Below are 88,494 nucleotides of genomic sequence, written 5' to 3' on the forward strand. Positions count from 1 at the left end.
GCCCACCCGTGCCGCCCTGCGGCACGCCTGTCCGCGGCTGGGGGGCTTGATGGGACGCGGCTGGGCAGCGGCCCACAAGGGCGCTGGGGATGCCCCCGGCCGAAGGCTGGGGGAGGAACTGCGCGAGCGGCCCCCACGCGCCCGCGGCCGAAGAACCCCCCGGGCCACCCCGCTGAAACGCCGTCGCCCCCTTCGCGCCGTCCTTCACCACCAGCACCGCCGGCTCCGGCAGCAGCTCACGAATGGCCTCCGGTCCGCCGCTCACCCCCCACGCCTGCTCCGCCTCGTCCTCCCCGACGAAGACGATGTCGGCCCGACGCGCCAGCTCCAGCAGCACCCGCGCGCCGTCGGAGCCGGTCCACAGACTCGGCCGGTGGTTGACGTCGAACGACACCAGCGGCCGTGCCCCGCCGGCAGCCGTCAGTTCGCGCAGCAGCCCCAGGCAGCCCTCGGACAGCGCGGCCGTGATCCCCGACAGGTGCAGCACCCGCCCCGCGCGCACCGCGCCCAGGTCCACCGTCTCCACCGACATCGCGGAGGCCGCCGACCCCGCCCGGTAGTAGGCCACCTCGTGCGCGTCCGTCGCCCGGTCCCCCGCCGTGCGGAAGTACACCCCCGTCGGGCGTACGGCGTCCCGGCCCACGCACGAGACGTCGACGCCGTACGACGCGACCGTCTCCACCAGGTGGTCGCCGAACCCGTCCGCCCCGACCCGGCTCACCCACCGCACGGTGTGCCCGGCGGCGGCCAGCCCGCAGGCCACGTTGGACTCGGCGCCGCCGATGGCGCGGTCGAAGGAGGGCACGTCCGCGAGCCGTCCCGGCCGGCCGGGCAGGAACGTGACCATGGATTCGCCGAGGGCGACGACATCCACCGTGTCCGGGGCGTCAACGGCGTCCGTGGCCTTCACGATGGGAAGGGCTCCTCGTGGTCTCGGGTCGCTGCGGGCTCCATTGACCCGGCATTGGCGTGGATGTTAGACAGCCGTAAGCGATATACGCAATGAACGTTGCAGAGAACGCAACCACTCTGATCAGGGAGGCTCCGTGTCCCTCGACACCGGCACCGAAGCGCTGGCCCGGCTCGCGGAGGAGCGTGTCGACCACCGCTTCAAGGGCCTCCCGCCGGACGCCGAGGGCCTCACCGTCGGCGAGCTGACCGCCCAGCGCCGCAACCTCTTCACCGACGGCTTCACGACGCCGGTGCTGACGCTCTCCGCCGAGCGCCTGGAGCACAACCTCGCGCTCATGGAGTCGTACACGGCACGGCACGGGCTCGCCTTCGCCCCGCACGGCAAGACCTCCATGGCGCCCCAGCTCTTCCGGCGCCAGATCGAGCGCGGGGCGTGGGGCATCACCCTCGCGGTGCCGCACCAGGTACGGGTGGCACGGGCGTTCGGCACCCGCCGTGTCTTCCTCGCCAACGAGCTGGTGGACGCGCCGTCGCTCCGCTGGATCGCCGCCGAGCTGGCCCGGGACGAGGAGTTCCGCCTCGTCTGCTACGTCGACTCGGTGCGCGGGGTCGAGCTGATGGACGCGGCCCTGCGCGGCAGCCCGCGGCCGGTGGAGGTGGTCGTCGAACTGGCGGCCGGGGAGGGCGCCCGTACCGGCGTGCGCACGGAGGCCGAGGGCGCGGCGGTCGCCGAGGCGGTGGCCGGGACGCGGACGCTGCGGCTGGTCGGCGTGGCCGGGTACGAGGGCGAGGTCCCGCGGCCGGACCCGGACCGGGTGCGCGCGTACCTGCGCCGGCTGGTCGCGCTCGCCGTCGACCTCGACAAGGCGGGCCGGTTCACCGGCGGCTCGGAGATCGTGGTCAGCGCGGGCGGCAGCGCGTGGTTCGACGCGGTGGCGGACGTCTTCGCGGAGATCCCCGAACTCTCGCTGCCGGTGCTGAAGTTGCTCCGCTCGGGCGCGTACGTCTCGCACGACGACGGCCACTACCGCGAGCTGACCCCTTTCAACCGCGTCCCCGAGGAGGGTGCCCTGGAGCCGGCGTTCCGGCTCTGGGCGCAGGTCGTCTCCCGCCCCTCCCCCGGACAGGCCTTCGCCAACGCGGGCAAGCGGGACGCGGCCTACGACCTCCACCTGCCGTTCGCCCAGGTGGTCCGCCGGGAGGGTGTGCGGCGTCCGGCGACGGGCATCACCGTGACCGGCCTGTCCGACCAGCACACCTGGCTGGAGACCGCTCCCGGGGCGGACCTGGCGGTCGGGGACTGGATCGGGCTCGGCCTGTCCCACCCCTGCACGTCGTTCGACAAGTGGCAGCTGATCCCGGTCGCCGAGGCGGACGGGACGGTCGTCGACCACATCCGTACGTTCTTCTAGGAGGGGTCGTGGAGGATCTGGTCATCCGGGACGCGGACGTCGTCGACGGCAGCGGCGAACCCTCCTACCGCGCGGACGTGGTGGTGGACGCGGGCCGGATCGTCGCCATCGTCAAGGAGGCCGCGGCGGCCGGCTGCCAACGCCCCCGCGCCATGCGCGAACTGGACGCCGAGGGCCTGGCCCTCTCCCCCGGTTTCGTGGACATGCACGCGCACAGCGACCTGGCGCTGCTGCGCGACCCCGACCACAGCGCCAAGGCCGCGCAGGGGGTGACCCTCGAGGTGCTCGGCCAGGACGGGCTGTCGTACGCGCCGGTGGACGACCGCACCCTGGCGGAGGTCCGCCGGGCGATCGCCGGCTGGAACGGTCTCGGCGACGACATCGACTTCGACTGGCGGTCGGTCGGCGAGTACCTGGACCGTCTCGACCGGGGCATCGCGGTGAACGCGGCCTACCTGGTCCCCCAGGGCACGGTCCGCGCGCTCGTCGTCGGCTGGGAGGACCGCGCGGCGACCCCCGCCGAGCTGGACCGGATGCGCCGTCTGGTCGCGGAGGGCCTGGAGCAGGGCGCGGTGGGCCTGTCCTCCGGGCTCACCTACACCCCCGGCATGTACGCCCCGGACGCCGAACTGACCGAGCTGTGCCGGGTGGTGGCGGAGCACGGCGGCTACTACTGCCCGCACCACCGCTCGTACGGCGCGGGCGCCCTCGACGCCTACGCGGAGATGGTGGCCCTGGCGAGGGAGGCGGGCTGCCCGCTGCACCTGGCCCACGCCACCATGAACTTCGGCGTGAACGAGGGCCGGGCACCGGAGCTGCTGTCCCTCCTCGACGAGGCCCTCGCCGCGGGCGCCGACATCACCCTCGACACCTACCCGTACACCCCCGGCAGCACGACCCTCGCGGCGATCCTGCCGAGCTGGTCGAACGAGGGCGGCCCGGCGGCGGCCCTGGCCCGGCTGGCGGACGACGACACGTCCGAACGCGTCCGCCACCACTTGGAGGCGGTCGGCTCCGACGGCTGCCACGGCGTCCCCGTCGAGTGGGACACGATCGAGATCTCGGGCGTCGCCGATCCCGCGCTGGCGGAGTTCACCGGCCGCACGGTGGCGGAGTCGGCGCGGCTACGCGGCGAGACCCCGTGGGCGACGGCCCGCCACCTGCTGCTGACGGACCGGCTGGCCACCTCGATCCTCCAGCACGTCGGCCACGAGGAGAACGTCCGCACGATCATGCGCCACCCGGTCCACACGGGCGGCTCGGACGGCATCCTGCACGGCACCAAGCCCCACCCTCGGGCCTACGGCACGTTCCCGCACTACCTCGGCCACTACGTACGGGAGTTGGGCATCCTCTCCCTGGAGGAGTGTGTGGCCCACCTCACCTCACGCCCCGCGGCCCGGCTACGCCTGCCGGACCGCGGCCTGATCCGCGAGGGCCACCGCGCCGACCTCGTCCTCTTCGACCCGGATACGGTGGCGGCGGGCGCGACGTTCGAGAACCCCCGCACCCTGCCGACCGGCATCCCGCACGTCCTGATCGACGGCCGCTTCGTGATCGAGGACGGCCGGAGAACAGAGGTACTCGCCGGACGGTCGGTACGCGGAACACCCCTTTAGGGGCACGAGGAACTGCGCGACCAGCCCGCACGCACCCGCACCCGCACCCGAAAGACGACCCCTACGGCTTCGGCAACGTGCACGCGCTCGCGCCGAGGTTCAGCACGTTCCCCGTCGTGAAGCACGCCGGGATGTTGTACGTCTCCTCGGCGTAGTTGATCCCCTGCCGCACCGTCACGTTCCCGCTCTCGTCGACCTCGCACGGGTTGTCGACGGTGCACCGCTCCCCGTCCTCGTTGCCGGTGTTGTTGACTGCGACCACCTGCCCCGTGGTGGTGTCGATCACCGGCGAGCCCGAGGTCCCCCCGATCGTGTCGCACGCGGAGGTGTAGCGGACCGAGTCCTTCCAGGTCCAGTCGCCCTCCTTCAGCCGGTACACGAACCCGTCGATGTTGCAGCTGTAGATCGTCTTCCAGTAGCCGGAGACGACCTTGATGGCGGTGCCGGCGACGGGGTGGGTGGCGCTGACGGTGAGCGGGCTGATGCCGTAGGAGCTCTTGATGGCCGCGTACGTCGTGGTGGTGCGGTAGATCGTGACGTCGGTGTCGGTCATCGTCGAGTAGACGACCTGGTTGGCGCGGAGGGTGGCGACGCGGGTACCGGAGGAGTTCAGCAGGCCGAAGGTACGGCTGGAGGACTGGCCGGTGATGACCTCGCCGGGGTCCGGGAAGCCGGTCTCCAGGCAGTGGCCGTTGGTGAGGACCAGCGCCGGGTCGGTGTCCGCGGAGTTCGGGAAGCGGATGACGGAGCCGGAGCAGTTGCTGAGCGAGACGGTGCCGGCGAAGTTGACGGTCACCGCCGCGGCCGCCTTGGCCTGTGGTGCGGCGACCGCCGGTGCCGTGCCGATCCCGGTGATGGCCAGGGAGGCGAGCGCGGCGACGAGAGGCTTGTTCATGTGGGGGTCCCCTCTATATGACGAGGTGACCGGAGATCTTCCGGTCACCCGCTGTTTTGTCATGCACATTCTCAGCACAAGCGCACGCGAGGGCAAGGAGTTGTTTCCGGAACGGCCATGGCCGATTTCCGCCCGTGACAGCGGCCCGCGCTTCCGGCGGCCGGGGACTGGGGCCTGTCCGGCAATTCCCGCCCGCTCCGCGGCGCCCACCCTCCGGGCGGACGACGGGAATGGTCGGACAGGCCCTAGCGGGAGTGGCCGCCGCCCCTGCCGTGGCCCCAGCCGTGCCCCCCGTAGCCGGCGGACCCGGTGGGCGTGGCGCCGGTGACCGTCGGTGCGGGCGTGGAGCTCGCGGCACGGCTCGGGGTGGTGTTCGAGGTGGCACCCGGCGCGGCGGTGGTCGCCGACGGGGCGGAGGCCGTGGCGGTCGCGGCCGCCGACGTGGCCGTGCGGGCCGACGGCGGCACCGCGGCGGGCACGGCCGACTCCGGCGACGGCGCGGCGGACGTACCGCCCGGGGTCGCACCCTCCGCGGGCGCGGACGCGTCGGCCGTCGCGCGCTCCGTGTGGTTCCGCTCACCCTGCGCGCCGTCGGACGACGAGGTCCAGGCGACTCCGGCGAGCAGCGCGGCCACGGAAGCGGCGCCGATCGCCCCGGCGGCCGCCACCCTGTTCCGCGGGCGGCGGCCGGCCGCCGCCCGGCGCCGCTCGGCCCGGCCCGGCGCCGCCGGAGGTGCCCCCGGTGCCGCGGCGGGGGCGATCCGGGGCAGTTCGCGCGTCTCGTCGTAGGCGTTGAGCCAGCCGTGCGCGGACGCCGGGTCCCGGTACTCCTCGTACTCCGGGGCCGGTCCGGCCTGGGTCTGGTAGACGCTCGGCGCCCCGGTCTCGTCGTCCTCGGCAGGTCTCGGCATGGACGCGGATTGTAGGGAGAGGAAGGGCCTTTGAGACAGCTACCGGCGATAACAGGCCAAATCACCTGGGCCCGGAACCGTCCCAGGTATCCCTCGTCCGTGTCTCACGTGGTGGGAAACACGGCACGGCGGGCGTTACCGGGCCGTAAGCTCACCGGCATGCAGGTGATCCAGTCGACCAAGCTCGCCAATGTCTGTTACGAGATCCGGGGCCCGGTTCTCGAGGAGGCGATGCGGCTCGAGGCGGCGGGGCACCGCATCCTCAAGCTGAACACCGGGAACCCGGCGGCCTTCGGCTTCGAGTGCCCGCCGGAGATCCTGGAGGACATCCTCCGCAACGTCTCCACGGCACACGGCTACGGCGACGCGAAGGGCCTGCTGGCCGCCCGCCGCGCGGTCGTCATGCACAACCAGACCATCGGGATCGAGACCGACGTCGAGCACGTCTTCATCGGCAACGGCGTCTCCGAGCTGATCGTGATGGCGATGCAGGGCCTGCTCGACGACGGCGACGAGGTGCTCGTACCGGCGCCGGACTACCCGCTGTGGACCGCGGCGGTCTCGCTCTCCGGCGGTACGGCCGTGCACTACCGCTGCGACGAGCAGGCGGACTGGATGCCCGACCTCGCCGACATCGAACGCAAGGTCACCGACCGCACCAAGGCGATCGTCATCATCAACCCGAACAACCCGACGGGCGCGGTGTACGACGAGGCGATGCTGAGGGGCCTGACCGACATCGCCCGCCGGCACAACCTGCTCGTCTGCTCCGACGAGATCTACGACAAGATCCTCTACGACGGCGCCACCCACACGCCGACCGCCTCCGTCGCCCCCGACCTGCTCACGCTCACCTTCAACGGCATGTCCAAGGCGTACCGGGTGGCCGGTTACCGGGTCGGCTGGATGTCCGTCTCCGGGCCCCGCGCGCACGCCGACTCCTACATCGAGGGTCTGACGATCCTCGCGAACATGCGGCTGTGCGCCAACATGCCGGGCCAGCACGGAGTGGTCGCCGCGCTCAGCGGCCGGCAGACCATCAACGACCTCGTCCTGCCGGGCGGGCGGCTGAAGGAGCAGGTGGACCTCGCCTACGACCTGCTCACCCAGATCCCGGGCGTCACCTGCGTCCGCCCCAAGGGCGCCCTGTACCTGTTCCCGCGCCTCGACCCGCAGGTGTTCAAGATCAAGGACGACCGGCAGATGGTCCTGGACCTGCTGCGGCAGGAGAAGATCATGGTCGTCCAGGGCAGCGGCTTCAACTGGCCGGAGCCGGACCACTTCCGGGTGGTGACCCTGCCGACGGTCGGCGACCTGCGGGACGCGATCACCCGGATCGGCCGGTTCCTGGACGGGTACGGCCAGCCGTAGCCGCGAGCGGGCGCAGCCGCTGGTAGCCGCCGGGCCACCGTCCGTGAACCGGGTCAACTTTAGACGAGATCTAAGCTAGGATGGTTTCCTGCCAGAGCACAGGAGGCCATCTCCCATGTATGAGCCGATCCGCAGCAAGTCGGTCCACAGCACGATGGCCGGCACGCCCTCGGACTTCCCCCACCGCACGCGCGAGGAGGAGCTGGACATCCAGCTCGCCGGGCACCTCGCGGCGCTGCTCGCCGTCACCGACGAGCTGCGCACCCTCACGCCGTCCACCGACCTCGACGCCGCCGCGACCCGGCTGGCCGAACAGGTGACCCGGCTGCGGGGCGGACGCACTCCGGTCCGCGCCTCGCTGACGACGGTCCAGCAGCCGGCCACGCTCCACGAACGCGCCCACGCGCTGGCGGGCCGCGCCCTGGTGGTCGCCGCCTCCCGGGCGGACACCGCGGCGGCGATCCTCGCGGCTGAGCGCATGGACGCCCACGCGGCGGCGACGGAACTCACCACGACGGGCTGACCCGCCCCTTCCCAGGAACGGCCCCGGTCCGCGCGCACCCGCAGCGACGCGCGGACCGGGTTGCCACAACCCCGCCCCCGGACCCGCCCGTTGCACTCCTGAGCGGCCTTCGTCCCCCCGTTGTAATCCGGGACGTCCGATTCACCCCCCGTTCACCCTGGACGCCCAGGAACGTGGGGTTCCGCGAGCACGCTCCCCCGCGTGAGACGAATCGCAGGAATCGTCCTCGCGGTACTGCTGATCGGCGGCGTGGTGGCTGCCGTCGTCGCAGGCCGACACGGGGATGACAAGGGCACGGCAACGAAGACCGTGCGCGGTGTGATCGGTTCGGAGAAGTCGGACTTCTTCGCCGATCCCGATGTGGTGAAGGCCCTCGCCGCCAAGGGCTACACCGTGAAGACGGAGGCGTCGGGGTCCTGGGCCATGGACGGACTGGACCTGAAGGGCTACGACTTCGCCTTCCCGTCCAGCTCCGCGCCCGCCGACGCGCTGGCCGCGAAGTACCACGCCCGCCAGCCCCTCCCCCGGCCCTTCTACTCGCCCCTCGTGGTCGTCGCCCACCGCAGCGCGGCCCAGGTGCTGGCCGCCAACGGGCTCGCCGTGCTCGACGGCAAGGGCAAGGGCACCCTGAGGATGGCCGGCTACCTGGACGCCGCCCGGCACGACCGCACCTGGCAGCAGCTGAAGGGGGCCAAGGCGCACGGGGAGCTGACCGGGACGCTGTACGTCACCAGCACCGACCCGGAGACCTCCAACTCCGGTGCGCTCTACCTCGCCGCCGCCTCCTACGTCGCCAACGGCGGCCGGGTCGTGGCGAGCGACGCCGACATCGCACGGACCGCACCGCTGCTGCACAAGATCGTCAGTGTGCAGGGCGCCCAGCAGCCCAGCAGCGACTCGGTGTTCCGGGACTTCATCAGCGGTGCCGGCAACCCGCTGGTGTTCCTGTACGAGTCGCAGGTCGTCTCGCTCCTCGCCGAACAGCACGGCGCCGACGACCTCGTGGTCCTCTACCCCGACACCACGGTCAACAGCGACCACACGATCGTGCCCCTGGACGACGCCGGACGGCAGCTCGGCGACCTCCTCAGCACCGATCCGGCCCTGCGCAAGCTCGCGGTCCGGCACGGCTTCCGGCCCCAGGGCGACTCCGCGGAGTTCGTCCAGGCCACCGCCGACCGCGCCGCCTATCTCAACCAGACACTGACCGGCGTCCGGCAGGCGCCCGTGCCCACCTCCGCGGTGCTGCACGAGATGGCCCGCCGGGCGCGCGGCTGACGGGGGGACCCTGTGAGCAACTTCGACAAGATGACACCGAGCGGCGGCGCGCACCCGCCCACCCTCAGCGGCGAGGACGTCTTCACGCTGACCCCGCCGGAGGCGGTGGCACCAGTGCCCCGGGAACGGGCCGGCGGCCTGGTGCCGGTCGACGACGGCGTCCGCGCCGACATGACGGACAAGGCCGCCGAGTACGTCCGCGGCCTCGCCGCCCTCGACGCGCGGTCACCGGAGTTCGCGGTCAAGGTAGGTGAGATCACCGGCCTCGGCGCGGGCGAGATGCGCACCGCCGCCGCACAGTCCAACCGGATGCTGGAGCGCGCCGTCCGCAGCCTCCCCGACAAGGGCGGCGACGCCCAGGCCAAGGTGGCCGGTTCGCTGGTCGAACTCCGCCGGGTCGTCGAGGACCTGGACCCGCGCGACCTGCCCGCGGGCAAGGGCCGCAAGTTCCTCTCCCGGCTGCCCGGCGGCAACCGGCTCCGCGACCATGTCGCCAAGTACGCCTCCGCGCAGTCCACGTTGAACAGGATCGTCGGCTCGCTGCGCGGCGGTCAGGACGAACTCCGCCGGGACAACGCGGCGTTGGGGACCGAGCGGGTGCGTCTCTGGGAGACCATGGGCAAGCTCCAGGAGTACGTGGTCCTCACCCAGGCCCTGGACACCGCCGTGGAGCAGCACCTCGCCCGGCTCCAGGACCCGCAGGACGCCGACGCGCTCCGCGCCGACGTGCTCTTCCCGGTCCGGCAGAAGCACCAGGACCTGCTCACCCAGCTCGCGGTGTCCGCGCAGGGCTACCTCGCGATGGACGTCGTACGGCGCAACAACGACGAGCTGATCAAGGGCGTCGAACGCGCCGCCACCACCACCGTGTCCGCGCTGCGCATCTCGGTGATGCTGGCCTCCGCGCTCGACAACCAGAAGAAGGTCATCGAGCAGGTCGACGCGTTGCGCGGGACGACCGAGGAGCTGATCCGGGGCAACGCGGAGATGCTGGCGAGCCAGAGCGGGGAGATCCAGCGCATCGCCGCCGACCCGGCCGTCGGCGCCGAGACACTGCGCGCCGCCTTCCAGCAGATCTACCGCACCCTCGACGCCATCGACACCTACAAGGTGCAGGCGACCGAGGCGATGTCCGAGACCGTGCGGTCCCTCACCGACGAACTCCAGCAGGCCGGTGCCTACCTGGAGCGCAGCCGCGCGAAGGGCGCGCTGGAGGGCGGCCTCGCATGAACAGACGTACGCTGCTCGCCCTCGCGGCGGCCACCGCCGTCATGCTGACCGGCTGCACCTCCGGGCCGGACGAGGACGACGACTCCACGGCGCCGAAGCCCGGCACCCTGCGGGTCCTCGCCTCCTCAGAGCTCAGCGACATGACAGCCGTCCTCGACCGCGTGCAGAAGGACACCGGGGTCACCGTCCGCCCCACCTACATGGGCACCCTGGACGCCGTCGACCTGGTCGCCCGGGGCAGGGCGGACGGCAGGTACGACGCGCTGTGGCTGTCCTCCGACGACTACCTGAGGCTGCGCCCGGAGGCGGCGCGGAAGGTCGTCTCGGAGACCTCGGTCATGACCAGCCCGGTCGCGATCGGCGTGCGGACGGCCACTGTGAAGGCCCTCGGGTGGAAGCCGGACGCGGTCACCTGGTCCCAGATCGAACAGGCCGTGACGGCGGGCCGGCTGACCTACGGCATGACGGACCCGGCGCGCTCCAACTCCGGTTTCGCCACGCTGATCTCGGTGGCCTCCGCGCTCTCCGGCGCCCAGTCGGCGCTCACCGACGCGGACGTGACCAAGGCGACCCCGCAGCTGAAGGAGTTCTTCAAGGGCCAGAAGCTGACCTCGGGTTCCTCGGGCTGGCTGGCCTCCGCCTACCGGCGGCGCGGCGACGTCGACGCGCTGCTCAACTACGAGTCCGTCCTCAAGGGCATCCCGGGACTCACGGTGATCCGGCCCAGCGACGGCGTGGTCACCGCCGACTACCCGTTCTCCTCGCTCGCCGGCACCTCCGCCGACACCCGCGAGGACGTCCGCAAGGTCACCGAGGACCTGCGCACGACGGCCGTGCAGAAGCTCATCACCGACACCACGCACCGCCGGCCGGTGGTCGCCTCCGTCCCGCCGGCCGCCGGTCTCGAGACCACCCGCCGCCGCGAACTCCCCTTCCCCGGCAGCAAGTCGGTGGCCGACGGGCTGATCTCGGCCTACGAGAACGAACTGCGCCGCCCGTCCCGCACGGTCTACGTCCTGGACACCTCGGGCTCCATGGACGGCGACCGGCTGGACCGGCTGAAGAAGGCCCTCACCGCCCTCACCGGCGACTTCCGCGACCGCGAGGAGGTCACCCTGATGCCGTTCGGCTCGGCCGTGAAGAGCGTCAGCACCCACGTCGTGGAACCGGCGGACCCGAAGGCCGGCCTGAACGCGATCCGCAAGGACACCGAGGCCCTGAACGCCGACGGCAACACGGCGATCTACACCTCGCTGGAGAAGGCGTACGACCATCTCGGCAGCGGCGAGGACACGTTCACGTCGATCGTGCTGATGACGGACGGCGAGAACACCACGGGTGCGAAGGCCGCGGAGTTCGACGGCTTCTACCGGGGTCTGTCCGCCGCCCGCCGGAACATCCCCGTCTTCCCCATCCTCTTCGGCGACTCCTCACGCGCCGAACTCCAGCACATCGCCGACCTGACCGGCGGTCGTCTCTTCGACGGCCGGGAGGGCTCCCTGGACGGCGCCTTCGAGGAGATCCGTGGCTACCAGTAAGGTCCTCGCCCACCTGGAGTCCCGCAAGAACCTCACCGGTTCGGCGGGCGGTCTCCTCGGCCTGGTCCTGACCTTCACCGGTGTGGCGGGCCCCTACTGGCCGGTGGTGGTGGCCGGCCTGTACGGCGCGGGTGCCCTGATCGCGCCGCCGGAGCGTCCGGCGCCGCCGGACTTCCCGACACCCTCGGCCCAACTGAACGAGGTGCGGGGTGACTTCGAGCAGCTGGGTGCCTATCTGGCGGAGGTGGACCTGCCCCCGGCGGCCGCCGGGCGGCTGACCGAACTGCGGGACCTGCTGGCCGCGTTGCTGGATCCGGGCTGGGCGGCCGAGCTGCTCGCCCAGGACCCCGAGGGAGTGCACGTGCTCTCCCGGGCGGTACGGCAGGACATCCCGGAGGCGGTCGACAGCTTCGTGAGGACCCGGTGGTGGACGCGGATGGCACCGGGCCAGGAACCCCCGGAACGCCACCTGGAACGGCAGTTGGCGGTCCTGAAGGAGGAGGCCGAGCAGCTGGCGGCGGGCCTCGGGGAGACCGAGGCCCGCCGCCAGGAGACGCACACCCGCTATCTGGAGGAGCGGGGCAACTGAGCGCCGCTCAGGGGCAGCTGATCCGGGTGTCGCCCGGGTCGGTGGTGCAGGTGTCGGTGCCCAGGCCGCCGTTGGCGGTGTCGTTGCCGGAGACGCCGTCGGTGGTGACCACCCGGTCGTTGCCCGCGGAGCCGCTCACCGAGTCGTCGCCCGGTCCGCCGTACAGGGTGTCGTTGCCGGCGCCGCCGTCGATGGTGTCGTTGCCGTAGTCGCCGTAGACGGTGTCGGTGCCACCGTTGCCGAGCAGGGTGTCGTTGCCGCCCAGGCCGCAGATCACGTCGTTGCCGAAGGTGCCGTTCAGGCGGTCGGCCCCGCTGGTGCCGATGATCGTGCAGCCCCGGGAGTTGACGACGGTGCCGGTGGCCGTGGCGGTGTTGTTCCCGGTCACCGGGTCGGCCGGGGTGCCGCCGGCCGTGGCGGTGTTGCGCAGCGTGCCGGCGGTCCGGGGTTCGGCGACGACCGTGACGGTGGCGCTCGCGCCCGGGGCCAGCGTGTTCAGGGCGCAGGTGGCGCCGGTGGCGGTGGTGGTGCAGCTGCCCTGGGAGGGCGTGGCCGAGATCAGGGTGGCGCCCGTCCCGGAGAGGGTGTCGGTCAGGCTGACCCCGGTGGCGGAGGCGGTGGAGGTGGCCGAGTTGGTCACGCGAACGGTGTAGGTGGCCCGGTCGCCGAGGGTGACGGAGGACGGGCCGGCCTTGGTGACCGACAGGTCGGCGCTGGGCGGGGGCGGCGGCACGGTGCCACCGCCGCCCAGGTAGCGGACGAGGGCGAAGTCGCCATTCGGGCCGCCCTGGCCGACGGCGACGATCCGGCCGTCGGACTGGAGCGCCACGCCGTGCGCCACGTCGCTCCCGCCGAAGCTCGTGGTCGTCCTGCCGTTGTCGCCGAAGCCGCCGTCCAGGCTGCCGTCGGGGTTGTACCGCAGCACGTTGAACCCGCCGGAGCCACTGCCCGCGACCACGATCCGGCCGTCGCTCTGGAGCCTGACGTCCTGGGCGGCGCCGCCGCGGGTGACGACCAGGCCGTTGCCGTCGAAGCCCGGATCCAGGGTGCCGTCGGGGTTGTAGCGGGCCAGGGCGAAGCCGCCGCCGCCCCCGCCGGCCGCGACGATCTTGCCGTCGGGCTGGAGGGCGAGCGCCTCCGCGGAGTCGTAGTCGCCGAAGTCGGTGCGCTGGATGCCGCCGTTGCCGAACCCCGTGTCGAGGCTGCCGTCGGGGTTGTAGCGGATGAGCGCGAAGTCGAAGCGGGTGGTGCCGACCTCGCCCGCGACCACGATCCTGCCGTCGGGTTGCAGGAGCAGGGCGCGCGCGTCCCCGCCCTCCTGCGGAGTGGAGCCCGCGGGGTTGGTGGTCACCATGCCGTCACCGCTGAAACCGGTGTCCGGGCTGCCGTCGGGGTTGTAGCGGGCCACCGCGGCCCGGCCGCCGACATAGCCCGCGGCGACGATCTTGCCGTCGGGCTGCACCGCCACGTCCGCGGCCTCCTCGGGGGTGCCGAAGTCGGTGAACACCCGGCCGTCGCCGTCACCGAAGCCCGTGTCCAGGGTGCCGTCCGCGTTGTAGCGGACCACCGTGAACCAGCAGCAGTTCTCGTACCCCCGCCAGCTGCCGCCGGCCACCACGATCTTGCCGTCGGGCTGGAGCGCCACGGCGTGGGCCTCGCTCCACTGGAGGTCGCCGTCGGCGATCATGTTGTTGACGGGGGTGGTGACCTTGCCGTCGCCGCCGAAACCGGTGTCCAGGGTGCCGTCGGGGTTGTGCCGGGTCACCGCGAAGTCGCTCTCGGGTACCGAGTCGTCGGCGGCGGAACCGACGGAGACGATCTTGCCGTCGGGCTGGACCGCCACGTCGTTCGCCGAGTCGTCGCCGCCGAAGTCGGTGACGACCCTGCCGTTGCCGCCGAAGCCGGTGTCCAGGTCGCCGGGGGCGGCGACCGCGGTGCCGGGCAGGGCCAGGACGAGCGCCAGGAGGGTGGCGGCCACGGTTCCGGCCCGGACCGTGAGCGATCGAACACCAGGTGTGATCGATCGAACGTGAGGTGTGAGCATGGGCGACAGCGTCCCGGTGCCGGACCGGGAGTCAGCTCGCCACGAGGGCTCTTGGGCTCACCGGCCGCAGGAATCCACCCCGGCGGGTGAGGCCTGCGCCACGCACAGGCGAAGGCCTGCCGTCGCCGGGCTCCCGTCGGGGCGGACGGGAAGAGGCGACGGCAGGCCCGCAGGCCCCGCACGCCGTTGTGCGCGGCCTCGCCGGTTCACACCGCGGCCGGTCGTGACGATCGCTGGTCAGGGCACACCACCGGAACCGGCCGCGGAGTCTTCGTCGGGGGTCAGCCCAGGCGCTCGACCAGCGCCCGGTACTGCTCCCACAGCTCCTTCGGCGTGTGCTCGCCGAAGGTGTCGAGGTGGTCCGGGACCAGCGCGGCCTCCTCGCGCCAGACCTCCTTGTCGACGGTCAGCAGGAAATCGAGGTCGCTGTCGTCGAGGTCGAGCCCGCGGGTGTCGAGGGCGTCCCGGGTCGGCAGCACGCCGATCGGCGTCTCCACACCGTCCGCCTTGCCGTCCAGCCGCTCCACGATCCACTTCAGGACACGGGAGTTCTCGCCGAAGCCGGGCCAGACGAACTTGCCCTGGTCGTTCTTGCGGAACCAGTTGACGTAGTAGATCTTCGGCAGCCCGGCCTGGTCCTTGCCCTTGGCCACGTCGATCCAGTGGGCCATGTAGTCGCCCATGTTGTAGCCGCAGAACGGCAGCATCGCGAACGGGTCGCGGCGCAGTTCGCCGACCTTGCCCTCGGCCGCGGCCGTCTTCTCGGAGGCCACGTTGGCACCCAGGAAGACACCGTGGTTCCAGTCGAAGGACTCGGTGACCAGCGGTACGGCGGTGGCGCGCCGGCCGCCGAACAGGATCGCCGAGATCGGCACGCCCTTCGGGTCCTCCCACTCCGGCGCGATGATCGGGCACTGCGCGGCGGGCACGGTGAAGCGGGCGTTGGGGTGGGCGGCCGGGGTCCCGGACTCCGGCGTCCAGTCGTTGCCCTTCCAGTCCGTGAGGTGGGCGGGCAGTTCCTCCGTCATGCCCTCCCACCAGATGTCGCCGTCGTCGGTGAGCGCGACGTTGGTGAAGACGGCGTTGCCCCACAGCGTCTTCATCGCGTTGGCGTTGGTGTGCTCACCGGTGCCGGGCGCGACGCCGAAGAAGCCGGCCTCGGGGTTGATCGCGTAGAGGCGGCCGTCCTCGCCGAACCGCATCCAGGCGATGTCGTCGCCGATCGTCTCGACGGTCCAGCCGGAGACGGTGGGCTCCAGCATCGCGAGGTTGGTCTTGCCACAGGCGCTCGGGAAGGCCGCGGCGACGTACTTGGACTCGCCCTGGGGAGGGGTGAGTTTGAGGATCAGCATGTGCTCGGCGAGCCAGCCCTCGTCGCGCGCCATGACGGAGGCGATGCGCAGGGCGTAGCACTTCTTGCCGAGCAGGGCGTTGCCGCCGTAGCCGGAGCCGTAGGACCAGATCTCGCGCGACTCGGGGAAGTGCGAGATGTACTTGGTGCTGTTGCACGGCCACGGGACGTCCGCCTGGCCGTCGGCCAGCGGGGCACCGAGGGTGTGCACCGCCTTCACGAAGAAGCCGTCGTCGCCGAGTTCGTCGAGGACCGCCTGGCCCATGCGCGTCATCGTGCGCATGGAGACGGCGACGTACGCGGAGTCGGTGATCTCGACGCCGAGCGCGGAGAGCGGGGAGCCGAGGGGGCCCATGCAGAACGGGACGACGTACATCGTCCGGCCCTTCATCGAGCCGCGGAACAGGCCCTTCTCCCCGGAGAAGATCTCCCGCATCTCGGCGGGGTCCTTCCAGTGGTTGGTCGGGCCCGCGTCCTTCTCCTGCTCGGAGCAGATGAACGTGCGGTCCTCGACCCGGGCGACATCGGTCGGGTCGGAGGCCGCGTAGTACGAGTGGGGGCGCTTGATCGGGTCGAGCTTCCTGAAGGTGCCCTTCGCCACGAGCTCCTCTGCCAGTCGCTCGTACTCGGCCTCGGATCCGTCACACCAGACCACGCTGTCCGGCTGGGTCAGTTCGGCGATCTCGTTGACCCACGAGATCAGTTCCTGATGGTTGGTGGGGATGACGGTGGGAGCCGCGATGTCGCGCGCCACGATTGCTCCTAAATGAGGGATTTTTGATCTTTCGGCCTTGCTGGAAGGCCTTGTTGCCCCGTGGGGGCTGCGACCCGGATGCTTCGTAGCCGCTCATCCGGTGCCGACCGCACTCATTTGATCCTCCGACTCGATCTCCCATCTGTCCAGAGGGAGTCACAGATGAGCGACGTGAGGAAGGCCACGGTTTCCGTGTTTTCCTGCGCTTCTTTGCGTCCACGTGGAGTTCAACTGGAGATCTTTTTGCCCACACCCGGCCGCGCGTGAGGGGCGCGTGAGATGATGGCCACTCCGGGTAGCGCACCGGCCGGGACTGACGCGTAACCTACGGTTCCGTAGGTACGATGCGGTCCATGACTGCGTCCGCCCCCGACGCGCCCACGGACCCGCCGGCCGCCGGCCGCGGTCCCGCCGCGCTCTCCTCCCTCTCGCAACAGGTCAAGCCCAAGCTGCGCGGCTGGTTGCACCTGGGCATGTTCCCGGCCGTACTCATAGCGGGCCTCGTCCTCACCGCCCTCGCCGACTCACCGCGCGGCCGGGTGGCCTGCGGGATCTACGTGCTGACGGCCTGCCTGCTGTTCGGCGTCAGCGCGCTGTACCACCGGGGCGACTGGAGCCCGCGCATGGACGGCATCCTGCGCAGACTCGACCACGCCAACATCTTCCTGATCATCGCGGGCACCTATACGCCCCTGACCCTGCTGCTCCTGCCGGAGGCGAAGGGCCAGTGGCTGCTGTGGAGCATCTGGGGCGCGGCGGCCGCGGGCATCGTCTTCCGGGTGTTCTGGGTCGGCGCACCGCGCTGGCTGTACACGCCCTGCTACATAGCGATGGGCTGGGCGGCCGTCTTCTTCCTGCCCGACTTCATGCGCACCGGCGGTATCGCCGTCCTGGTCCTGGTCATCGTCGGCGGCCTGCTCTACAGCGCGGGCGGCGTGATCTACGGCATCAAGCGCCCGAACCCGTCACCGCGCTACTTCGGCTTCCACGAGGTCTTCCACTCGCTCACGCTGGCCGCCTTCGTCGTCCACTACGTGGGCATCTCCCTGGTGGCGTACCAGCACTCGTAGCTCCACCCCACCTCCCGCGCGTGGCCACGGCTCCCGAGCCGTGGCCACTTTTTCATGCCCTGACACTCCCTACCTGTTGACAGTAACTAGATTTTGAGAGTTACTTTCATTTCATGGCTACTGTCACTCACGCTGGTGAGACACCCCCGGACCCCCGCCGCTGGTGGGCGCTGGGCGCCCTGGTCGCGAGCATGCTGGTGCTCGGCTTCGACACGACGATCCTCAACGTGGCACTGCCGACGATGGCCGGGCAGCTCGGCGCCACCACCAGCCAGCAGCAGTGGATGGCCGACGCGTACGTCGTCGTCTTCGCCTCGCTGATGCTCCCGGCCGGCCTGCTCGGCGACCGCTTCGGCCGCCGCCGGATGCTCGTCACCGGACTCGTGGTCTTCCTCGCCGGTTCCGTCATGGGCGCCCTCGCCGACGACGTGAACTGGGTGGTCGCCGCCCGCACGGTGATGGGCGTCGGCGCGGCCCTGGTGATGCCGCTGGCGATGTCGGTGCTGCCCTCGCTGTTCGGCCCCGCCGAGCGGACCCGGGCCGTCGGCGTCGTCTCGGCCGCCTCCGCGCTCGGCCTGCCGCTCGGCCCGATCATCGGCGGCTGGCTGCTCAACCACTTCTGGTGGGGCTCGGTCTTCCTGATCAACGTGCCGATGGTCGCGATCGGCGTCGCCGCCTGCGTCTTCCTGCTCCCCGAGACCAGCGACCCCGCCTCCCCCCGGGTCGACGTCCTGTCCACCGTGCTCACCGCGACCGGCCTCGGCGCCCTGATCTACGCCATCATCGAGGCCCCCGACCGCGGCTGGGGCGACCCGCTGGTGCTCGTCCTGCTCGGCCTCGCCGTGCTCCTCGTCGGGGGCCTGGTACTGCGGGAACGCCAGGTCGAGCGGCCCATGCTCGACATGGAACTGCTCACCCACCGCGGCTTCCTGCTGAACGCGACCGCGGCGACACTGGTGATGTTCGTCCTCTCCGGCCTGATGTTCGTCCTGCCGCCCTACCTCCAGGCGGTCCTCGGCAACGACGCCTTCGGCACCGGACTGCGCATGCTGCCCATGATGGGCGGCCTGATGGTCGCCGCCCGGGGCGCCCAGCCCTGCGTGGCCCGCTTCGGGTCACGGGCCGTGGTCTCCGCGGGCCTGGTCGTCCTCGCCTTCGCCGCGCTCCTGGGCAGCCGTACGACCGTCCACGACGGGTACGGCTTCACCGCGCTGTGGCTGTCCATAGCGGGCCTCGGCTTCGGTTTCTCCGTCGTCCCCTCGATGGACGGCGCGCTCGGCGCCCTCCCCGCGGACCGGGCCGGCAGCGGCTCCGGACTGCTGATGACCCTGCGCCAGGTCGGCGGCGCGATCGGCATCGCCCTGCTGGGCAGCCTGCTCGCCGGCGTCTTCCGGGACCGGCTGGACGTCACCGGTCTGCCCGCCCCGCTCGGCCACACCGCCGGCGAGTCGGTGGTCGCCGCCCACCTGGTCGCCGCGCGGACCGGCGCGGCCCGCCTGGCCGACTCCGCGAACGCCTCCTACGTGCACGGCATGGGCCTGGTCCTGCTGGTCTGCGGGATCGCGGCGCTCGCGACCGCGCTGCTGGCCGCCGCGCTGCTGCCCGACACACCCACCACGCGCCGCACCGAAGAGGACGGCACCCCGGCCGTGGCCCCCACCGCGGTCGATGCCGGAGAATGACCGCCATGACGGCACCAGACACCTCCTGCTCCCCCGCCGACAACCCCCGGCTCGGACTCCGCGAGCGCAAGAAGATCAAGACCCGCGAGGCGATCCGCTCCGCGACGTACGCGCTGGTGGAGGAGCAGGGGTACGACGCCACCACGATCGAGCAGATCGCCGAGCGGGCCGAGGTGTCGCCGTCGACCGTCTTCCGGTACTTCCCGACCAAGGAGGACATCGTCCTCACGGACGAGTACGACCCGCTGATCATGGAGGAGCTCCGGGCGCGGCCCGCCGACGAGCCGTGGCCGGACTCCCTGCGCTACGTGATGCACCGGGCGGTCCAGCTGGGCATGAAGGAACCCCTGCGGGTCTCCCGGCTCCGAACCCGGCTGATGGTCGAGGTCCCGGCGGTGCGCTCCCGGATGATGGAGAGCATGTCGGCCACCGGCCGCATGCTCTGCCAGGCCATCGGCGAGCGCACCGGCCGGGACCCGCAGAGCCTGGAGGTCCGGGTCTACGCGATGTCCCTCGTCGGAGGCCTGATGGAGACCTCGATGTACTGGGCGGAGCACGCCCACGAGGGCGACTTCGACGCCCTCCTGGACCGCACCCTGGACGTCATCGGGTACGGCCTGCCGCCGGAAAACCACTGAGGTCACGCCCGGTCCCCGTGCCATCCTGACCAGGTGAAGACCGCCGAGATCCACGTCGAAGTCGCCCCCGAGCTGGCCCTGTTCGTCCCGCACGCCCGCCGGGTGGGCGTCCACCCGCTCGCCGTCGACGGTGTGTCGACGCTCGGCCACGTGATCGAGTCGCTGGGCGTCCCGCTGACCGAGGTCGGCACGCTGCTGGTGGACGGCCGCGAGGTGCCGGTCGCCCACATCCCCGGGGACGGCGAGCGGGTGGCCGTACGCCCGGTCAGCCGCCCCCAGCCCGTCCCCGGCGCCCCGCTCCGGTTCCTCCTCGACGTCCACCTCGGCACCCTGGCCCGGCGGCTGCGCCTGCTCGGCGTGGACACGGCGTACGAGTCGACGGACATCGGCGACCCGGCCCTCGCGGCCCGCTCGGCGGCCGAGAAACGGGTCATGCTGAGCCGGGACCGGGGCCTGCTGCGCCGCCGCGAGCTCTGGGCCGGCGCCTACGTCTACAGCACCAGCCCCGACGACCAGCTCCGCGACGTCCTCGCCCGCTTCGCCCCCGCCCTGCACCCGTGGAGCCGCTGCACCGCCTGCAACGGCGTGCTGCGGGCGGCGGCCAAGGAGGAGGTGGCGGAGCAGCTCAAGGGCGGCACACAGAAGTCGTACGACGTCTTCGCGCGGTGCGAGGAGTGCGGGCGCGCCTACTGGAAGGGCGCGCACCACCGGCAGCTGGAGGAGATCGTGGCGCGCGCCCTCGCCGAGTTCGCCTGAACCGGCCGTAGCCCGGGGTCAGTTGCGGCCGAGCGCCCGGTACTCCCAGCCGGCCGCGCGCCACCGGACCGGGTCCAGGGCGTGCCGGCCGTCCACCACCCGGCGCCGGTTCACCACCGAGCCCATGACCTCCGGGTCGATCTCCCGGAACTGCGTCCACTCGGTCAGCAGGACCACCACGTCGGCGTCCGCGGCGGCCTGGAGCGCGTCGGTCCCGTACGTGAGCTCCGGGTGGACGCGGCGGGCGTTGTCCATCGCCACCGGGTCGTAGACGGTCACCCGGGCGCCGGCCCGGTGCAGGCCGGCGGCGACGTCCAGGGCGGGGGCGTCGCGGATGTCGTCGGAGTCGGGTTTGAAGGCCGCGCCCAGCGCGGCCACCCTCGTCCCGGCGAGGTCCCCGCCGGCCAGCTCACGGACCAGGTCCACGGTGCGGGCCCGGCGGCGCTGGTTGATCCCGTCCACCTCGCGCAGGAAGGCGACCGCCTGGGCGACGTCCAGTTCCTCGGCACGGTGGATGAAGGCCCGGATGTCCTTGGGCAGGCAGCCGCCGCCGAACCCCAGCCCCGGCTTGAGGAAACGGCCCCCGATCCGGTCGTCGTGGGCCAGCGCCTCGGCCAGCCGCTGCACGTCGGCGCCGGTGGCCTCACAGACCTCCGCCATGGCGTTGATGTACGAGATCTTCGTGGCCAGGAAGGAGTTGGCGGCGACCTTGACCAGTTCCGCGGTCGGCAGGTCGGTGACCACCACCGGGGTGCCCTGTTCGATGACGGGCGCGAACACGGTGCGCAACCGCTCCTCCGCCCAGGCCGATTCGGTGCCGAACACCAGCCGGTCGGGGTGCATGGTGTCGTCCACGGCGAAGCCCTCGCGCAGGAACTCCGGGTTCCAGGCCAGCTCCACGGCGTCCCCGGCCGGTGCGGTGGTGCGCACCAGCTCCGCCAGCCGGGCCGCGGTACCCACCGGCACCGTGGACTTCCCGACCACCAGCGCCCGGCGGCGCAGATGCCGGGCCAGCTCGGTCACCGCGCCCTCCACGAAGCGCAGGTCGGCGGCGTACGAGCCGGACTGCTGCGGGGTGCCCACGCAGACGAAGTGGACGTCGCCGAAGTCCGCCGCCTCGGCGAGGCTGGTCGAGAAGTGCAGCCGGCCCGAGTCCAGGGCCTTGACCAGGAGCTCCGCGAGACCTGGCTCGAAGAAGGGCACCTCCCCGGCTCTCAGCAGGTCGATCTTCGCGGGATCCACGTCGACACCGAGCACCTCGAAGCCGAGCTCCGCCATGCACACGGCGTGCGTGGCGCCCAGGTAGCCGGTGCCGATGACGGTCAGACGGGGACGGGTGTCCATGATTCCTCCGGGAGGTCGGGGAGCAGACGCAATGCCCGTATGTGGATGAAAGGGGCATGCGGGGGATACGTGAGGGCCGGGCGCGGGCGAGGGACCCGGCGTGACCGGGCCCCTCGCCGTCAGGAGGAGCAGGCGACGTTGGCGAGGCCCTTCGTCGCGTCGCCGACCTTGTTGTCGCAGGTGACCTTGTTGCCGTCGGCGGGCGTGAGGTGGAAGCCGTAGCCGGGGCCGTCGACCTGCGCGGTGTTGGCCTGGAAGACGTTCCCGGTGCCCCAGCCGTCGAGGATCCGGTGGGTCTGGAAGCCGTCCTCGCGGGAGTGCCGGCCCACGTTGCCCTTGATCAGCCAGTCGTTGCCCTTGACGTCGACCCAGGAGTCGTTGTGGCCGCCGCTGAGGTCCGCGCCGTCGAAGGTGTTGCCGATGACGGAGCCGCCCGTGGTGCCCTCCTTGATGTCGACGGACTCGGCGGTGGTGGCGCTGACGTGGTTGCCACGGATGACGTTGTGGTCGCTCCGGTCCGGCTTGCAGTCGGTGACGGTGCACCAGTTGGACTCCGCGGAACCGACGTAGATCCCCTCGCCGAACTGCTCCTTGCGCTTGCCGGTGTCGCGGACGGTGTTGTTCTCGACCACGTTGCCGGAGCTGAAGTCGCGCAGGTGGATGCCCTCGTCGCCGATGTTCTCGACCGTCAGGCCCTGGATGACGGTGCCCTGGACGCGGTCGGCCATGACCCCCTTCTGGCCGTCGCGGACCGTGAAACCGAGCAGCCGCCAGTGGCTGGCGCCGTCGAGGTGGAAGGCGTAACCGCCGTCCACGTCACCGGCGTCCAGGACCGCGCCGGGGCCGCCGCACAGGAAGATGGGGCGGTCCGCCGTGCCGGGGGTGTCGGCGGTGAACCGGTCCGCGTAGACGCCGTCCAGCATCCTGATGACGTCACCGGGCCGGGCCTGCTTCAGCGCGTCCTTCAGGGACTTGGCGTCGCCGACGGTGACGGTGGCGGCGGGACACGTCACCGGCCCGGCCGCCCCGGCCCCTGCCGAGCCGTCGGCGACCGCCCCGGCCGCCCCTTCGGTGGCCGCCCCGGCCGTCCCTTCGACGGCCGCCGTGTCGCCCGGTGCCGGACCGGAGGCCGTGGCACCCGAGCCGTCGGTGTCGCCCCCGTCACCCCCGTCACCCCCGTCGTCCGTGGCTCCGGCGACCGGGATGGTGGGACCGGCGGTGGGACCGGCCCCGTACACGACGGCCCGGTCATCACCGGCGGACACCCCGGCCACGACCAGTGCCACCACCGAGACCACCAGGGCGACCGACGCCACCCACAACGGCACACCACCGGAAACCCAGATCCGCCGCACCCGCTGCCCGACGGACTCCCCCACCGAGAACCCACCGCCACCGGACAGGCCGCCACCGGACAGGCCGCCACCGGAGAGGCTGCCGTCGGTCGCTGGGGAGCCGCCGCCGGTGGGCAGGCCGCCGTCGACCGGCGGAGCGCTGCCGTCGGTGGGCGGGCTGCCGGCGGCGGAGGAGCCGGGGGCGGGGCCGGGGGGCGGGCTGCCGGTGCCGGGGCGGGCGTCCGGGGGCGGTGGGAGGGCGTCGTCGTTCATTCGCTCATCACCGGTTCCGGTCGGCGGCCCGCCACGGCGATCTCGCTCGCGGGCGGGGCGGGCAGCGGTGCCTTGTCGGAGTACGGGTGGACGATTCCGCCGTCCCTGCCCCGCCGGCCCCGCCGTCTGCGCCGGCCCATCGCGGCCGAGAACAGGATGAGCAGCAGGATGCCGGTCCACAGCAGGGTCATCGGGCTCGCGTAGTGCTTGACCTTGACCCAGAAGGAACTGGTGTCGTACCAGGCGAAGGTCTGGTTCTCCTTGATGTCGGCACCGCCGTGCGAGCGGCTGGAGTCCAGCGCGCTGGGGCCGACCCCGCCGATCACGTTGAAGGAGACCGACGTACCGTCCACGGCGCCGACCAGGCTGACCCCGTGACTGGTCGCGTCCTGGACGGTGTTGCCGCGGATGTCGGCGTCCGAGTCCCGCACGTACACGCCGGTCTCCGGGCCGTCGATGATGTTGCCGGTGACCGTGGCGCCGGTGACCCCGTCTCGGACCGAGATGCCTTGCCGGTCCTGCCCGCTGAGCCGGTTGCCGGTGATGGACACCTTGTCGGCCGCCAGGCGGGCCACGATGCCCATGTCACCGCCCTCGATGCGGTTGTTCTGCACGCCGACGTCGAAGCCGCCGAGCACCTCGACGCCGTACCGGCCGTTGTCCTTGGCCACGCTGTTGGCGACCGAGTTGGAGCCGTAGCTGTCGACGGCCTGCCCGGAGGCGGAGGGCCCGTCGGCGAGCGGCTTGCCGCTCAGTGTGTAGCCGTTGCCGCCGTTGCCCTGCGCGGTGGAGCCGCTGATCCGCACCTGCTGGGTGGCCCGGGAGAGGATGAAGCCGTCGCCGCCGTTGTCCTTGGCGACCGTGCGCTGTACCAGCGAACTGGAGACGAAGCGGTGCAGGACCACCCCGTCCTCCAGGCTGTCCCGCACGGTCGTGTCGCTGATCTCGATCCCCGTCGCACTGGAGATGAAGATCCCGAAGGCGTTGCCGGTGATCGTCGAGTGGGTGATGGAACCGGAGACGTAGGACAGGCCCGCGGTCGAGAACCGGGCGTCGGGCGTGGTCAGCGCGCCCGAGGGCATGGCCGTGATCCCGCTGCTGTCGGAGCTGCCGTCGTCCCGCGCGTCGTCCTGCTGCGCCCGTTCACGCGCGGCCTTGCCGTGCACCTGGCCGGTGTCCTCCAGCGAACCGGTGTTGGGCCGGTCGGTCCCGGTGAGGCTGAGCCCTCCGGTACGGCCGCTCCAGAACCCCAGGTTCGACAGCGCGGTGTGCGTCATCCGGAACTGTCCGCCGATGGTGCGGATGTAGGCGCGGCCGTCCCGGACGTCGGTGTCGGGCTTGTCGGCCCGCGGGTTCCAGCTGGTGATCGTCAACGGCGCCTGCGCGGTGCCCTGGAGGGACAGCTCGCCGCCGAAGGAGACGATGGAGACGAAGCCGCTGCGGTTGCTGGCCATCCGCAGCGTCAGTCCGCCCGGGTTGGACAGCTTCAGCTTGGCGCCGACGTTGAGGTAGATGTTCTCGGTCAGAACGTACGACCCGTCCTTGCGCCGCACGAAGGTCTGCGGGGCGAGTCTGAGCAGGTCGGCCACCGTGTAGGGGGCGCGGCGCTCGGTCAGCACCAGGGTGTAGCCGTTGTCGGTGTCCAGCCGGTACGGCACGGTCCACTTGGTGCTTTGCAGGGGTGCCACCGAGGTGAACGCCCGTACCTGGTTGAGCCGGTGGTCCTCGTCGGCGACCAGGGCGGCCTGGGTCTCCGCGTCCTCGGAGGCCGCCCGCTGCTTGTCGGCGGCCCCCTTCCCGTCCGCGTGGGCCGTGGCCGAGGTCCCCAGCAGCAGCGGCACCGCCACCGCGCAGGCGCCGAGCAGGCCCACCGCCCTGGCACCGGCCCGGCGCAGCCGCCCGGCACCCGGTCTTCTCCGCGTCACGCTTCTCCGCGTCATGAGACGTGCGGTCATGGCCTCAGATCACCTCCGGCTGGAGCGCGGAGTGGTTCTGGGATCCGGCGGCGGGACCGGAGAGGGTGGCCGCGCTCTGCCCCTCGCCCCCGATGCTGCTGCTGTTCCGCGTGAGCCAGCCCTGCTTGTTCATGGTGACGAAGGCGTACAGCTTGATCGGCAGCGAGATCATGATGACGACGAGGGCGGTCAGCGGCAGCAGGAGGATCTCCTGCGGGTGCCGGCGCAGATGCGAGTAGCCCCGCACGGCGCGGCCGAGCAGCAGCCAGATCAGGGTGAGGACGATGCCGCGCCCGCTGAGGTCGAGCCGGCTCAGCAGCAGGTAGCCGAGGGCCATGCCCATCGTGACCGGGGTCAGCAGGATCTGTAGCACCGTGATCTTGGTGACCAGCGGGGCCCGCCACAGCCAGCCCTTGTAGAGCGCGGTCAGGTAGCAGCGGTAGGAGTTGCGGCTCCAGCGGACGCGCTGCTTCACGAACGCCCGGAAGGACGACGGGAACATGGAGAGCGCCCGCGCGGAGGACTGGTGCACCGTCCGGTAGCCGGAGGCGAGCACCAGCCAGGTCAGCCGGCCGTCGTCGCCCGCCACACAGCGGCGGCCGAGGAAGAACTCGTTCTCCAGGTTCTCCAGCACCGGCAGCACCGCCGCGCGGCGGTAGGCGGCGGTACGGCCGGAGAGGCAGGCCACCGCCCCGGCCCGGCCCATGGCCGGGACGTAGTCGTAGTAGCGGAGGTTGACCAGCCAGTCGGCTATTCGGCGCCACACGCTGGTGGTGCGCTGGTAGACGTTCTGCTGGGTGCCCACCCCGCCGACGGTCGGATCGGCGAAGGGCATCTGCACGGCGTCCAGCAGGCCCGGTTCCCATCGGGTGTCGGAGTCCACCAGGACGACGACCTCCCCCTGGGCGGCGCGGATGCCGACGCCGAGAGCGGAACGTTTCCCCCGGTGCTCGAAGGCGAGCACCCGGACCCGCGGGTCCTCCACGAGGGACAGCCGGTGCAGCACCTCGTGGTCGTCCACGTCGGGGACGATGATGATCTCAGCGGGATCCTGCGCTATCCAGGTCTCCAGGCATTCCAGCAGGATCTCCGGGTCTTCCCGGTACGCCGGGACCACCACGGAGACGCTGGTACGGAAGTCGTTGACGACTGGTCTGGCGAACCGCGAGAGCACCGCTCGGTACAGCCACAGGGCCCAGACGAAGAGTCCGGCAAGCCCCAGTGGCATCAGCTCCCGCCACGAAGTCTCCCCCACAGCCTCGACGATCCACGACCAGACCTGGTCGAAGAACTCGGACAATGTTGCGTTCTCCCCCCACATAGCACGATCGCCGCGGTCCGAAAACAGTCAGAACCGGGCACTGCTCGAGCGATGCTAGGAGATCTTGAATGAACAGGGGACACACGAGACACAAACTTCACACACAGAATCTGCACGAAACACGGTCGCGCCGTATTGCCCGAAACGGCCGCAGGGCGTGGGGAATTGGGCGGCCGGCCCCCACGCGCCCGCGGACGACCGCCGGTCCGGCGCCCGGTCAGTCGCCGAGCGCCGCCTTCAGCCGCTCCGGATCGGTGGTCGGGGCGTCACAGGTGAAGTTGCGGCAGACGTACGCGGTCGCCGCGCCGCCGACGAGCGGCCGGTCGGCGAGCAGCGGGAACTCGTCGCCCCCCGGCGTCCCCACGGCCACCACCGCGCCGGGCGCGGTACCGAGAAGCGCGGTGCGGTGCAGGGCCGCCGTGTCCCGGTCCCCAGCCGCCGGCCCGACGATCGCGACCTCGCGCGGTCCGTCGAGCAGCGCCTCGGCGACGGCCAGCCCCCAGCCGACGAACCGCGGCACCCGCGGCCCGAGCGTCCCGACCACGCCCAACGCCCGCTCCGCCGCGGCGCGATGGGGTTCGGAGCCGGTGTGGGCCGCGTAGCCCAGCAGGGCGCCCGCGGCGGCGGACCAGCCGGACGGGGTGGCGTTGTCGGTCGGGTCCTGGGGGCGGCGGATGAGCCGTTCGGCGTCCGACGCGGTGTCGTAGAGGGCGCCGGTCTCCCCGTCGGCGAAACGGGCCAGGACGTGGTCGAGCAGCAGCCCGGCGAAGTCCAGCCAGACGCCCTCGCCGGTCACCGACGCGAGCGCGAGGAACCCCTCGGCGACATCGCCGTAGTCCTCCAGCACGCCCGCGTTGGCGCCGACATGGCCGTCCCGGCTGGTCCGGGCGAGCCGGGCGTGGTCGTCCAGGTGCAGTCGTACGAGGAGATCCGCGGCGCCGACGGCGGCCTCGACCAGGTCCGGGCGGTCGAAGTAGGCGCCGGTCTCGGCGAGCGCGGCCACGGCGAGGCCGTTCCAGGCGGCGACGACCTTGTCGTCACGGCCGGGGGCGGGGCGCTCGGCCCGCTTCGCGAGCAGCCGCCGCTTCACGGACTCGATCTTCTCCGCGTCGAACACACCTTCCTGCTGCGGGAGTTGAAGGACCGACTGGCCGTGCTCGAAGGTGCCCTCCGGTGTGACGCCGAAGTACCGGGCGGCGAGGTCCGCGTCGTCACCGAGGGCCTCGTCGAACTGCGCGGGCGTCCAGACGTAGTACGCCCCCTCGACGTGCTCACCGGTCCCGTCGTCGCTGTCGGCGTCCAGGGCGGAGGCGAACCCGCCCTCGGCGGTGCGCAGTTCGCGGACCATGAAGTCGGCGGTCTCCAGCGCGACCCGGCGGGCGAGCGCGGACCCGGTGGCCCGCCACAGGTGGGCGTAGGCGCGGCACAGCAGGGCGTTGTCGTACAGCATCTTCTCGAAGTGCGGGACGACCCAGTCGCGGTCGACGGAGTAGCGGGCGAAGCCGCCGCCGAGCTGGTCGTAGAGGCCGCCGCGGGCCATGCGCTCGCAGGTGTCCGCGGCCATCTGGAGGGCGCCGTCGGCGCCGGTGCGGGCGTGGTGCCGCAACAGGAACTCGACGACCATGGACGGCGGGAACTTGGGGGCGCCGCCGAACCCGCCGCGCTGCGGGTCGTACTCGCGGGTGAGGCCGAGCAGGGCCTGCGCGAGTTCCTGCTCGCCGGGCGGCCGGGTGCCCTGGTGGCTGATCTCGCGCTGGGCGAGATCCCGGACGATCTTCCCGGCGACCTCGGCGACCTCGTCCCGCCGGTCGGCCCAGGCGCTCCGGACGCCTTCCAGTACCTGCCGGAAGGAGGGCATGCCGTGCCGCGGGGCGGGCGGGAAGTAGGTGCCGAAGTAGAAGGGTTCGGCGTCCGGGGTCAGGAAGACGGTCATGGGCCAGCCGCCCTGCCCGGTGGCCGCCTGCACGGCCTCCATGTAGACGGCATCCACGTCCGGCCGCTCTTCACGGTCGACCTTGACACTGACGAAGTGCTCGTTGAGGAAGTCGGCGGTGGTCCGGTCCTCGAAGGACTCGTGGGCCATCACGTGGCACCAGTGACAAGAGCTGTAACCGACGCTCAGCAGGACGGGTTTGTTCGCGGTCCGCGCGGCCTCGAAGGCTTCGGCCGACCAGGGCCACCAGTCGACGGGGTTGTCGGCGTGCTGGAGCAGGTACGGGGACGTCTCATGGGCCAGTCGGTTCACCGTTCCACTCTCCCACGGGCCCGGGCGCCGCGTAGAAACGCATGTCGACCGGGCGCGCCCCCTCGGTGGCGGTCTCTCGGGAGTGGGCGTAGCGGTCGAGGAGGGTCCGGTACTCGCGCATGAAGGCGAGGAACTCCTCCTTGGTCAGCCAGGTTCCGTACCGCTGCACCTGGGCCCATCCCTCCGGGCCCCGGTACTCCCGGTGGGCGCGGCGGAAGAGTTCGGTGTCGACGTCGATCTTGAGCATGGCGAGCTGCCTGGCGGCGTCGTACTCGTCCGGGGCCATCGTCGCGGGGTCGGGCGTGGTGTGGTTGAAGGGCAGGCTCCGCCACCAGCGCTCCCGCCCCCGCGACTTCTCCGGGATCTCCTCGATGAGCTTCTGCTCGGCGAGTTTGCGCAGGTGGTAGCTGGTGGTGCCGGAGCTCTCGCCGAGTTCGCGGGCGAGCACGGTCGAGTTGGCCTCGGCGTGCCGGTGCAGGTAGTCGAGGATGCGGCGGCGCAGCGGGTTGCCGAGGGACTTGTAGAGGGCGGTGCGCTCCAGGCTGGTCAGCTCGGGCGGTTCGGGCGTGCCGTCGGTCATGCGGTCACCGTAACCCTGAGAACCCTGAGCCGTCCCTGATGTCTGCCGAATTTTCTTTGCAGAGTTTTCTCTGCGGTCTAGTGTGGGGGCGTGCGGATTGGACCGGCACGGACGGGACAACCGAGGACGGAACAAGCCGGGGGGCGATCACGTTGCAGGAGACGACTACGACGAAGGCGCGGCTGATGAAGCGGACGAAGCGGTGGGCACTGATCCTGCTCGGCTCCTCCGCCGTGCTGCTCGTGCCGTGGATGGTGGTGCTGGCGGTGACGCTGCCCGCCAGCACCGAGGTGCACAACTGGTCGCTGGCCTGGATCGGGCTGGACGTCCTGATGGCGGCGGGCTGCGCGGCGACGGCGGTCCTGGGCCTGCTGGGCGACGCACGGGCCCGCCTCACCGCCTCGGCGACGGCATCGGTGGCCGTCCTGGACGCGTGGTTCGACATAACGACCTCACCGGTGGGCCGGGCGCTCGTGGAGGCTCTGGCGAGCGCGGTGGCGGAAGCGGGTCTGGCCGTGGCGTGCGTGTTCCTGGCGCTGTCGAAGGGACGGCAGAGCGAGCCCGTGCCCCGGGGCTGACGCGCCCGGGATGATCCCGCCCTCTCGCAACTTCGCCTCCTCCGAAGGACACTCGTAGGCAACGGAGTTACCGCTGGAGGGGGACGGGACATGCGGGACGCCCACCGGGCGGAGGCCGACCGGCTGCTGGTACGGGCCGTGGAGGAGGAGGTCCGCCGCTCCGGCGGGCGCGTCGACGGACAACTGCTCCTGTCACGGGCACGCGCGGGCATGGAGACCATGGCGCGGTCGGCCACCGAGGAGTACACGTCGTACACCCACGCGCTGGACGAGACGGAGGCGGGCCGGCAGAGCTTCGGGCAGCGCTACGCCAGAGAGGGCGGCGGAACTCCCTTGCTGGTCGCGGCGGTCGCCGCGGTCGCTGCCACCGTCGCCGACCTCTCCCTGGGCACCGGGGCGGCCACGGCGCTCGGCGCGGGTGCGGTGGTCGGGGTGATCGGCGCCGCGGCCACCGTGGTCAAGGTCGCCGGTTCCCATCTGCCGGCCGCTCATCACCACGCCGGCGCGGCCGGTCAGCCCGGCGGACCCGAGCAGTTGCGGCTGGAGTGGCTGACCGCGCTCGAGGTGCGGGGCATCCGTCCGTTCCTCGACCAGCAGCGGGTGCTCAGCGCCTCCACGGGACCGAAGAAACAGGGCCCCGGGCTGCGCGGCACGGACAAGAGCGCGGCGGCCCGCCGACGGACGGTGCTCCAGCAGTCGTTCGGCCAGCTGCCCGACCAGGCGGGCCCGTTCGCCGGCCGGCAGCAGGAGCTGGCTCGGATCCGGCAGTGGGCGCAGGCGGCCCGGGCGGCCACGGAGACGCGTCCGACGGTCGTCGTCCTGCACGGCGAGCCGGGTTCCGGCCGTACGACCCTCGCGGTCCGGGCCACCCACGAACTGAAGGACCTCTTCCGGGGCGCGGTGGTGGTGGATCTGCGCGGCGGCAGCCGGGACGAACCACCGCTGCCCACCCGGGACGCCCTGCTGCATCTGCTCAACCGGCTGGGCGCGCCGCGCGAGCAGTTGCTGTTCCGTGAGCGTTCCTCGCCCGACCAGCAGGTGAAGCGGCTGAGCGAGCTGTACCACCAGCACCTCACGGGGCTGCCGGTGACGATCGTGCTGGACGACGCCTGTGACGCCGAGCAGGTGCGCACGCTGATCCCCGAGCGGTCCGACAGCCTGGTCCTGGTCACCGCCCGGGAGCAGCTGGACCTGCCGGCCGACCTCCCGGCCTGGGTGCACCAGCTGCCGGTGACCGCGCTGGACGCGGCGGGCGCCGAGGAGCTGCTCGACGCCGCGGCGCGGGAGACGACGGGTCCGTACGACGCGCAGTCGGCGGACCGGATCCGGGAGCTGTGCGGCGGGCTGCCGCTGGCCCTGCGGATCGCGGGTTCCTCGCTGGGCGCGGACACACCGTCGGGCGCGCGTTCCCCGGACCGGCTGGCCGCCGATCTCGGTGCGTACGGGCCGGTGGAGCCGGTGGAGCGGGCGCTGTGGCTGCGTTACACCGACCAGCCGGAGACCGGGCGCCGGCTGCTGCGGAGGCTGGCGCTGGCCGGGCGGGCCTCGCTCGGCGCGGCGGCCGCGGCCTCCCTGCTGGCCACCGACGAGGCGGAGGCGACCCGTCAGCTGGTCGCCCTGGCCGGGGCCGGTCTGATCGACCATGTCCGCGGCAGCCGGTACCGGCTGCACGACCTGGTCCGCTCCTTCGCCCAGGCCCGCCTGCTGGACGAGGAGGAGGCGGCCGACCGGACGGCCGCGCAGGAGCGGCTGATCGTGAACTACGCGGAGCTCGCGGACTCCGTGCTGCGCCTGGTGGACGGCAACATGTCGACCCGCTCGGACCGGTTCAGCCCGCACGGCTTCACCTCGCTCGACGAGGCGCTGCGCTGGCTGGACGACGAGTCGAGTTTCATCACGGCCGCGCTCCGGCACGCCGAGGGTGTCGACGAGACCGCCGTGCAGAACCTGCTGGGCGCCCTGTGCGACTACTGCCTGCTGCGGGGCGACCTGTACCGGCTGGGCGAGATCAGTGAGCTGGCGCAGGCGGTGGACCAGGGGCTGATGGTCCGTTCCGTGCAGTGGCGCACGGGTATCGCGGCCCGTCAGCTGGGCGAACTGGACAAGGCCCGCACCACCCTCGCCTCGGTCGTCGACCTCTACATGGAGGCGCACCACGACGCGGGCGCGGCCCGCGCCCTGTGCTCGCTCGGGATCACCCTGCACCACCAGGGCCAGCTCACGGAGGCGGCGGCCAGGCTCCAGGAGGCCCTGGACCTCCAGGCGGCGCCCGAGCTGGCCACCGACCGGGCCTGGACGATGCACGCCCTGGCGGCGGTGCAGCGCGACCGTGCCCGGCTGTCGGAGGCCCTGGACCTGCTCACCCGTTCGCTCGTGCTGCACCGGGAGGGCGGCTCGGTGCACGGGGAGGCCTGGGCGCACTTCCAGCTGGGCCAGCTGGCGCTGCGGATGGGGGACGTACCGCGTGCGGAGCGGGAGCTGGGGGCAGCGCTGGAGCGTTACGGCCGTACCCGGGACGCGCGGGGCGAGGCCTGGGCGCTGACCCAGCTGGCGCGGGCCCGGCTGGTGGACGGGGACACGTCGCCGGCGGTCGACGGACTGCGCCGGGCCGCCGTCCGCCACCGGGACAACGAGGACGCGCGCGGCGAGGCGTGGACCGTCTACTACCTGGGCCAGGCCCTGGAGGAGGCGGGCACCCTGGACGAGGCGGTCCGGGAGCTGGAGCGTTCCCGGACCATGTTCTCCCGGATGCGGGACGTGTACGGCCTGGCGTGCGCCCGGCACCACTCGGCGCGGGTCACCCGCGACCAGCGGGCGGCCCAGACCGGCTCGCTGCGCAACTCCGGTTTCGCCCGGCAGCTGCTCGTCGACGCCCGTGCCGACTTCCAGCGCATCGGCGTCGCCCACGGTGAGGCGTGGACGTGTCTGGAGCTGGCCGTGGTGGACGCCGGCAACGCCCGCACCCAGCAGGCACTGGGCCTGTGCGACGAGGCGGTGACCCTGTTCGCCTCGTACGGGGACCGCCGCGGTGAGGACTGGGCGCGTTTCCTGCGCTGCACCCTGCTGCCCTACGCCGCGCCCGGCGGCACGGAGGTGGGCACCGCGGTAGCCCAGGAGGACCTGGCCCAGCTCGCCCGCGCCCGGCATCCGCTGCGCGACGAGAAGCTGGCCGAGTACGTCACGGCGTACGGGCTGCTCCTGGAGCGCGGCGTGAGCCTGGAGTCGGGGTGGCAGGCCTGGCGCCTGGGCATGGTGCCCGGCCGGCACGCCCGTGAGGTGATGGGGGTGCCGGTGCCGGGCGGGGCGTGACGCGGGTCAGCCCTTGGGGCGTGCCGCGGGGGACCCCGGGTCGGCCTTGGCCGCCGGGGACCCCTTGGACTCCTTGGACTCCTTGAAGTCGACCTTCTGCATGTGCTTGCTCATGGACTTCATCAGGCCCCAGACCGCCAGGGCCATCACCGCGAAGACGATGAAGCCGAGGACGCCGGGGGTGACCTTGTTCTCGTCGACCTCCTTGGCGAGGGGGACGAGGTGCGTCAGTGCCAGGCTTGCGCTCATGTCAGGCATTGTCGCGGATGCCCGCAAAGAGGTCGTCCTCGGGGAGGGAGGTATCGACGAGCGACTTCGCGAGCTCGTACTCCTCGGTCGGCCAGACCTCCTTCTGGAGGTCCATCGGGACCTTGAACCAGCCGCCGTCCGGGTCGATCTGCGTGGCGTGCGCGATCAGCGCCTTGTCACGGATCTCGAAGAAGTCCGCGCACGGGATGTGCGTGGTCAGGGTGCGCTCGGTGCGCTCGAACTCGTTCCACCGCTTCAGCCAGTCGCCGTACGGCGACTCCATGCCGCGCTCCAGCAGGGCGTTGTGCAGGGCCTCGGTGCGCGGGCGGTTGAAGCCCTGGTTGTAGTAGAGCTTCTGCGACTGGTGCACGGGGCCGTACTCGGCCTCGGGGTACTTCTCGGCGTCGGCCGCGCCCTCGAAGGCCACCATCGAGATCTTGTGGGTCATGATGTGGTCGGGGTGCGGGTAGCCGCCGTTCTCGTCGTAGGTGGTGATCACCTGCGGGCGGAAGGCGCGGATCTTGCGGACCAGTTCACCGGCGGCCTTGTCGACGTCCTCCAGGGCGAAGCAGCCGTCGGGCACCGGCGGCAGCGGGTCGCCCTCGGGCAGGCCGGAGTCGACGAAGCCGAGCCACTCCTGCTTGACGCCGAGGATCTCGCGGGCCTCGTCCATCTCCTTCTTGCGTACCTCGTGGATGTGCTCCTCGATGTACTTGTCGCCCTGGAGCTTGGGGTTGAGGATGGAGCCGCGCTCCCCGCCCGTGCAGGTCACGACCAGCACGTCCACCCCCTCGGACACGTACTTCGCCATGGTCGCCGCGCCCTTGCTCGACTCGTCGTCGGGGTGGGCGTGGACGGCCATCAGTCGCAGCTGGTCAGTCAAGACTCAATCCTCAGTAAGTCGGCGCCCCGGTAGCTCGGGGGCAATCGGCGGCTTCTATAGTGACCGAATCAGGGGGCGAATAATTCCGGGGTCCGGTTCCTGACGGGCCCGGGGGTGGTTCCTGCCAGGAGGACGATCATGAGTACCGCGAGCACGCGGCTGCCCGAGGGCCGCTACGGCCGCTCCTCGGACGAGCGCGCCGACCGCCGGCTCAAGGTCGCGGGCGCGGTCCTGGGTGCCCTGGTGCTCGTCCTCGTGGGTTACCTGGCCTACCACTACGTCGTGCAGAACAAGATCAGCGCCCAGGTCGTCACCTTCGACGCCTCCGCCGACGCGGTGAAGGTGCACCTTGAGGTCCACAAGGACGCCGGCGCCTCCGGCTACTGCACGCTGCGCTCCCAGGCGGCGGACGGCTCCGAGGTGGGCCGGGCGGACTTCCGTTTCACCGGTTCGGCGACCGAGATCGACCGGGTGGTCACGCTCCGCACCACGGCCCGGGGCACCACGGCGGAGCTGCTGGGCTGCCACGCCGACTGAGGTCAGCCGGAATACGTACACGCTGACCTGCGTTGACGTGATTCTGATGGCTTATGTCCTCCCCCTTCCGCCGTTGAATTGTTAGGCTCGTGGTTTCGCCCTTCCATGAAGGAACATGCTTCCGGGTAGGGCGATGCTTTGTATTCCCAGTACCGACGAGGAGCACCTGTGACCCAGACCAGCGAGAACGTCACCTGGCTGACCCAGGAGGCGTACAACCAGCTCAGGGCCGAGCTGGAGTACCTGTCTGGTCCTGCGCGCACGGAGATCGCCGCCAAGATCGCGGCCGCGCGCGAGGAGGGCGACCTGCGCGAGAACGGCGGGTACCACGCGGCCAAGGAGGAGCAGGGCAAGCAGGAGCTCCGTGTGCGCCAGCTGACCCAGCTCCTGGAGAACGCCAAGGTCGGTGAGGCGCCGGCGTCGGCGGACGGGGCCGTCGCGCCCGGCATGGTCGTGACGATCGCCTTCGACGGCGACGAGGACGACACCATGACGTTCCTGCTGGCCTCCCGCGAGTACGCGAGCGCGGACGTGGAGACCTACTCCCCGCAGTCCCCCCTGGGCACCGGCGTCATCGGGCACAAGGTGGGCGAGAACGCGGAGTACGAGCTGCCGAACGGCAAGAAGGCCTCGGTGAAGATCCTGAAGGCCGAGGCCTACTCGGGCTGACGGACACCGGGCCGAAGAACACCGACCGGGGCCCCCGGCGTCCGCAATGACGCCGGGGGCTCCGTCGTGACCTGGGTCACACGACAGCGGCGTAAACTGTTCCTGCGCAGGTCGGCTTCCTCCGTATCCCGGTGTCTTCCGTACCCGGTTTCTCCCGGAGGTCGGTTTCCATGGACCTCAACACCATCACCGAAGTGATCCGGCGGCCGTCCGAGCGGCCCGGCCCGGACTGGCGCGAGGGCGACGCCTGGCTCGCGGGCGGCACCTGGCTCTACTCGGTGGCCCAGCCGGACCTGCGCCGGCTGGTCGACCTGACGGCGCTGGGCTGGGAGCCGCTGGTCCCGACGGACGCGGGGCTGGAGATCGGCGCCACCTGCACCGTCCGCGACCTGTACGCCTTCCCGTGGCCACGGCACTGGACGGCCGGGCCGCTCTTCCGGGTCGGCTGTGAGGCGTTCCTGTCCTCGTTCAAGGTGTGGAACGCGGCGACCGTCGGCGGCAACATCTGCCTCTCCCTCCCGGCCGGTCCGATGATCACGCTGACGGTCGCGCTGGAGGCGCGGTACGAACTGTGGGCGCCCGACGGATCCGTCCGCTTCGTCGACGCCGTCGACTTCGTCACCGGCGACCACCGCAACGTCCTGGCCCCCGGCGAGGTCCTGCGGCGCGTCACCCTCCCGGAGCAGGCGCTGCGCGGACGCGTCGCGCACCGGCGCTTCACGCTGACCCGGCTCGGCCGTTCGACCGTGTTCCTCGTCGGCGTCCGGCGGCCGGGAGCGGAGGGCCTCGCGCTCACCGTCACCGCCGGCACCGTGCGGCCGGTCCGGTTCGCCTTCGACTCCCTGCCCGACGCGCGGACCCTGCGGCAGAGCATCGACGCGCTGCCGGCCGCCGTCTGGTTCGCCGATCCCAACGGGACACCCGACCACCGCCGGCATCTGACGCGGTACTTCGCCGAGCGGATCCGCCGCGAACTCGACACTGGTGACCTGCCATGACGTACGTCGTGAACGGCCGGAAATTCGACCGGGAACCGGCCCCCGGCCAGTGCCTGCGCACCTTCCTGCGCGAACTCGGTCACTTCGGCGTCAAGAAGGGCTGCGACGCGGGCGACTGCGGCGCCTGCACGGTGTGGCTGGAGGGCGCCCCCGTGCACAGCTGCGTCACTCCGGCCTTCCGCGCGGAAGGCCGGGAGGTGACCACGATCGAGGGTCTCGGACGGCCCGGCGCCCCGCATCCCGTCCAGCGGCGGTTCGAGGACGCCCCGGGGTTCCAGTGCGGTTTCTGCACCGCGGGCATGATCATGACGTCGGCGGCCCTCACCGAGGAGCAGAAGGCCGATCTGCCGCGGGCGCTGAAGGGCAACCTCTGCCGCTGCACGGGATACCGGGCGATCGAGGACGCCGTGCGGGGCGTCGGCTCGGTGCAGACGGCGGCGCCCGGCCGGGCCGTCGGTACGAGTGTCGGCGCGCCCGCGGGCCACGATGTGGTCACCGGCCGAGCCGAGTTCACCATGGACACACGGATCGACGGCCTGCTGCACCTGAAGGTGCTGCACTCGCCGTACGCGCACGCCCGGATCCTCTCGATCGACCGGAGCGCCGCCCTCGCGGTGCCCGGCGTGCACCGCGTCTACACCTGGGAGGACGTGCCACGCAGACGCTTCACCACGGCGATCCACACCGATCACCTGGTCGACCCGGACGACACCTACGTCCTCGACGACACGGTCCGGTTCGCCGGCCAGCGCGTCGCCGCGGTGCTGGCCGACACGGTCGGGGCGGCCGAGGAGGGCTGCCGGCGGCTCGCGGTCGCGTACGAGGTGCTGCCGGCGGTGTTCGACCCGGAGGCGGCCATGGCCGACGGCGCGCCCCGGCTGCACGGCTCCGCGGATGCGTTCGTCCGCGATCCCGTCCACAACGTCCTGCTGGAACTCCATTCGCACATCGGTGACGTCGACGCCGGGTTCGCCGCGGCCGACGTGATCCACGAGGGCACCTACGTCTCGCCGCGGGTGCAGCACGCGCATCTGGAGACCCACGGATCGATCGCCTGGCTGGCGGACGGCCGGCTGAACGTCCGCACCAGTTCGCAGTCGCCGTCGATCGCGAAGGTCAAGCTGGAGTACCTGTTCGCGCTCCGTCCGGACCAGGTGAGGGTGTTCTGCGAGCGCGTCGGCGGCGGGTTCGGCGGCAAGCAGGAAGTGATCACGGAGGACCTGGTCGCGCTCGCCACCCTGGACACCGGGCGGCCCACCTGCCTGGAGTTCACCCGCGAGGAGGAGTTCACCACGGCCTCGCCACGGCACCCGATGACCCTGACGGTCCGGCTCGGCGCGAAGGCCGACGGCACGCTCACCGCCCTCCAGGTGCGCAACGTCTCCAACACCGGCGCCTACGGCAACCACGGCGGCGAGACGCTGTACGCGGGCGGCGCCGCCGTCATGATCTACCGCTGCCCCAACAAGAAGTACGACGCGTACTCCGTCTACACGAACACCGTGCCGAGCGGGGCGCTGCGCGGCTACGGGATGACGCAGCCGGCGTTCGCGGTGGAGTCGGCGATGGACGAACTGGCCCGTGCCCTGCACCTGGACCCGCTGGAGCTGCGCCGGCGCAACATCGTGCGGCCGGGTGAGCCGCTGGTCGCCCTGCACGACGGCCCCGACGACGTGATCTTCACCGAGGACGGACTCGGCAGGTGCCTCGACCTGGTGGGCAGCGCTCTGGCCCGGACCGCCGGGCGGCCGTCCCCCGGTCCCGAGTGGCTGGTCGGCGCCGGTGTGGCCGCCTCCCTGCACGAGACGGCGCCCCCGACGGAACACCTCTCCGAGGCCTGGGTCACCCTCGGCGACGATCTGGTCTACGAAGTGGCCGTCGGTACCGTCGAGTTCGGAGAGGGCACCTCCACGGCCCACGTCCAGATCGCGGCCGGCCAGCTGGGGACGACGCCGTCGCGGATCCGGCTCGTGCAGTCCGACACCGACCGCACCGGGTTCGACACCGGCGCCTTCGCGAGCGCGGGCCTCTTCGTGGCGGGCAACGCGGTGCTGCGCGCGGCGAACGCCGTACGCGACCGCATCCTGGAGTTCGCCGCGGCGCACACGGGCGTCCATGTCGTGCTGTGCGCCATGGACGACGACGGTGTCGTGTGCGGGGACCGGCGGGTATCGCTGGCCGAACTGGTCGCGCTGGCACGGGCGCGTGGCATCCGGTTCACCGCGGCGCGCAAGGCGTACGGCTCGCCCCGCAGCGTCACCTCCAACGCGCAGGGCTTCCGGGTGGCCGTGCACCGTGTGACGGGCGAGATACGGATCCTGTACAGCGTGCAGGCCGCGGACGCCGGGGTGATCATCAATCCGGCGCAGGTCCGGGGCCAGATCGAGGGCGGTGTCGCTCAGGGCGTCGGCTTCGCGCTGACCGAGAACCATCACCTCGACGACCACGGCGTGATGACGAACCCGAACCTGCGGAACTACCGCATCCCCACCTTCGCCGACGTCCCCCGGACCGAGGTGCTGCTGGTGAATTCGGCGGACTCGGTGGGACCCGTGCGGGCCAAGGGGATGGCGGAGTGCTGCATCAACCCGGTCGCTCCGGCGCTGGCGAACGCGGTGCACGACGCCACGGGCGTCCGTTACCGTGCGCTGCCGCTGACTCCGGAACGGGTGTACGGCCGGCTCCCCGCCGAGCAGTCGATGCCGACGGGCTGAGCGCCATGGACACCGAACGGAACGTGGCCTGCGCGGCGACGGCGATCATCGGCCAGAAGGTCCTGCCCGGGATGGACCGGCAGTTCGAGTCGTGGCAGGAGGACCTGAACGCCGCGGCCGCCTACTACCCCGGTTTCCTCGGCGCCGAGGTCTCCCGGCCGACCCCGCTGCAACCGGACTGGGTCGTCGTGTACCGGTTCGACTCGGTGCCGCACCTACAGGCGTGGATCAACAGCGCGACCCGGCAGACGTATCTGGACGTCGGTGCCCGGTACTTCGACGGTCCGGCGACCCAGCAGGTGGTCAGCAGCGGCAGCCGGTCACTGGATCCGCTGGTCACCGTGGTGGTCACGCACCGCGTCGACGGGAAGCAGGTCGACGCCTTCCTCGACTGGCAGCGTCACATGGTGGAGGAGGAGAGCAGGTTCGAGGGGTTCCGCGGGACGGAGCTCTTCCGTCCGGTCGAGGGACTTCAGGAGGAGTGGACCACGCTGTACCGGTACGACACCGCCGAGCACCTGGACGCCTGGCTGACGTCGCCCGAGCGGCGGGAAATACTGGCCGAGGGCGAGAAGTTCAGCGACTTCGGACTGCGCACCATCGACAACTCGTTCGGCAGCTGGTTCGCCTTCGAGGGCAACGGCAAGGAGGCACCGCCGCCGCCCTCCGAGACCCGGACCTCGCTCGCCGTCTGGGTGGGCCTCTACCCGACCGTCGTCCTGCTGTCGCTGGCGCTGTCCCCGCTGCGCCTGCCGCTCTGGATCAATCTGCTGGTGGGCAACCTGCTGTCGAGTTTCATCATGAGCTTCCTGACCATGCCCTACTACGTGAACCCACTGCTCGGACGGTGGCTGCGGCCCTCACCGGACGAGCCGCCGGCCCGGGGCAACGCCCGGGGCCTGGGGCTCGTCGCGGTGGTGATGGCCTGCTGGGCGGCGGTCTTCTACCTCGTCACGGTCCGGTTCTGGACCCTTCCCTGACCAGCGGAGCCCCGGCCGTCAGCCGGCCGCCCGGCGGTACTTGCGGACCGCGAGCGTCCGGAAGGCCAGGATGATCACGACCGACCAGATGAGCGACGCCCACACCGGGTGCTGCATGGGCCAGGCGTCCGACGCGTTGAAGCCGGGCGGGAGGTTGCCGAACAGTTCACGGCAGGCCTGCACGGTGGCGCTGAACGGGTTCCACTCCGCGATGTGGCGCAGGAAGGCCGGCAGGTGGTTCGCGTCGACGAACGCGTTCGAGATGAACGTCAGCGGGAACAGCCAGATCAGACCGCCCGAGGTCGCCGCCTCCGGAGTGCGCACCGACAGACCGATGAGCGCGCCGATCCACGAGAACGCGTACCCGAGCAGCAGGAGCAGGCCGAAACCGGCGAGCACCTTCCCGATGTTCTCGTGCGTGCGCCAGCCGACTATCAGCGCGACGACCGCCAGCACCACCAGGGTGAGCGCCGTCTGCACCAGGTCGGCCAGAGTGCGCCCGGTCAGCACCGCGCCGCGCGCCATGGGCAGCGAACGGAACCGGTCGATGAGTCCCTTGTGCATGTCGTCGGCGATGCCCGCGCCGGCGCCCGCCGTGGCGAAGGTGACGGTCTGGGCGAAGATGCCGGCCATCAGGAACTCGCGGTAGGCCTGCGTGGAACTGGACGAGCCGACCGTGATCGAACCGCCGAACACGTAGGTGAACAGCACCACGAACATGATCGGCTGGATCAGCCCGAAGATGAGCATCTCGGGGATCCGGCCCATCCGGATCAGGTTCCGGTGGGCCACGACCATGGAGTCGTTCACGGCACTCACTTCGCGGCCTCCTCGTTGCTGTCCTTGCCGGTGTTCCTGCGGGTGTCCTGCTTGCTGCCCGGTGCGCCGTCGCCCTCGGGCCGCTCCTCGGCCACGTGTCCGGTCAGGGACAGGAAGACGTCGTCGAGGGTGGGGCGGCGCAGGGCGATGTCGTCTATCTCGATGCCCCGGCCGTCCAGCTCGCGGATGACCTCGGCGAGCAGCTTGGCGCCGCCGGTGACGGGCACGATGAGCTTGCGGGTGTGCTCCTCGACGGTGGTGTCGCCCTTGCCGAAGCCGGTCAGCACCTCGGCCGCGGTCCGGATGTGGTCGCGCTCGTGCACCACGACCTCGACCCGCTCCCCGCCGGTGCGGGCCTTGAGCTGGTCGGAGGTGCCCTGGGCGATGACCCGGCCGTGGTCCACGACCGCGATGTCATGGGCGAGGTGGTCGGCCTCCTCCAGGTACTGGGTGGTGAGCAGCAGGGTCGTACCGCCGGAGACGAGCTGCTTGATGACCTCCCACAGCTGCTGGCGGTTGCGGGGGTCCAGGCCGGTCGTCGGTTCGTCCATGAACATCACGGGCGGCGAGACGACCAGGGCGGCGGCGAGGTCCAGGCGGCGGCGCATACCACCGGAGTACGTCTTGGTGGGGCGGTCGGCGGCGTCGGTGAGGTGGAACTGCTCCAGCAGCTCGACCGCGCGGGCCTTCGCCTCCTTGGCCCGCATCTGGTAGAGCCGGCCGACCATGTGCAGGTTCTCGCGGCCGGTCAGGTACTCGTCGACCGCGGCGAACTGTCCGGACAGGCCTATGGAGCGGCGTACGGCGTCGGGCTGTTTGAGCACGTCCACGCCCGCGACGACGGCCTTGCCGCTGTCGGGGCGGAGCAGCGTCGTCAGGCAGCGCACGGCGGTGGTCTTGCCGGCGCCGTTCGGCCCCAGCAGTCCGAGGACCGTGCCTTCGGGGACATCGAGGTCGACGCCGTCCAGAGCCCTTACGTCTCCGAAGGTCTTCACCAGGCCTTCGGCATAGATGGCGCCCGGCATATCAGTCTCCACGTCGTCGGGGATTCTTCGAAAAAGGCTAGGTATGCACGCTTCGGCCCGCCTATGGTTTTCGCCGACGCGGCGGTGTGCGGGCACGGCGCGACCACGGACACACCATAACGCGATGTATCGCGTCCGTCGACGGATTTTCCCGAACGAGTGAATAAACGGTCCTGACCTGTGGTTTCGCCCCGTCAGGAGGAATCAGCCGCTCAGTCGATGACCGTGTAACCCGCCTCGCGCAGGGCCTGGCCGACCTCCGTGCAGTGCGCCGGCCCCTTGGTCTCCAGGTGCAGTTCCACCTCCGCCTCGGACAGCCCCAGCCGGGGGTCGGTCCGGACGTGACTCACGTCGAGGACGTTGGCGTCGGCCGCCGACAGCACCCCGAGCAGCGTGGCGAGGGCCCCGGGCCGGTCGGTCAGCCGCAGCCGTACGGCCAGGTAACGGCCCTGCGCGGACATGCCGTGCCGCAGCACGCGCTGCATCAGCACCGGATCGACGTTGCCGCCGGACAGCACCGCGACGACCGGTCCGGCGAAGGCGCCGGGCTCGGCCAGCAGCGCCGCCACCGGACCCGCGCCGGCCGGTTCCACCACCAGCTTGGCCCGCTCCAGGCACAGCAGCAGCGCGGCGGAGAGCTGGTCCTCACCCACCGTACGGACCTCGTCGACCAACTCCCTGACGATCGCGAACGGCACGTCACCGGGCCGTCCCACCTTGATGCCGTCGGCCATCGTCGCCGGGTTCGCCACCGTCACCGGGTGCCCGGCCGCCAGCGAGGGCGGGTACGCGGCCGCGCCCGCCGCCTGGACGCCGACGATCCGCACGTCCGGCCTGATCGACTTCACCGCGACCGCGATCCCGGCCGCGAGCCCGCCGCCGCCCATCCCGACCACGATCGTGCCGACCTCCGGGCACTGGTCCAGGATCTCCAGACCGACCGTGCCCTGACCGGCGATGACGTCGGGGTGGTCGAAGGGGTGGATGAACACCGCGCCGGTCTCGGCCGCGTACTCCTGGGCGGCGGCCAGCGTCTCGTCGACCACCTGGCCGTGCAGCCGCACCTCGGCGCCGTAGTGCCGGGTCGCGCTGATCTTGGGCAGGGGCGCGCCGACGGGCATGAACACCGTCGAGTGCACCCCCAGCAGCGACGAGGCCAGCGCCACGCCCTGCGCGTGGTTCCCGGCGCTGGCGGCCACCACCCCGGCGGCCCGCTCCTCGGGCAGCAGCCCGGCGATCCGGACGTAGGCGCCGCGCAGCTTGAACGAACCGGTCCGCTGGAGGTTCTCGCACTTGAGGTGCACCGGCGACCCGACCAGCTGGGACAGGTACCTGCTGCCCTCCATCGCGGTCGTCCGCGCGACGCCCGTGAGCATCTTCTGGGCGCCGCGCACGTCGTCGAGGGTCACGGAGCGCAAGGAGTCAGCCGTGCTGTAGCTCATGACTCGAGTCTCGCAGTTCACCGGCCGAAGGCGCGGGTGTGACCAAGCTCCGAGACCGGTTTGCGCAGCGCCGGTACGGCTCGCCCCCTGTCCGCGTACTCTGTCCCCCACACTCCAGCACTCTTCATGAAGTGAGCCCCCGGCCATGCCCACAACACCTGAAATGTCGATGGACATGACGACCGTCGGTGACACCGGTCTCCTCGACACGTTGCAGCACGAGGTGGCGGTGTTCGCCCGCCGTGCCGAACAGACCCGGCTCGGCGGCGTCGGGCAGGTGCGCAACTCCATGGACCGCGCCGCGTACCTGCTGCTCAACCGGCTCGACAAGGAAGGCCCCATGGGGGTCAAGGCACTCGCGGCGAGCATGGGGATCGACTCCTCGACGGTCACCCGCCAGGTGGCTCCGCTGGTCGACACCGGGCTCGTCAAGCGCACCTCGCACCCCGAGGACGGCCGGGCCGTGGTGCTCCAGCTGTCCCCGCGCGGGCTGTCCCGGCTGGAGGAAGTCCGTTCTTCGCGGCGCCAGTTGATGGCCGAGCTGACCCAGGACTGGGAGCCGCAGGAGCGCGAGACGTTCTGTGCCCTGCTGACCCGCTTCAACAGCGCCCTGTCCGCCCGGATGTCCGTGACACCGGGTACGGACGCCCCGCCGGCCTCCTGAACCGACGGCCCGTCGGCGCGGTGGCCCGCACCGGGGCCTGCCGGGAACATCCGTCCCGCGCGCGTGGTGCGCGGCTCTTGACCGAGGGCCCGGCCCTGGCCTCATATGAGACCGGGGCCCGTCGTACCCGTGTCGGGGGCCCCGCGGAGGGGGAGGCGCGGTGCGTGATCGGCAGGCGTCCCAGGATGCCCGCCGGGCCCGGGAGTTCGAGGCGTTCGTCGCGGGCGCGGCCGGACGGCTGCTGCATGCCGCCACCCTGCTGACCGCCGAGCCCCCGGACGCCAACCCGCGCGCGCGGCGCCTGCTGACCCTCGCCCTCGCGCACACCTACGCGGGCTGGGACCGGCTGCGCGGCGACGACCCGTACGACCGCGCCCGCCAGCACCTCGCGCTGCGCTTCGCGAACTCCGCCTGGCACCAGTACGGCGGTCCGCTGAGCCGGACCCGTCCGCACCCCGGCACCACCCTCGCCGCGCTCACCCCGCAGGAACGTCTGGTCCTGGTGCTGCGGCTGTACGAGGGGGTCGCGGAGGAGCAGACGGCGGCACTGCTGGGCCTGCCCACGGAACGCGTGCACCTGCTCTGCGACCGGGCGACGGCCACCCTGCTGCACCCGCCCGGCAGGGCGGCGCGCACCCTCCTCGGCGCGAAGCCGGCACCGTCGTGAACCGGATCGAGCGCGAGGCGGCCGCCCGCCGGCTCATGGAGCGCACCCCGCCCCCGGTACCGCCCGACCTCCACGGCGAGGTGCTGCGGCGGGGCGGCCGCATGCTGCGGCGCCGGCGCCGGACCCGCAGGCTGCTGTGGCTGCTGCTGTGCGCGGCCGCGGTGGCGTTCACCGTGTGGGCGGCCACCGTCCACCCGTGGGCGGAGCCGCCGTCCACGACGACCCCGCCCGTCAGCAACTGGTGACCGGTCAGCCGAGCGCCTGCTTCAGGTCTTCCAGCAGGTCGTCGACGTTCTCGATGCCCACGGACAGCCGCACCAGGTCGGCGGGCACCTCCAGGGCGGAGCCCGCCGCCGACGCGTGCGTCATCCGTCCCGGGTGCTCGATCAGCGACTCGACCCCGCCGAGGGACTCGCCGAGGGTGAAGACCTTGGCGCGGTCGCAGACCGCGACGGCCGCCTCCTCGCCGCCCTCGACCTGGAAGGAGACCATGCCGCCGAAGGCCTTCATCTGCTTGGCGGCGGTCTCGTGCCCCGGGTGCTCGGGCAGGCCCGGGTAGAGGACACGCGTCACGCGCGCGTGCCGGCTCAGCATGTCGGCGATCCGGGTGGCGTTCTCGCTGTGCCGGTCCATGCGCACCGCGAGCGTCTTGGTGCCGCGCAGCACCAGCCAGGAGTCGAACGGCCCGGCGACCGCGCCCATGGCGTTCTGGTGGTACGCCAGCTCCTCGCCCAGCGTCTGGTCCGACACGATCAGCGCACCGCCGACCACGTCCGAGTGACCGCCCATGTACTTCGTCAGCGAGTGCACGACCACGTCCGCGCCGAGGGAGAGCGGCTGCTGGAGGTACGGCGTGGCGAAGGTGTTGTCGACGACGAGCCGGGCGCCCGCGTCGTGCGCGACCTGGGCGACGGCGGCGATGTCGGTGATGCCCAGCAGCGGGTTGGACGGGGTCTCCACCCAGACCGCCCTGGTCTTCGGGGTGATCGCGGCGCGCACGGCGGCCGGGTCGCTGGTGTCGGCGACCGACCACTCCACGCCCCACCGGGAGACGACCTTCGCGAACAGCCGGAACGTGCCGCCGTAGGCGTCGTTCGGGATGACCACGTGGTCGCCGGGGCTGAGCAGCGTGCGCAGCAGGGCGTCCTCCGCCGCCAGGCCGGACGCGAACGCCAGCCCGCGGCGCCCGCCCTCGAGCGCGGCGAGGTTCTCCTCCAGGGCGGTCCTGGTGGGGTTGGCGCTACGGCTGTACTCGTAGCCACCGCGCAGGCCGCCGACGCCGTCCTGCTTGTAGGTCGAGACCTGGTAGATCGGCGGTACGACCGCACCGGTGAGGGGGTCCGCCGTGTTGCCCGCGTGGATGGCGAGGGTCTCGAAGTGCTGACTGATGTGCCTGTCGCTCATGAGTAGTGAGCCTAGTGCTCCCGCGCGCCCGGCGCGTTTTCCACCGGGCGCGCCACCGGTTGTCCACAGGCCACGGGACCGGTTGGCCAATTGTCGGCGCCGTCTGGTTCGCTTGACTCATGGCGATTCTCTGGACCCTGATGGCGCTGCTCCTGCTGAGCTTCGCGCTGCTCCCCGTCCTGCGGCGGCGGCGCGGCATGATCGAGCGGGTCCACCCGGGCCACCCGGACGCCGCCGACCCGGCGGACTACGGATTCGTGCGCGAGGAGGACCTGGACGTCCGCCTGCCCGGCCCCGACCAGGACCTGCTCGACGTCCTCGACGTCGTGCAGCGCACCCAGGACTACCGGGCGGCGGCCCAGCTGCTCGCGGGCACGGAGATCACGGGCGAGGTGCGCTGGCAGCGGGTCCAGGCCTTCGCCGGCGCGGCGGCCCTGGAGCTCCAGGAGCGGCCGGGCGGGGTCAGCGAGACGCCGGGCGGCCAGTGGCTGCGGGTGTGGCGGGCCGAGCAGCCCAAGGACGCGGGCGGTGCCGCCGTGCACGCGGAGTTCCTGGCGCAGCAGGCGTGGCGGACGTCGACACCGGGCACCGACGACTTCCGGATCATCATGGAGGAGGCCAGGGACGCCTGCGGGCAGGCGGCGCTGCTGTCCCCCGGCGACCCGGTGCCGTACGTCACCGAGCTGTCGGTGGCCCGCGGGCTGAACTGCCCGCAGCCCGAGTTCGAGAAACTGTGGCTGAAGATCCTGGACCGCGCGCCCACGCACATGGGGGCGCACCTGGCGGCCCTGCACTACTGGTGCGAGAAGTGGCACGGTTCGCGCGAGCTGGCGTACTCCTTCGCGGAGGCCGCCGCCGCCCGTGCCCCGCGGGGCTCGCTGCTGGCCGCGCTGCCGTTGTTCGCTGTCTTCGAGCACCTGCCCGAGGTCAACCTGGTGGCGGGCTTCTACCAGAGCGAGGTCGTCACCAAGGCGGTCCACGGCGCCCTGCACGCCGTGCACGCGGCCCGCCAGGACGACCCGATGCTCGCCCACGTCCGGCATCTGCTGGTCTTCTTCCTGGTGCGCTCCGAGCGCTGGTCGGAAGCCATGGGGGAGCTGATAGGCGTGGACGGGCACGTGGGGGCCCTGCCGTGGACGCTGTCGGCGAACCCGGCCGCCGAGTTCGCCCTCTACCGCGCGCTCGCGGTGGCCGGCTACGAGGCGAACGGCGGGAGCCCGGCGACGCTGCGGAGCTGAGGGCACCGGAGCAGAAAGGCCGTCCTGCCGGCCGCGGGCGAGTGGGGGTCGGTCGCGCGGGCGAGTGGGGGTCGGTCGCGCGGGCGAGAGGGGTCGGTCGCCCGGTTCGTCGCGCCCCTGTCGGGTGCGGACGGCCGGCGGCGTTCGACCGGTCCCGCATCCCGCACGTCTGTTCGTTCTTCATGTCGTTGTCGGTTCCCCGTTCCGGGGTCCTGTGGGGGGATCTGCCCGATGGGCGCAACTCTGCGGGCGCTGCGCGCCCTTGTGCTGTTCTGCGGTTTCTATCTGCTGAGCCTCGTCGTGCTGGCGGTGGCGGTCGCCGTCGACGCGGCGGCGGTCACCTGGGCGCCCGGCGCCCTCGCCGGGAAGGTGGTGATCGTCTCCCTGCTGCTGGCACTGCCGGTGGTGCGGGGCCTGTTCATGCTCCGCACGCCCGAGGACGAGGGCCTGGCCGGGCTGCCGGTCACCGCGGCCGACGAGCCCCGGCTCTGGGAGCTGGTGCGGGAGCTCGCGGCGGCGACGGGCACCCGCGCGCCGGAGACCGTCGTACTCACCGGTGACGTCAACGCGTCGGTCAGCGAGCGGCCCCGGCTGCTCGGCCTGCGCCCCGGGCCGCGCCGCCTCCATCTCGGTGTGCCGCTGCTGACCGGGCTGACCGAGGCCCAGCTGAGGGCCGTGCTCGCCCACGAGTACGGGCACTTCACCGGTGGCGACACCCGGCTGTCGGCGCTCGTCGTACGCGGCCGGGCGCAGATCGCGCGGACCGTAGGGCACTTCCACGCGAAGGCCGACGGCAAGGAGGCCGCCGAGCGCGTCCGGCAGGAGAAGGCCGCCGCGAAGCGAACCGCGAAGGGCAAGCAGGCCAAGGAGGTCGACACCGCGGGCGCCGGGTTCGTCTACCGGCTGATGGCGGCGCTCTACACGGCGTACGCGAAGTTCTACCTGAGGGCCACGCTGTCGACGGCCCGCGCGCAGGAGTACGCCGCCGATCTGGCCGCCGCGCGGATCACCGGCCGGGACGCGACCGCGTCGGCGCTCCGCGAGATCCCGGTCCTGGACGCGGCGCACGGCTTCTACCTGGAGTCGTACGCCACGCTCGGCCTGCCGGCCCGGCAACTGCCGCCGCGCGGACAGCTCTTCGGGGGTTTCGGCCGGATGCTGACGGCGCGCGCGCCGGAGCTGGCGAGGCTGCGGGAGCGGCTGCCGGCGGAGCCCGCGTCGCCGTACGACTCGCATCCGCCGATCGCCGACCGGGTGCTGCGCGTCGAGGCGCTGCCCGCCGACGGGCGCGGCGGGGAGACCGGCGGTCCGGCGCTCGCGCTGCTCACCGACCCGGCCCGGACGCTGGCGGCGCTGGAGGACGCGGTGCTGAGCGACGAGGTGCGGCAGTTCGCGCGCGCCGCCGAGTGGGAGCAGTTGCTGGACTCGTCGATGGCGGCGGGCCTGGCCTCGCTCGACACCCCGCTGCACCGCGCGCTGGCCGCCTGCACCGAGGACCGGCCGACGCTGCCCGCGCTGCTCGCCCTGATCGACGCGGGCGGGCTGTGGCAGCTGGCCGAGCGTCTCCCGTCGCCCGCCCAGGCGCCGGCCCCCGGGGACCCGGCCTTCCGGGAGGCGGTGCGGCCGGTGCTGCGGGACTCGTTGCGGAGCATGGTGCTGGCGGAGTTCAGTGCCCGGTCGCTGCTGCACTGGGAGTTCTCCTGGGCCCGGCCGGCGGCGGTGCGACTGCCCGGCTCGGCGTCCGACCTGGTCGGCGAGGCGGGCACCGAGGCCGCGCTGCACGCGGCGGTGGCCGCGGCACTGGCCGACGCCCCCGACACCGCGCCCCTGCGGGCCCTGCTGCCGCCGGCCCCGCAGCCGGCGTGAGCGGGTTCCGCTCCGTGGTTCAGCCCCTGTCGCCGCCGCACCTCGGCCCGGCGAGCCTGCCCTGCCGGGCCGTTCGCGCCGGCGGGGACGGGTGGGTGCCGTCTCCGGCGACCGGCTGGAAGTAGTGGTCCAGGGCCCAGGCGGCCAGGCGGGCGCCGGCCCGGCAGCCGGCCACGTCCGCCGTGCGGGAGTGGACGCCGCCCCACACCCGGGCGTCGACGACGTCCCGGTCGAGATCGTCGGCGGACCCGTAGAACCGCGTGCTGCCGGTGACGTCGGAGGGGACGTGAAGGTCGATGTGCGAGGTGCCGAGGACGCCGGTCAGGGCGCGTGCCACGGCGGCGGCGACGGTGGTGTGGCCGGCGACGTAGTCCGGGTGCGGCGGGGTGACGAGCAGCGGCTCCCAGGCGGGGTCCGCCGTCGTCGCGGGGTTGCCGTCGGTGTCGGCGAGGCGGATGGCGGTGATCGGCCGCCAGGAGGCGTAGTGGAGCTTGGCGTCCCAGGCCGTGACGACGGCGTCGGTCGCGGACGCGTTCACCGCGGCGAACAGCCGGGCCGTCTCGGCGATGCCGAGCCGGTGCCGGGCGGCGTGGTCCCGTACGGCTGTCTGGACCTGTTCGACCAGGTTGCCGCTGAAGAAGAGGGCGGTCTCGGTCTGCCGCGCGCTCCGGCCCGAGCCGGTCTTCGCGCCCATCGCCTTCAGCTCCTGGAGGTCCCGGGCGTAGGCGGCCGAGGACAGGGCGGGGGGTCCGCCGGGGCGGAACTGCCGCGGGGAGGCGAGCAGGAGGGGGCGGAGCCCGGCGAGCCAGGTGTCGATGAAGGGCTGGAACGCGGGCGGGGTGGGCCGCCAGACCCCCGGTGCCGGGGCGGCGGTGAACGGAACGTCCGCGAACCGTCCGTCCCCTTCGCGGAGTTCGATGACGCGGGCGGCGGCGCGCCGTCCGTAGGCGACGCCGCGGTCCGTGGCCTGGCCGGCCGGCAGGGCGGCGAGCGTGTCCGCGTAGGCGGTGTCGAGCCGCGCGCCGAAGGCGGGGAAGCAGGTGAGCAGCACGTCGTGGGCCGCGGTGGCGGCGGCCGCCGCGGAGGAGGCCCTGGCCGGACCGCGCTCGTGCCACTTGTACAGGGCGTAGCCGCCCTCGATCCCCACCACGGCGTTGTACACCGCGACGGAGACGAACCCCTCCCAGACGGCCGCCTGCCCGGAGGGGCGGGGGCCCAGAGCGGCCTTGATCGTGTCGGTGGCGACGGCGTTCCAGTCGCGGACCACGGCTGCCGGGTCCGCCACGGCCCGGCTGTCCGCCGCGGCCCGGCTGTCCGCCGCGGGAGGGGGCGCCGCGGCGGTGAGCGTCACGAGGGCGGCGGCCGCGACGGCGCAGACGAATCCCCGGACACGAGAACTCGGCCGAACGGGAAGGGAGGGCTCTTGGTACACGTCGTCCTCACTGGAGTCGAGTGCCCAAGGCATAGCAACGCGCCACTCCACGATCAAGACAACCCGCCGCAAACCGGGCGGAAATGCCGGGCCGTCGCCCGCTCCGGAGTCAGGCCTCGCGGCGCTGCTCCTGGACCGTCTTCATCAGGTCGGCCAGGGCGGACTCGCTCTCGTCGTCGCGCCGGTCGTCGATCGCGGCGAGGGCGGCGGCCGCGGCGGCCCGCACCGGGTGGGGAAGACCGTCGGCGGCCGTGAGCCGGTAGGCGGCGTTACGGCGGGCCCGGCGCTCGGCGGAGTCCACCGCGTCGGGTCCCGACAACGGGAAGACGGCGGCCCGGTACGCCGATATCCCGAGCACCATCATGTCCGCGATCCCGTCGGCGTAGCCGAGCGCCGCCGCCCTGCCCTGGCCCTCCCGGATGGTCGCGATCATGTGCCGGCGGGACAGCACCGAACCCAGCGCTCCACCGCCTCCCAGGGAGAGGGCGCAGGCGACCGCGAGGAACGGCCCGTCCCACACGTAGCCGGTGATCCCGCCGAGGACCGCGAGGGCGACGGTCCACGCCGCCGCGGTCCGGGCACTTATCCGCTCGGGTGTGGTGTCCATGGCGAGAGTGTGACAGCCGGCGGGGACGGCACCCGCGCCGGGTGGGCACCGCCCCGCCCCGACCCCGCCGTCCCGTCGGAGCCGGGTGGGCACCGCCCCGCCCCGACTCTCGCCGCCCCCTAGGTCGCCCCTGCTCAGCCCTGCGTGCGGGCGGGCAGGCGCCAGCCGGGGCGCGGGAAGTGGCAGGTGTAGCCGTTGGGGTAACGCTCCAGGTAGTCCTGGTGCTCGGGCTCGGCCTCCCAGAAGGGACCCACCGGCTCCACCTCGGTGACGACCTTGCCCGGCCACAGTCCGGAGGCGTCCACGTCGGCGATGGTGTCCTCGGCGACCCGCTTCTGCTCGTCGTCCGTGTAGTAGATCGCCGAGCGGTAGCTGAGGCCGATGTCGTTGCCCTGGCGGTTCCTGGTGCTCGGGTCGTGGATCTGGAAGAAGAACTCCAGGATCGCGCGGTAGTCGGTCTGCTCGGGGTCGAAGTGGATCTCGATGGCCTCCGCGTGCGTGCCGTGGTTCCGGTACGTCGCGTTCGGCACGTCACCCCCGGTGTAGCCGACCCGGGTCGCGGTCACGCCCGGGAGCTTGCGGATCAGGTCCTGCATCCCCCAGAAGCATCCGCCCGCCAGCACGGCCCTCTGCGTCTGCGCAGCCATCGCGGCGCCTCCCATTTCTGTCAGCCGGTTCATAGGTCACCCGGGCCGGCCGGTCCGCCGTCTCGGCGTCGCCGGCTCCCGTGGCCACTGCTCTCAACGCTCGGGGGATCCGAGCGATTCCGCGCCCGCCCGACGGGGCCCTGCGGTACCGGGAAAATGGGTTGCCCCGGGTCGGGGCGGGGGGCTGAATGGCGGGCATGGCCGACATCCATGGGTCGTACGACGAGTTGTTCGCCGCTGTGCCCCGGCTGCTGTCCGGGCTGCTGGACGACGGGGACGCGGGAGGTGCCGTCGCCGTCTTCGTGGACGGGGCGGCCGTGGTGGACGTGTGGGGCGGGTTCGCCGACGCCGCGCGGGTGCGGCCGTGGGAGCGGGACACGATCGTCAGCGTGTTCTCCGTGACCAAGACGATGACCGCGCTCTGCGCGCTCGTGCTGATCGACCGGGGTGAGCTGGACCCGGATGCGCCGGTGGCCCGCTACTGGCCCGAGTTCGCCGCGGCCGGCAAGGAGAACGTGCTGGTACGGCATCTGTTGTCGCACACCGCCGGGCTGCCCGACTGGGAGGGGCCGGTCGAGGAGCTGTACGACTGGACGGCCGCCACGGCGCGGCTCGCCGGCCAGGCCCCGCAGTGGGAGCCGGGGACCGCGGCCGGCTACCACTCGCTCACCCAGGGGTTCCTGGTGGGCGAGGTGGTGCGCCGGATCACCGGGCGGACCGTGGGCGGGTTCTTCGCCGCCGAGGTGGCCGGGCCGCTCGGCGCCGACTTCCATGTCGGGCTGGGGGCCGAGCACGACCGGCGGGTGGCGCTCACCGTGCCGCCGCCGGGGGCGGACGAGGACTACACGGCCAGCGCGCCGGGCCGCGACGCGACGGCGCCCTCCACCGCCACCGCGCTCCGGGTCCGGGACGGCAACAGCCTGGCCTGGCGCCGGGCGCAGATCCCCGCGGCCGGCGGCTTCGGCAACGCCCGATCGGTCGCCCTGGTCCAGTCCCTGCTCGCCTGCGGCGGAACGGTCGGCGGGGTGCGGGTGCTGTCCCCGGAGGGTTGTGCGCGGGCACGCGAGGTGCAGTTCGAGGGCGTGGACCGGATCCTCGGCATGCCGTGCAGGTACGGCCTCGGGTACGGCCTCTTCGGCAACGCGCTCGGCTGGGGCGGCTGGGGCGGCGCCCTCGTCTGGGTCGACCCCGAGGAACGGCTGGCGATGGCCTACGTGACGAACCAGATGCGCGAGCCCGCCGCCGACAACCGCGGTATCGAACTGGTCATGGCCGCCCAGGACGGCCTCAAGGGGCTCCGCGCCTGATCCGTCCCCGGCCCGTCGGTCAGCCGCCGCTGCCGTAGGGGCGGGTGAGGATCTCCAGCCGGTGGCCGTCGGGGTCGTCGAAGTAGGTGCCGCGACCGCCGTCGTTGTGGTTGATCTCGCCGGGGCGGCTGTGGTGCGGGTCGGCCCAGTAGCCGATGCCGGCCTCCCGGACCCGGCCGAAGATCGCGTCGAAGTCGTCCTCGGAGACCAGGAAGGCGTAGTGCTGCGGCGGGATCTCGCCGGAACTGTCCATGTAGTCGAGGGTGACGCCGTTCGGCAGTGCGACGGGGACGAACGGACCGTATTCCGGGCTGACTTCGAGACCGAGGATGTCGGCGAGGAACCTCGCCGAGGCGTGCCTGTCGTGAGCGGCGACGATGGTGTGGTTCAGGTTCACGGTCATCGTGGGACCTCCTCCCGTCCAACGTACTCCCGGCACCGGTTAAGGTAAGGCTTGCCTTAGTCGATGATCGGGAGGGCCAGTCGTGCGTGCGTTGAGATCGAGGGCCGTCCTGGCCGTGTCCGCCGTGTCCGTGGTGGGCGCCCTGCTGGCCGGCTGCGGCTCCTCCGCCACCGGCGACAGGGCCGCCGCCCACGCCGACGGGTCCGTGAACAAGGTCGCCGGCGCCTCCGAGGGCCCCGCCGCCGCACCGAGCGCCCTCGCCGACGGCATGGGCTCCGACAACGCCACCGACGGCAACTTCCCGCGTACGGTCACCCACTTCGAGGGCAGCACCACCATCGAGGCACGGCCGGAGCGGATCGCGGTGCTCAGCACCGGGCAGCTCGACGACCTGCTGTCCCTCGGCGTCGTGCCGGCCGCCGGCACCCGCGCCGAGAACGCCGGTCTGGTCCCCGACTACCTCGCCGACGCCTTCCCGCAGTACCGGCGGAAGCTCGCGGCGATGACCGACGCGGGCACCCGTCAGTCCCCCAACCTGGAGTCCCTGGCCGCCGCCAGGCCCGACCTGATCCTGGTCAACGACTCGCTCGGCGACCTCTACCCCCAGCTGTCGAAGATCGCGCCCACCGTGGTCACCGCGGGCCAGGGCATCAACTGGAAGCGCGACCTGCTGCTGGTCGGCGACGCCGTCGGCAAGGGGCAGCAGGCACGCGAACTCCTCGACGGCATCGTCCGCGGCGCGAAGGCGAGCGGGTCGGCCCTGAACGGCTCCGCCACCGTGTCGATGGTCCGCTTCACCCCCGACCGGACCCGGATGTTCGGCGTCTCCTCCTTCACCGGTTCCATCGCCGTCGACATGGGCCTCTCCCGCCCCGCGTCCCAGCGGTTCACCGCCATCTCGCAGGACATCAGCGCCGAGAAGGTCGACACCGCCGACGGCGACTGGATCTTCTACTCGGTACAGGGCGACCCCGCGAAGACGGACGCCGGGAGCACCCTGGCGGGGCCGCTGTGGAAGTCCATGAAGGCGGTGCGCGCCGGTCACGCCGTCCAGGTCGACGACGACCCCTGGTACCTCAACGCAGGTCCCACGGCCGCGCGACTGGTCGTACGACAGCTCGCCGAGCACCTCCGGTAAGTGCGCCGCGCCCTCGTCTGGCCGACGGCCGCCCTCGCGGTGGCCGTCGTCGCCGTGCTCAGCCTCGCCGTCGGCACCCGTGCCGTGCCGCCCGCCACCGTGTTCGACGCCCTGCTGCACGGCGGGACCTCACCCGACGCCCTGGTCGTACGGTCCCTGCGGCTCCCCCGCACCGGGATCGGCCTCACCGCGGGCGCCGCGCTCGGTCTCGCCGGGGCGGCCCTCCAGGCCGTCACCCGCAACCCGCTCGCCGACCCCGGCATCCTCGGACTGAGCCAGGGCGCGGCGGCGGGCGTGGTGCTCGCCATCGTCCTCGGGGGCTCCGCGTACGGCTTCGGGGCGTACGTCTGGTACGCCTTCACCGGCGCCGTCGTCGCCGCGTGCCTGGTGTACGGCGTCGCCGCGCGCGGCCGGGGCGGGGCGTCGCCCGTGAAGCTGGCGCTCGCCGGCACCGCCCTGTCCGCGATGACCGCGGGCGCCACGACGGTGGTCCTCACCTCCAGCTCGGCGACCCTCGACCAGTTCCGGTTCTGGCAGGTGGGGGCGCTCAGCGGCCGGGACGCCGGGACGGTCGTACGGATGCTGCCGTTCCTGGCGGCGGGCGCCGTACTGGTCCTGTCGTGCGCACGCGGTCTCGACGCGCTGGCCCTGGGCGACGAGACGGCCCGCGCGCTCGGGCACCGGGTGCATGTGGTCCGGGGGTGTGCGGCGCTGGGCGCGACCCTGCTGACCGCGTCCGCGGTGGCGGCGGCCGGACCGATCGCGTTCGTCGGACTGGTCGTGCCGCATCTGGCGCGACGGGTGGTGCGGGGCGGCGGGAACGTACGGATCCTGCCGCTGTCGGCGCTGCTGGGGGCGGGGCTGCTGGTGGGGGCCGACGTGGTGGGCCGGGTGGTGCGGGCCCCTGCGGAGGTGCCGGCGGGTGTGATGACGGCGTTGGTGGGGGTGCCGGTGCTGGTGGGCCTGGTACGGAGGAAAGGTACTGCGACATGAGGCGTACCCGGAGTGAGGGCTGGGGCCGGGGTTTCGCTCACCGGCGCTCGCCGGGTGCCGCTGCGCCCACCCTCCCCCACTCTCGGCTTCGTTCGAGCGGCGGGACCCCCATCGCCCCAGCGGCACGACTGCCCGCAGCTGGGATGAGTGACAAGAGCGCGGGCGGCTGGGACGAAACGGCCGGACAGCGTCCCGTCAGGGGCGCGGGGAACGGCGCGCCCAGCCCCCACCAGCCCGCAGAGACAACCGCGCTCCACCCCCACCGGCCCGCCGGGACATACGCGCTCCGCCCCCACCCCCGCTTCTCCCTCCTCCTCCACAGACGGTCGGTGATCGTCGCCCTCGGGCTGCTCGCCCTCCTCGCAGCCGCCCTGACCGCCTCCGCCTGCCTCGGTCAGACCTACGTCCCGCCCCTCGACGTCTGGCGCACCCTCCGCGGCGACCCCACCCCGTACGCCCTGGTCGTCGGCGAACTGCGCGTGCCCCGCGCAGCGGTCGGCGCCCTCGTCGGCGTGGCCCTCGGCCTCGCCGGGGCCCTCGTGCAGACCGTCACCCGGAACCCGCTGGCAAGCCCGGATGTCATCGGCGTGGGGCACGGCGCCGCCGCCGCGACCGTGCTCGCCCTGGCCACCGGCGTCACCGCGGCCCCCGCCGCGATGCCCCTCGTGGCCGTCGGCGGGGGCCTGGCCGCCGCCGCCCTCGTGTACGCGCTGGCCTGGCGCCACGGCATGCGGCCCGCCCGCTTCGTGCTCACCGGTGTCGGTGTCGGCGTCGCGCTGTCCGCCGTCGTCCAGCTGTATCTCACCGACAGTGAGCTGGACGCGGCCGAGCAGGTCAAGCTGTGGCTGACCGGCAGCCTGAACGGCCGCGGCTGGGACCAGGCCGGCCCGCTCGCCGTCGTCCTGCTGCTCACCCTGCCGGGACTGGTGTGGGCGGCCCGGGCCGCGCGCCCCCTGGGGCTGGACCCCGACACTGCCGCCGCCCTCGGTCTGCGGGTCGGCCGCGCCCGCCTCGGCCTCACGCTCCTCGGCGTCGTGCTCGCCGCCACCGCCACCGGCGCCGCCGGGCCGATCGGGTTCGTCGCGCTGACCGCGCCCCAGCTGGCCAGGCGGCTGACCCGCACCCCGCAGCTCCCGCTGGTCTGCTCGGCGCTGACGGGCGCGGTCGTGCTGGTGACCGCCGACCTGGCGGCCCGCACCCTGGTCCCTCCGCTGGAGATCCCGGTGGGTGCGCTGACCTCCCTGGTCGGCGGTCCCTATCTGCTGTACCTGCTGGGCCGCGGGCGGGCGCGCTGACTCAGATCGTCGCGGTGTCGATCACGAAGCGGTAGCGGACGTCACTGTTGACGACCCGGTCGTACGCCTCGTTGATCTGGTCGGCGCTGATGAGTTCGATCTCCGCGCCCAGGTTGTGCTCGGCGCAGAAGTCGAGCATCTCCTGGGTCTCCGGGATGCCGCCGATTCCGGAGCTGCTCAGGCTGCGGCGGTTGCCGAAGACGGAGGAGAGCAGGATGTGCACGGGCTCCTCGGGGATGCCGACGTTGACCATCGCGCCGTCGGTGCGCAGCAGCGACAGGTAGGCGTCGAAGTCCAGCGGGGCCGACACCGTGTTGAGGATGATGTCGAAGGTGCCCTTGAGCTCCTCGAAGGTCTTCGGGTCGCTGGTCGCGCGGTAGTGCGTGGCGCCCAGCTTCAGGCCGTCGTCCTTCTTGCGCAGGGACTGGGACAGGACGGTGACCTCGGCGCCGAGCGCGGCGGCGATCTTCACGCCCATGTGGCCCAGGCCGCCGAGACCGACGACCGCGACCTTCTTGCCGGGACCGGCGTTCCAGTGCTTGAGGGGGGAGTACGTGGTGATGCCGGCGCACAGCAGGGGGGCCGCCACGTCGAGCGACAGGCCGTCCGGGATGCGGACGACGTAGTTCTCGTCGACGACGATCTTCTGCGAGTAGCCGCCGTAGGTGGGCCGGCCGTCCTTGCCGACGGCGTTGTACGTCCAGGTGGGGCCGCCGCCGGTGCAGTACTGCTGGAGACCGGCCTTGCAGTTGTCGCACTCGCGGCAGGAGTCGACCATGCAGCCGACGCCCACCCGGTCCCCCACCGCGTACTTGGTGACACCCGTGCCGACCTCGGAGACGACGCCCGCGATCTCGTGACCGGGCACCATCGGGAAGATCGCCGTACCCCAGCCCTCGCGGGCCTGGTGGATGTCGGAGTGACAGATACCGGCGAACTCGACGTCGATGAGCACGTCGAACTCGCCGACCGCGCGCCGCTCGATCGTGGTCCGCTCCAGCGGGGCCTTGGCGGCGGGCGCGGCGTAAGCAGCAACAGTGGACATGAGGGGGGTTCTCCTAGGGATGACGTCGCGCCCGGTTGCCTTCTTCCGTTCCGGGCACGCTTCCAGCCTCCCCCACGCTACGTCCGTCACCCAGCCCCCGCCTCTGCGTACGTCCGCTGTGCCTACCACTGGCGGGGTCAGGTTCCGGTGCGTACGACCGTGAATACTGGAGGTATGGAAGACCACCCCCTGCCCGCCTCCCCGGCCCTGGACCGGCCGTCCCTCTCCCCGTCCCTGGACCGGCGTGCCGAGCTGAGCGAGTTCCTGCGCAGCCGGCGGGCCCGGCTGCGCCCCGCCGACGTGGGGCTGCCGGACTTCGGGCGGCACCGCAGGGTGCCGGGGCTCAGGCGGGAGGAGCTGGCGCAGCTGGCCGGGGTGTCGGTGGCGTACTACACGCGCCTGGAGCAGGGCAACGGACGGAACGTGTCGGCGGAGGTGCTGGACTCGATCGCCCGCGCGCTGCGGCTCTCCGACGCGGAGCACGCGCACCTCACCCATCTCGCCAAGGGCAAGCAGCACAAGAAGAAGCCGTCGGGGCGGCCCCAGCAGGTGCGGGCGCCGCTGGCGCAGCTGCTGGACGCGATGGAGGGCGTGCCCGCCTACATCGTGGGGCGGCGCTCGGAGATCCTGGCGTGGAACCGGCTGGCGGCGGCGGTCTTCGGCGACTGGGCGGAGCTGCCGGCCGCGGAGCGCAACTGGGCGCGGCTGACGTTCCTGCGTCCCGACTACCGCGATCTCTTCGTCGACTGGGAGCAGAAGGCGATCGACATCGTGTGCCAGCTGCGGATGGACGCGGGCTGCTATCCCGACGACACCCGGCTGTCCGCGCTGGTGGGCGAACTCTCCGTGAAGAGCGAGGAGTTCCGCCGGCTGTGGGCGACGCACGACGTCAAGGAGAAGAGCCACGGGCTGAAGCGGATGCACCACTCGCTGGTGGGTGAGCTGTCGCTGAACTACGAGTCGTTCCGGATGCCGGACGACATGGACCAGGCCCTGGTCACGTACCACGCGGAGCCGGGTTCGGCGTCGGCGGAGGCGCTGCGGCTGCTGGCCAGCTGGGGCCGGGACGCGACCCGGGTGCCGTCCGCCCCCTGACCTCCCCGCACGGGGAACGGCCCGCCGGAAGCCGCGCTTCCGACGGGCCGCTCGCTGAGGGTCTACTCGGCGGCTGACGCGCTCACTTGGCGTAGTACGCGTTGTAGATCGAGATCGTCGACCGGTTGCCCTTCTTGTCGGCGATCTTGGCGTGGAACGAGACTGCCTTGCCCTTGGCCGGGTTCTTGACGGTGATCTTGCCGTGGCTGACCGTCAGCTTCTTCCAGGTCTGGCCGTAGTCGTACGACACGTAGACCGTCAGGGACTTCAGGTTGCGGCCGGCGGCCGAACCCTCGACGGTGACCGGGAAGGTGACCGTGCTGCCCGCCGTGACGCGGCTGTCGAGACCGGTCTTGGCGCCGAAGTGGACGGTGGAGGCGGGCAGCTTGGCCGGCACGCCGTTGCCCGGCTTCTTCGAGTGGAAGGTCCAGCTCGCGTCGATCCGGGTGGAGGCGGCCGCGACCTTGACCGAGCGGATGACCGAGGTGGTCAGCTTGTACTCGGCGTCGCCGGACGGCACGGTGAACAGGCCGTCGCCGAACAGCGGGTCCTTGTTGGAGCCCACCTTGGTGCCGTTGCGGTACAGGGTGGTGTTCACCGACAGGAAGTCGGAGGACCCGGGGTGCTTGGCGCTGTCGGAGAACAGCGGGACGATGCCGTAGATCTGGTTGCCGTCCCGGTAGAGCCCGTACTCGGAGGTGAGGTGCGGGCCGAACACGGCGGTGTTGAAGGTGTTCTGGTAGGTCTTGCCGGCCTGGTAGGCCTTCGCTTCGCCGACGGTGTAGTAGGCGTCGGCGACCGGGAAGCCCTGGGCGTCGTGGGAGCCGAACTGCATGGCGTCGAAGGCCCACTGGGCGTGGTCGGCGGTGGAGAGGTGGAAGGTGCGGGAGCCGGGCAGCTTCTGCTCCACGGCGTCGCCCATGACGACGTCCTCGCCGACGACACCCCACGGGGCGACCGCGCCGGTCTTGCCCGGCGCGGACGCGCCGACGGTGTTCCGGACCGTGGCCAGCTCGCCGGCCTTGAAGTGCCGGACCTTGCCGGCCTGGAACTTCCTTACCAGGGCGCTGGTGGCGACGTCGTACTCCTCGTCGGCGCCCTTGGTGAACTGGCCGCTCCAGGTCTGGGTCAGGCCGTCCGTGACCTCGCCGCCCAGCGGCGCGGTCCGGATCTTGTCGAAGGTGTCGAAGCCGACGCCGAACCCGACGCCCGCGGGGTCGTACATGTAGTCGATGGTCGCGGAGTGCGGCTGGGCCTGCGCGTCCGGCACGGTGATGTCGGACGCCTTGGTGGTGCGGGCGTCGACGGTGACCGTGAGGTCCCTGGTGACGCTCAGCTTCGGCTGGACCAGCCAGTCGAGACCGCCGTCGAAGGTGGTGAGGTCCTTCGCGATCCAGGCGTCGAGCAGGTACGTGCCCTTCGGCACCCGGATCGTGGTGGTGCCGGAGTCGGACACCGGCACGTTGATCGCGCTGCCGCTGCCGAGGCCCGCGTAGCCGACCAGAGCGGTGTTGTAGACGCCGGTCGGGTTCCCGTCCCGCCCGATGTGCTTGACGGTCACGCTGTACGACTGGACCTCGCGCTGGACCGCGGCCGCCGTACGGACGGTCTGGCCGCCGCCGGTCGCCGTCACGTACGCCGAGTAGCCGCCGTCGAGGGTGCCGCCCAGCTTGGTGTCGACGGTGACGTCGACGGAGGCCGTGCCGCCCGCCGGTACGGTCACCTTGGTCGCGCCCAGCTTGAAGAAGCCGGCCGGGGCCGTCGCGCCCTTGGGGTCGGTGGCGGTCGCCGCGAGGCTGAGGGTGACGTCCTTGGTGCCGAGGTTGCGGTAGGTCAGCTGCTTGGTGACCGGGGTGTCGTCGGTGTGCGGCCACTGCTGCACTCCGAAGTTGACCGACGACGGCTCGGCGAGCACGGTCTGCTTGATGGCCTTGTCGACGGCGATCCGGCCCGTGCCCTGCTGGAACGGCGAGTACTTGCCGCCCTTGGCGGAGCCGGTCAGGGCCGCCTTCAGCTCCTGGTAGCCCCAGTCCGGGTGCTCCTGCTTGAGGATCGCGGCGGCGCCCGCCACGTGCGGGGTGGCCATCGACGTACCGGAGATGGTCAGGTAGCCGGCCGGGTTCTCGCCGACCTCCTGGTCGATGAGGCTGCCCTTGGCCGCGGCGGCGGTGATGTCGACGCCCGGCGCGGTGACGTCCGGCTTGAGGGAGCCGTCGGCGGCGGGGCCGGTGGAGGAGAAGTCGGCGAGCTTGTCGTTGCCGTCGACGGCGCCGACGGTGAGCGCGGACTCGGCGCTGCCCGGCGAACCGATCGACTGGGGGCCCTCGTTGCCCGCGGCGATCGCGAACAGGATGCCCTTCTCCTTGGAGAGCTTGTTGACCTCGGCCTCCAGCGGGTCGATCTCCGGGGAGTCGTAGCCGCCGAGGCTGAGGTTGACGACGTCGGCGCCCTCGGCCGCCGCCCACTCCATGCCGGCGAGGATCCCGGAGTCGTCACCGGAGCCGGTGTCGTCGAGGACCTTGCCGTTGAGGATCTTCGCGCCGGGTGCGACACCCGTGTACTTGCCGTGCGACTTGGCGCCGGTGCCGGCCGCGATGGACGCGACGTGCGTGCCGTGGCCGAAGTGGTCGGAGGCGTCGGTGGCCGTGGTGAAGTTCTTGGAGGCGATCACCTGGTCCTTGAGGTCCGGGTGGGTGGTGTCCACACCGGTGTCCAGGACGGCGATCTTGACGCCCTTGCCGTTGTAGCCGGCCGCCCACGCCGTGGGGGCGCCGATCTGCGGCACGGACTTGTCGAGGCTGGCCTTGCGGACGCCGTCCAGCCAGACGTGCGCGATACCGGAGGCCGCCCTGTCGCCGTCGGTGACGGCGTCCCACAGCTCGGGTGTGTCCTTGACCGGGGTCTGCACGGCGTCCGCGTTGAGCGCCTTGAGGCTGTGCCGCAGGGTGCCCGCGTCCCGGACGTCGGCCTTGGCCGCGGGGGCGGCACCGCTGTAGCCGACGATGACCTTCAGGCCGTTCTTCTGTGCCCTGCGGGTCGCGGCCTTGTTCAACTCGGTGACGTCGAACAGCCGTTGGTCCAGCTTTCCGGAGGCCACCAGTTGGACGGCGTCACCGGGCACGACGAGGGTGTGTCCTTCGATCTTGCTGATCCGGAACGGTATGTGCTCGCGCCCCTTCGCCCGGTCCAGGCCGACGACGCGGCCCTTGGCGTCGAGGGCGACCCGGTCGCCGGTGATCAGGGTGACGTGCTGCTTGGCGGTGAGCGAAGAGCGGGCCGCGGCGACGGCCGAGGCGGCTCGCGGTTCCGGCTTCGCCGACGCCGGGCTGGTCATGCCCGCGGCGAGGGCCACGGCCGCGGCCGTGGCCACGGTGGCGCCGGCGGCTCTTTTCACTTGTCTGCGCAAGACTCCCCCTGGGAGACGGTGTGCCGGGCGAATTCCCCGTTCACCCGGCCGGGGGAAGTCTCGTACGCACATACGTCAACCCCCCGGAACACGGAGTATGCCGGGGGGTGATCAGCGGCCTCAATAGATGAGAGACCGGTAAGAAGAGCGCGCGGGATTTGTTACCCGCCGGGGCTGACACCGTTACACAACCGCGCGGTCAGGCTGTGGAGTTCGGTGTTATGCGCCGGCGTTCTCCTTGACGGTGATCTTGCCCTTGCGGATGGTCGCGAGGCGCGGGGCCTTCTTCGCGATCGCGGAGTCGTGGGTGACCATGATGAAGGTCAGCCCGTGCTCCTTCCACATGCGCTCCAGTACGTCCATGATCTCGTCGCGCATGCCCTCGTCGAGGTTGCCGGTGGGCTCGTCGGCGAGCAGCACCTTGGGCTGCTTGACCAGGGCCCGGGCGATGGCGACACGCTGCTGCTGGCCGCCGGACATCTCGCCGGGCAGGTGGCCGAGGCGCTCGCCGAGACCGACGGACGTGAGCGCCTCGGCGGCGCGCTCCCGGCGCTCCCTGGCCTTGACGCCGAGGGGGACGAGGGCGGTCTCGACGTTCTCCTGGGCGGTGAGCGTCGGGATCAGGTTGAAGGACTGGAAGACGAAGCCGATGCTCGCGCTGCGGACCGCCGTGAGCTTCGTCTCGGAGAGCTTGGCCAGGTCGGTGCCGTCGAGGACGACCTCGCCCGAGGTGGGGCGGTCCAGCCCGCCGAGCATCTGGAGGAGCGTGGACTTGCCGCCGCCGGTGGGGCCCTGGATGACCAGGCGGTCGCCGTCGGCGATGGTGAGGTCGATGCCGTCGAGGGCGCGGACGGTGTCCTTGCCGCGCGAGTAGAGCTTGGTGACGTTTCTGAGTTCGTACATGGGGACTCCTGGAGGGTTTTTGGGGTAGGGCGGTCGGTTGTCGGCTGCGGGCCGGTGGGGGTCGCTCGCGCAGTTCCCCGCGCCCCTTCCCAGCCGCGGGCAGTCGTGCCGCTGGGGCGATGGGGGTCCCCCCGCTCGAGCGAAGCCGAGAGTGGGGGACGGTGGGCGCGGGCGGCACCCGGCAAGCGCCGGTGAGCGTCCCCACCGCCCCCAGCCGCATCCGGCGTCGGCTACTCCACGCGCCGCAGTGCGTCCGCCGGGCGCAGCCGCGACGCGCGCCAGCCGCCGAACGCGCCCGCGATCAGGCCGCCGGCCACCGCGAGGGCCACCGCGAGGACGATCGTCGTCACGCTCACCGGAGCCGTCAGGGCGACCTCCAGGGTCTTCGCGGTCCCCCGGCCGGGGCCGAAGCCGCCGCCACCACCGCCGCCGAACCCACCGCCGCCGGGGCCACCCCCCGTGTTACCGCCGCCGCTGCCGAGGGAGGCCTCCAGGGTGGGGCTGATCTCGGTCACGACGTACGCGCCCGCGAGGCCGAGCGCGATCCCGAGCGCGCCGCCGACCAGGCCGTTGACCATGGCCTCGCCGATGACCTGCCGGGTGACCCGGCCGGACTTCCAGCCCAGCGCCTTCAGGGTGCCGAACTCGCGGACCCGGCGGGAGACCGCCGACGAGGTGAGCAGACCGGCGACCAGGAACGCGGCCACCAGCACCGCGATGGACAGCCACTTGCCGACGTTGGTGGCGAGGCTGGAGGCGGTGGAGAGGGAACCGGAGACCGTCTTGGCGAGGTCGGCGGAGGTGGTGACCGTCGTACCCGAGACGTTCTTCTGGATGGCGCTCTTGACGGAGTCGATCTGCTGCGAGTCGGTCGCCTTGACGTAGATCGTGGTGACCTTGTTCTTCTCACTGGCCAGCGTCTGCGCCTGCTGGAGCGGGATGTACAGGTTGGCCGCGGAGTCACCGGAGTTGGCGGTGGCGATGCCGATCACCTTGAACTTGACGCTCTTGATGGTGACCGTGGAACCGACCTTGTACTTCTTCTGCTTGGCGTAGGCCGAGTCGGCGACGACGACCTTCGCGTTCGCCTCGCTCGACTTGAAGGTACGACCGCTGGTGATCTTCGACGAGGTCAGCGGGCCGAGGTCGGCGTTGGCGACGTCGGTGCCGAAGACGCTGTAGCTGTTGACGTCGAAGTTGGCGCCGCCGCCGCGGACCTCGCCCTGCGGGGCGCCGGAGCTGCCGCCGCCCGGGAAACCGCCGCCGTTGCCGCCGGAGTTCTGGTTCTGCTGGAACTGACCGCGGGTGAACTGACCACTGATCTTGACCACGTTGAGGCTCAGCCCGCCGACCGCGGTCGAGACGCCCTTCTGGCCGGAGACCTTGGTGACGGTCGAGGAGGCGAGGGTGGTGAACCCCTGCACCATGACGCGGTCACTGCTCTGCGTCTTCGCCGAACCGCTGTTCTGCGCGTCGAAGTTGAAGCGCGGACGTTGGGAGCTGCTCGCGGTGGCGGAGGCGGCCTTGGTGACCGTCATGTCCGTGCCCAGGCCGTACAGCGACTGGAGGACCTTGTCCTGCGCCTTCCCCATGCCGGAGGACACGGAGGTGACCACGATGACCAGTGCGATGCCCAGCGCGAGGCCGGAGGCGACGACGAGAGCCGCCTTTCTGCGGCGGCGCAGTTCGCGCCTCAGGTAGGTGAAGAACATGACCGCAAGGTAGGGACGCACCGTGATGGCTCTATAAGGCCGAAATAAGAGAAGCATGAGAAGGCTGTGGCGGACCCCAGAAATGCCGGTGCCGCCCCTGGGGGCGGCACCGTGAAGCTGTGGGGCGGCTGTGCGGCGGGCCGCCCGGACCGGTCAGACGGCCGAACCGGCCTTCCAGGCGGCCCAGTTCATGTTCCAGCCGTTGAGGCCGTTGTCGGGGGCCACGGTCTTGTCGCCGGTGTTGGAGATGACCACGACGTCACCGACGATCGAGTGGCTGTACATCCAGTAGGCCGGCGTGCTGGTGTCGTTGGCGCCCTTGGTGTCGGAGAGGCCGACACAGCCGTGGCTCGTGTTCACGGCACCGAAGATGGACTTGGCGCCCCAGTAGTTGCCGTGCAGGAAGGTGCCGGAGCTGGTGAGGCGGATGGCGTGCGGCACGTCCTTGATGTCGTACTCGCCCTTGCCGTCGCTGTCGGTGAAGCCCACGGTCGCGCCGTTCATGCGCGTCTCCTTGAACTTCTCGGACATCACCATGACGCCCTGGTACGTCTTGTTCTCCGGCGAACCCGCGGAGATCGGGATGGTCTTGACGGTCTTGCCGTCCTGGGTGACCTTCATCTCCTTGGTCTTGGCGTCGACGTAGGAGACCTGGTTGCGGCCGATGTGGAAGGTGACCGTCTTCTGCTGGACGCCGTAGACACCGGAGGCGCCCTCGACACCGTCGAGCGCCAGCTTCAGCGTGACGGTGGAGTTCTCCTTCCAGTAGTCCTCGGGGCGGCAGTCCATGCGCTGGGTGGAGAACCAGTGGCAGGCGACCTCCTGGCCACTGGTGGTGCTGACCGTGATGCCCTTCTGGACGGCGGCCTTGTTGGTGATCTGCTTGTCGAAGTTGATCGACACGGGCATGCCCACGCCGACGGTCGAACCGTCCTCCGGCGTGAAGCTGCCTATGAAGCTGTTGGCCGGGGAGACCGTGGTGAAGGACGCGTTCTCGTGCGCGACCAGGCCCGCGGAGTCCTTGGCCTCGGCGGCGACCTTGTAGGTGGTGGACCGCTCCAGCTGGGCGGAGGGCTTCCAGCTCTTCTTGTCGGCCGACAGCGCCCCGGAGACCGCCTTGCCGTCGGCGGTGGTCATGGTGACGCCGGTGAGCGTGCCCTTGCTGACGGTGACGGCCGCCGAGTTGTTGATCGACGCGTTGCTCGACCCGTCCTTGGGCGTGATCGTGATGTCGGCCTGCGACGACTTCTTGGCCGCCGCCTCGTCCGCCTGGGCCTGGGTGCTGGTGTCGCCGCCGGACGCCTTGTCGTCGCTGCCGGAACACGCCGTGAGCACCAGAACACCACCGAGCAGTGCGGACGCGGCCACCAGGCCCTTGCGCCGCTTACTGTCCGTCATCACACGCTTCTCCATCGTTGCCGAGTCCGCGAACACACCGGGAGTCCCCGTCAGGAAGTCTCAACGCTCCGGCCGCGCCGCCCCGTTCCGCATTCCTGGGATCTGTGGGGCACACCACGTCCGCCGGGGCGGCCGGTGCGCGAGGGTCGGTCCGAGCGTCCTTCGGACGACGAAACCCCGGACGGCCGTTGCCGTCCGGGGTCACTGGTTCCCCGGATCGCTCAGCCGATGCCGTCCTCTTCTTCGTCGTCCTCGCCATCATCCTCGTCGAGATCCCACTCCGGCGAATCCGGATCGTAGGAAATCCGCTCGCTGGACCAGGAGGCCTGCTGGAGCTCGACCCCGGGCACCTCGCTGACCAGGTCGAACGGATCCACCAGGTAGGCGACGGCCTCGGCGGTGTCTTCCGTCACAGCCGCCTCGGCATGGGTCCGCTCCTCGTCGGGCAGCTCGGGGTCCTCGGCGATCCGGTCCAGCGCGGCCTTGGCGACCTCGGAGGCGTCCTCGACCTCGAGGACCAGTTCCACCCGAAGCCGTACAAAACGTGATGTCTCTGGAGTGCTCATGACCGGAGCGTACGACCGAAACCTCCCGTGACTTTCCCGTGACCCGCGACTTTCACTAACATCTGCCCACACGGCCAATTCGCCAGCGTCACAAGGGGATCGATATTCCGTGTCATCCGTTCGCCGCCCGTTGCTGACCGCCACCGCCGCAGGCACGCTCCTGTGCGCGCTGTGGTTCGTCCCGTCCGCCAACGCGTCCCAGGACGCCCCGGCGAGAACCAGCACGTCGGAGGGCACCGCGACGCGGGTCACCCAGCAGGCCAGGGCGCTCTCGGTGGCGACGTCCGAGGCGACCGGGGACGCCACCCGGCTCGCCGACACCGGCAGCCCGAACACCACCCCGTACGTCGTCGGCGGGACCCTTTTCCTCGCGGTCGGCGCGGGCTTCGTGGTCTATTCGGTCCGCCGCGAACGGCTGGAATTTTAAACAACTTGACCACTCCTTGACCGAGGACTCAGAGTCCTCTCATGAAGAGATCATCGGGCGTGCGGATCTGCGCCCTCGCCGTCGGCGGCACGCTGTCCCTCGCCCTCGTCACGGGCTGCTCCGGCGGGAGTTCGGAGGAAGAGTCCGCGCGGAAGTCCACCGCTCCGTCCGTACGGGCGCTGAGCGCCACGCAGTTGAAGCAGCGCATCCTCGCGCAGGGCGAGGTGGACGGCTACAAGGTCAACGCGGTCGGCGACGGCGCCCCGGTCAAGAGCAAGGTGCGGACCAGCGACGAGAAGTGCCGGCCGCTGGCCTACGTCCTCACCGGCCTGGCCCCGGCCGACGCGCCCGCCGAGATCGGCCGCACGGTGCGGGAGGACAAGAAGGACCCGACCGACGACGCGACCTCCCTCGACGACCTGGCCGACGGCAAGTTCGAGAGCGCGCTCAAGGACTCGCTGAACCTGGACGTGACGTCCCTGGACCTGTCGTCGTACGACGGCCGGGGCGCCGAGGACGCGATGAAGGCGGTCTCCACCGCGCTGAAGGACTGCGCGGCCGGCTTCACCGGCGGCACCTCCGGCGACGAGCAGAAGATAACGAAGGTGACGGCGGTCAAGCCCTCGGGCGCCGGCGACGAGTCGGTGGCCTTCACTGCGATCACCGACATGGACGGCGACAAGGCCCCGCTGCACGCGGAGGTGGTCCGCCACGGCAACACCCTCGCGACGTACTTCACGATGAACATCGGCGCGATGATGGCCGGCAAGACCTACACGGTCCCGCAGACGGTCATCAAGGCCCAGTCGGCGAAGCTGAACTGACAGCACCTCCTGAGGGGCGCTGCCGAAGCGCCCCGAAAGGAGCGCTGGGGGCATCCCCGGCCGGAGGCTGGGGGAGGAAGCGCGCGACCAGCCCCCACGCACCCGCACGGAACGACCTACCGCAACGGCCCGGTCACCGTCTCCACCGCCGCGACGACTCCCCCGCCCCGCACGAACTCCTCCGCCGCCGCCAGATCCGGCGCCAGGTACCGGTCAGGCCCGGCCCCCCGCACCCCCGCGGAGCGCGCCGCCTCGATGACCGCGCGCGACGCCGGCGCCGGCGTCAGTCCCTCCCGCAGCTCGATCGCCCGGGTGGCCGCGTACAGCTCGACCGCGATGACCCGCGTCAGATTCCCCACCGCCGTACGCAGCTTGCGCGCGGCCGACCACCCCATCGACACGTGGTCCTCCTGCATCGCCGAGGACGGGATCGAGTCGGCGGACGCCGGAACGGCCAGCCGCTTCAACTCGCTGACCAGCGCCGCCTGCGTGTACTGCGCGATCATCAGCCCCGAGTCGACGCCCGCGTCGTCCGCGAGGAACGGCGGCAGACCGTGGCTGCGGTTCTTGTCGAGCAGCCGGTCGGTGCGCCGCTCGGCGATGGACCCGAGGTCGGCCACGGCGATGGCGAGGAAGTCGAGGACGTAGGCGACCGGCGCCCCGTGGAAGTTGCCGTTGGACTCGACCCGTCCGTCGGGCAGCACGACGGGGTTGTCGACGGCGGAGGCCAGCTCGCGCTCGGCGACCAGCCGGGCGTGCGCGAGGGTGTCCCGCCCGGCCCCGGCGACCTGCGGGGCACACCGCACGGAGTACGCGTCCTGGACCCGCGGCGCGTCGTCCTGGTGATGCCCGGTCAGCTCGGAGCCGTCGAGCACGGCGAGCATGTTGGCGGCGCTGTCGCCCTGCCCGGGGTGCGGGCGGATGGCGTGCAGTTCGGGCGCGAGCACCTTGTCGGTGCCGAGCAGCCCCTCCAGGCTCAACGCGGCCGTGACGTCGGCGGACTTGTAGAGCATGTCGAGGTCGGCGAGGGCCATCACCAGCATGCCGAGCATGCCGTCGGTGCCGTTGAGGAGGGCGAGCCCCTCCTTCTCGCGCAGCTCGACGGGCGCGATCCCGTGCTCCGCGAGCAGTTCACCGGCGGGCCGTACGACCCCGTCCGGGCCCTCGGCGTCGCCCTCCCCCATGAGGGTGAGAGCGCAGTGGGACAGCGGGGCCAGGTCGCCGGAGCAGCCGAGGGAGCCGTACTCGTGGACGACCGGGGTGATGCCGGCGTTCAGCACGTCGGCCATGGTCTGCGCGACCTCGGGACGCACACCGGTGTGTCCGGAGCAGACGGTCTTCAGCCGCAGGAACATCAGGGCCCGTACGACCTCGCGCTCGACCCGCGGCCCCATGCCGGCGGCGTGCGAGCGGACGATGTTGCGCTGTAGCTGGGCCCGCAGCTCCTGGCTGATGTGCCGGGTCGCGAGAGCGCCGAAGCCGGTGCTGACGCCGTAGACGGGGTCGGGCTTGGCCGCCAGCGCGTCCACGATCTCCCGGGCCGCGCCGAGCGCCGCGACCGCCTCCGCCGACAGCTCCACGCGGGCGCCGCCGCGAGCCACGGCGAGAACGTCGGACGCGGTGACGCCGGACGTCCCCACCACCACAGTGTGCATATCCATATTCAGGATCGTAAGCACTGAATGCGGCTGCTGTCACTAGTGGGGTGCGGGGTTGCCCCTTACTTCTGCGTCACAGTCCCCGGCGTCCCCGGAAGCTGCGCCGCTCGGCCCGCTCCGGCGGGGGCGCGTCCGCCAGCCGTACGACGGGATCGTCCGGCCCCTCCCGCCCGGCCACCACCGGCCGGTCCGCGCGGAGCGCCTTGGCACGGTACTGGGCGGCGTCGGCGAGCCGGAACAGGCGGCGGGCCGAGCGCACCGGCCCGATCGGGTCCGCGGTCGAGGCGACCCCGCACGCGACCCCCTCCCCCAGCTCCAGTTCTGCCGCCCGGCGACAGAGTTCGTCGGCGGCCTTGACCACGTCGTCGGCCGGCGGACCGACCGCCAGCAGACAGAACTCGTCCCCGCCGAGGCGCGCGGCGAGGGCGCCCGGGAGCATCGCCCCGCACAGGGACAGCACCGAACCGAAGCGTTCGAGGAGCCGGTCGCCGACGGCGTGACCGCGGGTGTCGTTCACCTTCTTCAGCCCGTTGAGGTCGCAGACGACCAGACTGACCACGGCGCCGTCCGCGCGGTGCCGGTCGATCGCCTCGTCGAGGCGCGCGTCGACGGCCCGCCGGTTGGCGAGACCGGTGAGGGCGTCGGTGTATGCGAGCCTGCGGGCCTCCTCCAGCCGCTCGGTCTGGGCGATCCCGGCGGCGACGACGGAGGCCAGGACGGTGGCGAAGTCGGCGTCGGCGCGGTCGAAGACGGGGGCGTGGGCGGCGCGGGCGACGTACAGCTCGCCCCAGGCCCTGCCGTGCAGCACGATCGGGGCGACCAGGCAGCAGCCGCGGCCCCGGCGGCGCAGGGCGTCGACGCGCCGGTGGGAGTAGCCGGGGCGGCCGGCGGCGGCGCCCTCGGCCGTCTCGACCCAGGCGTTGGGGCCGCCGCCGCCCGCCCAGCGTTCGTGCAGGAACTCGGTGATCTCCGGGAACTGGTGCACCGGATAGGCCTCGGCCTCCGGGAACTCCTCCTCGTCCGGGGCACGCTCCCCGACGTTCACGAGGACCCGCAGCCGGCCGAGGTCGCGCTCCCAGACGGAGAGCGCCGCGAAGCCGCCGGACAGGGCGCGGCAGGCGCCGGTGGCGGCGGCGTGCCAGCACTCACGTGGGGTGTGAGCGGCAGCCATGCCCTGCGCCAGCGTCACTACGGCGGCGAGGCGGTTGTCATCACCCATTACTCCAGGTTAGGGATGATTTGCTGCATTCGGGACTCTGGTGCGGCGAACAGGTGTTGCGACTGATCGCCCCGTCGCGGACCGCGGGCCGGTGGCGGCTGCTCGCGCAGTTCCTCCCCCGGCCTCCGTCCGGGCGTACCCCGGCGCCCCTGCCGGGCGCCGCACAGCCGCTCCCCTACTCCCCCGGCCACTGCGGCGGACGCTTCTCGTTGAAGGCCGCCACACCCTCCGCGCGGTCGCCGGAGAAGGCCACCGATCGCCAGGCCGCGTCCTCGACCTCCAGGCCGGTCCTCAGGTCCAGGCCGTGCCCGAGCCGCAGCGCCCGCTTCGCCGCGCGCAGCCCCACCGGCGAGTTCGCCGCCATCCGCGCCGCCAGCGCCAGTGCCGCCTCCCGGTCCCGCCCCGGCTCCACCAGCTGGTCGACCAGGCCCAGTTGGTGCGCCTCCGGCGCCTCCACCCGCCGGGCCGAGAAGATCAGCTCGGCCGCGCGGGCCGCGCCCACCCTGCGGGGCAGCAGCTGCGTGCCACCGCCGCCCGGGATCACGCCCACCGACACCTCGGGCAGGCCCACCACGGCCGTACCGTCGGCCACGATCACGTCGCAGGACAGCGCCAGCTCGAAGCCCCCGCCGAGGGCGTAGCCGTGCACGGCGGCGATCGCCGGCATCGGCAGTTCCAGCACGCCCGTGTACGCCCCGCGCGACAGCGGCCGCGACCGGAGCAGCTCCGCGTCGGTCATGGAGTTGCGCTCCTTGAGGTCGGCGCCGACACAGAACGCCCGCTCGTGCGAGGAGGTCACCACCACCACCCGGGCGTCCCGGTCGGCGCTCAGCGCGGCGCACGCGGCCACGATCGAGCGGGCCATGTCCGCCGACACCGCGTTCATGGCCTTGGGCCGGTCCAGGACCAGCTCCGCCACCTGACCGTGCCGTCGCACCAGTACGAACTCCCCGAACCGCTCCTCGCTCACGACACCCTCCGGTTAACGCGGGTTAACAGCCTGGCCCCGATCATCGCAGCCGGGGCGGGCCGGGGAAAGGGGCACCGGCGGACCCCGGACACCGATCGGCCCCGCAGACCCCCGTTCGGGTGACATCCCGGGAGACTCCCGGCGCACACCCCACAGGAGCGCATAACGTGCGCTCGCCATGGCACATCGGGGAGGCACGGCGGGGAGGGAAGGTCATGACGGGAACGTCCGCAGTCCGGCGCCGGGGGCGGCACCGCAAGCCCCGGCCCCGCAAGGTGCTGCTCGCCACCGGAGGGCTCGCGGTGGCCGCGGGTGTGCTGAGCCTCGTACGGCTGGCGCCGGACGGCGGCGGGGCCGGTGCGCCCGGCACGGCGGAGGCCGAGCCCCGGCTGGATCCGACCGCCGACGCGACGACGGCCCGCTCGGCGAACGCGGCCGCCACCATCGGCTCGGTCCCCACGGCCGCCCCGTCCGCGGCCGGCGGCACCGCGGGCGCGAGCCCCGCGCCGACGTCCACCACGGCGGGCGGTACGGCCGCCGCGTCGCCCTCGCCCTCGGCCTCGCCCACCGCCCTGCCCAGCACGGTCACGGTCCCGACGACCGTCCCGGCGGGGCCGGCCCGCCCACCGGACACGCCACCCCCCGCGACCACCACCGCACCGACCACGACCACCACCCCGCCCCCCGCCCCGACGCCCGGCACGCACCGGCCGACCGGCACCGTCTGCCTGCCGATCGTCGGCCTGTGCGTGAACCCGCTCACGACCGGCTAGGGACGTCCGCGGATCAGCTCACGGGGAGAGGTCACGGTGCCGCACCGGCCGGGATCACCCCCTGTCCACGGACCAACCCCCACCGGGCGGCCTCCGGACGGTCCGGCGGACCAGGTCGCGGTGACGCACCAGCAGAACCGGCCCGTGCCCGCGGACGGAGCCACCGGACGGCCTCCAGGCGCCCGGCGGACCAGGCGAAGTGCGGGAAGCGGTAGCGGTAGCAGTAGCAGTAGCAGTAGCAGTAGCGATAACGGTAGAAGCGGCAGCGGCCGTAGCGGCGGCGGTCCAGGGGGCCGGGGTGAGGGTGTCGCCCTCGGTGTCGGTGCGCACGGCCGTGGGCACCGGTGTCGGCCGGCGGCTAGGGCTCCCCGTCGCGGCGGGTCAGGAGCCACGGTTCCACGACGCCCAGGCCGCGCACCGGACGCTGCCACATCGGCTGGAGCGCGAAACGGTAGGTGGGGGGCTCCTCGCCCTCCTTCTCCGCCGCCGCGGCCGCCTCGGCGGCCTCCGCCTCCGACGCGGGGGCCTCACCGGAGCGGATCAGCTCCTCGGCGAACGCGGAGTCGACGAGCACGGCGTCCCTCGGGGCTATGGAGGTCAGCCGGGAGGCCAGGTTCACGGTCGTACCGAAGACATCGCCCATTCGGGTGGTGACGGTGCCGAAGGCCATCCCGACCCGCAGCTCCGGCATGGTCTCGTCGTGCGCCATGGTCTCCACCAGGCGCAGCGCGATGTCGGCGGCGACACCGGAGTCGTCGGCGGCGTACAGCACCTCGTCACCGAGAGTCTTGATGAGCCGGCCGCCACGGGCCGCGACCAGGTCGGCGGCGGTGGTCTCGAAGGCCTCGACCAGCTCGCCGAGCTCCTCCTCCTCCATCCGGCGGGTCAGCCGGGTGAACCCGACGAGGTCGGCGAAACCGACGGCGAGCCGCCGGTCGACCATCTCCTCGTCGTCGGCGGCCTGCACGACCCGGCCCGCCGAGGCGGCCAGCTGGCGGCGCCAGACGTAGACGAGGAACTCCTCCAGCTCGGGCAGCAGCAGCTCGACGATCGGATACGTGACCTCGGTGCGGGTCATGCCCGGCTCGGGGGGCTCGGTCAGGCCCTCCAGGAAGGAGTCGATCTGCCATTCCGCCAGACGGGCGGTGGTCTGCCCGGTCGACCGCGCCACCTGCACCGCCATGGCCTCGCTGAGCAGGCCCGCCTCGACGAGACCGGCGAGCCGGCGCAGGGCCAGCACGTCGGCCTCGGTGAGCGCCTTGGCCTGTCCGATGTCCGCGAAGCCCATCGCCCGCCAGAACCTCGACGCCAGTTCCATGGAGACACCGGCGCTGCGGGCCGCCTGGAACGGGGTGTAGCGGCGCTCGGCCCCGAGGATCAGGCCTTCGAGGCGCAGCGCGAGGGGGTCCTCGCCGGAGTCGGCGGCGTCCGCGCCCTCGCCGGAGCCCGTGTCGTCGACGGTCACGCCTGCTGCCTTTCCGATCTACCGCGGTCGCATACCGACCGGCCTCAACTCTACGGCAGGTGTGCGGTAGCTCACTTCGTGAGGTAAGCCGACATCGGGGTGGTGGGGGTCGGTCTCCACGTGAGGTAAGCCGACATCGGGGTGGTGGGGGTCGGTCTCCGGGTGCGGGTGGGTGGGGGCCGCTCGCGCGGTTCCTCCCGCAGTCTCCCGCCGGGGGACCCCCGGCGCCCGTTACGAGGCTCTGCCCTTACGAAGCGCGCTGCCCTTACGAGGCGCTGCCCATCTCTCACGCCGGACGCAGGTGCACGATGTCGCCCGCGCCCACCGGCTCCTGCACGCCCTCCTTCGTGGCGATCACCAGCCGCCCGTCGCCGTCGACGGCCACCGCCTCCCCGACCAGCGACCGGTCCCCCGGCAGCTCGGCCCGCACCGACCGCCCCAGCGTCGCGCAGCCCGCCGCGTACGCCTCCTGGAGCCCGCTCACGGCCGGATCGCCGCCCGCGGCGCGCCACCGGCCGTACCAGTCCTCCAGGGACCGCAGAACGGCCCGCAGCAGGGTCTCCCGGTCCGTGCTCACCGCCCCGGCCAGCGCCAGCGACCCCGCCTGGGGCACCGGCAGCTCCGTGGCGCGGAGCGTGACGTTGATGCCGACGCCGACCACCACGCCGTCCTCACCGGCCCGCTCCGCGAGGATGCCACCGGCCTTGCGCTCCTCGCCGTCCACCGTGACCAGGAGGTCGTTGGGCCACTTCAGCGCCGTGTCGACGCCCGCCGCCCGCGCCAGCCCGGTCGCCACCGCCACGCCCGTGAGCAACGGCAGCCATCCCCAGCGGGCCACCGGCACCTCGGCCGGCTTCAGCAGCACCGAGAAGAACAGCCCGGAGCGCGCGGGCGCGGTCCACTGGCGGTCCAGCCGCCCCCGCCCCGCCGTCTGCTCCTCGGCGACCAGCACGACCCCCTCGTCGGCGTCCCCCGCGAGGGCCCGGGCCACGAGATCGGAGTTGGTCGATCCGGTACGCGGCACCACCACGACGTCGCAGTAGAGACCCCCGTGTCCCCCGTCCCGCACCAGGGCCCTGCGCAGTCCCGTCTCCTTGAGCGGTGGACGGTCCAGGTCGGACCAGGGATTGTTGTTGGCGTCTGCTGCATCTCGCGGCGTCATGCAAGCCACCCTAGGTGTGTTGTACGCCGCACTGCCGTTTGGTAGGTGCCCCACTACGCTACGGATGAGTAACCGTCCCCCCTTTTGAGCAGGCAGGGAGCCGCATCCCGATGTCCGAGCCGGAAGAGATCGACATTCACACGACCGCGGGCAAGCTCGCGGATCTCCAGCGCCGTGTCCACGAAGCGACACACGCCGGTTCGGAGCGCGCGGTCGAGAAGCAGCACGCCAAGGGCAAACTGACGGCCCGTGAGCGGATCGAGCTGCTCCTCGACGAGGACTCCTTCATCGAGCTGGACGAGTTCACCCGGCACCGCTCCACCAACTTCGGCCTGGAGAAGAACCGCCCCTACGGCGACGGTGTGGTCACCGGCTACGGCACCGTGGACGGCCGTCCGGTCGCCGTCTTCTCCCAGGACTTCACCGTCTTCGGCGGCGCCCTCGGCGAGGTCTACGGGCAGAAGATCGTCAAGGTGATGGACTTCGCCCTGAAGACCGGCTGCCCGGTCATCGGCATCAACGACTCCGGTGGCGCCCGCATCCAGGAGGGCGTCGCCTCGCTCGGCGCCTACGGCGAGATCTTCCGTCGCAACACCCACGCGAGCGGCGTGATCCCGCAGATCTCGCTCGTCGTCGGCCCCTGCGCGGGCGGTGCCGTGTACTCCCCGGCCATCACCGACTTCACGGTCATGGTCGACCAGACCTCGCACATGTTCATCACAGGCCCGGACGTCATCAAGACGGTCACCGGCGAGGACGTCGGCTTCGAGGAGCTGGGCGGCGCCCGTACCCACAACTCGGTCTCCGGCGTCGCCCACCACATGGCGGGCGACGAGAAGGACGCCGTCGAGTACATCAAGCAGCTGCTGTCCTACCTGCCGTCCAACAACCTCTCCGAGCCCCCGCTCTTCCCCGAGGAGGCCGACCTCACGGTCACCGCCGAGGACCTGGAGCTGGACACCCTGGTCCCGGACAGCGCCAACCAGCCGTACGACATCCACACCGTGATCGAACACGTCCTGGACGACGGCGAGTTCTTCGAGACGCAGGCGCTGTTCGCGCCGAACATCGTGACCGGCTTCGGCCGCGTCGAGGGCCACCCGGTGGGCATCGTCGCCAACCAGCCGATGCAGTTCGCCGGCTGCCTGGACATCAAGGCGAGCGAGAAGGCGGCCCGCTTCGTGCGCACCTGCGACGCCTTCAACGTCCCGGTCCTGACCTTCGTCGACGTGCCCGGCTTCCTGCCCGGTGTCGACCAGGAGCACGACGGCATCATCCGCCGCGGCGCCAAGCTGATCTACGCCTACGCGGAGGCCACCGTCCCACTGATCACCGTCATCACCCGCAAGGCCTTCGGCGGCGCCTACGACGTCATGGGCTCCAAGCACCTGGGCGCCGACCTCAACCTCGCCTGGCCCACCGCCCAGATCGCCGTCATGGGCGCCCAGGGCGCGGTCAACATCCTGCACCGCCGCACCATCGCGGAGGCCGAGTCCTCGGGGACCGGTGAGGCCGTCCGGGCGCAGCTCATCCAGGAGTACGAGGACACTCTCCTCAACCCCTACACGGCGGCCGAGCGCGGTTACGTAGACGCCGTGATCATGCCCTCCGACACCCGCCGGCACGTCGTACGGGGTCTGCGTCAGCTGCGCACCAAGCGCGAGTCCCTGCCCCCGAAGAAGCACGGCAACATCCCCCTCTAAGGAACCGAGGAGCCACGGTGACGATCAAGGTCGTACGGGGCAACCCCACCCCGGAGGAACTGGCCGCCGCACTGGCGGTCGTAAGAGCACGCGCGGCCGCCATGGCGGCGGCCGTCCCCGAGCAGGCCACGGGAGACAAGGACGCCTGGTCGGACCCGGCACGCATCGCCCGGCGCCGCTTCCCGCTGCCGAGCCAGACGGCGTGGACCCGCACCTACTGGCCCGGCTAGCAGCCACCCGGACCGGGCACCGAGCAGGTCACCGGGCTCCGATCTGAGTACCCCTACTCAGGCGCCCGCCCCCGGCCGGGCCGCACGCTGGTGACATGCTCTGGTCGGACCCCGAAGACGAGCCGCCGAAGGAACTGCGGGACATGCAGAACACACTCCGGCGGCTCGGCGTCTTCCTGGCTCTGGCCATGCTGCTGGCGATGATCGTGCTGGGCGTCAGCTGAACCGCAGCCACTACGCTGACGCCATGCGCAGACTCGTCCTCGCCTCCCAGTCCCCCGCCCGGCTGAACCTGCTGCGTCAGGCCGGTCTCACCCCCGAGGTGATCGTCAGCGGCGTCGACGAGGAGGCCGTCACCGCCCCCACCCCGGCCGATCTGGCCCTCGCCCTCGCCGAGGCCAAGGCGTCCGTGGTCGCCGCCCGTCCGGACGTCCAGGGCGCGATCGTGATCGGCTGCGACTCGGTACTGGACCTCGACGGCCAGGCGCTCGGCAAGCCGGCCGACGCCGAGGAGGCGACCGCCCGCTGGAAGGCGATGCGCGGCCGGGCGGGCACCCTTCAGACCGGGCACTGCGTGTGGGACACGGCGGCCAAGCGCTGGGTGTCGGCGACCGCCTCCACCGTCGTACGGTTCGGCGAGCCCACCGACGAGGAGATCGCCGCGTACGTCGCCACCGGAGAACCCCTCTACGTGGCGGGGGCCTTCACGCTGGACGGCCGCAGCGCGCCGTTCGTCGAGGGCATCGACGGCGACCACGGCAACGTGATCGGCATCAGCCTGCCCCTGGTCCGGCGGCTCCTCGCCGACCTGGGCGTGGGCATCACGGAGTTGTGGGCGCCGGCGGGGTGACGGGTCCGGCGGGTGGCGTGCCGTCCTTGCGGAGCGCCGGTGCCGGGTCCCCCTCGGGACCGGGTCCGGTCACGGCGCCGTCGTCGCCTCCGCTCGCCCCACCTGGCCCACCCGGCCCGCTCGTCTCGCCCGCACCGGTGTCGTCCGTCCGGTCGTACGTCATCAGGAGCAGGACGACGAGCGCGAGGACGACCACCATGTACAGGAACGCGTTCCAGCCGACCAGGCCCCACGACACGGCGCCCAGCAGCGCGTGCACGACCGCCACGCTGATCAGCAGCACCCGGCCGAAGCCGGCCGGCGGGCGGTTGCGCACGGCCACCAGCAGGGCCACCAGGGCGCACAGCGCGAAGTAGAGGCCGAAGACCACGGCGCCGATCCGCGCGGACATCGACATCCGGTCCGCGTCGAGGCCCGCCAGGGACATGTGCTGGCGGTCGACGGCGACCGCCATGAACCAGTTGAGCGCCGCGATGCCGAGTGCCTCGGCGAAGAGTATGACCGCCACGACCCACGCCACCGGTCTGCGCACCACCGGTCCACCCACTTTCGTCCCCGGCACTAGTGAGCCGGTGTTACTTGAAGTTCGTTCAAGACATCGCGAACGCTACTAACGGGTAAACCCGGGGACAAGGGTCCGGTCGCCAGCAAAGAATCGTTGGGCCATTCGTAGGGACTCGACAAAGAAACGGAGTGGGGCGCGGCACGCTCTCACAGAGACCTTGACCACACGACGGGGCTAGGGTTTCCCGAAGGAGTCCTGCGTACCGTGGTGCGACAAGGACTTTCGCGGGTCGGGCGAGCCTCGCATCACGCTCCGTGTGGGCAAGCTCACCATTGGGGACGGGTCGAAGTGCCGTGTCGGCCTTCCCTAAACTCGGCTTGTTTCAAGGAGGGAGCCTCAATCGTGCGCAAGGTGCTCATCGCCAACCGTGGCGAAATCGCTGTCCGTGTGGCCCGGGCCTGCCGGGACGCGGGGATCGCGAGCGTGGCCGTCTACGCGGATCCGGACCGCGACGCTCTGCATGTCCGCGCCGCGGATGAGGCGTTCGCCCTGGGCGGTGACACCCCGGCCACCAGCTACCTGGACATCGAGAAGGTCCTCAACGCGGCGCGCGAGGCCGGGGCGGACGCCGTTCACCCGGGCTACGGCTTCCTCTCCGAGAACGCGGAGTTCGCGCAGGCGGTCCTGGACGCGGGCCTGACCTGGATCGGTCCCCCGCCGCACGCGATCCGCGACCTGGGCGACAAGGTGGCGGCCCGTCACATCGCCCAGCGCGCCGGTGCCCCGCTGGTGGCCGGCACCCCGGACCCGGTCTCGGGCGCCGACGAGGTGGTGGCCTTCGCCGAGGAGCACGGCCTGCCGATCGCCATCAAGGCCGCCTTCGGCGGTGGCGGGCGCGGCCTGAAGGTCGCCCGCACCCTGGAGGAGGTCCCGGAGCTGTACGACTCCGCCGTCCGTGAGGCGGTGGCCGCGTTCGGCCGCGGCGAGTGCTTCGTGGAGCGCTACCTGGACCGTCCGCGGCACGTGGAGACCCAGTGCCTGGCCGACACCCACGGCAACGTGGTCGTCGTCTCCACCCGTGACTGCTCGCTCCAGCGCCGCCACCAGAAGCTCGTCGAGGAGGCCCCCGCGCCGTTCCTCTCCGACGCCCAGGTCGCCCAGCTGTACCGCGCCTCCAAGGCCATCCTCAAGGAGGCCGGCTACGTCGGCGCCGGCACCTGCGAGTTCCTGGTCGGCCAGGACGGCACGATCTCCTTCCTGGAGGTCAACACCCGCCTCCAGGTCGAGCACCCGGTGACCGAGGAGGTCGCCGGCATCGACCTGGTCCGTGAGATGTTCCGGATCGCCGACGGCGAGGCGCTCGGTTACGACGACCCCGAGCTGCGTGGTCACTCGTTCGAGTTCCGGATCAACGGCGAGGACCCGGGCCGCAACTTCCTGCCCGCCCCCGGCACCGTCACCCGTTTCGACGCGCCCACCGGCCCCGGTGTCCGCCTGGACGCGGGTGTGGAGGCCGGCTCGGTCATCGGCCCCGCCTGGGACTCCCTGCTGGCCAAGCTGATCGTCACCGGCCGCACCCGCGCCGAGGCCTTGCAGCGGGCCGCCCGCGCCCTGGACGAGTTCCAGGTCGAGGGCATGGCCACGGCCATCCCCTTCCACCGCGTCGTCGTCCGCGACCCGGCGTTCGCGCCCGAGCTGACCGGCTCCGAGGACCCCTTCACGGTCCACACCCGCTGGATCGAGACCGAGTTCGTCAACGAGATCAAGCCCTTCGCCGCCCCGGCCGACGCCGAGGCCGACGAGGAGACGGGCCGTGAGACGGTCGTCGTCGAGGTCGGCGGCAAGCGCCTGGAGGTCTCCCTCCCGGCGTCCCTGGGCATGACCCTGGCCCGCACCGGACTGGCCGCGGGCGCCAAGCCGAAGCGCCGCGCCGCCAAGAAGTCCGGCCCGGTCGCCTCCGGCGACACCCTCGCCTCGCCCATGCAGGGCACGATCGTCAAGGTCGCGGTCGAGGAGGGGCAGGAGGTCAAGGAGGGCGACCTGATCGTCGTGCTCGAGGCGATGAAGATGGAGCAGCCTCTGAACGCCCACCGCTCCGGCACCGTCAAGGGCCTCGCCGCCGAGGTCGGTGCCTCCCTCACCTCCGGCGCCGTGATCTGCGAGATCAAGGACTGACCCACCCGGACCGCACGCACCGCCCGGCGAACGGCATCCGCCCGTTCGCCGGGCGCCCGACTTTCTGGAACGGCCCATGCGCGCCGACGCCCGCCGCAACCACGACCGGCTGCTCGCCGAGGCCCGTACCGTGTTCGCCGAACACGGCACCGACGCCTCGCTGGAGGACGTGGCCCGCCGGGCGGGCGTGGGCATCGGTACCCTCTACCGGCACTTCCCGAACCGGCACGCCCTGATGAGCGCGGTCTTCGAGGACGCCGTCGACGAACTCCTGGCCCGGGCCCGCGACCTGCGGGCGGCTCCCGACCCGTGCCGGGCCCTGCTGACCTGGCTGCGCGAGGTGGTCACGCACGCGGCGGCCTACCGGGGCCTGTCGAGGGCCCTGATGTCGGCGTCGTCCGCCGGCTCGGCCTCGGCCCTGTCCCGCTGCGGCACCCCGATGAGAGAGGCGGGCACCGCCCTGCTGACCCGTGCCCAGGAGGCGGGGACGGTCCGCACCGATGTGGAGATCGGCGACCTGCTCCAACTCACCCATGCCATCGCCCTGGCGGGTGAGGAGTCACCGGGAGACCCGGATCTGGCGGACCGCTTGCTGACCCTGACGCTGCGGGGACTCAAGCCCTAGCGTCCCGTCCGGGGCGCGGGGCCGTGCCGGCTTACGGCTACCGCCGGCGCATGTCGGCGACCCGGCCCCGCTGTTCGGTACCCGTCGGCTGCTCTCCCCCCAGCATCGAAGCCGACCGCAGCCCCGAGCCGGGCACATTTCGCCGCGGTCCCGGCAGGGCGACGTCCCGGCGCTGCTGGTGCTGTTGCTGACGCGCCGGGACCTGGTCACCCCCCGGGCTCCCGGACGCCCCGGCCACGGCGATCTGCACCCCCTGGTCGGCGAGGGCCTGGAGTTCGGTGGCGGCCCGGTCGTCGTGAGCCGGCGGCTCGTCCGTGACCAGTCGGGTGATGAGATCGGTCGGCACGGTCTGGAACATCGTGTCCGTACCGAGCTTGGTGTGGTCGGCGAGGACCACGACCTCCGCGGCGGCCTGCACCAGCGCCCGGTCGACGGACGCCGACAGCATGTTGGACGTGGACAGCCCCCGTTCGGCCGTCAGGCCGCTCCCGGAGATGAAGGCCCGGGACACGCGCAGCCCTTGGAGGGACTGCTCCGCACCGGAGCCGACGAGCGCGTAGTTGGAGCCTCGCAGGGTTCCGCCGGTCATCACGACCTCGACCCGGTTGGCATGCGCCAACGCCTGTGCCACCAGCAGTGAGTTGGTGACGACGGTGAGGCCGGGCACTCTCGCCAGCCGGCGGGCGAGTTCCTGCGTGGTGGTTCCCGCTCCGACCACGATGGCCTCGCCTTCTTCGACGAGGCCCGCGGCGAGATCGGCGATGGCCGTCTTCTCGGCGGTCGCGAGATGAGACTTCTGCGGAAAGCCGGACTCCCGCGTGAACCCGCCCGGCAATACCGCACCGCCATGTCGGCGGTCGAGGAGTCCTTCTGCCTCCAGTGCGCGCACGTCCCGCCGTACGGTCACTTCGGAGGTCTGGACGACGCGGGCGAGCTCACGGAGCGACACGGCCCCGTTCGCTCGCACCATTTCGAGGATCAATTGGCGACGTTCTGCAGCGAACACGAAACTGACAGTAACCCCAACGACCGTCTGCTTTCAGCAGTTTGCGCCGAATAGCAGAAGTTGTTCGCACAGGAGGGTCGGGAGTGGTATAGAGCCTACCCACCCCGACTATGCCGTACGCATGCTCGACAACTCCCCGTGACCAGCGGGGAGTCGGTTCCGGCCGTCAGGCCTCGCCGCCGGTCTTCCGGGTGTGCAGCTGCCGCGCGACCTCCGCGATCGACCCCGAAAGGGACGGGTACACGGTGAACGCGTTCGCGATCTGTTCGACCGTCAGATTGTTGTCGACGGCGATCGAGATCGGATGGATCAGCTCCGAGGCGCGCGGTGCGACCACCACACCGCCCACCACGATCCCCGTGCCCGGCCGGCAGAACATCTTCACGAAGCCGTCCCGGATGCCCTGCATCTTGGCGCGCGGGTTGCGCAGCAACGGCAGCTTCACGACCCGGGCGTCGATCTTCCCGGCGTCCACGTCGGCCTGCGTGTAGCCGACGGTCGCGATCTCCGGGTCGGTGAAGACGTTCGACGAGACGGTCTTCAGGTTCAGCGGCGCCACCGCGTCGCCGAGGAAGTGGTACATGGCGATCCGCCCCTGCATGGCGGCCACCGACGCGAGGGCGAACACACCGGTCACGTCACCGGCGGCGTACACACCCGGCGCGGTCGTCCTGGACACCTTGTCGGTCCAGATGTGCCCGGAGTCGCGCAGCTTCACGCCCGCCTCCTCCAGTCCCAGCCCCGCGCTGTTCGGAATGGCACCGACGGCCATCAGACAGTGCGAACCGCTGATGACCCGCCCGTCCGCGAGCGTCACCTCGACCCGGTCCCCGACCCGCTTGGCCGCGGCCGCCCGCGACCGGGCCATGACGTTCATGCCGCGCCGCCGGAAGACGTCCTCCAGCACGGCGGCCGCGTCCGGGTCCTCACCGGGCAGCACCCGGTCCCGCGACGACACCAGCGTGACCTTCGACCCCAGCGCCTGGTAGGCACCGGCGAACTCGGCACCCGTCACACCCGACCCGACCACGATGAGCTCCTCGGGCAGCTCGTCGAGGTCGTACACCTGCGTCCAGTTCAGGATGCGCTCGCCGTCGGGCTGCGCGTCGGGCACCTCACGGGGATGCCCACCGGTCGCGATCAGCACCGCGTCGGCGACGAGGGTCTCCTCACTGCCGTCCGCCGCGCTCACGACGACCTTCCGCGACCCGTCCAGGGCCTGCATGCCCTCCAGCCGCCCCCGCCCCCGCATGACCCGCGCACCCGCACGCGTCACCGAAGCCGTGATGTCGTGCGACTGCGCCAGCGCCAGCCGCTTCACCCGCCGGTTGACCTTCCCCAGATCGACCCCCACCACCCGGGCCGCCTGCTCCAGCGGCGGGGTGTCGTCGGCGACGATGATCCCCAGCTCTTCGTACGACGAATCGAAGGTCGTCATGACCTCGGCCGTAGCGATAAGGGTCTTCGACGGCACGCAGTCGGTCAGCACCGACGCTCCGCCCAGACCGTCGCAGTCGACGACGGTCACCTCCGCGCCGAGCTGCGCGGCCACCAGCGCCGCCTCATAGCCGCCGGGTCCGCCACCGATGATCACGATCCGAGTCACGTACTCCATTGTCCCGCACGCTTCAAGGTGCCACTGCCCGGGGGGCCGCCACCCGGCGCCGCCTGGGACAGGAGTGGCACACGGTGCGGCTGCCGTACCCTCTCCCCATGTCGTCGCTCTACGCCGCGTACGCCGGCAATCTCGACGCGAGGCTGATGTCGCGCCGCGCACCGCACTCCCCCCTGCGCGCCACCGGCTGGCTGAACGGATGGCGGCTGACCTTCGGTGGCGAGCAGATGGGCTGGGAGGGCTCGCTGGCGACGATCGTCGAGGACCCGCTCTCCCAGGTCTTCGTCGGTCTCTACGACATCGCCCCGATGGACGAGGAGTCCATGGACCGCTGGGAGGGCGTCGGCCTGGGCATCTACCGCCGTGCCCGGGTGCGCGTGCACACCCTGGAGGGCGAGGAGACCGCGTGGCTCTACGTCCTCGACGGCTACGAGGGCGGCCTCCCCTCGGCCCGCTACCTCGGCGAGATCGCCGACGCCGCGGAGTCCGCGGGCGCCCCCCACGACTACGTGATGGAACTCCGCAAGCGACCCTGCTGAAGCCGCACAGACCGTCCACAGCCACCACAAAGGTCGCCTGCGTCACACGGCTCGTTGGAAACGACAAGACAACGATCGCCATCCCGTGAGCTCCGTCATCTACGCGCGTAGGCCCAGACCGGCTACTCTCATCCGCGTGAACGCATCTCTCCTTCCGGACGACATCCAGGGCGACCCCCACGCCGCCGCCGACGCGGCCGCCGCGCGCCTGCGCGAACTCACGGGCGCCGAGACCCACGACGTCACCCTCGTGATGGGCTCCGGCTGGGCTCCGGCCGTCGACGCCCTGGGCGCTCCCGACGCCGAGTTCCACGTCACCGAGCTGCCCGGCTTCCCGCCGCCGGCCGTGGAGGGTCACGGCGGCAAGATCCGCTCGTACTCCATCGGTGAGAAGCGGGCACTGGTCTTCCTGGGCCGCACGCACTACTACGAGGGCCGCGGGGTGGCCGCCGTCGCGCACGGCATCCGCACGGCCGTCGCCGCCGGCTGCAAGACGATCATCCTCACCAACGGCTGCGGCGGCCTGCGGGAGGGCATGCGCCCCGGTCAGCCGGTCCTCATCAGCGACCACATCAACCTCACGGCGACCTCCCCGATCATCGGCGCGAACTTCGTCGACCTCACCGACCTCTACTCCCCCCGCCTGCGCGCCCTGTGCAAGGAGGTCGACCCCAGCCTCGAAGAGGGCGTCTACGCCCAGTTCCCCGGCCCGCACTACGAGACTCCGGCCGAGATCCGGATGGCCCGCGTGATCGGTGCGGACCTGGTGGGCATGTCGACGGTCCTGGAGGCGATCGCGGCGCGCGAGGCGGGCGCCGAGGTCCTGGGCATCTCCCTGGTCACCAACCTCGCGGCGGGCATGACGGGCGAGCCCCTGAACCACGAGGAGGTGCTCCAGGCGGGCCGCGACTCGGCGGCGCGCATGGGCGAGCTGCTGACGCAGGTGCTCGGCCGCTTGTAAACGCCGCCGCAGAGGGTGCCGCCGAAGGCCGTGGAGCGTCCGCGCCCCCGTCGTGGCCGATCGCGCAGTTCCCCGCGCCCCTGCCGGGGCGCTGCACTCACCCCCTGCCGAAACGGAGCACCCGCCCCCTGACGGAGCGGGGGTCCGCCCCCGAATGGGTGCTGTCGCCCACGGCGGGAAGGGGACGGGGTGGGGAGTTTCCGCCCGCAGCGGCCGGCGTTTCGCAAGCCGCGCGGCTCGAGAGACGGCACCGCCGGTCCGAGGACGGAGACTCCCCTCCCCGGCCCCGACTCAGCACCGCCCCTGGGCGCCGCGCGCACCCCCACCGAAGCCGCGGCGGCGCCGCAGGCATCCACGCGAACCACCCGAGACCAGGAGACCGACCGTGCACGACGACCTCACCGCCCGGGCCAGGACCTGGCTCGCCGAGGACCCCGACCCGGACACCCGCGACGAGCTGGCCAAGCTGATCGACGCCGGTGCCACCGAGGAACTCGAAGCCCGCTTCAGCGGCACCCTCCAGTTCGGCACCGCCGGCCTCCGCGGTGAGCTCGGCGCCGGCCCGATGCGCATGAACCGCGCCGTCGTCATCCGCGCCGCCGCGGGCCTCGCCGCGTACCTGAGGAAACAGGGCCAGGGCACCGGCACCGTCGTGATCGGCTACGACGCCCGCCACAAGTCCGCCGACTTCGCCCGCGACACCGCCGCCGTCATGACCGGCGCCGGCCTGCGGGCCGTCGTACTCCCCCGCCCCCTCCCCACCCCCGTCCTCGCGTTCGCCATACGGCACCTCGGCGCGGTCGCCGGCGTGGAGGTCACCGCCAGCCACAACCCGCCCCGCGACAACGGCTACAAGGTGTACCTCGGCGACGGCTCCCAGATCGTCCCGCCCGCAGACGCCGAGATCGCCACCGAGATCCAGGCGATCACGAGCCTCCACGACGTCCCCCGCCCCGACACCGGCTGGGAAACCCTCGACGACACCGTCCTGGAGGCCTACCTGGCCCGTACGGACGCCGTCCTGTCCCCCACCTCCCCCCGCACCGCCCGCACGGTCTACACGGCCATGCACGGCGTCGGCAAGGACACCCTCCTCGCCGCGTTCGCCCGCGCCGGCTTCCCCGCCCCCGTCCTCGTCGCCGAACAGGCCGACCCGGACCCGGACTTCCCGACCGTCGCGTTCCCCAACCCGGAGGAACCCGGCGCGATGGACCTGGCCTTCGCGCAGGCCCGCGCCACCGACCCCGACCTGATCATCGCCAACGACCCCGACGCCGACCGCTGCGCCGCCGCCGTCAAGGACGACGGCGAGTGGCGCATGCTCCGCGGCGACGAGGTCGGCTCGCTCCTCGCCGCCCACCTGGTCCGCCGCGGCGCCACCGGCGTGTTCGCCGAGTCGATCGTCTCCTCCAGCCTCCTCGGCCGCATCGCCGAGAAGGCGGGCCTGCCCTACGAGGAGACCCTCACCGGCTTCAAGTGGATCGCCCGCGTCGACGGCCTGCGCTACGGCTACGAGGAGGCCCTCGGCTACTGCGTCGACCCCGACGGCGTACGCGACAAGGACGGCATCACCGCGGCCCTCCTGATCACCGAACTGGCCTCGGTCCTCAAGGAAGAAGGCCGCACGCTCCTCGACCTCCTCGACGACCTCGCCGTCGAACACGGCCTGCACGCCACCGACCAGCTCTCGGTCCGCGTCCAGGATCTCTCCGTCATCGCGGACGCGATGCGCCGCCTGCGCGAGCAGCCCCCGACCGGACTCGCGGGCCTGCCGGTCACCAGGGCCGAGGACCTCACCCAGGGCACGGACACGCTCCCGCCCACCGACGGCCTCCGCTACACCCTGACCGGCGCGCGGGTCGTCGTCCGCCCGAGCGGCACCGAGCCCAAGCTGAAGTGCTACCTGGAGGTGGTCGTCCCCGTGGCGGACCACCACGAGCTGCCCGCCGCCCGCGCGAAGGCGGCCGACCTGCTCGCGGCGATCAAACGGGACCTCTCCACGGCGGCCGGCATCTGAGCCACGACGGGCGCCCCACCCGGCGCCCCCCGCTTTCCCACGACCCGGCGCCCCCCACACAGCACGACACGGCGCCCCCCACCACACAGCACGACACGGCGCCCCACCCACCACACAGCACAGCACTCCTGCACACGACACAGCGCGCCCCCTCCC

The 88,494-nt window shown here is 72.0% G+C and carries 76 protein-coding genes; 41 read left to right on the forward strand and 35 right to left on the reverse strand.

Annotated features, from left to right (window positions below; translation table 11 throughout):
• Positions 1–847, reverse strand: an 847-nt coding sequence (locus AAW13_RS02685) for a sugar kinase (RefSeq protein ID WP_240528521.1), incomplete at its 3' end; no start/stop codon positions are given.
• Between the two features lie 199 nt (positions 848–1,046).
• Here AAW13_RS02685 and AAW13_RS02690 point away from each other — a divergent pair.
• Positions 1,047–2,324 carry an amino acid deaminase gene (locus AAW13_RS02690; protein WP_046734713.1) on the forward strand — a complete coding sequence of 426 codons (1,278 nt, stop codon included), beginning with the start codon at positions 1,047–1,049 and terminating at the stop codon, positions 2,322–2,324.
• Between the two features lie 8 nt (positions 2,325–2,332).
• Complete coding sequence (locus AAW13_RS02695) at positions 2,333–3,943, forward strand: N-acyl-D-amino-acid deacylase family protein (RefSeq protein ID WP_046734712.1); 1,611 nt, start codon at positions 2,333–2,335, stop codon at positions 3,941–3,943.
• A gap of 61 nt (positions 3,944–4,004) precedes the next feature.
• On the opposite strand, the gene AAW13_RS02700 is transcribed toward AAW13_RS02695, so the two are convergent.
• Both AAW13_RS02700 and AAW13_RS02705 read right to left on the reverse strand, forming a co-directional pair.
• Positions 4,005–4,838 carry a trypsin-like serine peptidase gene (locus AAW13_RS02700; protein ID WP_046734711.1) on the reverse strand — a complete coding sequence of 278 codons (834 nt, stop codon included), beginning with the start codon at positions 4,836–4,838 and terminating at the stop codon, positions 4,005–4,007.
• 245 nt (positions 4,839–5,083) lie between these two features.
• On the reverse strand, positions 5,084–5,749 hold the full coding sequence (locus tag AAW13_RS02705) for a hypothetical protein (RefSeq protein ID WP_071659402.1): 666 nt from the start codon (positions 5,747–5,749) through the stop codon (positions 5,084–5,086).
• Positions 5,750–5,908: 159 nt separating this feature from the next.
• On the opposite strand from AAW13_RS02705, the gene AAW13_RS02710 reads away from it, so the two are divergent.
• The 6 genes from AAW13_RS02710 to AAW13_RS02735 all read left to right on the forward strand — a co-directional run bounded on the left by AAW13_RS02710 (position 5,909) and on the right by AAW13_RS02735 (position 12,278).
• On the forward strand, positions 5,909–7,120 hold the full coding sequence (locus tag AAW13_RS02710; protein WP_046733631.1) for a pyridoxal phosphate-dependent aminotransferase: 1,212 nt from the start codon (positions 5,909–5,911) through the stop codon (positions 7,118–7,120).
• A gap of 115 nt (positions 7,121–7,235) precedes the next feature.
• Complete coding sequence (locus tag AAW13_RS02715; RefSeq protein ID WP_046733630.1) at positions 7,236–7,643, forward strand: SCO4983 family protein; 408 nt, start codon at positions 7,236–7,238, stop codon at positions 7,641–7,643.
• A 201-nt stretch (positions 7,644–7,844) separates the two neighbouring features.
• The gene (locus tag AAW13_RS02720) at positions 7,845–8,921 is read left to right on the forward strand and encodes a substrate-binding domain-containing protein (protein ID WP_046733629.1); all 1,077 of its coding nucleotides are present in this window, start codon (positions 7,845–7,847) and stop codon (positions 8,919–8,921) included.
• 30 nt (positions 8,922–8,951) lie between these two features.
• A complete protein-coding gene (locus AAW13_RS02725) occupies positions 8,952–10,151 on the forward strand; it encodes a toxic anion resistance protein (RefSeq protein ID WP_046733634.1) in 1,200 nt (399 codons plus the stop codon).
• Positions 10,148–11,689, forward strand: a complete 1,542-nt coding sequence (locus AAW13_RS02730; RefSeq protein WP_046733628.1) for a substrate-binding and vWA domain-containing protein — start codon at positions 10,148–10,150, stop codon at positions 11,687–11,689. The genes AAW13_RS02725 and AAW13_RS02730 overlap by 4 nt, the downstream gene beginning before the upstream one ends.
• Entirely contained in the window at positions 11,676–12,278 is a 603-nt protein-coding gene (locus AAW13_RS02735) for a PepSY domain-containing protein (protein WP_046733627.1), read from the forward strand. Before AAW13_RS02730 ends, AAW13_RS02735 begins: the two co-directional genes overlap by 14 nt.
• Positions 12,279–12,285: 7 nt before the next feature.
• Here AAW13_RS02735 and AAW13_RS02740 read toward each other — a convergent pair whose 3' ends face one another.
• On the reverse strand, positions 12,286–14,256 hold the full coding sequence (locus AAW13_RS02740) for a calcium-binding protein (protein WP_240528515.1): 1,971 nt from the start codon (positions 14,254–14,256) through the stop codon (positions 12,286–12,288).
• Positions 14,257–14,603: 347 nt separating this feature from the next.
• Positions 14,604–16,427: a phosphoenolpyruvate carboxykinase (GTP) gene (locus tag AAW13_RS02745; RefSeq protein WP_046733625.1), complete on the reverse strand. Its 1,824-nt coding sequence runs from the start codon at positions 16,425–16,427 to the stop codon at positions 14,604–14,606.
• 353 nt (positions 16,428–16,780) lie between these two features.
• Here AAW13_RS02745 and trhA point away from each other — a divergent pair, with 353 nt between their 5' ends.
• The 4 genes from trhA (at position 16,781) to AAW13_RS02765 (ending at position 20,573) form a co-directional block, all read left to right on the forward strand.
• Positions 16,781–17,497 (forward strand): PAQR family membrane homeostasis protein TrhA, encoded by a 717-nt coding sequence (gene trhA, locus AAW13_RS02750; protein WP_046733624.1) that lies wholly within the window; start codon positions 16,781–16,783, stop codon positions 17,495–17,497.
• A 113-nt stretch (positions 17,498–17,610) separates the two neighbouring features.
• Positions 17,611–19,179 (forward strand): MFS transporter, encoded by a 1,569-nt coding sequence (locus tag AAW13_RS02755; RefSeq protein ID WP_046733623.1) that lies wholly within the window; start codon positions 17,611–17,613, stop codon positions 19,177–19,179.
• On the forward strand, positions 19,176–19,817 hold the full coding sequence (locus tag AAW13_RS02760) for a TetR/AcrR family transcriptional regulator (RefSeq protein ID WP_046733622.1): 642 nt from the start codon (positions 19,176–19,178) through the stop codon (positions 19,815–19,817). The genes AAW13_RS02755 and AAW13_RS02760 overlap by 4 nt, the downstream gene beginning before the upstream one ends.
• A 33-nt stretch (positions 19,818–19,850) precedes the next feature.
• Entirely contained in the window at positions 19,851–20,573 is a 723-nt protein-coding gene (locus AAW13_RS02765) for a Mut7-C RNAse domain-containing protein (RefSeq protein ID WP_046733621.1), read from the forward strand.
• An 18-nt stretch (positions 20,574–20,591) separates the two neighbouring features.
• Here AAW13_RS02765 and AAW13_RS02770 read toward each other — a convergent pair whose 3' ends face one another.
• The 6 genes from AAW13_RS02770 to AAW13_RS02795 all read right to left on the reverse strand — a co-directional run bounded on the left by AAW13_RS02770 (position 20,592) and on the right by AAW13_RS02795 (position 29,625).
• Positions 20,592–21,917 (reverse strand): UDP-glucose dehydrogenase family protein, encoded by a 1,326-nt coding sequence (locus AAW13_RS02770; protein ID WP_046733620.1) that lies wholly within the window; start codon positions 21,915–21,917, stop codon positions 20,592–20,594.
• Between the two features lie 119 nt (positions 21,918–22,036).
• On the reverse strand, positions 22,037–23,524 hold the full coding sequence (locus tag AAW13_RS46320) for a right-handed parallel beta-helix repeat-containing protein (protein ID WP_143144976.1): 1,488 nt from the start codon (positions 23,522–23,524) through the stop codon (positions 22,037–22,039).
• Positions 23,521–25,479, reverse strand: coding sequence for a right-handed parallel beta-helix repeat-containing protein (locus tag AAW13_RS02780; RefSeq protein ID WP_240528516.1), 1,959 nt, complete (start codon positions 25,477–25,479; stop codon positions 23,521–23,523). The genes AAW13_RS46320 and AAW13_RS02780 overlap by 4 nt, the downstream gene beginning before the upstream one ends.
• 4 nt (positions 25,480–25,483) lie before the next feature.
• Entirely contained in the window at positions 25,484–26,779 is a 1,296-nt protein-coding gene (locus AAW13_RS02785; protein WP_240528517.1) for a glycosyltransferase family 2 protein, read from the reverse strand.
• A gap of 238 nt (positions 26,780–27,017) precedes the next feature.
• Positions 27,018–29,045, reverse strand: coding sequence for a thioredoxin domain-containing protein (locus tag AAW13_RS02790; RefSeq protein ID WP_046731895.1), 2,028 nt, complete (start codon positions 29,043–29,045; stop codon positions 27,018–27,020).
• On the reverse strand, positions 29,026–29,625 hold the full coding sequence (locus AAW13_RS02795) for an ArsR/SmtB family transcription factor (protein ID WP_046731894.1): 600 nt from the start codon (positions 29,623–29,625) through the stop codon (positions 29,026–29,028). Before AAW13_RS02795 ends, AAW13_RS02790 begins: the two co-directional genes overlap by 20 nt.
• Positions 29,626–29,810: 185 nt before the next feature.
• Here AAW13_RS02795 and AAW13_RS02800 point away from each other — a divergent pair, with 185 nt between their 5' ends.
• Both AAW13_RS02800 and AAW13_RS02805 read left to right on the forward strand, forming a co-directional pair.
• Positions 29,811–30,203, forward strand: a complete 393-nt coding sequence (locus AAW13_RS02800; RefSeq protein WP_046731893.1) for a hypothetical protein — start codon at positions 29,811–29,813, stop codon at positions 30,201–30,203.
• A gap of 90 nt (positions 30,204–30,293) precedes the next feature.
• On the forward strand, positions 30,294–33,512 hold the full coding sequence (locus tag AAW13_RS02805; protein ID WP_046731892.1) for a tetratricopeptide repeat protein: 3,219 nt from the start codon (positions 30,294–30,296) through the stop codon (positions 33,510–33,512).
• 6 nt (positions 33,513–33,518) lie between these two features.
• On the opposite strand, the gene AAW13_RS02810 is transcribed toward AAW13_RS02805, so the two are convergent.
• Together AAW13_RS02810 and mca are read right to left on the reverse strand one after the other, a co-directional pair.
• Positions 33,519–33,770, reverse strand: a complete 252-nt coding sequence (locus tag AAW13_RS02810; RefSeq protein ID WP_206306134.1) for a hypothetical protein — start codon at positions 33,768–33,770, stop codon at positions 33,519–33,521.
• Entirely contained in the window at positions 33,763–34,644 is an 882-nt protein-coding gene (mca, locus tag AAW13_RS02815; protein ID WP_071659403.1) for a mycothiol conjugate amidase Mca, read from the reverse strand. The genes AAW13_RS02810 and mca overlap by 8 nt, the downstream gene beginning before the upstream one ends.
• Before the next feature lie 138 nt (positions 34,645–34,782).
• On the opposite strand from mca, the gene AAW13_RS02820 reads away from it, so the two are divergent.
• The 5 genes from AAW13_RS02820 (at position 34,783) to AAW13_RS02840 (ending at position 40,542) form a co-directional block, all read left to right on the forward strand.
• Positions 34,783–35,181, forward strand: coding sequence for a DUF4307 domain-containing protein (locus tag AAW13_RS02820; protein ID WP_046731889.1), 399 nt, complete (start codon positions 34,783–34,785; stop codon positions 35,179–35,181).
• 168 nt (positions 35,182–35,349) lie between these two features.
• A complete protein-coding gene (gene greA / locus AAW13_RS02825) occupies positions 35,350–35,850 on the forward strand; it encodes a transcription elongation factor GreA (protein WP_046731888.1) in 501 nt (166 codons plus the stop codon).
• 170 nt (positions 35,851–36,020) lie between these two features.
• Positions 36,021–36,848: an FAD binding domain-containing protein gene (locus tag AAW13_RS02830; protein ID WP_046731887.1), complete on the forward strand. Its 828-nt coding sequence runs from the start codon at positions 36,021–36,023 to the stop codon at positions 36,846–36,848.
• Positions 36,845–39,562, forward strand: coding sequence for a molybdopterin-dependent oxidoreductase (locus tag AAW13_RS02835; protein ID WP_046731886.1), 2,718 nt, complete (start codon positions 36,845–36,847; stop codon positions 39,560–39,562). Before AAW13_RS02830 ends, AAW13_RS02835 begins: the two co-directional genes overlap by 4 nt.
• A 5-nt stretch (positions 39,563–39,567) precedes the next feature.
• A complete protein-coding gene (locus AAW13_RS02840; protein WP_046731885.1) occupies positions 39,568–40,542 on the forward strand; it encodes an antibiotic biosynthesis monooxygenase in 975 nt (324 codons plus the stop codon).
• A gap of 18 nt (positions 40,543–40,560) precedes the next feature.
• On the opposite strand, the gene AAW13_RS02845 is transcribed toward AAW13_RS02840, so the two are convergent.
• The 3 genes from AAW13_RS02845 to ilvA form a co-directional block, all read right to left on the reverse strand.
• Positions 40,561–41,340, reverse strand: a complete 780-nt coding sequence (locus AAW13_RS02845; RefSeq protein WP_240528523.1) for an ABC transporter permease — start codon at positions 41,338–41,340, stop codon at positions 40,561–40,563.
• A gap of 17 nt (positions 41,341–41,357) precedes the next feature.
• A complete protein-coding gene (locus AAW13_RS02850; RefSeq protein ID WP_046731883.1) occupies positions 41,358–42,386 on the reverse strand; it encodes an ATP-binding cassette domain-containing protein in 1,029 nt (342 codons plus the stop codon).
• Positions 42,387–42,598: 212 nt separating this feature from the next.
• Entirely contained in the window at positions 42,599–43,828 is a 1,230-nt protein-coding gene (ilvA, locus tag AAW13_RS02855; protein WP_046731882.1) for a threonine ammonia-lyase, read from the reverse strand.
• 163 nt (positions 43,829–43,991) lie between these two features.
• Here ilvA and AAW13_RS02860 point away from each other — a divergent pair, with 163 nt between their 5' ends.
• The 3 genes from AAW13_RS02860 to AAW13_RS46330 all read left to right on the forward strand — a co-directional run bounded on the left by AAW13_RS02860 (position 43,992) and on the right by AAW13_RS46330 (position 45,404).
• Entirely contained in the window at positions 43,992–44,492 is a 501-nt protein-coding gene (locus AAW13_RS02860) for a MarR family winged helix-turn-helix transcriptional regulator (RefSeq protein WP_206306135.1), read from the forward strand.
• A gap of 160 nt (positions 44,493–44,652) precedes the next feature.
• The gene (locus AAW13_RS46325; RefSeq protein WP_046731881.1) at positions 44,653–45,159 is read left to right on the forward strand and encodes a sigma factor-like helix-turn-helix DNA-binding protein; all 507 of its coding nucleotides are present in this window, start codon (positions 44,653–44,655) and stop codon (positions 45,157–45,159) included.
• Positions 45,156–45,404, forward strand: a complete 249-nt coding sequence (locus AAW13_RS46330; protein ID WP_046731880.1) for a hypothetical protein — start codon at positions 45,156–45,158, stop codon at positions 45,402–45,404. The genes AAW13_RS46325 and AAW13_RS46330 overlap by 4 nt, the downstream gene beginning before the upstream one ends.
• A 4-nt stretch (positions 45,405–45,408) precedes the next feature.
• Here AAW13_RS46330 and AAW13_RS02875 read toward each other — a convergent pair whose 3' ends face one another.
• Entirely contained in the window at positions 45,409–46,563 is a 1,155-nt protein-coding gene (locus tag AAW13_RS02875) for a cystathionine gamma-synthase (protein ID WP_046731879.1), read from the reverse strand.
• A gap of 119 nt (positions 46,564–46,682) precedes the next feature.
• Here AAW13_RS02875 and AAW13_RS02880 point away from each other — a divergent pair, with 119 nt between their 5' ends.
• Both AAW13_RS02880 and AAW13_RS02885 read left to right on the forward strand, forming a co-directional pair.
• Complete coding sequence (locus tag AAW13_RS02880; protein WP_046731878.1) at positions 46,683–47,801, forward strand: membrane protein; 1,119 nt, start codon at positions 46,683–46,685, stop codon at positions 47,799–47,801.
• Positions 47,802–48,032: 231 nt separating this feature from the next.
• Complete coding sequence (locus tag AAW13_RS02885; protein ID WP_046731877.1) at positions 48,033–49,667, forward strand: M48 family metalloprotease; 1,635 nt, start codon at positions 48,033–48,035, stop codon at positions 49,665–49,667.
• Positions 49,668–49,686: 19 nt separating this feature from the next.
• Here the strand turns inward: AAW13_RS02885 and AAW13_RS02890 are convergent, their stop codons facing one another.
• From AAW13_RS02890 to msrA, 3 genes are all read right to left on the reverse strand, one after another.
• A complete protein-coding gene (locus AAW13_RS02890; protein ID WP_206306136.1) occupies positions 49,687–50,952 on the reverse strand; it encodes a vanadium-dependent haloperoxidase in 1,266 nt (421 codons plus the stop codon).
• 256 nt (positions 50,953–51,208) lie between these two features.
• A complete protein-coding gene (locus AAW13_RS02895) occupies positions 51,209–51,706 on the reverse strand; it encodes a hypothetical protein (protein ID WP_046731875.1) in 498 nt (165 codons plus the stop codon).
• Between the two features lie 134 nt (positions 51,707–51,840).
• Positions 51,841–52,353, reverse strand: a complete 513-nt coding sequence (gene msrA, locus AAW13_RS02900) for a peptide-methionine (S)-S-oxide reductase MsrA (RefSeq protein WP_046731900.1) — start codon at positions 52,351–52,353, stop codon at positions 51,841–51,843.
• 197 nt (positions 52,354–52,550) lie between these two features.
• Between msrA and AAW13_RS02905 the strand changes: the two genes are divergently transcribed.
• Positions 52,551–53,660, forward strand: coding sequence for an EstA family serine hydrolase (locus AAW13_RS02905; RefSeq protein ID WP_046731899.1), 1,110 nt, complete (start codon positions 52,551–52,553; stop codon positions 53,658–53,660).
• Between the two features lie 19 nt (positions 53,661–53,679).
• Here AAW13_RS02905 and AAW13_RS02910 read toward each other — a convergent pair whose 3' ends face one another.
• Entirely contained in the window at positions 53,680–54,063 is a 384-nt protein-coding gene (locus tag AAW13_RS02910; RefSeq protein ID WP_046731874.1) for a VOC family protein, read from the reverse strand.
• 91 nt (positions 54,064–54,154) lie between these two features.
• Here AAW13_RS02910 and AAW13_RS02915 point away from each other — a divergent pair, with 91 nt between their 5' ends.
• From AAW13_RS02915 to AAW13_RS02925, 3 genes are all read left to right on the forward strand, one after another.
• Complete coding sequence (locus AAW13_RS02915) at positions 54,155–55,201, forward strand: ABC transporter substrate-binding protein (protein WP_046731873.1); 1,047 nt, start codon at positions 54,155–54,157, stop codon at positions 55,199–55,201.
• Entirely contained in the window at positions 55,202–56,194 is a 993-nt protein-coding gene (locus AAW13_RS02920; protein ID WP_046731872.1) for a FecCD family ABC transporter permease, read from the forward strand.
• Positions 56,195–56,337: 143 nt separating this feature from the next.
• The gene (locus AAW13_RS02925) at positions 56,338–57,489 is read left to right on the forward strand and encodes a FecCD family ABC transporter permease (protein ID WP_046731871.1); all 1,152 of its coding nucleotides are present in this window, start codon (positions 56,338–56,340) and stop codon (positions 57,487–57,489) included.
• A gap of 1 nt (position 57,490) precedes the next feature.
• Here AAW13_RS02925 and AAW13_RS02930 read toward each other — a convergent pair whose 3' ends face one another.
• The gene (locus AAW13_RS02930) at positions 57,491–58,534 is read right to left on the reverse strand and encodes an NAD(P)-dependent alcohol dehydrogenase (protein WP_046731870.1); all 1,044 of its coding nucleotides are present in this window, start codon (positions 58,532–58,534) and stop codon (positions 57,491–57,493) included.
• Positions 58,535–58,708: 174 nt separating this feature from the next.
• On the opposite strand from AAW13_RS02930, the gene AAW13_RS02935 reads away from it, so the two are divergent.
• Complete coding sequence (locus tag AAW13_RS02935) at positions 58,709–59,629, forward strand: helix-turn-helix domain-containing protein (protein WP_046731869.1); 921 nt, start codon at positions 58,709–58,711, stop codon at positions 59,627–59,629.
• 82 nt (positions 59,630–59,711) lie between these two features.
• Here AAW13_RS02935 and AAW13_RS02940 read toward each other — a convergent pair whose 3' ends face one another.
• The 5 genes from AAW13_RS02940 to AAW13_RS02960 all read right to left on the reverse strand — a co-directional run bounded on the left by AAW13_RS02940 (position 59,712) and on the right by AAW13_RS02960 (position 67,614).
• Complete coding sequence (locus AAW13_RS02940) at positions 59,712–63,023, reverse strand: S8 family peptidase (RefSeq protein ID WP_046731868.1); 3,312 nt, start codon at positions 63,021–63,023, stop codon at positions 59,712–59,714.
• 231 nt (positions 63,024–63,254) lie between these two features.
• Positions 63,255–63,938 (reverse strand): ABC transporter ATP-binding protein, encoded by a 684-nt coding sequence (locus tag AAW13_RS02945; RefSeq protein ID WP_046731867.1) that lies wholly within the window; start codon positions 63,936–63,938, stop codon positions 63,255–63,257.
• 230 nt (positions 63,939–64,168) lie between these two features.
• Positions 64,169–65,650, reverse strand: coding sequence for an ABC transporter permease (locus AAW13_RS02950; protein WP_046731866.1), 1,482 nt, complete (start codon positions 65,648–65,650; stop codon positions 64,169–64,171).
• Between the two features lie 153 nt (positions 65,651–65,803).
• Positions 65,804–67,048, reverse strand: a complete 1,245-nt coding sequence (locus AAW13_RS02955) for a L,D-transpeptidase (protein ID WP_240528519.1) — start codon at positions 67,046–67,048, stop codon at positions 65,804–65,806.
• Positions 67,049–67,269: 221 nt separating this feature from the next.
• Positions 67,270–67,614: a hypothetical protein gene (locus tag AAW13_RS02960; protein WP_046731865.1), complete on the reverse strand. Its 345-nt coding sequence runs from the start codon at positions 67,612–67,614 to the stop codon at positions 67,270–67,272.
• Positions 67,615–67,723: 109 nt separating this feature from the next.
• Here AAW13_RS02960 and AAW13_RS02965 point away from each other — a divergent pair, with 109 nt between their 5' ends.
• Together AAW13_RS02965 and AAW13_RS02970 are read left to right on the forward strand one after the other, a co-directional pair.
• On the forward strand, positions 67,724–68,041 hold the full coding sequence (locus AAW13_RS02965) for an LAETG motif-containing sortase-dependent surface protein (protein WP_079178688.1): 318 nt from the start codon (positions 67,724–67,726) through the stop codon (positions 68,039–68,041).
• A 41-nt stretch (positions 68,042–68,082) separates the two neighbouring features.
• A complete protein-coding gene (locus AAW13_RS02970) occupies positions 68,083–68,865 on the forward strand; it encodes a hypothetical protein (protein ID WP_240528520.1) in 783 nt (260 codons plus the stop codon).
• Between the two features lie 116 nt (positions 68,866–68,981).
• On the opposite strand, the gene hutH is transcribed toward AAW13_RS02970, so the two are convergent.
• The 3 genes from hutH to AAW13_RS02985 form a co-directional block, all read right to left on the reverse strand.
• A complete protein-coding gene (hutH, locus tag AAW13_RS02975; protein WP_046731862.1) occupies positions 68,982–70,520 on the reverse strand; it encodes a histidine ammonia-lyase in 1,539 nt (512 codons plus the stop codon).
• 76 nt (positions 70,521–70,596) lie between these two features.
• A complete protein-coding gene (locus AAW13_RS02980) occupies positions 70,597–71,742 on the reverse strand; it encodes a GGDEF domain-containing protein (RefSeq protein ID WP_046731861.1) in 1,146 nt (381 codons plus the stop codon).
• Positions 71,743–71,917: 175 nt separating this feature from the next.
• The gene (locus AAW13_RS02985) at positions 71,918–72,712 is read right to left on the reverse strand and encodes an enoyl-CoA hydratase/isomerase family protein (RefSeq protein ID WP_046731860.1); all 795 of its coding nucleotides are present in this window, start codon (positions 72,710–72,712) and stop codon (positions 71,918–71,920) included.
• A 215-nt stretch (positions 72,713–72,927) separates the two neighbouring features.
• Between AAW13_RS02985 and AAW13_RS02990 the strand changes: the two genes are divergently transcribed.
• Entirely contained in the window at positions 72,928–73,485 is a 558-nt protein-coding gene (locus AAW13_RS02990) for a hypothetical protein (RefSeq protein WP_240528524.1), read from the forward strand.
• Positions 73,486–73,843: 358 nt separating this feature from the next.
• Here the strand turns inward: AAW13_RS02990 and AAW13_RS02995 are convergent, their stop codons facing one another.
• Positions 73,844–74,950: an adenylate/guanylate cyclase domain-containing protein gene (locus AAW13_RS02995; protein ID WP_046731859.1), complete on the reverse strand. Its 1,107-nt coding sequence runs from the start codon at positions 74,948–74,950 to the stop codon at positions 73,844–73,846.
• 286 nt (positions 74,951–75,236) lie between these two features.
• Positions 75,237–76,112 carry a biotin--[acetyl-CoA-carboxylase] ligase gene (locus AAW13_RS03000; protein ID WP_046731858.1) on the reverse strand — a complete coding sequence of 292 codons (876 nt, stop codon included), beginning with the start codon at positions 76,110–76,112 and terminating at the stop codon, positions 75,237–75,239.
• Between the two features lie 110 nt (positions 76,113–76,222).
• On the opposite strand from AAW13_RS03000, the gene AAW13_RS03005 reads away from it, so the two are divergent.
• From AAW13_RS03005 to AAW13_RS03015, 4 genes are all read left to right on the forward strand, one after another.
• Positions 76,223–77,815, forward strand: a complete 1,593-nt coding sequence (locus tag AAW13_RS03005; RefSeq protein WP_046731857.1) for an acyl-CoA carboxylase subunit beta — start codon at positions 76,223–76,225, stop codon at positions 77,813–77,815.
• 17 nt (positions 77,816–77,832) lie between these two features.
• The gene (locus AAW13_RS03010; protein WP_046731856.1) at positions 77,833–78,045 is read left to right on the forward strand and encodes an acyl-CoA carboxylase epsilon subunit; all 213 of its coding nucleotides are present in this window, start codon (positions 77,833–77,835) and stop codon (positions 78,043–78,045) included.
• 95 nt (positions 78,046–78,140) lie between these two features.
• On the forward strand, positions 78,141–78,269 hold the full coding sequence (mmpB, locus tag AAW13_RS47360; RefSeq protein ID WP_107483225.1) for a morphogenic membrane protein MmpB: 129 nt from the start codon (positions 78,141–78,143) through the stop codon (positions 78,267–78,269).
• A gap of 23 nt (positions 78,270–78,292) precedes the next feature.
• Positions 78,293–78,895: a Maf family protein gene (locus AAW13_RS03015; protein WP_046731855.1), complete on the forward strand. Its 603-nt coding sequence runs from the start codon at positions 78,293–78,295 to the stop codon at positions 78,893–78,895.
• On the opposite strand, the gene AAW13_RS03020 is transcribed toward AAW13_RS03015, so the two are convergent.
• Positions 78,867–79,430, reverse strand: coding sequence for a hypothetical protein (locus AAW13_RS03020; RefSeq protein ID WP_046731854.1), 564 nt, complete (start codon positions 79,428–79,430; stop codon positions 78,867–78,869). The genes AAW13_RS03015 and AAW13_RS03020 overlap by 29 nt on opposite strands.
• Positions 79,431–79,802: 372 nt before the next feature.
• On the opposite strand from AAW13_RS03020, the gene AAW13_RS03025 reads away from it, so the two are divergent.
• A complete protein-coding gene (locus tag AAW13_RS03025; RefSeq protein ID WP_046731853.1) occupies positions 79,803–81,575 on the forward strand; it encodes an acetyl/propionyl/methylcrotonyl-CoA carboxylase subunit alpha in 1,773 nt (590 codons plus the stop codon).
• A gap of 76 nt (positions 81,576–81,651) precedes the next feature.
• Positions 81,652–82,200 carry a TetR/AcrR family transcriptional regulator gene (locus AAW13_RS03030; RefSeq protein WP_046731852.1) on the forward strand — a complete coding sequence of 183 codons (549 nt, stop codon included), beginning with the start codon at positions 81,652–81,654 and terminating at the stop codon, positions 82,198–82,200.
• Positions 82,201–82,237: 37 nt separating this feature from the next.
• Here the strand turns inward: AAW13_RS03030 and AAW13_RS03035 are convergent, their stop codons facing one another.
• A complete protein-coding gene (locus tag AAW13_RS03035) occupies positions 82,238–83,182 on the reverse strand; it encodes a DeoR/GlpR family DNA-binding transcription regulator (RefSeq protein ID WP_206306138.1) in 945 nt (314 codons plus the stop codon).
• Positions 83,183–83,372: 190 nt separating this feature from the next.
• Complete coding sequence (locus AAW13_RS03040; protein WP_046731850.1) at positions 83,373–84,821, reverse strand: NAD(P)H-quinone dehydrogenase; 1,449 nt, start codon at positions 84,819–84,821, stop codon at positions 83,373–83,375.
• A 98-nt stretch (positions 84,822–84,919) separates the two neighbouring features.
• On the opposite strand from AAW13_RS03040, the gene AAW13_RS03045 reads away from it, so the two are divergent.
• From AAW13_RS03045 to AAW13_RS03055, 3 genes are all read left to right on the forward strand, one after another.
• Positions 84,920–85,360, forward strand: coding sequence for a gamma-glutamylcyclotransferase family protein (locus tag AAW13_RS03045; RefSeq protein WP_046731849.1), 441 nt, complete (start codon positions 84,920–84,922; stop codon positions 85,358–85,360).
• Between the two features lie 136 nt (positions 85,361–85,496).
• On the forward strand, positions 85,497–86,321 hold the full coding sequence (locus tag AAW13_RS03050; RefSeq protein ID WP_046731848.1) for a purine-nucleoside phosphorylase: 825 nt from the start codon (positions 85,497–85,499) through the stop codon (positions 86,319–86,321).
• Between the two features lie 385 nt (positions 86,322–86,706).
• Positions 86,707–88,338 (forward strand): phospho-sugar mutase, encoded by a 1,632-nt coding sequence (locus AAW13_RS03055; RefSeq protein ID WP_046731847.1) that lies wholly within the window; start codon positions 86,707–86,709, stop codon positions 88,336–88,338.
• Positions 88,339–88,494: the final 156 nt, after the last annotated feature.

The organism is Streptomyces humi, assembly GCF_001005085.2.
In the GTDB taxonomy this organism is placed as follows: Bacteria; Actinomycetota; Actinomycetes; order Streptomycetales; family Streptomycetaceae; genus Streptomyces; species Streptomyces humi.

Excerpts from the sequence above, each read along its gene's own strand:
- AAW13_RS03005 (WP_046731857.1), top strand. The coding sequence starts at position 76,223 with ATGTCCGAGCCGGAAGAGATCGACATTCACACGACCGCGGGCAAGCTC.
- AAW13_RS02910 (WP_046731874.1), bottom strand. The coding sequence starts at position 54,063 with ATGACCGTGAACCTGAACCACACCATCGTCGCCGCTCACGACAGGCAC.
- AAW13_RS02935 (WP_046731869.1), top strand. The coding sequence starts at position 58,709 with ATGGAAGACCACCCCCTGCCCGCCTCCCCGGCCCTGGACCGGCCGTCC.
- AAW13_RS02780 (WP_240528516.1), bottom strand. The coding sequence starts at position 25,479 with ATGACCGCACGTCTCATGACGCGGAGAAGCGTGACGCGGAGAAGACCG.
- AAW13_RS02820 (WP_046731889.1), top strand. The coding sequence starts at position 34,783 with ATGAGTACCGCGAGCACGCGGCTGCCCGAGGGCCGCTACGGCCGCTCC.
- AAW13_RS02730 (WP_046733628.1), top strand. The coding sequence starts at position 10,148 with ATGAACAGACGTACGCTGCTCGCCCTCGCGGCGGCCACCGCCGTCATG.
- AAW13_RS02990 (WP_240528524.1), top strand. The coding sequence starts at position 72,928 with ATGACGGGAACGTCCGCAGTCCGGCGCCGGGGGCGGCACCGCAAGCCC.
- AAW13_RS02925 (WP_046731871.1), top strand. The coding sequence starts at position 56,338 with ATGAGTGACAAGAGCGCGGGCGGCTGGGACGAAACGGCCGGACAGCGT.
- trhA (WP_046733624.1), top strand. The coding sequence starts at position 16,781 with ATGACTGCGTCCGCCCCCGACGCGCCCACGGACCCGCCGGCCGCCGGC.
- AAW13_RS03030 (WP_046731852.1), top strand. The coding sequence starts at position 81,652 with ATGCGCGCCGACGCCCGCCGCAACCACGACCGGCTGCTCGCCGAGGCC.
- AAW13_RS02880 (WP_046731878.1), top strand. The coding sequence starts at position 46,683 with ATGGCGATTCTCTGGACCCTGATGGCGCTGCTCCTGCTGAGCTTCGCG.
- AAW13_RS03015 (WP_046731855.1), top strand. The coding sequence starts at position 78,293 with ATGCGCAGACTCGTCCTCGCCTCCCAGTCCCCCGCCCGGCTGAACCTG.
- AAW13_RS02950 (WP_046731866.1), bottom strand. The coding sequence starts at position 65,650 with ATGTTCTTCACCTACCTGAGGCGCGAACTGCGCCGCCGCAGAAAGGCG.
- AAW13_RS03045 (WP_046731849.1), top strand. The coding sequence starts at position 84,920 with ATGTCGTCGCTCTACGCCGCGTACGCCGGCAATCTCGACGCGAGGCTG.
- AAW13_RS02850 (WP_046731883.1), bottom strand. The coding sequence starts at position 42,386 with ATGCCGGGCGCCATCTATGCCGAAGGCCTGGTGAAGACCTTCGGAGAC.
- AAW13_RS02945 (WP_046731867.1), bottom strand. The coding sequence starts at position 63,938 with ATGTACGAACTCAGAAACGTCACCAAGCTCTACTCGCGCGGCAAGGAC.
- AAW13_RS02875 (WP_046731879.1), bottom strand. The coding sequence starts at position 46,563 with ATGAGCGACAGGCACATCAGTCAGCACTTCGAGACCCTCGCCATCCAC.
- msrA (WP_046731900.1), bottom strand. The coding sequence starts at position 52,353 with ATGGCTGCGCAGACGCAGAGGGCCGTGCTGGCGGGCGGATGCTTCTGG.
- AAW13_RS03000 (WP_046731858.1), bottom strand. The coding sequence starts at position 76,112 with ATGACGCCGCGAGATGCAGCAGACGCCAACAACAATCCCTGGTCCGAC.
- AAW13_RS46320 (WP_143144976.1), bottom strand. The coding sequence starts at position 23,524 with ATGAACGACGACGCCCTCCCACCGCCCCCGGACGCCCGCCCCGGCACC.
- AAW13_RS02845 (WP_240528523.1), bottom strand. The coding sequence starts at position 41,340 with ATGGTCGTGGCCCACCGGAACCTGATCCGGATGGGCCGGATCCCCGAG.
- AAW13_RS02800 (WP_046731893.1), top strand. The coding sequence starts at position 29,811 with ATGAAGCGGACGAAGCGGTGGGCACTGATCCTGCTCGGCTCCTCCGCC.
- ilvA (WP_046731882.1), bottom strand. The coding sequence starts at position 43,828 with ATGAGCTACAGCACGGCTGACTCCTTGCGCTCCGTGACCCTCGACGAC.
- AAW13_RS02810 (WP_206306134.1), bottom strand. The coding sequence starts at position 33,770 with ATGCCTGACATGAGCGCAAGCCTGGCACTGACGCACCTCGTCCCCCTC.
- AAW13_RS02715 (WP_046733630.1), top strand. The coding sequence starts at position 7,236 with ATGTATGAGCCGATCCGCAGCAAGTCGGTCCACAGCACGATGGCCGGC.
- AAW13_RS02805 (WP_046731892.1), top strand. The coding sequence starts at position 30,294 with ATGCGGGACGCCCACCGGGCGGAGGCCGACCGGCTGCTGGTACGGGCC.
- AAW13_RS02700 (WP_046734711.1), bottom strand. The coding sequence starts at position 4,838 with ATGAACAAGCCTCTCGTCGCCGCGCTCGCCTCCCTGGCCATCACCGGG.
- AAW13_RS02840 (WP_046731885.1), top strand. The coding sequence starts at position 39,568 with ATGGACACCGAACGGAACGTGGCCTGCGCGGCGACGGCGATCATCGGC.
- AAW13_RS02960 (WP_046731865.1), bottom strand. The coding sequence starts at position 67,614 with ATGAGCACTCCAGAGACATCACGTTTTGTACGGCTTCGGGTGGAACTG.
- AAW13_RS02710 (WP_046733631.1), top strand. The coding sequence starts at position 5,909 with ATGCAGGTGATCCAGTCGACCAAGCTCGCCAATGTCTGTTACGAGATC.
- AAW13_RS02705 (WP_071659402.1), bottom strand. The coding sequence starts at position 5,749 with ATGCCGAGACCTGCCGAGGACGACGAGACCGGGGCGCCGAGCGTCTAC.
- AAW13_RS02970 (WP_240528520.1), top strand. The coding sequence starts at position 68,083 with ATGAAGAGATCATCGGGCGTGCGGATCTGCGCCCTCGCCGTCGGCGGC.
- AAW13_RS02760 (WP_046733622.1), top strand. The coding sequence starts at position 19,176 with ATGACCGCCATGACGGCACCAGACACCTCCTGCTCCCCCGCCGACAAC.
- AAW13_RS02835 (WP_046731886.1), top strand. The coding sequence starts at position 36,845 with ATGACGTACGTCGTGAACGGCCGGAAATTCGACCGGGAACCGGCCCCC.
- AAW13_RS02895 (WP_046731875.1), bottom strand. The coding sequence starts at position 51,706 with ATGGACACCACACCCGAGCGGATAAGTGCCCGGACCGCGGCGGCGTGG.
- hutH (WP_046731862.1), bottom strand. The coding sequence starts at position 70,520 with ATGCACACTGTGGTGGTGGGGACGTCCGGCGTCACCGCGTCCGACGTT.
- AAW13_RS02725 (WP_046733634.1), top strand. The coding sequence starts at position 8,952 with ATGACACCGAGCGGCGGCGCGCACCCGCCCACCCTCAGCGGCGAGGAC.
- mmpB (WP_107483225.1), top strand. The coding sequence starts at position 78,141 with ATGCTCTGGTCGGACCCCGAAGACGAGCCGCCGAAGGAACTGCGGGAC.
- AAW13_RS02755 (WP_046733623.1), top strand. The coding sequence starts at position 17,611 with ATGGCTACTGTCACTCACGCTGGTGAGACACCCCCGGACCCCCGCCGC.
- AAW13_RS02955 (WP_240528519.1), bottom strand. The coding sequence starts at position 67,048 with ATGACGGACAGTAAGCGGCGCAAGGGCCTGGTGGCCGCGTCCGCACTG.
- AAW13_RS02795 (WP_046731894.1), bottom strand. The coding sequence starts at position 29,625 with ATGACCGACGGCACGCCCGAACCGCCCGAGCTGACCAGCCTGGAGCGC.
- AAW13_RS03040 (WP_046731850.1), bottom strand. The coding sequence starts at position 84,821 with ATGGAGTACGTGACTCGGATCGTGATCATCGGTGGCGGACCCGGCGGC.
- AAW13_RS02885 (WP_046731877.1), top strand. The coding sequence starts at position 48,033 with ATGGGCGCAACTCTGCGGGCGCTGCGCGCCCTTGTGCTGTTCTGCGGT.
- AAW13_RS02770 (WP_046733620.1), bottom strand. The coding sequence starts at position 21,917 with ATGGACACCCGTCCCCGTCTGACCGTCATCGGCACCGGCTACCTGGGC.
- AAW13_RS02905 (WP_046731899.1), top strand. The coding sequence starts at position 52,551 with ATGGCCGACATCCATGGGTCGTACGACGAGTTGTTCGCCGCTGTGCCC.
- AAW13_RS02930 (WP_046731870.1), bottom strand. The coding sequence starts at position 58,534 with ATGTCCACTGTTGCTGCTTACGCCGCGCCCGCCGCCAAGGCCCCGCTG.
- AAW13_RS02860 (WP_206306135.1), top strand. The coding sequence starts at position 43,992 with ATGTCGATGGACATGACGACCGTCGGTGACACCGGTCTCCTCGACACG.
- AAW13_RS02830 (WP_046731887.1), top strand. The coding sequence starts at position 36,021 with ATGGACCTCAACACCATCACCGAAGTGATCCGGCGGCCGTCCGAGCGG.
- AAW13_RS02980 (WP_046731861.1), bottom strand. The coding sequence starts at position 71,742 with ATGGGTGATGACAACCGCCTCGCCGCCGTAGTGACGCTGGCGCAGGGC.